General features: G+C 67.1%; 96 protein-coding genes (1 of these 96 only partly in view). 51 read left to right on the top strand and 45 right to left on the bottom strand.

Going from position 1 to position 113,853, the window contains the following annotated elements; translation table 11 throughout:
- Positions 1-1,030, bottom strand: partial view of a ferredoxin reductase gene (locus tag ACX9OT_RS02890; protein ID WP_071229069.1) — the 5' portion only. The gene continues 41 nt to the left of window position 1, outside the view; 1,030 of the gene's 1,071 nt are visible here — the first part of the coding sequence; its start codon is at positions 1,028-1,030; its stop codon lies beyond the left edge, outside the window.
- A gap of 92 nt (positions 1,031-1,122) precedes the next feature.
- Here ACX9OT_RS02890 and fabR point away from each other — a divergent pair, with 92 nt between their 5' ends.
- The 4 genes from fabR to ACX9OT_RS02870 all read left to right on the top strand — a co-directional run bounded on the left by fabR (position 1,123) and on the right by ACX9OT_RS02870 (position 7,521).
- Positions 1,123-1,779, top strand: coding sequence for an HTH-type transcriptional repressor FabR (fabR, locus tag ACX9OT_RS02885; RefSeq protein ID WP_005409961.1), 657 nt, complete (start codon positions 1,123-1,125; stop codon positions 1,777-1,779).
- 1,129 nt (positions 1,780-2,908) lie between these two features.
- Positions 2,909-4,564, top strand: coding sequence for an autotransporter family protein (locus tag ACX9OT_RS02880; protein WP_459000815.1), 1,656 nt, complete (start codon positions 2,909-2,911; stop codon positions 4,562-4,564).
- 259 nt (positions 4,565-4,823) lie between these two features.
- Positions 4,824-6,983: a TonB-dependent receptor plug domain-containing protein gene (locus tag ACX9OT_RS02875; protein WP_459000813.1), complete on the top strand. Its 2,160-nt coding sequence runs from the start codon at positions 4,824-4,826 to the stop codon at positions 6,981-6,983.
- Positions 6,973-7,521 carry a thioredoxin-like domain-containing protein gene (locus tag ACX9OT_RS02870; protein ID WP_459000811.1) on the top strand — a complete coding sequence of 183 codons (549 nt, stop codon included), beginning with the start codon at positions 6,973-6,975 and terminating at the stop codon, positions 7,519-7,521. Before ACX9OT_RS02875 ends, ACX9OT_RS02870 begins: the two co-directional genes overlap by 11 nt.
- Before the next feature lie 67 nt (positions 7,522-7,588).
- Here ACX9OT_RS02870 and mntR read toward each other — a convergent pair whose 3' ends face one another.
- Positions 7,589-8,059: a manganese-binding transcriptional regulator MntR gene (gene mntR / locus ACX9OT_RS02865; RefSeq protein ID WP_014037494.1), complete on the bottom strand. Its 471-nt coding sequence runs from the start codon at positions 8,057-8,059 to the stop codon at positions 7,589-7,591.
- A 116-nt stretch (positions 8,060-8,175) separates the two neighbouring features.
- Here mntR and ACX9OT_RS02860 point away from each other — a divergent pair, with 116 nt between their 5' ends.
- The gene (locus ACX9OT_RS02860; protein ID WP_459000808.1) at positions 8,176-9,507 is read left to right on the top strand and encodes an Nramp family divalent metal transporter; all 1,332 of its coding nucleotides are present in this window, start codon (positions 8,176-8,178) and stop codon (positions 9,505-9,507) included.
- A gap of 146 nt (positions 9,508-9,653) precedes the next feature.
- On the opposite strand, the gene ACX9OT_RS02855 is transcribed toward ACX9OT_RS02860, so the two are convergent.
- The 4 genes from ACX9OT_RS02855 to ACX9OT_RS02840 all read right to left on the bottom strand — a co-directional run bounded on the left by ACX9OT_RS02855 (position 9,654) and on the right by ACX9OT_RS02840 (position 13,986).
- The gene (locus ACX9OT_RS02855; RefSeq protein WP_032130003.1) at positions 9,654-9,980 is read right to left on the bottom strand and encodes a thioredoxin family protein; all 327 of its coding nucleotides are present in this window, start codon (positions 9,978-9,980) and stop codon (positions 9,654-9,656) included.
- Complete coding sequence (locus ACX9OT_RS02850; RefSeq protein WP_049423104.1) at positions 9,952-10,431, bottom strand: flavodoxin; 480 nt, start codon at positions 10,429-10,431, stop codon at positions 9,952-9,954. Before ACX9OT_RS02850 ends, ACX9OT_RS02855 begins: the two co-directional genes overlap by 29 nt.
- A gap of 13 nt (positions 10,432-10,444) precedes the next feature.
- Positions 10,445-11,485, bottom strand: a complete 1,041-nt coding sequence (locus tag ACX9OT_RS02845; RefSeq protein WP_024957408.1) for a ribonucleotide-diphosphate reductase subunit beta — start codon at positions 11,483-11,485, stop codon at positions 10,445-10,447.
- 137 nt (positions 11,486-11,622) lie between these two features.
- Positions 11,623-13,986: a ribonucleoside-diphosphate reductase subunit alpha gene (locus ACX9OT_RS02840; protein WP_459000805.1), complete on the bottom strand. Its 2,364-nt coding sequence runs from the start codon at positions 13,984-13,986 to the stop codon at positions 11,623-11,625.
- A 432-nt stretch (positions 13,987-14,418) separates the two neighbouring features.
- Here ACX9OT_RS02840 and ACX9OT_RS02835 point away from each other — a divergent pair, with 432 nt between their 5' ends.
- On the top strand, positions 14,419-15,396 hold the full coding sequence (locus tag ACX9OT_RS02835; RefSeq protein WP_459000803.1) for a zinc-binding dehydrogenase: 978 nt from the start codon (positions 14,419-14,421) through the stop codon (positions 15,394-15,396).
- A gap of 228 nt (positions 15,397-15,624) precedes the next feature.
- Positions 15,625-18,252 carry a TonB-dependent receptor gene (locus ACX9OT_RS02830; RefSeq protein WP_459000801.1) on the top strand — a complete coding sequence of 876 codons (2,628 nt, stop codon included), beginning with the start codon at positions 15,625-15,627 and terminating at the stop codon, positions 18,250-18,252.
- 43 nt (positions 18,253-18,295) lie between these two features.
- Here the strand turns inward: ACX9OT_RS02830 and betT are convergent, their stop codons facing one another.
- Together betT and ACX9OT_RS02820 are read right to left on the bottom strand one after the other, a co-directional pair.
- Positions 18,296-20,275 carry a choline BCCT transporter BetT gene (betT, locus tag ACX9OT_RS02825; RefSeq protein ID WP_459000799.1) on the bottom strand — a complete coding sequence of 660 codons (1,980 nt, stop codon included), beginning with the start codon at positions 20,273-20,275 and terminating at the stop codon, positions 18,296-18,298.
- 195 nt (positions 20,276-20,470) lie between these two features.
- Complete coding sequence (locus ACX9OT_RS02820) at positions 20,471-20,851, bottom strand: VOC family protein (RefSeq protein ID WP_459000796.1); 381 nt, start codon at positions 20,849-20,851, stop codon at positions 20,471-20,473.
- Between the two features lie 150 nt (positions 20,852-21,001).
- Here ACX9OT_RS02820 and ACX9OT_RS02815 point away from each other — a divergent pair, with 150 nt between their 5' ends.
- From ACX9OT_RS02815 to ACX9OT_RS02805, 3 genes are all read left to right on the top strand, one after another.
- Entirely contained in the window at positions 21,002-21,520 is a 519-nt protein-coding gene (locus tag ACX9OT_RS02815) for a sigma-70 family RNA polymerase sigma factor (protein WP_101765637.1), read from the top strand.
- On the top strand, positions 21,517-22,461 hold the full coding sequence (locus ACX9OT_RS02810) for a FecR family protein (protein WP_459000794.1): 945 nt from the start codon (positions 21,517-21,519) through the stop codon (positions 22,459-22,461). Before ACX9OT_RS02815 ends, ACX9OT_RS02810 begins: the two co-directional genes overlap by 4 nt.
- A gap of 69 nt (positions 22,462-22,530) precedes the next feature.
- Positions 22,531-25,479, top strand: coding sequence for a TonB-dependent receptor (locus tag ACX9OT_RS02805; protein WP_459000792.1), 2,949 nt, complete (start codon positions 22,531-22,533; stop codon positions 25,477-25,479).
- A 125-nt stretch (positions 25,480-25,604) separates the two neighbouring features.
- Here the strand turns inward: ACX9OT_RS02805 and ACX9OT_RS02800 are convergent, their stop codons facing one another.
- The gene (locus ACX9OT_RS02800; RefSeq protein ID WP_350259341.1) at positions 25,605-25,928 is read right to left on the bottom strand and encodes a DMT family transporter; all 324 of its coding nucleotides are present in this window, start codon (positions 25,926-25,928) and stop codon (positions 25,605-25,607) included.
- The gene (locus tag ACX9OT_RS02795) at positions 25,928-26,281 is read right to left on the bottom strand and encodes an SMR family transporter (protein WP_459000790.1); all 354 of its coding nucleotides are present in this window, start codon (positions 26,279-26,281) and stop codon (positions 25,928-25,930) included. Before ACX9OT_RS02795 ends, ACX9OT_RS02800 begins: the two co-directional genes overlap by 1 nt.
- Before the next feature lie 160 nt (positions 26,282-26,441).
- Here ACX9OT_RS02795 and ACX9OT_RS02790 point away from each other — a divergent pair, with 160 nt between their 5' ends.
- Entirely contained in the window at positions 26,442-27,293 is an 852-nt protein-coding gene (locus ACX9OT_RS02790) for a LysR family transcriptional regulator (RefSeq protein ID WP_459000788.1), read from the top strand.
- A gap of 87 nt (positions 27,294-27,380) precedes the next feature.
- Here ACX9OT_RS02790 and ACX9OT_RS02785 read toward each other — a convergent pair whose 3' ends face one another.
- Positions 27,381-28,301, bottom strand: a complete 921-nt coding sequence (locus ACX9OT_RS02785) for a M14 family metallopeptidase (RefSeq protein ID WP_459000786.1) — start codon at positions 28,299-28,301, stop codon at positions 27,381-27,383.
- A 131-nt stretch (positions 28,302-28,432) separates the two neighbouring features.
- Here ACX9OT_RS02785 and ACX9OT_RS02780 point away from each other — a divergent pair, with 131 nt between their 5' ends.
- From ACX9OT_RS02780 to ACX9OT_RS02770, 3 genes are all read left to right on the top strand, one after another.
- Complete coding sequence (locus ACX9OT_RS02780; RefSeq protein WP_459000784.1) at positions 28,433-30,514, top strand: TonB-dependent receptor family protein; 2,082 nt, start codon at positions 28,433-28,435, stop codon at positions 30,512-30,514.
- A gap of 62 nt (positions 30,515-30,576) precedes the next feature.
- A complete protein-coding gene (locus tag ACX9OT_RS02775; protein WP_459000782.1) occupies positions 30,577-32,349 on the top strand; it encodes a chloride channel protein in 1,773 nt (590 codons plus the stop codon).
- A gap of 127 nt (positions 32,350-32,476) precedes the next feature.
- Positions 32,477-33,193, top strand: coding sequence for an MgtC/SapB family protein (locus ACX9OT_RS02770; RefSeq protein ID WP_005409984.1), 717 nt, complete (start codon positions 32,477-32,479; stop codon positions 33,191-33,193).
- A 1-nt stretch (position 33,194) separates the two neighbouring features.
- Here the strand turns inward: ACX9OT_RS02770 and ACX9OT_RS02765 are convergent, their stop codons facing one another.
- A complete protein-coding gene (locus ACX9OT_RS02765; RefSeq protein ID WP_459000780.1) occupies positions 33,195-33,602 on the bottom strand; it encodes a MerR family transcriptional regulator in 408 nt (135 codons plus the stop codon).
- A 63-nt stretch (positions 33,603-33,665) separates the two neighbouring features.
- Here ACX9OT_RS02765 and ACX9OT_RS02760 point away from each other — a divergent pair, with 63 nt between their 5' ends.
- Positions 33,666-34,493, top strand: coding sequence for a class I SAM-dependent methyltransferase (locus tag ACX9OT_RS02760; protein ID WP_459000778.1), 828 nt, complete (start codon positions 33,666-33,668; stop codon positions 34,491-34,493).
- A gap of 80 nt (positions 34,494-34,573) precedes the next feature.
- On the opposite strand, the gene ACX9OT_RS02755 is transcribed toward ACX9OT_RS02760, so the two are convergent.
- The 4 genes from ACX9OT_RS02755 to ACX9OT_RS02740 all read right to left on the bottom strand — a co-directional run bounded on the left by ACX9OT_RS02755 (position 34,574) and on the right by ACX9OT_RS02740 (position 42,133).
- A complete protein-coding gene (locus tag ACX9OT_RS02755) occupies positions 34,574-34,864 on the bottom strand; it encodes a DUF6959 family protein (protein WP_019659952.1) in 291 nt (96 codons plus the stop codon).
- 121 nt (positions 34,865-34,985) lie between these two features.
- Positions 34,986-35,828, bottom strand: coding sequence for an outer membrane protein assembly factor BamE (locus ACX9OT_RS02750; RefSeq protein ID WP_459000775.1), 843 nt, complete (start codon positions 35,826-35,828; stop codon positions 34,986-34,988).
- Positions 35,829-35,889: 61 nt separating this feature from the next.
- Positions 35,890-40,917: a YadA-like family protein gene (locus ACX9OT_RS02745; RefSeq protein WP_459000773.1), complete on the bottom strand. Its 5,028-nt coding sequence runs from the start codon at positions 40,915-40,917 to the stop codon at positions 35,890-35,892.
- A 235-nt stretch (positions 40,918-41,152) separates the two neighbouring features.
- Positions 41,153-42,133 (bottom strand): AraC family transcriptional regulator, encoded by a 981-nt coding sequence (locus tag ACX9OT_RS02740; RefSeq protein ID WP_032128070.1) that lies wholly within the window; start codon positions 42,131-42,133, stop codon positions 41,153-41,155.
- A 701-nt stretch (positions 42,134-42,834) separates the two neighbouring features.
- Here ACX9OT_RS02740 and ACX9OT_RS02735 point away from each other — a divergent pair.
- The 13 genes from ACX9OT_RS02735 (at position 42,835) to ACX9OT_RS02675 (ending at position 55,462) form a co-directional block, all read left to right on the top strand.
- On the top strand, positions 42,835-43,044 hold the full coding sequence (locus ACX9OT_RS02735; protein WP_049398483.1) for a Flp family type IVb pilin: 210 nt from the start codon (positions 42,835-42,837) through the stop codon (positions 43,042-43,044).
- 88 nt (positions 43,045-43,132) lie between these two features.
- Complete coding sequence (locus ACX9OT_RS02730) at positions 43,133-43,678, top strand: A24 family peptidase (RefSeq protein WP_032128071.1); 546 nt, start codon at positions 43,133-43,135, stop codon at positions 43,676-43,678.
- On the top strand, positions 43,675-44,151 hold the full coding sequence (locus ACX9OT_RS02725; RefSeq protein ID WP_459000770.1) for a TadE/TadG family type IV pilus assembly protein: 477 nt from the start codon (positions 43,675-43,677) through the stop codon (positions 44,149-44,151). Before ACX9OT_RS02730 ends, ACX9OT_RS02725 begins: the two co-directional genes overlap by 4 nt.
- 23 nt (positions 44,152-44,174) lie before the next feature.
- Positions 44,175-45,212 carry a Flp pilus assembly protein CpaB gene (cpaB, locus tag ACX9OT_RS02720; RefSeq protein ID WP_459000768.1) on the top strand — a complete coding sequence of 346 codons (1,038 nt, stop codon included), beginning with the start codon at positions 44,175-44,177 and terminating at the stop codon, positions 45,210-45,212.
- An 18-nt stretch (positions 45,213-45,230) separates the two neighbouring features.
- On the top strand, positions 45,231-46,589 hold the full coding sequence (locus ACX9OT_RS02715; RefSeq protein ID WP_049398479.1) for a type II and III secretion system protein family protein: 1,359 nt from the start codon (positions 45,231-45,233) through the stop codon (positions 46,587-46,589).
- Between the two features lie 27 nt (positions 46,590-46,616).
- On the top strand, positions 46,617-47,873 hold the full coding sequence (locus tag ACX9OT_RS02710) for a CpaE/TadZ family protein (RefSeq protein WP_107432186.1): 1,257 nt from the start codon (positions 46,617-46,619) through the stop codon (positions 47,871-47,873).
- Positions 47,858-49,207: a TadA family conjugal transfer-associated ATPase gene (locus ACX9OT_RS02705; protein ID WP_049398477.1), complete on the top strand. Its 1,350-nt coding sequence runs from the start codon at positions 47,858-47,860 to the stop codon at positions 49,205-49,207. The genes ACX9OT_RS02710 and ACX9OT_RS02705 overlap by 16 nt, the downstream gene beginning before the upstream one ends.
- A gap of 2 nt (positions 49,208-49,209) precedes the next feature.
- Complete coding sequence (locus tag ACX9OT_RS02700) at positions 49,210-50,166, top strand: type II secretion system F family protein (RefSeq protein WP_107432187.1); 957 nt, start codon at positions 49,210-49,212, stop codon at positions 50,164-50,166.
- 28 nt (positions 50,167-50,194) lie between these two features.
- Entirely contained in the window at positions 50,195-51,130 is a 936-nt protein-coding gene (locus ACX9OT_RS02695) for a type II secretion system F family protein (protein ID WP_071229091.1), read from the top strand.
- On the top strand, positions 51,130-52,026 hold the full coding sequence (locus ACX9OT_RS02690; protein ID WP_049423083.1) for a tetratricopeptide repeat protein: 897 nt from the start codon (positions 51,130-51,132) through the stop codon (positions 52,024-52,026). Before ACX9OT_RS02695 ends, ACX9OT_RS02690 begins: the two co-directional genes overlap by 1 nt.
- Positions 52,023-52,481: a DUF3613 domain-containing protein gene (locus tag ACX9OT_RS02685; protein WP_032128080.1), complete on the top strand. Its 459-nt coding sequence runs from the start codon at positions 52,023-52,025 to the stop codon at positions 52,479-52,481. The genes ACX9OT_RS02690 and ACX9OT_RS02685 overlap by 4 nt, the downstream gene beginning before the upstream one ends.
- A gap of 8 nt (positions 52,482-52,489) precedes the next feature.
- Positions 52,490-54,649 (top strand): TadG family pilus assembly protein, encoded by a 2,160-nt coding sequence (locus tag ACX9OT_RS02680; protein ID WP_459000764.1) that lies wholly within the window; start codon positions 52,490-52,492, stop codon positions 54,647-54,649.
- Positions 54,650-54,748: 99 nt separating this feature from the next.
- Positions 54,749-55,462, top strand: a complete 714-nt coding sequence (locus tag ACX9OT_RS02675; protein ID WP_043402505.1) for a DUF2968 domain-containing protein — start codon at positions 54,749-54,751, stop codon at positions 55,460-55,462.
- 69 nt (positions 55,463-55,531) lie between these two features.
- Here ACX9OT_RS02675 and ACX9OT_RS02670 read toward each other — a convergent pair whose 3' ends face one another.
- Entirely contained in the window at positions 55,532-55,918 is a 387-nt protein-coding gene (locus tag ACX9OT_RS02670; RefSeq protein ID WP_071229094.1) for a hypothetical protein, read from the bottom strand.
- Between the two features lie 186 nt (positions 55,919-56,104).
- On the opposite strand from ACX9OT_RS02670, the gene ACX9OT_RS02665 reads away from it, so the two are divergent.
- Positions 56,105-56,929, top strand: a complete 825-nt coding sequence (locus ACX9OT_RS02665; protein ID WP_459000761.1) for an alpha/beta fold hydrolase — start codon at positions 56,105-56,107, stop codon at positions 56,927-56,929.
- Positions 56,930-57,087: 158 nt separating this feature from the next.
- On the opposite strand, the gene ACX9OT_RS02660 is transcribed toward ACX9OT_RS02665, so the two are convergent.
- From ACX9OT_RS02660 to ACX9OT_RS02630, 7 genes are all read right to left on the bottom strand, one after another.
- Positions 57,088-58,737, bottom strand: a complete 1,650-nt coding sequence (locus tag ACX9OT_RS02660; RefSeq protein ID WP_459000759.1) for an MFS transporter — start codon at positions 58,735-58,737, stop codon at positions 57,088-57,090.
- Positions 58,731-60,017, bottom strand: a complete 1,287-nt coding sequence (locus tag ACX9OT_RS02655) for an alginate export family protein (RefSeq protein WP_459000757.1) — start codon at positions 60,015-60,017, stop codon at positions 58,731-58,733. The genes ACX9OT_RS02660 and ACX9OT_RS02655 overlap by 7 nt, the downstream gene beginning before the upstream one ends.
- Entirely contained in the window at positions 59,996-61,843 is a 1,848-nt protein-coding gene (locus ACX9OT_RS02650) for an amidohydrolase (protein ID WP_459001210.1), read from the bottom strand. The genes ACX9OT_RS02655 and ACX9OT_RS02650 overlap by 22 nt, the downstream gene beginning before the upstream one ends.
- Positions 61,844-61,962: 119 nt before the next feature.
- Positions 61,963-62,388, bottom strand: coding sequence for a DoxX family protein (locus ACX9OT_RS02645; protein WP_459000755.1), 426 nt, complete (start codon positions 62,386-62,388; stop codon positions 61,963-61,965).
- Between the two features lie 2 nt (positions 62,389-62,390).
- Complete coding sequence (locus tag ACX9OT_RS02640; RefSeq protein WP_049422794.1) at positions 62,391-63,047, bottom strand: hydrolase; 657 nt, start codon at positions 63,045-63,047, stop codon at positions 62,391-62,393.
- The gene (locus tag ACX9OT_RS02635) at positions 63,044-63,487 is read right to left on the bottom strand and encodes a helix-turn-helix transcriptional regulator (RefSeq protein WP_053091059.1); all 444 of its coding nucleotides are present in this window, start codon (positions 63,485-63,487) and stop codon (positions 63,044-63,046) included. The genes ACX9OT_RS02640 and ACX9OT_RS02635 overlap by 4 nt, the downstream gene beginning before the upstream one ends.
- Before the next feature lie 50 nt (positions 63,488-63,537).
- Positions 63,538-63,870, bottom strand: coding sequence for a hypothetical protein (locus ACX9OT_RS02630; RefSeq protein WP_459000753.1), 333 nt, complete (start codon positions 63,868-63,870; stop codon positions 63,538-63,540).
- Between the two features lie 96 nt (positions 63,871-63,966).
- Between ACX9OT_RS02630 and ACX9OT_RS02625 the strand changes: the two genes are divergently transcribed.
- Together ACX9OT_RS02625 and ACX9OT_RS02620 are read left to right on the top strand one after the other, a co-directional pair.
- Entirely contained in the window at positions 63,967-66,996 is a 3,030-nt protein-coding gene (locus tag ACX9OT_RS02625; protein WP_459000751.1) for a sensor histidine kinase, read from the top strand.
- Positions 66,989-67,642, top strand: coding sequence for a response regulator (locus tag ACX9OT_RS02620; protein ID WP_107432195.1), 654 nt, complete (start codon positions 66,989-66,991; stop codon positions 67,640-67,642). Before ACX9OT_RS02625 ends, ACX9OT_RS02620 begins: the two co-directional genes overlap by 8 nt.
- 720 nt (positions 67,643-68,362) lie before the next feature.
- On the opposite strand, the gene ACX9OT_RS02615 is transcribed toward ACX9OT_RS02620, so the two are convergent.
- The gene (locus ACX9OT_RS02615; RefSeq protein ID WP_189721066.1) at positions 68,363-69,556 is read right to left on the bottom strand and encodes an MFS transporter; all 1,194 of its coding nucleotides are present in this window, start codon (positions 69,554-69,556) and stop codon (positions 68,363-68,365) included.
- Positions 69,557-69,649: 93 nt separating this feature from the next.
- Here ACX9OT_RS02615 and ACX9OT_RS02610 point away from each other — a divergent pair, with 93 nt between their 5' ends.
- On the top strand, positions 69,650-70,579 hold the full coding sequence (locus ACX9OT_RS02610) for a LysR family transcriptional regulator (RefSeq protein WP_459000748.1): 930 nt from the start codon (positions 69,650-69,652) through the stop codon (positions 70,577-70,579).
- A gap of 89 nt (positions 70,580-70,668) precedes the next feature.
- Here ACX9OT_RS02610 and ACX9OT_RS02605 read toward each other — a convergent pair whose 3' ends face one another.
- Together ACX9OT_RS02605 and ACX9OT_RS02600 are read right to left on the bottom strand one after the other, a co-directional pair.
- Positions 70,669-72,126, bottom strand: coding sequence for an amidohydrolase family protein (locus tag ACX9OT_RS02605; RefSeq protein ID WP_459000746.1), 1,458 nt, complete (start codon positions 72,124-72,126; stop codon positions 70,669-70,671).
- A gap of 51 nt (positions 72,127-72,177) precedes the next feature.
- On the bottom strand, positions 72,178-72,879 hold the full coding sequence (locus tag ACX9OT_RS02600; protein WP_459000744.1) for an ankyrin repeat domain-containing protein: 702 nt from the start codon (positions 72,877-72,879) through the stop codon (positions 72,178-72,180).
- A gap of 122 nt (positions 72,880-73,001) precedes the next feature.
- Here ACX9OT_RS02600 and ACX9OT_RS02595 point away from each other — a divergent pair, with 122 nt between their 5' ends.
- The 3 genes from ACX9OT_RS02595 (at position 73,002) to ACX9OT_RS02585 (ending at position 75,133) form a co-directional block, all read left to right on the top strand.
- Positions 73,002-73,883, top strand: a complete 882-nt coding sequence (locus tag ACX9OT_RS02595; RefSeq protein ID WP_459000742.1) for a LysR substrate-binding domain-containing protein — start codon at positions 73,002-73,004, stop codon at positions 73,881-73,883.
- Between the two features lie 162 nt (positions 73,884-74,045).
- Entirely contained in the window at positions 74,046-74,519 is a 474-nt protein-coding gene (locus ACX9OT_RS02590) for a DUF3806 domain-containing protein (RefSeq protein WP_459000740.1), read from the top strand.
- A gap of 176 nt (positions 74,520-74,695) precedes the next feature.
- Positions 74,696-75,133, top strand: a complete 438-nt coding sequence (locus ACX9OT_RS02585; RefSeq protein WP_071229108.1) for a DUF3806 domain-containing protein — start codon at positions 74,696-74,698, stop codon at positions 75,131-75,133.
- A gap of 49 nt (positions 75,134-75,182) precedes the next feature.
- Here the strand turns inward: ACX9OT_RS02585 and ACX9OT_RS02580 are convergent, their stop codons facing one another.
- A complete protein-coding gene (locus ACX9OT_RS02580) occupies positions 75,183-76,343 on the bottom strand; it encodes an amidohydrolase family protein (RefSeq protein WP_459000738.1) in 1,161 nt (386 codons plus the stop codon).
- 183 nt (positions 76,344-76,526) lie between these two features.
- On the opposite strand from ACX9OT_RS02580, the gene ACX9OT_RS02575 reads away from it, so the two are divergent.
- Complete coding sequence (locus tag ACX9OT_RS02575) at positions 76,527-77,168, top strand: hypothetical protein (RefSeq protein WP_071229110.1); 642 nt, start codon at positions 76,527-76,529, stop codon at positions 77,166-77,168.
- A gap of 27 nt (positions 77,169-77,195) precedes the next feature.
- Here the strand turns inward: ACX9OT_RS02575 and ACX9OT_RS02570 are convergent, their stop codons facing one another.
- Complete coding sequence (locus ACX9OT_RS02570; RefSeq protein WP_458075360.1) at positions 77,196-77,822, bottom strand: hypothetical protein; 627 nt, start codon at positions 77,820-77,822, stop codon at positions 77,196-77,198.
- 110 nt (positions 77,823-77,932) lie between these two features.
- Entirely contained in the window at positions 77,933-80,659 is a 2,727-nt protein-coding gene (locus ACX9OT_RS02565) for a TonB-dependent receptor plug domain-containing protein (RefSeq protein WP_132810337.1), read from the bottom strand.
- Positions 80,660-80,877: 218 nt separating this feature from the next.
- Between ACX9OT_RS02565 and ACX9OT_RS02560 the strand changes: the two genes are divergently transcribed.
- Complete coding sequence (locus tag ACX9OT_RS02560) at positions 80,878-81,477, top strand: GNAT family N-acetyltransferase (protein WP_071229112.1); 600 nt, start codon at positions 80,878-80,880, stop codon at positions 81,475-81,477.
- On the opposite strand, the gene ACX9OT_RS02555 is transcribed toward ACX9OT_RS02560, so the two are convergent.
- A complete protein-coding gene (locus ACX9OT_RS02555) occupies positions 81,474-82,250 on the bottom strand; it encodes a CDP-diacylglycerol diphosphatase (RefSeq protein ID WP_071229127.1) in 777 nt (258 codons plus the stop codon). The two genes, ACX9OT_RS02560 and ACX9OT_RS02555, sit on opposite strands and share 4 nt — an antisense overlap.
- A 67-nt stretch (positions 82,251-82,317) precedes the next feature.
- Positions 82,318-82,974, bottom strand: a complete 657-nt coding sequence (locus ACX9OT_RS02550; protein WP_049463092.1) for a hypothetical protein — start codon at positions 82,972-82,974, stop codon at positions 82,318-82,320.
- Between the two features lie 171 nt (positions 82,975-83,145).
- Between ACX9OT_RS02550 and ACX9OT_RS02545 the strand changes: the two genes are divergently transcribed.
- Positions 83,146-83,442, top strand: a complete 297-nt coding sequence (locus ACX9OT_RS02545; RefSeq protein WP_006373100.1) for an I78 family peptidase inhibitor — start codon at positions 83,146-83,148, stop codon at positions 83,440-83,442.
- A gap of 98 nt (positions 83,443-83,540) precedes the next feature.
- On the opposite strand, the gene ACX9OT_RS02540 is transcribed toward ACX9OT_RS02545, so the two are convergent.
- The 5 genes from ACX9OT_RS02540 to lldP form a co-directional block, all read right to left on the bottom strand.
- The gene (locus ACX9OT_RS02540) at positions 83,541-84,425 is read right to left on the bottom strand and encodes a hypothetical protein (RefSeq protein WP_459000734.1); all 885 of its coding nucleotides are present in this window, start codon (positions 84,423-84,425) and stop codon (positions 83,541-83,543) included.
- 161 nt (positions 84,426-84,586) lie between these two features.
- A complete protein-coding gene (gene dld, locus ACX9OT_RS02535; RefSeq protein ID WP_459000732.1) occupies positions 84,587-86,293 on the bottom strand; it encodes a D-lactate dehydrogenase in 1,707 nt (568 codons plus the stop codon).
- A complete protein-coding gene (gene lldD / locus ACX9OT_RS02530) occupies positions 86,290-87,429 on the bottom strand; it encodes an FMN-dependent L-lactate dehydrogenase LldD (RefSeq protein WP_459000730.1) in 1,140 nt (379 codons plus the stop codon). Before lldD ends, dld begins: the two co-directional genes overlap by 4 nt.
- Positions 87,430-87,433: 4 nt before the next feature.
- A complete protein-coding gene (gene lldR, locus ACX9OT_RS02525) occupies positions 87,434-88,198 on the bottom strand; it encodes a transcriptional regulator LldR (RefSeq protein WP_459000728.1) in 765 nt (254 codons plus the stop codon).
- 53 nt (positions 88,199-88,251) lie between these two features.
- Complete coding sequence (lldP, locus tag ACX9OT_RS02520) at positions 88,252-89,910, bottom strand: L-lactate permease (RefSeq protein WP_459000726.1); 1,659 nt, start codon at positions 89,908-89,910, stop codon at positions 88,252-88,254.
- A gap of 238 nt (positions 89,911-90,148) precedes the next feature.
- Between lldP and ACX9OT_RS02515 the strand changes: the two genes are divergently transcribed.
- Positions 90,149-90,541: a hypothetical protein gene (locus ACX9OT_RS02515; protein ID WP_049422813.1), complete on the top strand. Its 393-nt coding sequence runs from the start codon at positions 90,149-90,151 to the stop codon at positions 90,539-90,541.
- 70 nt (positions 90,542-90,611) lie between these two features.
- Here ACX9OT_RS02515 and ACX9OT_RS02510 read toward each other — a convergent pair whose 3' ends face one another.
- On the bottom strand, positions 90,612-91,061 hold the full coding sequence (locus ACX9OT_RS02510; protein WP_049422814.1) for an MgtC/SapB family protein: 450 nt from the start codon (positions 91,059-91,061) through the stop codon (positions 90,612-90,614).
- 129 nt (positions 91,062-91,190) lie between these two features.
- Complete coding sequence (locus ACX9OT_RS02505; protein WP_107431442.1) at positions 91,191-91,949, bottom strand: SDR family NAD(P)-dependent oxidoreductase; 759 nt, start codon at positions 91,947-91,949, stop codon at positions 91,191-91,193.
- Positions 91,950-92,395: 446 nt separating this feature from the next.
- On the opposite strand from ACX9OT_RS02505, the gene ACX9OT_RS02500 reads away from it, so the two are divergent.
- The gene (locus ACX9OT_RS02500) at positions 92,396-93,349 is read left to right on the top strand and encodes a helix-turn-helix transcriptional regulator (RefSeq protein ID WP_049398445.1); all 954 of its coding nucleotides are present in this window, start codon (positions 92,396-92,398) and stop codon (positions 93,347-93,349) included.
- On the opposite strand, the gene ACX9OT_RS02495 is transcribed toward ACX9OT_RS02500, so the two are convergent.
- Positions 93,335-93,460 (bottom strand): hypothetical protein, encoded by a 126-nt coding sequence (locus tag ACX9OT_RS02495; RefSeq protein WP_260467346.1) that lies wholly within the window; start codon positions 93,458-93,460, stop codon positions 93,335-93,337. The two genes, ACX9OT_RS02500 and ACX9OT_RS02495, sit on opposite strands and share 15 nt — an antisense overlap.
- A gap of 315 nt (positions 93,461-93,775) precedes the next feature.
- On the opposite strand from ACX9OT_RS02495, the gene ACX9OT_RS02490 reads away from it, so the two are divergent.
- Positions 93,776-94,240, top strand: coding sequence for an SMI1/KNR4 family protein (locus tag ACX9OT_RS02490; RefSeq protein WP_180845432.1), 465 nt, complete (start codon positions 93,776-93,778; stop codon positions 94,238-94,240).
- Between the two features lie 176 nt (positions 94,241-94,416).
- Here ACX9OT_RS02490 and ACX9OT_RS02485 read toward each other — a convergent pair whose 3' ends face one another.
- The 3 genes from ACX9OT_RS02485 to ACX9OT_RS02475 form a co-directional block, all read right to left on the bottom strand.
- The gene (locus ACX9OT_RS02485) at positions 94,417-96,327 is read right to left on the bottom strand and encodes a CocE/NonD family hydrolase (RefSeq protein WP_459000722.1); all 1,911 of its coding nucleotides are present in this window, start codon (positions 96,325-96,327) and stop codon (positions 94,417-94,419) included.
- A 219-nt stretch (positions 96,328-96,546) separates the two neighbouring features.
- Entirely contained in the window at positions 96,547-96,933 is a 387-nt protein-coding gene (locus ACX9OT_RS02480) for a DUF4440 domain-containing protein (protein WP_189721050.1), read from the bottom strand.
- Complete coding sequence (locus ACX9OT_RS02475) at positions 96,933-98,291, bottom strand: MFS transporter (protein WP_458075353.1); 1,359 nt, start codon at positions 98,289-98,291, stop codon at positions 96,933-96,935. Before ACX9OT_RS02475 ends, ACX9OT_RS02480 begins: the two co-directional genes overlap by 1 nt.
- Positions 98,292-98,396: 105 nt before the next feature.
- On the opposite strand from ACX9OT_RS02475, the gene ACX9OT_RS02470 reads away from it, so the two are divergent.
- Positions 98,397-99,293, top strand: coding sequence for a LysR family transcriptional regulator (locus ACX9OT_RS02470; protein ID WP_459000719.1), 897 nt, complete (start codon positions 98,397-98,399; stop codon positions 99,291-99,293).
- Between the two features lie 100 nt (positions 99,294-99,393).
- On the opposite strand, the gene ACX9OT_RS02465 is transcribed toward ACX9OT_RS02470, so the two are convergent.
- Positions 99,394-102,189, bottom strand: a complete 2,796-nt coding sequence (locus ACX9OT_RS02465) for a beta-glucosidase family protein (protein WP_459000717.1) — start codon at positions 102,187-102,189, stop codon at positions 99,394-99,396.
- 337 nt (positions 102,190-102,526) lie between these two features.
- Here ACX9OT_RS02465 and ACX9OT_RS02460 point away from each other — a divergent pair, with 337 nt between their 5' ends.
- Both ACX9OT_RS02460 and ACX9OT_RS02455 read left to right on the top strand, forming a co-directional pair.
- The gene (locus ACX9OT_RS02460) at positions 102,527-102,961 is read left to right on the top strand and encodes a VOC family protein (RefSeq protein WP_049422820.1); all 435 of its coding nucleotides are present in this window, start codon (positions 102,527-102,529) and stop codon (positions 102,959-102,961) included.
- 304 nt (positions 102,962-103,265) lie between these two features.
- On the top strand, positions 103,266-103,970 hold the full coding sequence (locus ACX9OT_RS02455; RefSeq protein ID WP_459000714.1) for a helix-turn-helix domain-containing protein: 705 nt from the start codon (positions 103,266-103,268) through the stop codon (positions 103,968-103,970).
- A 9-nt stretch (positions 103,971-103,979) separates the two neighbouring features.
- Here ACX9OT_RS02455 and ACX9OT_RS02450 read toward each other — a convergent pair whose 3' ends face one another.
- Positions 103,980-104,870: a sterol desaturase family protein gene (locus tag ACX9OT_RS02450; RefSeq protein WP_459000712.1), complete on the bottom strand. Its 891-nt coding sequence runs from the start codon at positions 104,868-104,870 to the stop codon at positions 103,980-103,982.
- A gap of 132 nt (positions 104,871-105,002) precedes the next feature.
- On the opposite strand from ACX9OT_RS02450, the gene ACX9OT_RS02445 reads away from it, so the two are divergent.
- The 7 genes from ACX9OT_RS02445 (at position 105,003) to ACX9OT_RS02415 (ending at position 113,736) form a co-directional block, all read left to right on the top strand.
- Entirely contained in the window at positions 105,003-105,953 is a 951-nt protein-coding gene (locus ACX9OT_RS02445; protein ID WP_459000710.1) for a LysR family transcriptional regulator, read from the top strand.
- 92 nt (positions 105,954-106,045) lie between these two features.
- Entirely contained in the window at positions 106,046-106,696 is a 651-nt protein-coding gene (locus tag ACX9OT_RS02440) for a DsbA family oxidoreductase (RefSeq protein ID WP_049461586.1), read from the top strand.
- 35 nt (positions 106,697-106,731) lie between these two features.
- Positions 106,732-107,739, top strand: a complete 1,008-nt coding sequence (locus tag ACX9OT_RS02435; protein WP_121503546.1) for a cyclase family protein — start codon at positions 106,732-106,734, stop codon at positions 107,737-107,739.
- 258 nt (positions 107,740-107,997) lie between these two features.
- Positions 107,998-108,612 carry a translesion DNA synthesis-associated protein ImuA gene (imuA, locus tag ACX9OT_RS02430; RefSeq protein WP_459000707.1) on the top strand — a complete coding sequence of 205 codons (615 nt, stop codon included), beginning with the start codon at positions 107,998-108,000 and terminating at the stop codon, positions 108,610-108,612.
- Between the two features lie 9 nt (positions 108,613-108,621).
- Entirely contained in the window at positions 108,622-110,031 is a 1,410-nt protein-coding gene (locus tag ACX9OT_RS02425; protein ID WP_459000705.1) for a Y-family DNA polymerase, read from the top strand.
- 6 nt (positions 110,032-110,037) lie between these two features.
- Positions 110,038-113,148, top strand: a complete 3,111-nt coding sequence (locus ACX9OT_RS02420) for an error-prone DNA polymerase (RefSeq protein WP_459000703.1) — start codon at positions 110,038-110,040, stop codon at positions 113,146-113,148.
- Between the two features lie 81 nt (positions 113,149-113,229).
- Positions 113,230-113,736: a hypothetical protein gene (locus ACX9OT_RS02415; RefSeq protein ID WP_006373615.1), complete on the top strand. Its 507-nt coding sequence runs from the start codon at positions 113,230-113,232 to the stop codon at positions 113,734-113,736.
- Positions 113,737-113,853 lie beyond the last annotated feature (117 nt).

The following is a 113,853-nucleotide window of genomic DNA, read 5'->3' as shown; positions in this document are numbered from 1 at the left end:
AGATCCGCACCGGCTGTGCCGATTCGGACTGCAGGTCGCCTGTGCGCAGGTGGCGGGTGGCGCCACTGACGCGGTCACAGCTGCAGCTGTTGCAGATACCCATGCGGCAGCCGTGTTTGGGCTTGATGCCATGGGCTTCGAGGCTTTCCAGCAGCGAGCGGCCACGCGGCACGCTCAATTGGCGGCCACTGCGCGCAAGCGTCAGCGACACCTCACCTTCGCTGCTGGCATCGCGCAGCGGCGCCGGCGGTGTGAAGGCTTCGGCCTGGAAGCCGGCGACCTGGTGCGCCAGACGCTCGCGCGCGGCGGCAACGAAGCCGTCCGGGCCGCAGGCCAGCACATGGCGCTGCGCCAACGGCGTGTCATCGCCGGCCACCTGCAGATCATGGGTATCGATACGCGCGGCCGGCGCCTCACCCTCGCGGGTGGTCAGCAGATGCACGCGCAGGTTCGGATGCGCTGCGGCCAGCGCCTGCAGTTCATCACGAAACTGCAGATGGGCAGCGGTACGCTCCCAGTAGAACAGGTCCACCGGCGCGGCCAGCGGGCGCTGGCAGGTGTCGCGCAGCAGGCTGCGCATCGGCGTGATGCCACTGCCGGCCGCCAGCAGCAGCACTGGCGCCGCGGCCGGCATATGGAATTCGCCGAAGGCGGCATCGAGGCGGAACAGTTCGCCCGGCTGCGCATGATTGACCAGATGCTGGCTGACCCGGCCGCCATCGACCGCCTTGACGGTGATCGCCAGCTCGCGCCGACCCAGTGCGGTGGGGCTGTAGCTGCGCTGCCACAGGCGTCCTTCAATCTCGACGCCGAGGGTGACGTGCTGGCCAGCGCGCATGCCAGTCCAGTGCCGGTTGGTGCGCAGGACCAGGGTCGCCGCGCCCTCGCCGGCCGGCTCGCGCCGGACCAGGCGGGCCACCGGCTCGCGCAGGGTCCACAGGGGATTGAGCTGGCCCGCCCAGAAATCGAACAGCGACGGCGAGACCCAGCGGTATGGAGAGAACAGGGACGGACGGACGACAGCGCTCATGGGCGCACTATACGGGCGCACATACACCTGTGTATACATGTGTATATTGAACCGGATTGGGTATGATTCAGCCTCGCCCCACCGGAACCCCCATGGCCGCCGCCACCGCTTTGTCGACGCCCGAAGATGCCAACAGCCCGGCCCGCCGTACGGTGAGCCGTGAGGATCTGCTGGCAGCCGCCCTGAAACTGATCGGGCCGCACCGCAGCCTGTCCACGCTCAGCCTGCGCGAAGTGGCGCGTGAGGCTGGCATCGCGCCGAACAGCTTCTACCGGCAGTTCCGCGACATGGACGAACTGGCCGTGGCGCTGATCGATGCGGCCGGCCGCTCGCTGCGCACCATCATCGGCGAGGCCCGGCAGCGCGCCACCTCCACCGCCACCAGCGTGGTGCGGGTCTCGGTGGAGACCTTCATGGAGCAGCTGCGCGCCGACGACAAGCTGCTGCACGTGCTGCTGCGCGAGGGCGCGGTCGGCTCGGACGACTTCAAGCATGCGGTCGAACGCGAGCTGCACTATTTCGAGGAAGAGCTGCAGCACGACCTGGTGCGCCTGGCCGCACTGGATGGCGCCGTACTGCATGCCCCGGAACTGGTGGCCAAGGCCATCACCCGGCTGGTGTTCGCGATGGGTGCCACCGCCATGGACCTGCCACCGGAGAAGGATCCGGAGCTGGTCGAACAGATCTCCACGATGATCCGCATGATCATCGTCGGCGCCCGTACCCCCGCCGCGTTCCGCCGCGGCTGATCGAGGTCCCCTGGGTCGGCCCCCTTTCCAGAGGAAAGGGCTCTGAGCCGTCCCCGACTCCATGAATCCCGCCACGCAGCGCCACGGCGCCGATGAACTGTGGCCGCTGTCACGGATTTAGATTGCAGATGCGCAGTTTGAGCATCCTGCACGCGCCATTCACTGCGCTCTCACGCACGCTGAATTATTCAGACCACGCGCTCCATTCAGTTTGGTGAGTTATTGAACGGGGTTTGAATCCGGCAAGTGCCGCTGCAGTCGTTTCAGATTAATTGCATGGCCCAGGCAAGACCCGATCCGCACAGTGCCGCCTCCGGTCCTGCGGATGCGGGTCCACCCCAATAAGCTTCAAGGAGAAACACCCATGCGCATGATGCAGTTCACGCCGAAGTTTCCTTCCACGTTTGTCCGTTCGCGGTTGGGTCTGGCCGTAGCCAGCTCATTGATGCTCGCCGCCATGGGCACCGCAAATGCTGTCGACGTCGGCCCAGGCCAGACCGTCACCATTACCCCAGGAAGCGCCTTCGAAGGACAGAATCTCTCCGTCCATGGAGGAACCGCCAATGTTCTCGGCGCTCGCATGGGTGCACTGGACTCGTACTCTGCAGGCGGCACCTACCAAACAATCATCAACGCAGATGGTGCTGGCTTCACGTCAACCACGGGCAATTTCGTACGGAGCTCAACAGCGGTCTTCCGCAATTCGGTGCTGAGCGCTACAACCGGCCCGGCCCTTGGTTTGGCACGATCAGGCGCCGTCGATGGCAATGGGCGGCCCTATCCAAGGGCGACGTTGATCAATAGCTCCCTCACCTCCACGCGCGTTGGATTGCAGGTGTTCGCCGGCGGTTACGCCGATGCCGACAGTTCGACCATTTCCGGCGGTACGTATGGGGTCTCTGTCGGTGCGGGCTCCGTTTCGCTGCGCAATGGCTCGACGGTCAACGGAGTCACGGCTGGGATCCTGATCAGTTCAAACCCAACCATCGAAGAGAATCTTGCGGACTGGGGCGTCACGGTCGATGGCTCACACATCGAAGCAAGCAACGGCAGTGCCATTTTGTTCGGCGCTCATCTGCCTTCTGTATCCCGCCCGGATACGCTGTTGATACAGAATGGTGCGACTCTGGTGGGGAGCAATGGCGTCCTCATCTCCACCCGCGACAACGCCCACTTCGACGTCACCGCCCGCACCTCCACGCTCAAGGGCGATATCACCATCGCCGATGCCGCCACCGGCACGCTGCGCTTCCTTGACGGCCTCGACCTCACCGGCCGTATCCTCGGCCCGGCCGACGTCATCGTCGACCAGGGCGGCCGCTGGACGCTGTCCGGCGACAGCAACACGGGTAATCTCACTCTGGGTGCAGGCAGCGACATCCTGCTCGGGCCGGGTGAGTTCCGCCAGCTGACCGTCAACGGCAACTATGTCGGCCAGGGCGGCACGCTGCACTTCAATACGGTGATGGCCGCCGACGATGCGCCGACTTCGAAGGTGCACGTCACCGGCGATGCAAGCGGCAGCACCCGGATCGTGGTCAACAACATCAATGGCGCCGGTGCGCAGACCATCAACGGCATTCCGCTGGTGCAGGTCGATGGCACCTCCACCGCAACTTTCGCCATGCAGGGCCGCGCCATCGGTGGCATGTACGAGTATTTCCTGCGCAAGGGCACTCCGGGCGCGACCAACGGCAACTGGTACCTTACCTCGGCCTACACCGGCAATCCGTGCGACATCAATCCGGCGCTGCCGGAGTGCCAGGGCACTGGTCCGGTGGATCCGGTCGATCCTGTTGACCCGATCGATCCGGTCGATCCGGTGGATCCGGTGGATCCGGTCAATCCCGTCGATCCGGTCCCCGTGCTGCGTCCGGAGCCGGGCGCGTACCTGGCCAACCAGGCCGCGGCCGTGCAGATGTTCCAGCTGCGCCGCCACGACCGCGGCGAGCCCGGCTTCGACCGCGCCCGCATCGGCACCTGGGTGCGCGCCGGGCGTGACCAGCTGCAGGCGAACGTGGCCGGCCAGGTTGACGCCCGTACCCACATCAACACCCTGCAGCTGGGCAGCGATGTCTGGCGTTGGGGCGATGGCCGTGGCCAGATCGGCGTGATGCTCGGCACCGGCGAGGCGACCACGCAGGCGGTGTCGAATCTGAGCGGCTATGGCACCCGCGGCAAGGTCAAGGGCAAGTCGGCCGGTGTCTACCTGGGCTGGGTGCAGGATGCACAGAGCAGTGCCGGCCTGTATGTGGACGGCTGGCTGCAGGCGGCACGCTTCGACAACGAGGTGCAGGGCGAAGGCATCGCCCGCGAGAGCTACGACTCCAGGACCCGCAGCGCATCGCTGGAAGCCGGATATGCCTGGGCCATCCGCAGCAGTGAGGCCAGCACGCTGTACCTGCAGCCGCAGGCGCAGCTGACCTGGACCGACTACGACGGTGACAGCCTGGTCGAAAACAATGGCACCACGGTCGAGGATGGTCGCGGCGGCGGCCTCAACAGCCGCCTCGGCGTTCGCCTGTTTGGCCAGGGCACGCTGCAGGGCAACCGCGTGCAGCCGTTCCTGGCGGCGAACTGGCTGCGTGGCCAGCGCGATGAGGCCATGCGCTTCAACAGTGAGTCGTTGAGCGCGAAGACGCCGGAGAACCGCTACGAAGTGCAGGCCGGTGCCCAGCTGCAGCTGGGCCAGCGCTGGAGCGCGTGGGGTGACCTGCGTGTGCAGCGTGGCGACAGCGGCTATCGCAACCACGGCGCCCAGGTCGGCCTGCGCGCCGCCTGGTAAGCCCCTCGCCGCCCTGGGACCGGCCCAGGGCGGCGTTCCTCGATTTCCCTCGCACCCTGCCGGGCATGACATCCGGCAGGGTTCTGGTGCTTAATTGTAATGTTATAACAATGTCGTCCGCGATGTTCTGACCCTGCTTCCGGCTTCGTGATTGCACGGACTTATTTATATAGCCGTTGCTATATCTATGACCCTCTGCTTTCATATGCGTCAGCCAGGTCGCCCTCGCCGCCTTTCCTCTCCCAAGGACGACGCCTTCATGCCCGTTTCCAGACCCTTTTCCCGCCGGCTGCCTCTGGCTGCCGCCATCGCCCTGACCCTGCCGCTGCCTGCGCTGGCAGGCACACCGAAGCCGACCGAGCTGGACCGTGTGCAGGTCAAGGTCAGCACTGCCACCCGCAGCGAACGCCTGCTGTCCGATGTCCCGATCCGCACCGAAGTGCTGCGCAAGGAAGACATCGCGCTGCGCGCGGCCACTGACTTCTCGCGCGCCGCCGAACTGATCAACGGCCTGCGCGTGGAAAGCAACTGCCAGAACTGCAACACCAGCGAGGTACAGCTGCTGGGTCTGCCCGGCGCCTACAACCAGCTGTTGTTCGATGGCATCCCGCTGCTGTCCACGCTGGGCAGCGTGTACGGCCTGGAACAGATTCCGGCCGGGTTCGTCGACCGCATCGAAGTGGTCAAGGGCGGCGGCTCGGCGCTGTACGGCCCGGGCGCGGTGGCCGGTGTGATCAACCTGATCCCGCCGCTGCCGGCGCGCAGCGGTGGCCATGTGCAGGCCGGCGTGGATGTGCTGAAAGGCACGCCGCAGAAGAATGCCGATGTGCGCCTCGACCTGGTGGCCAAGGATGCCGACGCCGGGCTGTCGGTGATTGCCCAGCGCAACTGGAACAGCGGCATCGACTACAACGGTGACGGCTACACCGAGATCACCCGCAAGAACCTCAAGGTCGGCGGGCTGCAGGCCTGGTATGCGCCCACGCCGGGCACGCGGCTGCGCCTGGACCTGCAGGTGACCGATGAAACCCGCCGCGGCGGCAACCGCCTGGACCAGCCCGAATACCTGGCCAACATCGCCGAATCGCTGGATACGAAGTACCGCCGAGGCAGCGTGTCGTGGGACCAGGAGATCAATGCCGACGTTGATTTCCGCCTGGCCTATGCCTTCGCCGACATCGACCGTGACAGCTTCTATGGCGGCCTGGGCGATGTGGTCACCGATCCGTCTGCGCCGGGCTATGACCCGTCGCAGCTGGACCCGAACGTGGCCGGCAGCGCGGCCTCGCGGTCGTGGCGCCAGTACGGCCGCACCCACAATCCGCTGCACTACATCGACAGCCAGTTGAACTGGCGGTTGGGGGCGCACGCGCTGGCCTTCGGCGTGCAGTACAAGCACGAGGCGCTGCGCGACGACAACCGCACCGGTGACGGCCAGCGGCTGGCAGTGCTGGAAGATGCCACCTTCCACAACCTGGGCGCCTTCATCCAGGACGAGTGGAGCCTGCGCGACAACGTCGACCTGGTGCTGGGTGCGCGCGTGGACAAGAGCTCGGAGCTGGACAGCGCGGTGTTCTCGCCGCGCATCGCGCTGGCCTGGCAGGCCACGCCCAACCTGAAGTGGCGGGCAGGCGTTGCCACTGGCTTCCGTGCACCGGAAATCTTCGTCGAGGATGTGCATGTCGATACGCTGGGTGGCGAACAGGTGCGCGTGCGCAACACCGACGGCCTGAAGGAAGAGCGCGCGTTGACCACCCTGTTCGGCTTCGACTGGCGATCTGACCCGGCCAATCCGGTGTGGAGCTGGGATGCTACCGCCTCCTATGCACGCATCCGCGATACCTTCGCGCTGGGCGAGATCCAGCGCGGCGATGACGGCCAGCTGAGCCAGTTGCGCTACAACGCTTCCGGCTCGAACGTGCTGGGCGCGGAAACCAACCTGAGCTGGCAACCCTCACCGCAATGGCGCCTGACCGCCGGTGCCTCGTGGTATCGCTCGCGCTTCCGCGAACCGCAGCGCATCTTCGACGACACCGGCGACGGCGGCGACACCGTGATCGAAAGCCGCGACTACCTGAAGACCCCGCGCTGGACCGGCCTCGCCCAGCTCAGCTGGATGCCGGCCGAACCGTGGGAGACCTTCGTCGCGCTGCGGCACACCGGCCCGATGTCGGTGCTGAACAACCGGTTGGGCGAACTGCACCGCACGCGCTCGTTCCTGGTCACCGACCTGGGTGCGCGCTGGCACCGGCATCTGGGCGCGCAGGCGCAGCAGGAAGTGTCGGTGGCCGCAGGCGTCAAGAACGTGTTCGACCAGCGCCAGAAGGATCTGGAAGTGGGCGCGCTGCGCGACAGCGACTTTGTCTACGGGCCGCGTTTCGCGCGCTCGTGGTACGTCAACCTGCGCTATGCGTTCTGATCCACTACGAGCGTTGTTGCTGGCCTGTGCCGTCCTGCTGGCCGCACCGGCGATGGCTGCGGACCTGCACGCGCAGGTCTCGGCCTCGCTGATGCGGCCGGAACAGCGCTCGCTGCGGCCGATGCAATGGTCATCGCCACCGAAGCTGGTGGCGTTGTACTTCGGCGCCGACTGGTGCGCGCCCTGCCATGCCTTCGTACCCACACTGCGCAGCGTGCGTGACGCATTGCGCGAGGCCGGCGCCGATACCGAAGTGGTGTACGTCAGCCTGGATGAGAGCGAGGCCGCGCTGCGCCGCTACATGCACGCGCAGGAGATGCCGTGGCCGGTGCTGGACCCGCGCCGTGCCGCGCGCATGCCGGCACTGCAGGCATTGGCCGGGCTGGCACCGCCGAATCTGGTGCTGATCGATGCCGACGGCAATGTGTTGGCCAATGGTTGGCAAGGCCGGCGTTACGAAGGCCTGCAGCCCGTGTTGAAGGAATGGACGAAACGGGCGTGCGCGCAGCAGCAGGCCCATTGTCCGCCCGATCTGTAGAGTCGAACCACGCTCGACTCATTCCATCACCGCGCGAACAGCCGCCGGGCATGGCCCGACGCAACCGTTACGGCGCCCCGCCCTCCGCCTTGCGCACGAACGCTTCGAACAGCGCCAGCGTCTGCTCGCTTACATGGTGCTCGATACCCTCGGCATCGCGCCGTGCGGTATCCGGGTCCACGCCCAGCGCCAGCAGGAAACGCTCCACGGTCTGATGACGCTGGCGGCTGGCATGGGCCAGCGCCTCGCCTTCCGGGGTCAGGAACACGCCACGATATGGACGCTGCACCACCCAACCGTCGCGGGCCAGCCGCCGCAGCATCTTCGCCACGGTGGGCTGGGCTACGCCCAGGCGGGTGGCGATGTCGACCTGGCGGGCCTCGCCGCCATCGGCCAGCAGGTCCGAGATCAGCTCGACATAGTCCTCCACCAGCTCCATCCGGTGCGCCTCGCGCACTTGCCGGAAGCTCTCGACCTGGCGCTCGGCCTCGATCAAGGGGGTGCTTTTCAGCGATGTCGAATCGTCGGTCTTGCCCACGCCTGCGCCTGTCCTTCCGGTTGTTCCGGTGTTGAACCTGAATTCTGGACCAGTAACGCGATAAAGACGATTGTTTCACATTGCTAATGACTATAGCAGGAGCTATATTCGGAGCCATGAACACCCTGGCATCCCGCGACCCCTCGGCCTCCACCCCGGCCAGCCTGGGTGCGCTCAACGCCTCGGTGGCGGTGCCCGACAAGGGCCATTGGTGGTTCCGCCTGCTGGCCTTCCTCGGCCCTGGCTACATGATCTCGGTCGGCTACATGGACCCGGGCAACTGGGCCACCGACCTCGCCGGCGGTTCGCGCTTCGGTTACCTGCTGCTGTCGGTCATCCTCATCTCCAACCTGATGGCGGTGATCCTGCAGGCGCTGTCGGCGCGGCTCGGCATCGCTACCGGCATGGACCTGGCGCAGGCCTGCCGTGCCCGCTACCCGAAGCCGGTGAACCTGGCGTTATGGGCGCTGTGCGAGGCGGCGATCATCGCCTGCGACCTGGCCGAGGTGATCGGCACCGCGATCGCGCTGAAGCTGCTGTTCGACCTGCCGTTGCTGTGGGGCGCGGTGATCACCGCGCTGGACACGCTGCTGGTGCTGCTGCTGATGAACCGCGGTTTCCGTGCGCTGGAAGCCTTCGTGATCGCATTGCTGATGGTGATCTTCGGCTGCTTCGTGGTGCAGATCGCGCTGGCCGCACCGCCGGTGATGGAAGTGCTGGGCGGGTTCATCCCGCGCGCGCAGGTGGTGACCGATCCGCACGCGCTGTACATCGCCATCGGCATCATTGGTGCCACGGTGATGCCGCACAATCTCTATCTGCACTCGTCCATCGTGCAGACCCGTGCCTACCCGCGCACCGATGAAGGCCGACGCAGCGCGCTGCGCTGGGCAGTGACCGACAGCACCCTTGCACTGACCCTGGCACTGTTCATCAACGCCAGCATCCTGATCCTGGCGGCGGCGGTGTTCCATGCCAATGGCCGTTTCGACGTGGAAGACATCGAGCAGGCGCACCAGCTGCTGGCGCCGATGCTGGGCGTGGGCGCCGCTGCGACGCTGTTTGCGATTGCGCTGCTGGCCTCGGGCCTGAACTCGACGGTGACCGCCACGCTGGCCGGGCAGATCGTGATGGAAGGCTTCCTGCACCTGCGTCTGCCGCCGTGGCTGCGGCGGCTGATCACGCGGGCGCTGGCGATCATTCCGGTGGTGGTGGTGATCATGGTGTTCGGCGACCAGGGCGCGGTAAAGCTGCTGGTGCTGAGCCAGGTGGTGCTGTCGATGCAGTTGCCGTTCGCGATCATCCCGCTGGTGCGGATCGTGACCGACAAAGTGACGATGGGTGCGCTGGTGGCCCCGCGCTGGCTGGGCCGCATCGCCTGGGTGATCGCACTGGTGATCGTGGTGCTGAACGTGAAGCTGCTGGTGGATACCTTCAGCGGCGGGTAATGCCAAACGCCGGGCTCGGTCCTGCCCCAAGTAGATCCACGCCATGCGTGGATGCCTTTGTAGAGTTGAGCCATGCTCGACTCAATCCATCATCGTGCGAAGAGCAGTCGAGCATGGCTCGACTCTACAGAAGCCCGGATTGCGCGCTACAGATGCAACGCGATCGCGGCCTCGATCTGCTGCGGCGACTGGAACCCGGCCAGACGGGTGCGTTCATCACCGTCACGGAACAGCGACAGTGTCGGCGTCTGCCGCAACCCCAGTCCCCTGAAGAACGCTTCACCCAGCACTTCCAGCTGCACGCGCAGCAGGGTGATGCCCTGCCCTGCACTGCTGGTCGCCACGCGGTGCAGCGACATCTCCAGCATCCGGCACCCTGGGCACTGGTCCTTGTGGAAATCCACCAGCACCCGCGGGTGTTCGGCCAGCAGCTGCTGGAACTGCTCAGGCGTGGTGGCGTCGATGATCTGCATCGGTGTTGCTCCAGTAATGGGCCAGGACCGCGTCGGTCCAGGCCTCGATGGCCGCGGCATGGCGAACGCCATGCGGCATCTGTTCGATCTCCAGCGGCGGGTAGTCGCTGCGGAAGTAGCGGATCAGCCGGTGCACGGCGCCGCAGTAGTACTCCTGCCCCCACTGCGTTTCGCCGGTACCGAACACCGCCAGCTGCCGTGGCCGCTCGCCGCGCTCCGTAATACCGGCCACCCATGCCTTCATCTCCGCCGGCGTGCGGCCGGCGTTGTCGGTCCAGCAGCCCAGCAGCACCAGGTCGGCCTCATCGGCGGCCAGAGGCGGCGCCTGGCGCGGGTCGTCGGCCTCCTGCCAGTGCACCGCATGGCCCGCTGCGCGGCAACGCTCGGCAATCTGCCGGCCAAGCTCGCGGGTGTTGCCACTCAACGAGGCCACCACCAGCAGGATGCTCAGCGCTTCGCTGGGCTCAGAGGTCGTCGAAGCCGTTGTCGACGTTGGTCTTCTTGTAACTTGCATTGCGCATCTCGAAGAAGTCGGTCTTGGTTTCGGTGAAGTTGTCGGCGTAGGCCTTGATCCACGGCATCACGTTGTCGGTGGTGTCGCTGTACAGGCGCTCGATGCCGAGCATGCCGGCCATCTTGTTGGCGCGGTACTTCACGTAGCGCACCATCTCGTCCACGTCGATGCCGTCGATACCGTCCAGCACCTCCGACGACCACTGCGTCTCCAGCTCGATCGCGTGTTCGAACGATTGGTGCACGTAGGCGGTCAGCTCGTTGGTCTGCAGCTCAGGGTTCTCGCCGATGATGGCGCGGATCAACTCGCTGATGAACTTGGTATGCGCCAGCTCGTCGCGGTTGATGAAGCTGATGATCTTGCCGGTGCCGTTCATGCGGTTCTGCCGCACCATGTTGTAGAAGTAGGCGAAACCGGAATAGAAGTTGATGCCTTCCAGGATCGAGGACTGGATCAGCGACTTCAGCAGGGTCTCGGCGGTCTTCTCGCGCATGAAGTCGTCATACGCGCCCATGATCGGTGCGTTGCGCTTGATGATGGTCGGGTGGGTGCGGGCGATTTCAAAGATGCGGTTCTGGTTCGGCAGGTCGGTGATAGAGGCCAGCACGTAGCTGTAGCTCTCGTTATGGATCACTTCCTGCTGGCCGATGATCGCTGCATTGGCATGCGCGGCGGGATCGGTGATGTACTCGGCCACGTTGTAGATGAAGCGGGTCTGCGGTGAGTCGAGCGTGGCGAGCAGGCCGATGATCGAGTCGTAGGCGTTCTTTTCGCGTGCGTTGAGCTCGCCGTACTGGCGGGCATCGAGCTTCATGTCGACCTCGTCGGGAATCCAGAAGTTGGTCGACAGCTCCTTGTAGGCCCGATAGAACGACGGGTACGGAATGTCGTTCCAGTTGAGGATGCCGCTGGTGCGGCCGTTGATGATGCCGGTGCTGCGGTTGGGATGGCGCGGTTCGAGGATCTTGATGCGGTCGAGGGGGGTTGCCATGGGTTTCTGCCTTCGTTCTCTTTCTATCGTGTTGCCGGCCAGCGGCCGGCACTACCGAAGATCGCGGGGTTGCCGGCCAGCGGCCGGCACTACCGAAGATCGCGGGGTTGCCGGCCAGCGGCCGGCACTACCATTGATCAGCTGGAGCACCACTCGCATTCGCTGATGTCGATGTCGTTGGAGCGCACGTAGTAGGTGGTCTTCAGGCCTTCGCGCCAGGCGCTCAGGTGCAGCTCCAGCAGCGTGCTGGCGCGGATGGTGCTGGGCACGTACAGGTTGAAGCTGATCGACTGGTCGACATGGCGCTGGCGGCGTGCGTTCTGGCGCACGCTGGCGAACTGGTCGACCTTGTAGGCGCCCTTCTCGTAGTACGGCCAGGTTTCCAGCGACAGGCCCGGCGCGGCCACCGGCCGCCGGAAATCCTTCTTTTCCTCGTAGTAGAACGCGCTGTAGATCGGGTCGATGGAGGCGGTGGAACCCGCGATCTGTGCCGTACTCATGTTCGGCGCCACCGCCAACAGCCAGCCGTTGCGCAGGCCGTGCGTGGCGACCTCGCGGGCCAGGCTGTCCCAGGCCGCGCCGTTGTAGTCGCGGTCACTGAAGTAGCGTCCGTTGTGCCAATCGCTGCCGGCGAACATCGGGTAGCTGCCCTTCTCCTTCGCCAGCTGCGCGCTGGCCTGGATGGTCAGGAAGTTGATGCGCTCGTACAGGCGGTCGGCCAGCTCTTCGGCATCCTGCGACTCCCACTGGATCGACTGCTGCGCCAGCAGGTGGTGCCAGCCGAACGTACCCAGGCCGATGGCGCGGTACTTGCGGTTGGTGATCGTGGCCTGCGGCACCGGCAGTGCGTTGAGGTCGATCACGTTGTCGAGCATGCGCACCTGGATCGGGATCAGGCGTTCCAGCACATCGGTGGCCAACAGGTCATCCGGCGCACTGATCGCCCGACCGAGGTTGATCGAAGACAGGTTGCAGACCACGAAGTCACCGGCCCGGCGTGTAGTGACGATCTGGTCGCCGCTGACGATCTCCTGGATCATCCGCGTCGGGCTCATGTTCTGCAGGATCTCGGTGCACAGGTTGCTGGAATAGATCATGCCCGCGTGCTTGTTCGGATTCCGGCGATTGACCTCGTCGCGGTAGAACAGGAACGGGTTGCCGGTCTCCAGCTGGCTGAGCATGATCCGCTTGAACAGATCGATGGCCTTCACCGTGCGGCGACTGATGCGTTCATCGGCCACCAGCTCGGCATAGCGGTCGCGGAAGCTGCCCGAACCACGCTTCTCGTCGTAGAAATCCTGCAGGTACCAGCCCTTGGCCTGCTTCACCTCGTGCGGGTCGAACAGGTACCAGTCGGCACGGCGCTCGACCGCTTCCATGAACAGGTCCGGCACGCACACCGAGGTGAACACATCGTGCGCGCGCAGGCGCTGGTCACCGTTGTTGAGGCGCAGGTCCATGAAGGCTTCGATGTCGCGGTGCCAGATGTCCAGGTACACCGCCACCGCGCCCTTGCGCTGGCCGAGCTGGTCGACCGACACCGCGGTGTTGTTGAGCTGCTTGATCCACGGCACCACGCCGCCGGAGGAATTGGGCACGCCACGGATCGGCGCGCCGCTGCTGCGCACATAGCCCAGATAGGCTCCAACACCACCGCCGTGCTTGGACACGCGGGCGATATCGGTGTTGGAGTCATAGATGCCCTGCAGGCTGTCGTCCACCGTGTCGATGAAGCAGCTCGACAACTGCCCGCCCACCTTGCCGGCATTGGCCAGGGTCGGTGTGGCCACCGTCATGTACAGGTTGGACAGCGCCCAGTACGCCTCGCCGACCAGCTGCATGCGCCGCTCGCGCGGCTTTTCCTCCTGCATCAGGTACAGCGCAATGGTCAGCCAGCGCTCCTGCGGCAGTTCGTAGACTTCGCGGCTGCGGTCGCTGGCCAGGTAGCGCGTGGCCAGCAGGTACAGGCCGTTGTACGCGAACAGGCGATCGCGTTCCGGGTCGATCATCTCGCCGGCCTGCTGCAGCTCTTCCTTGGAATAGCAGCGCAGGATGTCGTTGCTGTAGATGCCTCGGTCGGCCAGGCTTTCCTGCAGGCCCACGTAGGAGCCGTACTTCAGGCTGACATCGTAGAAGCGGTTGCGGCTGGCGCGTTTGTACAGGCGGCGCAGGTAGATGCGCGCGGCGAACTGCTCCCATTCCGGCGCGACCAGGTCCACGCGCGATTCGGCCTCGCGGATCAGCAGATCGACCAGGTCGTCGGCGCTGATGCTGGGCTTGCGCTCGACCATCGCCTGCACCACGCGGCGGTAGTCGCTCACATCCAGCTGCGGGAACTCGGCATGCACCGCATCGATGCTGCGCTGCAGGCGCTCGGCATCGAACGGCAGGCGGCGGTTGCCGGCCTCCTTGGTGATCCAGGTCGGCACGCGCTCGCCGCCAGCCCGCAAAGCGTCGCCGGCGCCGGCCAGATCGGCCGCGCGGTAGGTGTTGTCGGTCATGGTCCTGCGTCTCCAGGCTCGCACGCACGGTGGCGTCGATGCCGTGGCAGCCCTGCACGCGATACCGGCGCACGGGGCGATCGGGGTGGGATGCCAAAGCGCGGGAACACCAGGTCGTCGGCATGCGCCTGCGCCTGCGGCCGGTATCCGGGCCGTGGGGGCGACCTGTGTCCGCACGATGGCGGCCGCGTCGACACGGCAAGCCTTCAGGGGCGGGCCGCGGGACGTTTGCTGCATGTCCGGCGGCGGCGGCTGACCGGGAGTGACGGCCACAACATAGTGGGGATATTCCGAGCCGTCAACACAAGATGCGGTAATCGCGACATGCCGCGACGATCCGTCGCAGGATGCCGTGTTGCAGCGGCGACGCCTTGTCGACACTCCCTGCGTCCCCAGTTCGATACAACTTCAACTTTCATCGGAACACCGCCCATGCGCGCTGCCCAGTACTCCTCCTTCGGCGACCCGGCCGACGTCCTCGCCATTGCCGATGCCGCGCTGCCCGAGCCCGGCCCCGGCGAGGTGCGCATCCGCACCGTGCTGGCCTCGATCCACAACCACGATCTGCTGACCGTGCGCGGCCTGTATGGCTACAAGCCGACGCTGCCGGCCATCGGTGGCAGTGAAGCGCTGGGCGTGGTCGATGCGCTTGGCGAAGGCGTCGACGGCCTGCAGATCGGCCAGCGGGTTGCCGCCGCCTCGGTGCATGGCACCTGGGCCGAAGCGTTCATTGCACCGGCACGCATGGTGATTCCGATGCCGGAGGCGATCCCCGACGAAATGGCCGCACAGCTGATCGCGATGCCGCTGAGCGCGCTGATGCTGCTGGAGTTCCTGCACGTCGAGCCGGGCCAGTGGATCGTGCAGAACACCGCCAACGGCGCGGTGGGCAAGTCGCTGGCGATGCTGGCGCGGGCGCGCGGCGTGCACGTGGCCAACCTGGTGCGCAATGCCGACGCGGTCGCGCTGCTGCAGGCGCTGGGCATCGATCACGTGTTCGATACCTCGGTGGACGGCTGGAAGGATCGCGTGCGCGCCGCCACCGGCGAAGCACAGGTGGCGGCCGCGGTGGATTCCATCGGTGGTGATGCCAGCGGTGACCTGGTCGACCTGCTCGGCCACCACGGCACCCTGGTGTCGTTCGGGGTGATGAGCGGCGAACCGATGCGCATCCCGGCCGGCGGCCTGATCTACAAGGAGGCCACGGTGAAGGGCTTCTGGGGCAGCAAGGTCAGCCAGGCGATGGCGGTGGAGGACAAGCGCCGGCTGGTTGGCGAGCTGCTCAAGCGCGCGGCCAGTGGTGAGCTGACGCTGCCGGTGGAGCAGGTCTTCGCACTGGACGACATCGCCCAGGCGGCGAAGGCCGGTGCGGGTTCGGGCCGCAACGGCAAGGTGCTGCTGCGGCCTTGATGGGCGGACAACCGGGGTCAGATCCCTTTCCGTTGGAAAGGGATCTGACCCCCCAAGAGGGGTGCGGACCAACGGTCCGCACCCACCGAAGCACAGAACACCCCACCGAGGTCACAGACTTTCGTTAAGAACCTGTGATGTATAACTGAATGCGCTTTCGTCATTGGAAGGCGCACGCGGCTGCGTGCGGTACTGACGGCTCCTCCCCCGTTCGGCGTTGTCGCTTCCATGTACCGCACCACCCTGAACCTGCTTGCCGGCGCGATCGCGCTGGGCCTCACCGCCGGCGCTGCCGGCGCCGCTGAAACCGCCGACTCTGGCAAGGACAGCACCACCCTCGGCACCGTGCTGGTGACCGGCTCCAACATCAAGCGCAGCGATACCGCCGGGCCGAACCCGGTGCAGATCGTCAGCCGCGAACAGATCGAACAGACCGGCCGCTCCACCCTCACCGACGTGCTGCGCAACCTGTCGGCCAATGCCGGCAACAGTTTCGACGAGCAGTACACCGGCAGCTTCGCCGCGGGCTCGGCGTCGATCGGCCTGCGCGGCCTGTCGCCGAAGAACACGCTGGTGCTGGTCAACGGCTATCGAGTCTCCAACTTCGGCTTCGCACTCAATACCCAGGACACCTTCGTCGACCTCAACGCACTGCCGATCAGCGCGGTCGAACGCATCGAAGTACTGAAGGACGGTGCCTCGGCGGTGTACGGCTCCGACGCCATCGCCGGCGTCATCAACATCATCCTGCGAAAGAACTTCCAGGGCGTGGAAGTCGGCGGCGGCTTCGGTACCGCCACCCAAGGCGGCCTGGACGAACGCAAGGCCAACCTGCTGGCCGGCTTCGGCGACCTCGAACAGCAGGGCTGGAACGTGCTGTTCGGGCTGGACCTGCTCAAGCGCGACCGCCTCGATGGCGACGACCGCACCTATACCCGCAGCGGCGACTTCCGCGACAAGCCCGGTGGCCGCCTGGCCGGCTGGTCCACCGCCGGTGGCAACTGGCTGAGCAACCCCCGTGCGCCGCAACCCTTCAGCCCCTGCCCCGATGGCAGCCAGCTGCGCCCCTACAGCGATTTCGGCAGCACCCTGCCCGGCCAGGCCTGCGCCTTCAACGCGCAACCGTTCAAGACCCTGCAGCCCGGCGCCGAGCGCCTGCAGGCGTCGCTGAGTGCGACCTATCGCGTCAATGACAGCGTCGAGGCCTTCGCCGATGTGCTGTACAGCCACAACAAGGCCGACCAGATCTTCAGCGCGCCACTGACCGTCGGCCCCGGCCTGCGTGCCTACAACCCGGCCACCGGCACCCTGATCGACGTGCCGGCGGTGCTGCCGGTCGGCCACCCGAACAACCCGGGCAGCACGCCGCTGCCTTTCGAGTACACCTTCTTCGACCTCGGCCCGCGCCTGAAGGACAACACCCAGGTGTTCTACCGCGCCCTGGCCGGCGTGCGCGGCAGCGGCGAGCGCTGGGACTGGGAAGTGGCGGCGCTGACCTCGCAGAGCGCGCAGCGCGAATACGTGGACAACTTCGTCAACCGCTACGCGTTCGAGCAGATCCTGCGCGATGGCAGCTACAACTTCCTCAACCCGTCCAGCACGCCGGAGGCGCTGGATGCCCTGCGCCTGCAGACCACGCGACCGGGCTGGTACAAGCTGCACTCATTGAACGTCAAAGCATCGACCTCGCTGTGGGAACTGCCGGCAGGCGCGGTCGGCTTCGCCTGGGGTGCCGAGTTCCGCAAGGAATCGCTTGATGCACGTACCAGTGCGCAGGTACTGTCGGGCACCGAACTGCGGCCGGCGATCAATGTGGTCAACGGCGAGCGCCAGGTCAGTGCCGCCTACGCCGAACTGAGCGTGCCGTTGCACCGCACGCTGGAACTGCAGCTCGCCGGTCGCGGCGACCGCTACGATGACTTCGGCAAGGCGTTCTCGCCGAAGGTGGCGCTGCGCTGGCAGCCGCTGGACAGCCTGCTGCTGCGCGGCTCGTTCTCGCGTGGGTTCCGCGCGCCGTCGCTGCCGGAGATCGCACCGGGCCAGACCGTCAGCTACGGCTCGGTGATCGATCCGCTGGATCCGCTGCAGCCCGGTGGCAGCCGTGGCGTGACCAACATCCGCACCGGCAACCCGGACCTGAAGGCCGAGCGCTCGCGCAACTTCAACGTGGGCGCGGTGTGGTCGCCGGATGGCGACACCAGCATCGGCCTGGACTGGTACCGCATCGAGCAGGACAACCTGGTCAAGCCGGACAGCGCGCAGTTCATCGTCGACAACCCGACGCTGTTCCCGGGGCGCGTGCAGCGCGATGCACAGGGGCGCATCACGTTCATCACCAACCAGTACGCCAACCAGGGCGAGTTGACCACCTCGGGGCTGGACCTGGACGCCAGCCACACCTTCCGCACCGAGGGCTGGGGCAGCTTCACCGTGGCCGGCAGCTGGACCCACCTGCTGAGCTTCAAGCAGCCACTGGTGGCCGGCCAGGCACCGTACGAAGGGGCCGGCAACAACCGCCACGGCGCACTGCCGCGCACCCGCGGCACCACATCGCTGAACTGGGCGGTGGGCGACTGGAGCAGCACGCTGAGCCTGCAGTACGTGAGCGGCTACGACCAGCGCGTGGCGACAGCGACCAGCAACCCGGGCCTGCGCGACCGCATCAAGCCGTATCACCAGCTGGACCTGTACGTGGCCTACGAAGGTATCGCCAACACCACGTTGTCGCTGTCGGTGCTGAACCTGACCGACAAGGACCCGCCGTTCGACCCGGCCGGTGGCTCCAACGGCTTCGACATCAGCCAGTACAACCTGCGCGGGCAGTTCGTCTCGCTGGGGGCGCGCTACCGGTTCTGATGGGGCAAAGGGGTGTGCGGACCAACGGTCCGCACCCACCGCATCAACGGCTCAGGTGCAGGAACTGCAGGTGCCGTTCGTACTGGCTGATGATGTCGTTGATGATCTGCTTGCGGCTGTAGCCGACCAGGTCGTAGTCCTGGCTGCCTTCGAACAGGTGCACTTCAGCGCGGTAGTAGCGCTGGTTGCGCAGCTGCTGCGCGGCGAACGACGGGGTCAGGTAGCCACTCAGGATCACCCGGTACAGGAAGTCCTGCTGCTCGCCGTGGTTCACCGTCAGCTCCATGTCGCCGGCCTCGAAGCGCGTCGCCACGTCCCAGCCCTGCCCGCGCAGCTGTTCGGCCACCGCTTCCATCGCCGGCTTCACCGTGTCGTCCATGAAGCGGTAGACTTGGTCGCGCACCGGGAAGTGCATGGCCTGGCTCAGGCGCTGGCGCCAGCCCTGGTGGTGGCGGTCGTCACCGATCAGCGGCGAGGGCCGGTACTGCAGCGCGCGCTTGCGGTGCGATTCGTCACTGAAGGCGCGGGTCAGGCCCCACATCATCAGCAACAGCACCGCCGAGAACGGCAGCGACGCCAGCACCACCGCCGATTTCAGCGCATCGATGCTGCCGGCCAGCAGCAGCCCGGCGGTCAGCACGGCGATCACCGTGCCCCAGAACACGCGCAGCCAGCGCGGGCCGTCATCCTCAGGCGCGCCGCCATGCGAGGACAGCGTGGACAACACCACCGCCCCCGAATCCGCCGACGTCACGAAGAAGATGAAACTGACCAGCACCGTCACCGCAATCACCGTGCGGCTCCAGGGGTAGCCATCGAGCAGTGCATACAACACGGTCGGTGGATCATCCACCGCCAGCTGTGCCAGCTGCTGCTGGCCGTGGTGCAGCACCTGGTCCAGCGCGCTGTTGCCGAAGATCGACAGCCACGCCAGGGTGAAGCCGAGCGGGATCAGCAGCACGCCGAACACGAACTCGCGGATGGTGCGGCCACGCGAGATGCGCGCGATGAACAAGCCGACGAACGGCGCCCAGCCGATCCACCAGGCCCAGTAGAACACCGTCCAGCCGCCCAGCCATTCCGGTCGGCCGCCATAGGCGTACACATCGAAACTCTTGCCCACCACGCTGCCGAGGTAGTCGCCCAGGTTCTGCATCAGCGTGCTGAGCAGGTACTGGGTGGGACCGGCGCACAGCATGAACAGCACCAGCGCGATCGCCAGCAGCATGTTGATGTTGGCCATCCAGCGCACGCCCTTCTCCACCCCGGAAACGGCCACGGCCACCGCCGCGCCCATCATGCTGACCACCAGGATGATCTGCACCAGGTTGGAGTGCGGGATGTTGAACAGGTGCGACAGGCCGGCGTTGAGGTGCAGCACGCCGAAGCCCATGTCGGCGCCGATGCCGAACACGGTGGCGACAATGCCCAGCGCGTCCACGGTGTAGCCGATCGGGCCGTTGATGCGCTTGCCGATCAGCGGGTACAGCGCCGAACGCAGCGCCAGCGGCAGGTTGTGGCGGTAGGCGAAGTAGGCCATCGCCATCGCAGCGAGCGCGAACACGCCCCAGCCATGCAGGCCCCAGTGCAGGAACAGCAGCTGCATGGCCTGGCGCGCCCCAGCCTCACCCGCAGCCGGGTCGCCCTGCGGCGGCTGCAGGTAATGGGTCAGGGGCTCGGAGACGCAGAAAAAGAACAGGGTGATGCTGATGCCTGCGGCGAACAGCATGCCGGCCCAGGAGAGATAGCTGAACTCCGGCTCGTCATGGTCGGCACCGAGCTTGATGCCACCGTACTTGGACAGCGCCACGCCGACCACGAACACCAGGTACAGGGTCATCGCCAGCAGGTAGTACCAGCCGACGTTGAGTGCGGCCCAGTCCTGCGCCTTGACCAGAAGGCGGCCCGCACCGAGCGGGAACAGGCTGACGAACAGCGCGAACGCCACGACAACGATCGCCGCGAAGGCGAACACAGGTCGAAGGGTGCGCACCGGGGATTGTTGCGGCTCCAATGCTTCCATGGGGCGGCGTTCTCCGGTAGATCAAAGGGTTAGCCGACCGATTCTGGCTGAACCGCAGTGGACAGAGCATGAAGTTGCGGCCCGTGGTCACAGGCCCGGCCCACCAATCCGTGTTATCACGCGCGCGCCGGAGCGTGCCTGCGAGCGCAGCCGCGCGCGGACCGCGTGCACCGCGGCCACGCGCATAGTGTCCAATCACGACATCACATGCACCGCGCACAGCTTGTTGCCATCCGGGTCGCGCAGATAGGCCAGGAACAGCTGGCGCCCGGCCATGCTGCGGATGCCGGCCGGGTCTTCGATGGCGGTGCCGCCATGGGCCACGCCCGCATCCTGCCAGCCACGCACGGCCTCGGCGCTGTCGAGGGTGAAACCGATGGTGCCGCCGTTGGCATGGCACGCCGGCTGCCCATCGATCGGTGCAGTGACGATGAACATGCGGCCATCCTTGAAGTACACCAGCCGGCCCTTGTCATCGAAGACACCCGCACGGGCGCCCAGAGCGGTGAACAGGGCATCGTAGAAGCGATGCGCGGCGTCCATGTCGTTCGTTCCAACGGTGATGTGGCTGAACATGCGGGCACTCCTTGTGGAAAACCGCAGTGTCGGCGAGCCCGGCGGGCATCGCAAATGCACGCCTCCGGCCTGCTGCTGCGTTCGCAGGGTTTGTCGTGCGCCGCTCGATCACTATATGATGGGAATCATTCTCATTAATGATCGATGCCGATGGCCGTGCCCGCCGCCTCCAGCACTGCGCTGGCGGGGTTCTACCGCGAACACCATGGCTGGCTGCTGGGTTGGCTGCGCCGCCGCACCCACAACGCCGACTGCGCTGCCGACCTGACCCAGGACACCTTCCTGCGCCTGCTCAGCCGTCGCGTCGATCCGTCCGAACTGCGCCTGCCGCGCGCTTACCTCAGCACCATCGCGCACGCCCTGCTGGTCAACCACTGGCAGCGCGCGGACCTGGAGCGTGCCTACCTGGCCGCACTGGCTGCGCAACCGGAGCCAGTGCATCCATCGGCGGAAGAACGCACGCAGGCACTGCAGCTGCTGCACGCCATCGCCGACATGCTGTCCGGCCTGGCCGAACGCCCACGCCGTGCGTTCCTGCTGGCACGACTGTCTGGCCTGGGCTATGCGGAGATCGGCCAACAACTGGGCGTGTCCGAGCGCATGGTCAAGAAGTACATGGCGCAGGCGATGCTGCATTGCCTGCGCCTGTCCGGCGATGCCACGGCATGAATGCCGCACTGGCCAGCCCGGCGCTGGAGCAGGCGGCAGAGTGGTTCGCGCTGCGCCAGCAGGGCTGGAGTGACAGCGACCAGCAGCGATGGCACGCATGGCTGCATGCCGATGCTGGTCACGCCGACGCGTGGCGCCGGGTCGAGACGGTCTGGCAATCATTCGCTCCCCTGTCTGCACCGGCGGCAGCCACGGCGCTCGATGCTGCCGGCCGTCGCCGCCGTCGCGCGCTTCGCAGTCTCGGTGGCGCCCTCGGCATCGGTGCGGTCTCCCTGCTCGGCCTGCACGGGCTGCGCGAACAACGCGGCCTGCAGACACAGCGCACCGCTGCCGGGCATACCGGGCACTGGACGCTGATGGATGGCAGCCAGCTGTGGCTCAACGCGGACAGCGAAGTCACGATCGACATCGGAAACGGCCGCCGCGCCCTGCACCTGCTGCGTGGCGAACTGCTGCTGCAGACCGGCCATCACCCTGCCTTCGCCGGCCTGCCCTTGAGCGTGCATGTGCCGGGCGCACGCCTGCAGCCGATCGGCACCCGTTTCGCGGTCGGCCGCGAGGCGCAGGGCAGTCGCCTGGATGTGTTCGACGGCGTGGTGCGCTGCCTGCCGCTGTTCGGCGCGGCACTGGACGTACCCACAGGCGGGGCGGCACGAATCGGCCCGATGGGTGGACTGTCGACGGTCGATGCGGATCCACTGCGTGGCGACTGGCAGGACGGCCGGCTGCAGGTGCAGCACACACCCTTGATCCGCGTCATCGACGAACTGGCCCGCCACCACCAGGGCTATCTGGGCTGTGATCCGGCACTTGCCGCATTGAATGTCACCGCCGTACTGCCGCGCCTGGACAGCCTGCAGGCTCTGCAACTGCTGGCCCGCGCCCTGCCGATCCGCATCGAGCAGCGCTGGCCGTGGTGGACCGTCGTGCGTCCGCTTTGACATCGCGGTTCCCTTTCTGCGCGCTCACCGGGCACTACAAGGGAACCCATTGCGGATGTTGCCGCCCCCATGAAACTGCCCTGCCCCTCCCCTCGTCCCCTGGTCATCGCCTTGTGCATCGCCCTGGCGACCCCCTGCCTGCTGCCTACCACGGTCCATGCACAGGACACCGCTGCCGCCGTTGGCTGGCAGATTCCAGCCAGCCCGCTCGACCTGGCCCTGACCGCATTCGGCCAGCAGTCGGGCCTGTCCATCGCCGCCGACGCGCGCCTCACCCGCGGCCGCCACAGCAACGGCGTGCAGGCCACGCTCGGCACGGACGCCGCATTGGCGCAGCTGCTGGCCGGTACCGGCCTGGCCTTCCAGCGTGATGCCAATGGCGTGGCGCTGCAGGCGGCACCCGACGCTGAAGCCGGCGTGCGCCAGATCGGCACGCTGCGCGTGGCCGGCCAGGCCAGCGAAGGTGCTTCGCCGTGGGGGCTGGCCGATGCCGATGCGGTCTACCGTGACAGCGGCTCCCGCGTGCACCTGGACCGCCAGCAGCTGGAACGCTTCCGCGGCCAGTCGATCGGCGATGTGCTGGCCGGTGCGGTCGGCGTGCATACCGCAGACGTGCGCAATGGCGGCGCACTCGACGTCAACATCCGCGGCCTGCAGGGCCAGAACCGGGTGCCCGTGATCATCGACGGTGGCCAGCAGGCCATCGACGTGTACCGCGGCTATGCCGGCGTGCAGCAGCGCAGCTATCTGGACCCGGACCTGATCAGCGCGGTCAGCATCGAGAAGGGTCCGAGCCTGGCCGCCAACGCGGCCAGCGCGATCGGTGGCGTGGTCTACATGGAAACGCTGAATGTCGATGACATCCTCGACGACGGCCAGGCCTGGGGCCTGCGCGTGCGCGGCGGCGTGGCCGACAACAGCATCGACCGCACGCGCGTGTTCAAGCAGGTGGCGCGCGGCAGCGAAAACCGCAACAGCCTGCGTGACCCGCGCGACTGGAATGGCAGCGTGGCCTTCGCCCAGCGCGGCGAAGACTGGCAGCTGGTCGCGGCCTATGCGCGGCGCCGCCAGGGCAACTACTTCGCCGGCAGCAACGGTGCACATCGCTACGACGACCAGCACCTGTCCAGCGGCGGCACGGGCATGTCCAGCCAGGCGGTCTCGGACATGTACCACCCGGGTGATGAAGTGCTCAACACGCACACCGACAACGAATCGGCGTTGCTGAAATTCACCTGGACACCCAACCCCGACCAACGCCTGGAGCTGAGCCACCGCTACTTCAATTCGAGCTTCGGCGAGATCATGCCGTCGGCGATCGGTCGCGTGGGCGAGTCCAACGAATGGGTGACCTACGTGGACAAGGCCAACACCATGTTCCAGTTCGAGCCGGGAAAAATGCGGGTCAACGCCACCTCGCTGCGCCACCGCTACCGGCCCGAGGCGCATCCGTGGCTGGATCTGAGCAGCACCCTGTGGTTCACCACCGCCACCAGTCGCATGTTCAACAGCAACATCGCCAACACGCCGCTGTTCAGGGAAATGGCCTCCGACCAGATGCCCGACACGCTGGGCGAGACCTACGGCCCCGGCCTGCAGTCGGACGTGAAGACCCAGCGCTGGGGCGTGGACAGCAGCAGTACCACGCGCTTCAGCAACGGCCTGGGTAACTGGACGCTCCGTTATGGCGCCTCCTTCCAGCACGAGGACACCGCACCGAACTCGCCGGTGCTGCCGGTGGACTACAACAACAACCGTTACCTGCGCTCGGGCACGCGCCGCGAGGCCAGCGTGGTGGCGTCGCTGCAGTGGCAGCCGTGGGACTGGCTGTCGCTGACTGCCGGCGGCCGTTTCACCGATTACCGCACCCGCGACCGCAACCGCGTGGCCTTCGTCAGCGAATCGCGTGACCTGCGCTACACCTTCGCGCGGCTGAGCAAGGGCGGCCAGCTGCTGCCGGGCTGGTACAAGGAGTGGTACCCGGATGCACAGGGCAACTACACCTACGACTCGCTGCGCGCCACGCCCTATGGCGACAGCACGCTGGGCCAGGCCTATGACTTCGACGGGTTCATCCCTGACCCGCGTGGTGCCAATGGCTTCTACACCAAGCAGATTCCCACCGCCTGGGGCTACAAGCCGGCGATCCGGCGCTCCGGCCACGGCTTCGCGCCCTATGCCGAAGCACGCTTCAACCTCGACGCGGACATGTTCTTCTACGTGAAGTACGCGCAGGGCTGGAAGATGCCCAGCCTGTTCGAGTCGACGCTGGGCAACAGCACCTCGGCGCCGGTGGCTGACCTGAAGCCGGAGAAGAACCGTTCCTGGGACATCGGCTTCAGCCTGCTCAAGCAGGACCTGTGGCGCGACGGTGACCGCCTGGCGTTCAAGGTGGCCTGGTTCAAGAACGATATCGACAACGCGATCACCCGCCGCTTCGATTCCAGCAACTGGGCGTTCTACGTCGACAACGTCGACAATTACACGGTGTCCGGCTACGAGCTGCAGTCCGGTTATGACGCTGGCATCGCCTACCTTGACCTGTCGGCCAGCTACTACCAGCGCGCACGCACCTGCGATGCGGCCACCGCCAAGCGCCTGCGCGAAGACCCGTATGCGAAGTGGAGCAAGCTGGACACCACGCCGGACTGCGTGGACGGCGGCTTCGGCACCTCGTTCGTCAACGCACAGAACCCGCCGAAGTACTCGATCCACAGCACGCTCGGCTTCCGCCTGTTCGACAAGCGGCTGGATACCGGCATCCGCCGCACCTACAACAGCGGCCCCACCCACGAACTGGACAAGCCCTGGAACACCACCGGTTCGACCGGCCTGCAGAACATCTACCTGCCGACCGCGATCTATGACTTCTACGCACGCTGGCAGTTCACCCCGCGCAGCGAAGTGGAGCTGGTGGTCAGCAACCTGCGCAACACCTACTACATGGACACGCTGGCGATGAGCCTGATGCCGGGCCCGGGTCGCACCACGCGGCTGAACTTCACCGCACGCTTCTGAGTGCTGCAGAAACAGCAACGCCCCGGGGAGATCATCCCCGGGGCGCTTGCCTGCGGCAGCTCACGCGCTGGCAGATGCCAACCGTGGTTCTGGTAGGCGCCAACCTTGGTTGGCGCAACGATGCATCACTTCGCAGTACTCAGCAGCAGCACCGCGAAAGTGACCAGCGCGATGCCGACCCAACCAATCGGGCGCAGGCGGTTGCCGAACAACAGCCGGCCGCAGGTGGCGGTACCGATCACGCCGATCGCACCCCACATCGCATAGGCGGTGGCCAGGTCCATGTAACGCACGGCCTGTCCCAGCAGGGCGAAGGCGATCCAGACCATGACGATCGCGCCGACGCCCCAGCGCCAGCGGCGGAAGCCTTCCGACTTGGCCACCATCATGTTGGCGGCGACGTCGATCAGCGCAGAACAGATCACGAAAAACAGAGCGAGGGTATTCATCAGTGCGCCTCCCCGAGGGTGACGCAGACGATGCCGACCACCGCCAGCACCAGGCCGGCCAGCTGCTGCAGCGACAGGCTTTCACCAAAGACAGTGAGGCCGACCACGGTCAGCAGGGTCAGGCCGAGGCCTTCCCAGACTGCATAGGCCACGCCAACGGCGATACGGCGCACTGACTGCGCCAGGAAGAAGTAGGACAGCGCCAGCGCGCCGGCCATGATCACGTAGCCGGTCCAGCCGCCATCGCGGGCGGCATGGGCCATGAACGAGGTGCCAACCACCTCGGCGACGATCGCCACGGTCAGGCAGGCCCAGGCGACCAGCGCGCCACGGGCGGAAACAGTACGGGACATGTGAAACTCCTTGCAGGGCGGGGACCGCGCCACCTCATCAATGGATCCACGCCGTGCGTGGAGGGTCCGGAACGCCCCGCAGACAGGGGCGACGGCGGCCAGTATCATCGTCTTTTACGGTGGGATCAAAATGGATTCCATCGAAAGGAGCGATGGATCAATGCCCTACTCCCCTGAATCCCTGCAGGCCTTCGTGGAAGCCGCGGCGCTGGGATCGTTCTCGGCGGCGGCGCGCCGCCTGCGCAAGACCCAGTCGACGGTCAGCACCGCCATTGCCCACCTGGAAGCCGACCTGGGCGTGAGCCTGTTCGACCGCAGCGGGCGCTACCCACAGCTGACCGAGGCCGGCCGCCAGGTGCTGGGCCACGCGCAGGAGATCCTTGCCGCCGATGCCCGCCTGGAGCAGCTGAGCGTGCGGCTGGCCGCGCCGGTCGAGCCGCGCCTGACCGTGGCGTTCTCCGACGTCTACCAACTGGACCCGGAACAACGGATCCTGCAGCGCTTCGCCGAAGCGTTCCCGGAGATCGAACTGGAATGGCTGGATGCCGAGGGCGAGGACGTGCTGGAACTGGTGAGCAACGGTCGCGCCGCGCTCGGTCTGCTGCCACGGCAGGAACACTATCCGGATGGGCTGGTGGCACGTCCGCTGGCGCATCACAGCGAACTGTCGGTGTACGTGGCGCGCGAGCATCCGCTGGCCAGCGCCGGCCGTCGCGCCGCCGCGCAGTTGGCGCGGCACCGGCAGGTGCGCCTGAGCGCAGAAGTCGATCAATCCCGCGTGGTCACCGGCCTGGCCTGGACGGCGACCGACTACCTGATGGTGATGGAGATGGCCGAGGACGGCATCGGCTGGGCCGAACTGCCACGGGCACTGGTGCAGCGCTACGACCGTGGCCGGCTGCTGGAACTGGTGCTGCCCGGCTGGCCGCGGCGCATCCACAGCGATCTGCTGTGGCGCCGCGACACGCCGCCAGGCCCCGCCGCACTGTGGTGGGCCGACGCGCTGGGCTGAAAAAGGGGACGGAGGGGATTAAGTCGTTTGTGACCCGGCAGTACTGGGTCACAAACGACTTAATCCCCTCCGTCCCTTTTCTATCTGTCAGCGATGGGCGAGCGCGTAATCCAGCGCCGAGCACACCGCCACCACCTGTGCGTCGTTGCACTGCTGCGGGGTCGCGCGCGGGCTGTCCGGGTAGACCTCGGTGGTGGTGGTGTACTTCGCGCCGGTAATGCCGGCGCACAGGCCCAGCTTCTCCAGCGGGTACTCGATCACGCCATGCGCCACCACCGGCGAACCGATGATCTCGCCCTTGTCGTCGGCCGGGGCGATGTGGGTGACCTTCTCCACCGCGGCGATGACCGCCTGCTGGAAGGCCGGTTGTGGGTTCTCGCTGTCGTCCACCAGGTAGAACCCATCGGGAATCAGGCCCGGCTCGAACGGCTTGCCGTCACGCGCGGCCAGCGCCGGGCGGAACTCGCTCTCGTCGCTGTCCGTGGTTTCGTGCAGGTCGATGTGCAGCACGAACTGGCCCTTGTACGGCGCGATCAGTTCGATGACGGCGGTCGATTCGCGGGCCGGGCCATCGGCGCGGAAGTTGCGGTTCGGGTCGATCGCATCGAAGTTCCAGCGGTTGATGCGCTCGAAGCCCCACGGATTCACGCACGGCGCCACCAGCAGGTTGGCCTTGCCGGCATAGTCGGCGGCGTGCTTTTCGAGGAACTCCAGCGCGCCCATCACGCCGCTGGTCTCGTAGCCGTGCACGCCACCGGTGACCAGCGCAGCCGGCAGCGCCGGGTTCCAGTCGCGGCTGCGCAGGGCGAACAGGGTGTAGGTCTCGCCGGCGTAATCGAGCTGGCCATAGGCCACCTTGTCGAAGCGCGAGGCCAGCGCCTCGACGCGCGGCAGCACCTCCTCGTCGTAGCGACGCAGGCGCTGCTGGCGGCCACGCCACGCCTCCCGTTCCGGCGCTCCCCACGGCTGGCCAGGGGTTCCAACGGGGTAGAAGGCGGCTTGGGACATGGCGGATCTCAGCGAGTCAGGAAGCAATCACGCACTTTACCACCGGCCCGCCGGCAGGAACCGCAGACGCATTCCATTGGCGAATGGAATCAGCAATAATTCTCATTTACGACCTTCCACGACCTGCACCGATGCCCATCAACGCCCTCCGACCGGCACGCCTGCCCCTGGCCGCCGCCCTCGCCCTGTGCCTGCTTCCGGCCGCCGGCGCCTTCGCCCAGGATGGCGCCACCACGCTGGACAGCATCCAGGTTTCCGGCAGTTGGCTGGGCACCGGCCTCCACGACAGCGTGAAGAACTTCGCTGGCGCGCGCACCGTGGTGGACCGTCAGCGCATCGAGGCCAGCGGGACGGCCAGCATCGGCGATGCCATGCGCCGCATCCCCGGCGTGCAGGTCACAGACAACTCCGGCACCGCAGGCAGTTCGGTGTCGCTGAACATCGGCGTGCGCGGCCTGACCGGGCGCTACTCGCCGCGCTCGACCGTGCTGCTGGACGGCGTACCGCTGGCGGTGGCGCCGTATGGCCAGCCGCAGCTGTCGTTCGCACCGACCAGCCTGTCCAACATCGAATCGATCGATGTGGTGCGTGGCGGCGGCGCGGTGCGCTACGGGCCGCAGAACGTGGGCGGCATCATCAACTTCAGTACCCGCGCCATTCCCACCGGTGCCGGCCTGCACGGTGAGGCCGGCGTGCGCTACACCGCCTACGACCATGGCGGCGGAGACAGCACCCAGTACAACGCCTTCCTCGGCGGTACCGGCGACAACGGCCTGGGCGCGGCCCTGCTGTACTCCGGCCAGGACGGCCGCGGCTGGCGCCAGGGCAGCGATGACCGCTTCAACGACCTGGCGCTGAAGTTCGCCTACGCCATCGACGCGCAGCAGGAACTGCGTGCCAAGCTGTCCTACTACGATGTGCGCTCGCTGACCCCGGGTGGCCTGACCCGCGCGCAGTACGAGGCCGACCCGTTCCAGAACACCCGCCCCACCGATTTCTGGAAGGGCCACCGCACCGGCATCGACCTGGGCTACACCAACACACTGTCGGCCAACAGCGAGTTCGAGGTGCTGGCCTATTACAACGAAAGCACCCGCGCCAGCTCGCTGATCAACGCCGCCAATACCCAGCTGACCGTGCAGCCGCGCGATTACCGTGTGCTCGGCATCGAGCCGCGCTATACCCAACGCCTGCACTGGGGCGCCAGCGTGCACGACATCACCGCCGGCTACCGCTTCCTGCGCGAGCGCGGCAACGACCGCAGCTACACCGTCACCCGCCGCACCGGCGTGGCCAGCGCCACCACCCGCTTCGACAACGCCACCGACGCCCATGCGTTCTTCATCGACGACCGCATCGCGATCGGCCAGTGGCGGATCACCCCGGGCGTGCGCATGGAATGGATCGACATGGACCGCCGCCAGGCGGGTGGCGCGGCGACCTTCAGCAGCCGCAACGACAAGGCGCTGCCCTCGCTCAACATCGCCTACCTGCTGACCCCGCGGCTGACCGTGTTCGGCAACTACACCACCTCGTTCGGGCCGGTGCAGAACATCCAGTTGAATTCGCAGACCGCCAGCAACCCGCTGAATCCGGAAATCGCCAGGACCACCGAACTGGGTGCACGCTGGCAGGACGGCGCACTGCGCGCGGAAGTGACCGTGTTCAAGATGCGCTTCGACAACCAGATCCTGCAGGTACCGGGGATCACCCCGCCGACCTTCCAGAACATCGGCGCCACCGACCACAAGGGTGTGGAGAGCGCGCTGGAGTACCACTTCAGCGAAGACAGCGCGCTGGCCGGGCTGGAGCTGTACGCAAACTACACCTGGACCAAGGCGATCCAGCAGTCCGGCGACAACCGTGGCCTGGACGTGCCGTTCTACTCGCGCGACACCGACAGCGTCGGCGCCCGCTACGCGCTGGCCGGCTGGACCTTCAATGTCTCCAGCACCCACCAGAGCGGCCAGTTCTCCGATGCGGCCAACACCTGGGATGAGACCGCCGACGCACGCGTGGGCCGCGTGCCGGGCGTACGCCTGTGGAACGCGCAGGTGGCCTGGCAGGTGCCCGGGCTGGGCGACAGCGAGATCGCGCTGGGCGTGAACAACCTGGCCGACAAGCGCTGGTACACCCGCAACGTCGATGGCAATGCCGGCCGCATGGTGGCCGCGCCGCGCACCTTCTACGTGCAGGGCCGCTACCGCTTCTGACGCAGTAGCCGCCCGATGCAGTGACGGCGGCGATCACGGTGGCGGCGTATCATGCCGCCACCATGTCACTGCCTGTTTCGCCATCGCGCCTGCATCTGGCCTTCCAGGGCCTGCGCCTGCGCCTGCGCGGCAGCGACCTGTGGTTCATCGCGCTTGCCCTGCTGGTCGGCCTGATCGCCGGCTACCTGACCCTGCTGCAGTCCGGCATCGCACGCTGGCTGCAGGGCACCCTGTATGGGCTGGACGACGGCATGCGCCTGAGTTCCCTGCCCTCACTGACATGGACAGCGCTGCTGGTGCTGCCGCTGGGTGGCCTGCTGGTCGGCCTGGTCAGCCTGGCCGCGACCCGGCTCAAGCGGCCCCTGCTCGATGCGGTGGAAGCCAATGCCCTGCATGGCGGCCGCATGTCGATGCGCGACAACCTCATCGTGCTGACCCAGACCCTGCTGTCCAACGGCTGCGGCGCCTCGGTCGGGCTGGAGGCGTCGTATACGCAGATGGGCGCGGGCAGCGGCTCGCAGCTGGGCCGGGTGATGCGCCTGCGCCGCAACGACGTGCGCATCCTGGTCGGCGCCGGTGCCGCCGGTGCCATCGCCGCCGCCTTCGGGGCGCCACTGGCCGGCGCGTTCTACGCCTTCGAGATCGTCATCGGCGCCTACACCCCGGCCGCACTGGCCCCGGTGGCGGTAGCCGCGCTGGCCGGCGCGTTCGTGGCTGACCAGGCCGGCATCGAGGCCTACCTGCTGCCGGCCGCCTCGACGATTGATGTCCGCGCCGCCGACTACGCCATCTATGGCCTGCTCGGCTGCTGCTGCGCGATGGTCGGCATTGCCATCATGCGGCTGATCGCCTCGATCGAGGGCACGGTCAAGCGCAGCCCGCTGCCTGCCTGGGGTCGGCCGGTGGTCGGTGGACTGCTGCTGATACCGCTGGCCCTGGCCAGCCCGCAGGTGCTGTCGTCCGGACATGGCGCCCTGCACCTGGACCTGACCACGCACCTGCCGCTGATCTGGATCGGCGGCCTGCTGACCCTGAAGTGCCTGGCCTCGGGCATCTCGCTGGGGTTCGGCTTCCGTGGCGGCCTGTTCTTTGCCTCGCTGTTCATGGGCACCCTGGTCGGCGCGCTGTTCGCCGGCCTGCTGGCCATGGCCACCGGCGTGCCGGTGGTCGACGCCACCTCCGCCGCGCTGGCCGGCATGGCGGCGCTGGCCGCAGCCGTGGTCGGCGCGCCGATGACCATGGCCATGCTGGTACTGGAAGGCACCCACGACTTCCTGCTGACCAGCGTGGTGATGAGTGCGGTGCTGGTGTCCAGCACGCTGGTGCGGCAGTGGTTCGGCTATTCGTTCTCGACCTGGCGCATGCACCTGCGCGGCGAGACCATCAAGAGCGCGCGCGACGTGGGCTGGGTACAGAACCTCAACGCCGGCCGGTTGATGCGCAAGGGCGTGGCCACCGCCCCGTCCGACCTCGATGCCGCCGCCTTCCGCCAGCGCTTCCCGCTGGGCTCGGGCAGCCGCGTGATCCTGATCGACAGCGAAGGCCATTACGCCGGGATCGTGCAGATTCCGCGCGTGTACGGCGACGGCGTGAAGCCCGAAACCACGATCGGCGAACTGGCGGAAAACCGCGACGTGTCACTGCTGCCAAGCGCGGACGTGGTCACCGTGATGCAGCGCTTCGACCACACCCAGGCCGACGAACTGGCCGTGGTCGCTGCCGACGGCCAGGTGCTGGGCGTGGTCTCCGAAGCCTTCGTACGCAAGCGCTACGCCGAGGAACTGGACAAGCGCCAGCGCGAGCTGATGGGCGAGCGCGTCGAGGACACCGACTGACCCGCAAAAAGGGGACGGAGGGGATTAAGTCGTTTCTGGCACGCTGGCTATCCACGCGTGGCGTGGACCGCTGGAAATCCACGCATGGCGTGGATCTACTGTCACTGCGACGGGGTAGACTCCGGCCATGCGCTTCATTGAAACCTTCCAGGCCGGCCCCTTCGCCGACACCGTGGTCAGCCTGCTGGCCGCCTTCGTGCTCGGCACGCTGATCGGCGCCGAGCGCCAGTACCGGCAACGCACCGCCGGCCTGCGCACCAACGTGCTGGTGGCGGTGGGTGCCGCTGCCTTCGTCGACCTGGGCATGCGTATCGCCGGCAGCGCCGAGGCGGTGCGGGTGATCTCCTACGTGGTCTCCGGGGTCGGCTTCCTCGGCGCCGGCGTGATCATGAAGGAAGGCATGAACGTACGCGGCCTGAACACTGCCGCCACCCTGTGGTGCTCGGCGGCGGTCGGCAGCTGCACCGGTGCGGACATGCTGGCCGAGGGCGTGCTGCTGACGGTATTGATCATTGCCGGCAACACCCTGCTGCGGCCGCTGGTGAATGCAATCAACCGCATTCCGATCAACGAGGCGGCGACCGAAGCCACCTATGAAGTGCGCCTGAGCGTGGATGCCGAAGCGGTGCCACGTGTACGCGAACGCCTGGTCGATGCGCTGGAGGCTGCGCAGTACCCGGTGGGCGATGTGCAGGTGGTCGAGCATGCCGATGCGCCCACCGATGTGATCGCGGTGCTGGTCAGTACCGCCGTGAGTGCCGATGAGCTGGACGTGGTGCTGGCGCGTATGGAACACGTGCCGGGCGTGCTGCACGCCACCTGGGAAGTCAGCACCCGCGATTGATTCATCTACCCGCCCTGCGCTGCTGCGCACGTAGCAGCTTGCGGAACGAACCGCACTGGCGTGCATCCTGCGCTTCCGGGCAGGCCGCGGCGCGTTGCAGGTGACGGCGTATCCGCTGCAGCTGGCTGATCTGTTGCTGCAGCACATCAGCCTGCGCCAGCAGCGCCTCACGATCCAGCGTGAGGCAGCCGCGCTGCGGCGGCAGCGATGCCCCGATCTGCTGCAGCGACAGCCCGGCCGCCTGGCCAAGGCCGATCATCGCCAGCCGTTCCAGCACCTGCTCGTCGTACTGCCGGCGCAGGCCGCGACGGCCGAGGGCCTGCAACAACCCCAGCTGCTCGTAGTAGCGCAGGGTCGAGGCCGGCACGCCACTGCGCTTCACCACCTCGCCGATATCCAGTTCACGCACGGGCTTGACCTCAAGTCGCCTTCAAGCATCAACCTATGGGCAACTTCCCGGCAGGACAAGGCCATGGCCAGTACATCCCCCGTTGATCAGAATGCGCTCTGGAATGGCCCTGGCGGCCAGATCTGGGTCGCCCAGCAGGCCATCCTCGATGGCCTGTTCCAGCCGATGGCCGACCTGCTGGTCGCCGAACTCCCGGAGACCGTCACGCAACTGCTCGACATCGGCTGCGGCACCGGCGCCAGTCTGCTTGCATCAGCCGCCGCTCGTCCGGCGGCACAGAGCACCGGCCTGGACATCTCCGCGCCGATGCTGGCGCTGGCCCGCCAGCGCGCCGAGGCAGTGGGACTGGACGCGGACTTCATCGTGGCAGACGCGCAGCGGCATCCGTTGCCGTCCGCGCACTTCGACTGGATCCAGTCGCGGCTGGGCGTGATGTTCTTCGAGGACAGCCAGGCCGCCTTCGCCAACCTGCATCGTGCCGCGACACCCGGCGCGGGGCTGCGCTTCATCGCCTGGCGCAGTGCCGACGAGAACCCATTCATGACCACGGCCGAGCGCGCCATCGGCGATGCACTGGATCTGCCGCCCCGGGTGCCCGGCGCGCCGGGACAGTTCGCCTTTGCCGATGGCGGGCAGGTACAGCGGCTTCTGCAGGCCGCCGGTTGGAAGGATGTGGAGGTGGTTGCGGTAGACCTGCCCTGCTCGATCGCCCGCGAAGACCTGCCGACCTATGTCGGCCAGCTGGGCCCACTGGGGCTGGCCTTGCGCGCAATGCCGGAAGACCGCGCCACCGTGCTCCGCGACCAGGCACTGGCTGCATTCGCGCCGTTCATCGAAGGCGACCGCGTACGCGTGGGTGCCGCCTGCTTGCTGGTCCGCGCCCGCGCCTAGGAAAAGGGGACGGAGGGGATTAAGTCGTTCTTGCCCCGCGTGTGCCGGAAACGACTTAATCCCCTCCGTCCCCTTTTTCTTTACAGCGCCTCGCCGGCGTCGGCCAGGCGCGATTCGATCAGTGCGTACCACTGCTGCAGCACGTCGATCAGCATGTCCAGCTCGGCGTCGGTGCGCTGCGCGCGCCCACTGCGCAGGCAGGCCTGGGCTTCCTGCAGCTGGGCCAGGAAGCCGGCCACGGTGTCTGCCTGCAGGATCAATCCCGGCAGTCGCCGCCCGGGAATGCGCACCACCGCATGATTGCCGAGCTGGCCGTACACACTCAGTGTGGTTTCCGTCTTCATGGAAAGAGGCAGGAATTGGGCGTTCATCGCGTGCACCATGGAAAACCTGAGCCGCCGGCAGGCGTGGACAACGGGGGAGACGTGGCCACGTCCTGCCGGCGGTCAGGGGGGACTCGGGATGCCGGGGACTTGCCCCGGCGCAGGATTCTCAGCGTGGCTGCGCCACACCCGCGATCTGCACGCGCCGGTTCGGCGCCAGGCAGGCGATCAGCTCGCGACGGTTGCGCTGCTCGCACTGCACGATCGGCTCGGCCGCGCCGCGTCCTTCGGCACTGATGCTGGCTGCAGGCACGCCGCCCTGCACAAGCGCGCTGCGCACGGCCTCGGCACGTCGCTGCGACAGGGCCTGGTTGTAACTGGCACTGCCGATACGGTCGGTATACCCGGTCACCCGGATTGACTGCACCTGACTGGCCTCGCGCACCTGCGCCAGTACGCCCTGCACGGCCTGCTGGCCTTCGGCGCTGAGCACCGCGCTGTCGAAACCGAACAACGCATCGGCCGACAGCCGCAGCGGCTGTTCCGGCAGCGGTGCCGGTACCGGTACTGGTGGGGCCGGTGGCCGCGGCGGCTCCAGCACGGCCGCGCACGATTCCGGCTTCCAGTAGCCCGCCTGGGCAATGCCCTTGCTGTCAAAGCGGACCTGGAACTGGCAGGTGAAGTACTCCGCACCTTGCGCGGTGCGGAAATTGAACAGGTAGTTCCACTCGCGCACGCCCCACATGCCTTCATTGAAATGCGGCGTGCCCAGCAGCGTGTACAGCTGCCGCTTGGTCATGCCCGGCGCGAAGCGGCGCAGGTCGGCGACGTCGGGATAGATGCCCTCCTTCAGCGAGGCCTTCGAGGCCTCCGGGAAGTGCACGGCGGTGGCTTCGGCAGGACCCTCGGCGGCCGGCACATGGCTGCGGCAGGCGGCCAGCAGGCCCATCCCCAGGACCAGGCCCAGCACTGCGGCCATCTGGCCGGTGCGGGCGATGCGATGCTGTTTCATGTCATTCCCCCTTTGGACGTTTCCGCGATGCCGGGCCGCGCGTGCGGCCCGGCGGCGGGGATCACCACTGGATGCCGGCACCGACGGCCACACCGGCCTCGCCACGGCTGTTGGTGGAGCCGCTGAACTTGTAGATCCAGCGCCCTCCTTCGGAGACACCGGAGATACCAACCGCCACGCCCGACTCGCCGTTGTAGCTGCCGGCGGCGACCGAGGCCATGCTGCGGCCCGCTTCGCTGGGCTGCGGCAGTGCTGCGGTGGCCATAGCCGAGGCGATACCGGCCGAGGCGCGGTTGTCGGTCTTGCGCAGGTCGCGCTCGAAGCCACCCATGCGCTCGTCGGTGTAGGCCTTCGACCAGTCCAGGGTCTGCGCCATGCCCGACTTCAACTGGTCGACGTTGACTGCGTCGGTACCGGCGGTGCCGGCGGCGACGTTACGCACCGTGGTCGGGCCGCTGTTGGTGCTGCCCAGCGTGACACTGTTGTAGTTGGTCGCGCCGTTCACCGTGGTGTCGTAACGGATCGTGCCCTGCTGCGAGGCCTGCAGCTGGCGTACGTTGACCGCGTCGGTCGCCTGCGAACCGTCGGCCACGTTGACCACCTGGCGTTCGGCACCGGCGGCACCCACTGAGACCGTGTTGGCCCGGTTCGCCACCGAACCCGCACCCAGCGCCACCGAGTTGTCGGCCTGCGCCTGCGAGCCATTGCCCAGCGCGGTCGAGTTGGCACCGGCGGCGGTGGAGCCAGCGCCACCTGCGGCCGAATTGGCACCGCTGGCGGACGGATCGGCCAGGTTGTTGGTGTTGTTGGCGCGGAAGCTGCCGGCCACGTTGGTGATGTTCTGGATCTTCTGGTCGGTGTACTTCTTCGATTCGTCGATGGCGTAGTTCACGCCGTTCTTCAGCTGGCCGACGTTGGTCGCGTCGTACGTATCGGAACCGTCGGCGACATGGGTGATCTTGCGCTCGCTGCCGGTGCTGCCGACCGAAACCTCACCGGCCGAGTTGCTGGCGCCGGTCTGGCCATAGGCGCCGGTGTAGCCGCTCTGCGCACCGACGCTGGCCACCGACCCGGCACCCAGGGCGACGCTGTTGCCGGCACTGGCGCTGGCGCCGTTGCCGACCGCCACGCTGTTGGCACCGGCCGCACTGGCCTGCGGGCCGACCGCCACCGCTTCCGCACCGGCAGCCGTTGCAGGCGCTGCGGTCGAGTTCACTGCCAGGTAGGCACTGCCACCGCTGTTGTTGGTGATGCGTTGGTTGAGGACCTTCAGCGAGCCGTCCACCGCAGTGAAGGCGGCGGTGACATTGTTGTAGTCGCCGCTGGTGAAGGTGCCGTCGGTGGCGATGCTGGAGATGCTGAACTTCGGCGCGGTCCACACGTTGGTGGTGCCGTTGTACGCGGTGGTGCCACCGAAGTAGTTGGCGATGGTGCTGTTCGTGCTGAACAGCTGGTCGCCGGTGATGGCATCACTGCTGCCGGCCAGGATGCTGCCGGCGGCGACGTTGGTGATCTTCACCGCGCCGGTGCCGGTACCCGTCAGCGTCACGCTGTTGAGCACGATGCCACTGCCATCGACGTCGTACTTCACGGCCAGCTTGTCGATCTCATCGGTCTGGTCGGCGACGTTGGCTAGCGAGTTGCTGACCGCATCGAAGGCGGTACCGACGTCGTTGTAGCTGCCCTTGGTCACGGTGCCGTTGGCGGCGACGTTGTTGATCGAGTAGGTCGGTGCGGTCAGCACGCCGCTGGCGTTGACCGCCGCGCCACCACCGAGGTGGGTGGCCACGGCCTGGTTGGCCGCAAACAGCTGGGCACCGTTGATGGCCTCGCTGCTGGTGGCACTGACCTGGCCCGGGCCGAGATTACGCAGCGTGGTGGCCGTGCCGGTCTGGCCGAGCGTGGCACTGGCGTAGTTGACGCTGCCGTCGCCATTGAGGTCATAGCGCAGTGCCCCCTGTTCCGACGCCTGCAGCTGGCCGACATTGACCGCATCGGTCGCTGCGGTACCCGCAGCCAGGTTGGTGACCTGACGCTCAGCACCGGCGGCACCGATGGACACGCTGTTGGCACGGTCAGCCAGGCTGCCGGCACCCACCGCGATGCTGTTGGCGGCGGTGGCGCGGGCGTTGGTACCGACCGCGATCGAGTCGGCGCCGCTGGCCAGTGCCTCGGTACCGGTCGAGTTCACCCGCAGGTACTTGGTGCCACCGTTGCGGATGTCGGTGATCTGCGTGTTGAGGTTGACCAGCGAACCATCGACCGCGGCGAAGGCATCGGTGGCGTTCTCATACAGACCCTTGGCGATCGCACCGCCGGTGGAGATGGTGCTGATCTCGAACAGTGGTGCAGTGAAGGCACCACTGGCCGGATCGAAGGCTGCACGACCGCCGAAGAAGCTGGCGATGGCCGCATTGGTCGCCGCCAACTGGCCGCCATTGACCGCTTCCAGGCTGCCGGCGGTGACCGCACCGCCGGCCAGGTTGCCGATGGTGGTAGTGCCGGTGCCCGCACCGAGCGTGACACGGCGATAGTTCGGATTGCCGGCACCGTCCAGATCGTAGGTCACCGCAGCGGCCGCCACATCATCGATCAGGCTGATGGCACCCTTCAGCTGGGCCACGTTGACCGCATCGGTATTGACACTACCGGCGGCCACGTTGGTGATCTGGCGCTCGCCGCCACCGGCGGTACCCACCGACACTTCACCGGCCGAGACCTGCGGCGCAGTGAGGCCATAGGCGCTGTAGCTGGCCTGGGCACCGCGCAGCGCGGCCGAGCGGTAGCCCAGTGCGACCGAGTTGGCCTGGTTCGACGTCGCCTCGGCACCGAGCAGGGTCTGCCCGTTGGCCGTGCCCACCGCACTGTCGCCGACGATCACCGAATGGCCCATGCGTGCGGCGTAGTCCGCGGTCGGCACACCGGTCGGGTTGCTCGGATCATTGGTGCCGGCGCCCGGGAAGGCGACGTTGGCATCGACCTTCGGCAGCTCGTGGCGGGCATTGGCACCGATCACCACTTCCTTCGAACCGTTGGCAAAGGCGCCGTCACCCATCAGCACCTGGTAGTCCTGCGCCGCATTGACTGCCCAGCAGGAGATGTCGGCGAGGACAATATCCAGGCACTTGGCCGCCCATGCCGGCGAATCCTTCGGCAGCAGCAGCCCGAGCAGGCCGCCCGGATTGCCGTTGTTGATGTTGTAGATGTAGCTGTCGGAGGTGACACCACCGATCAGGGTCAGGTGCGAGCTACCGCCGGTGACGGCGCCACCCAAGCCGTTGAGAGTGCTGCCGACCGGCGACAGGTTGACCACCGGCAGGCCCAGCACATTGACCGTCGAGTAGGTCTGCATCACGTTGGCGTTGCTGAGCTTGAGGTTGCCGTTGCTCAGGTAGCCGTTGCCGCCGAACAGGCTGGTGGTGGTCGGGCCAATCAGCTGCCCGACGTTGCCAACCAGGCCGCCGGTGCCGATGATCAGGCCCGCGTTCGGATCGGCCGGAGCCGGCGCCTTCGGGCTGGTCGGCGGAATCGCCGAGGGCTTGGTCAGGCCGAGGCCGCTCAGCGTGCCACCGACCAGGCCACCCACGGCACTGCCGAGATTGCCGATGGTGCCATTGAGGTTGCCGTTGAGCAGGTTACCGACGGCGCCGCCGACATTGCCGAGCGTATCGCCCAGCAGGCCACCGAGGCCGCCGGTGCTGCCACCTGTAGCGCCATTGAGTACACCGCCGACGGTGCTGCCCACCGCACCCACTGTATTGTTGAGCGTGCCGCCCACGGCGCCACCAACTGCACCCACCGTGCCAGCCGCACCATTGAGTGCGCCGCCGACGGTGCTGCCGACCGAACCGACCGTGCCGTTGAGCGCACCACCCACAGTTCCGCCGACTGCACCAACCGTGCCAACCGCACCGTTGAGTGCCCCGCCGACGGTGCTGCCGACCGAGCCGACCGTGCCGTTGAGTGCACCACCCACAGTGCCGCCGACTGCACCAACCGTGCCAACGGCGCCATTGAGCGTGCTGCCCACTGCTCCGCCCACCGCACCAACCGTGTTGCCGACGGTGCCATCAAGCACGCCACCCACGGCGCCACCTGCCGCGCCGACAACGCCGCCCACCAGGCCACCCACGCCCAGTGCGCTGTTCTGCGCTGCCACAGTCGCTTGGCCGGCCAGCTTCAGATTGCGGTCGGCCACGACTTCCTGGCCATCGGGCGCCTGCACGCGCACTTTGCCGGCAACACCGGTATCGAAAGCTGCGGTGATCGCACGATCATGGGTCTCGCCCGGCAGCTCCTCCTTTGCCGGCAACGTGACCGCTGCCGTCGCCTTGACCTGCCCCTGACCGTCGATCTGGTGGCCCGCCAGCTTCAGCTGCGAATCCACCTTGCCGTCAACGGACGCCTTGAGGCCGGACAGCGAGCCAGCGGATGCGCCAGCAACAGCGGCAGCCGCCTTGGCACCGGTATCGATCGAGGCCACCTGGGCACCGGCGATGCCAACCCTGGCCTTCGCCTGCGCATCCGCAGCCACACCGAGCGGCGCATGCGCGGACTGCGCAACGTTGGCCGCCAGTGAGGCATCCATCTTCGCCACATTGGACGCTGCGTGCCCCAGCCCGACATTGGCGCGAACATCGGCGGCCAGTGCAGGAACCGCGACCTGCTTCGGCGCGGCGTTCGCCGCCAGCTTCACCTGTACGGTAGCCGGCAGCACGTCGCGCACGATCGGCAGCGAGGTCGTACTCAGCTGCAGGCCCACACGCGCGTCTGCGCTGATCGCCGGACTGCTCTGCGCCTGGCGCGATGCCGCGGCCAGCGCGACTTCTGCGTCGACCTTGACCGGCATCGGCTGCGCGTACTTCGCGGCCAGTGCCTGCAGATCACGCAGCGACTGATTGGATTCGGATGCTCCTGCATGCCCGCTGGCCAGCGCACACAGCAGGGCCAGGGCCAGTGCGGTCGGCATCAGCAGGACACTGCGCGGATCGCGAGCGGCGCTGCCGCCGCTATCGCCGGTGGCCAGTTCCGAGGCCACAACCAGAGCATTGAGCTGGCGGTTCCATACACGTCGGTAGATGCGGTTCATGAGCATTTCCCCCGTAGGCGAACAACTGGAATGTCAGTGGACTTGCCGTTAGGCAGGTGACTGACATTTCAGCGTTTGCAACGGCGGCTGCGCACTTCATTCCGGCACGGCAATCGCGCATTCCGGCAAATCCACGGTCGGAATCGGCAGCCAGTTATGCAGAAGCGGCAACCATATCGGCAAGCGGATATGCAATTCCGGCAGGAACCGCCGGGAAACCCTTATGGGGCCTGGATCAGGCGGGCTGGCCGATCTGCGCGGGTGCGCGCATCAGCGTGTCACGCGGCAGTTCACCGAAGACCTTGCGGTAGTTGTCGGCGAAACGCGAAAGGTCCCACAGGCCACAACTGAGGGCGATGGCCTTGACCGAACGGCGGCTGGAATCGGCCATCGACAGGCTGCGGCAGGCTGCGCACAGGCGCAGCATCGACAGGTAACGATTGGGCGACGTACCGAACAGGTCCTCGAACGCGTAGCGCAGCCCACGCTCACTGACACCGGCAGCGTCGCAGATCTCATTCATGTAGATATTGCGGCGCAGGTTGAGGCGCATGAAGTTTTCCGCCCGCTGTGCGATCAGATAATGCGTGCGCCGCGCACGGCTGCAACCCGGGCGTTCGGCGGAACCCGCACCCAGCAGTGCCTGCACGTGTTCGTGCAGCAGCCGCTCAGTTTCCTCCGGCTGCAGGCCCGTGCCCTGGCCCAGCTGCAGGTGCAGCTGCTGGTAATGCTGTGCCAGCGGGGCGGCCTCGCTGGCGAGATTGAACAGTGAAAGCGCCTGTCCGGCCGGCGGCGTGCTGCGCAGGCTCAGTTCGGTCAGCTTGCGTTGCACCCGTGCCACCGGCACCAGCATCAGGGTCATGTGCGTGCCCGGGCTCAGGGTGAACTCGCTGATGCCCTCGGGCATCACGGTCAGCGCCATCCCAGGGGCAAGCGGTACGCCATGGCACCAGCTCAGGGTTTCATCGGTCGCATGCAGATACCCCAGCATCGCCCAGTCCGGCGGCAGCATGAAACGTCCACGGCAATGGAATCCACAGCTGATGCTGCAGAACAACGCCTCCTCGTGCACGCGTGACGCGAAGGCCGCCCGCGGCCCATTGCCATCGAGCAGAAGCAGTTCGACATCACATACACGAAGCACGCCGCTCAGCGTCGCCAGGTCGATCGACCGCAGGCCGCTGTCGTCGCTGTCTCCTACCCCACCATCGACCATGACAGTGTCGTCCCCCCGATTATCCGCCGTGCGGTACGGCCCCCCACTGCCTGACAGGGCGCGCACCTCTCATGGAATCTCTTCCATCACCGGGATGCGCGCCGCCAAGGTGCGCACCCCAAAAGAAACGCGAGTACTTGAATGCGAGTACTTGAATGCGAGTATGCCCGATAATTCAACGGGGTAAACATCTGCACCGCGTTGAATAAGATGGATACAGAGGTGAAAATCAGATTGTCGCGTTTGGCACGGTTTTCGCATGCGACCTGAAGCCTGCCTCACATTATCTGCACGTCGATGAATCGTTGTGCGGGCGAACGGATTTCCGTCACAGAACCCGGCTTGAAAATTAAGGACCAATGGGATTCTGCCGAATTTGCATATAGGTTCCGGTTGCAGCCGGCCGCCATTCAGGCAAAGTCGATAACACGGTGATCCGGTCTTTGATAATGACCGCACCCAGGGGGACAGCATGACCATGCACGTATCGCTCGACACGTCGACCACCGGCCCCGCGCCGCGCGGTCGCGGTTGCGCGAACGGCGTCCCGCCTGGAAACGATCACCCTGCTTGAGCACAGCGGGTCCATCCCGCCGTGCCTCCTCCGCCAGGACGTGCGGAGGTCCACGGACGATCCCGGCGGAGCCGGGCCACCGCCCAACAGGTGTCCTGTAGCAGACAGGTAGAGGGAGACAAACGTCATGAACGCATCGATCCGCAAGTTCCTGAAGGAAGAAGATGGCGTTACCGCACTCGAGTACGGCCTGCTGGCGGCTGTGATTGCCGGCATCCTGATCGCGGTCGGCAATGCGCAGATCAAGTCCTTCTTCGAGACCCTGTTCACCAATCTCTCCGCATTGGCCACCAAGGCCTCCGGTAGTGCAGCACCGCCTGCCGGCGGCGGGGGCTGACCGGGACCGCGCGCAGCCGTCGGCTGCGCTTGCGGCTCATTGCAGAAGGCGGCGGCTGACCGTCCACTGACGGACAATGGAGGGTGCCATGACACTGCTGGGATTGCTGGCCATCGGTGTGTGCCTGCGGATCGCGATCAGCGATCTGTACGCCCGTCGGGTGCCCAACGCCTGGCTGCTGTCCGCATGCGCGATCACCGTTGTCGTGCTCATCGCCGGACAGTTCAACGCGCCGCGCCTGCCGTGGGCTTCCCACGTTGCCGGCGCGGCGCTCGGCCTGGTCGCATTGCTGCCTTTCCATGCAGTGCGCTGGATGGGCGCCGGTGATGTCAAGTTCTTTTCGGTACTGGGATTGATGCTGGGCTGGCAGGCACTACTGCCGATCTGGATCGCGGCCAGCCTGGCAGCGGGCGCACATGCCGCACTGGTGCTGGTATCGCGACGGTTGGGTCCAGTACTGCCCATCGGCCTTCAAGCCCATATGCATCGGGCAAGTTCGCAATGGCATTCGCACCCGGCGCTGCGCGGGATGCAGAGCGCCCGCCAGGGACGCCAAGGCATTCCCTACGCCGCCTACCTGGCGGTATCCGCCATCGCCTGGGTCCTGATCAGCACGTACGGAGGCGTGGCATGAACATCCACAACCGACGCCGGCAACGTGGCGCGGCCAGCATCGAGTTCGCGCTGATTTTGATGCTGGGCCTGCTGCCGCTGCTGCTGTTCACGTTCTCCGGCGTAATGATCATGGCGGCCCAGCAGACGTTGGCAACCGCCTCGGCCGAGGGTGCACGTGCATCGCTGCGCTATGGCAGCGCCAACGAACGCCGTACTGCCGCCTGCGTTGCAGCGCGTAGTTCGATGCAGTGGCTGCTGAACTTCTCGGGTCAGCCGGTCGACTGCAGCAATGGCGGAAACAACGCCATTCTGGTTTCCGCGCAGGCCCCCTGCGCCGGACTGGCCAGCGCCCAGTGCATGACCGTGACGGTCAGCTACGACTACGCAAGCCATCCCTTCCTGCCCGGCACCGCCACGCTTTACAAGTGGGTGATGCGGGCTCCCATCCGCAGCGTCGCGGTCGCTCAGCTCGACCTCGGCAGCGGCAACTGACGTTCGGTACAGGAGACGGTTCCATGCTCAAGTTGACCCGCATTGCTGCCGTCGCCCTGATCGGGCTGGCCGTGCTGCTGGCGGTGATCGCCTTGATGATCGGGCGCAAGCCGGCCGCACCGGCAACGGTTGCCCCGGTAACGCAGAGCGAAGCCCAGGCGATCACCGTGGTGGAAGCGGTGGCGCGACTGCCGGCCGGCGAACCGATCTCTGCCAACGGACTGCGTCTCGCACAGCGCAGCGCCCCGGTTTCCGGTGCCGCCACCAGCATTTCCGCCGTGGTCGGAAAGGTGCCGGTGCAGGACATCGCCGAAGGCACGGCGATCAGCAGCAACGCACTCGCGCAGGGATTCTCGCTGCAGCTGCGCCCCGGGGAACGCGCACTCGCGGTCCCGGTCGACGAGCTGGTGGGGGCCGGCAACCGCATCCTGCCCGGTGATTTCGTCGACGTGTTCCTCAACTTGCGCACTGCCCAATCCAACCCCAGCGGCCCGGCCGACGCAGCGCAGACGCGCCTGCTGCTGTCGCGCCTGCGCGTGCTCAGCTATGGCCAGCAGGACATCGCCCCGGCCAACCATGACGCTGTTGCCAGCAACGAGGCTGATGGCCGCAACGATCCGCGCGCCGCCGACATCACCGGAAGCAGCAGCACCCAGAGCACGGGCAGCGGGACCGCCCAGCCGGCACGCAGCGCGGTATTGGCGGTGCCGGTGGCCGATGCCAACCGGCTGCTGCTGGGTGCACAGCAGGGCAAGCTGTTCCTCGCCCTGCGCAACCCTGCCGATTCCGGCCAGCCCGATCTGGCGCTGTTCCCGCAGGCACGCGGGGTGATTGATCCCCTGCGTGGCCTGGATGCGGAACAGCAGCTTGCGCTGCAGCGGCCAGAGAATCACGCCTTCGCCGGCATCGACGGCGATGCATTGGCCGGCCGCAGCAACGCGCCCGCGCGCAGCACCCAGGATGCCCCGGCACGCGCACCCGCACCACGGCGCAGCGCCCCACGCGCATCGGGCATCGAAATCATCCGAGGTGACAGCTCCGGCCCCCGTGGTTCCCTTTGACCTGCATCGAGCGCATCCATGACCGAACGTCGCCGCAGTCCACGCCCTTCCCCCCGCCAGCGCTGGCTGGCCCTGCTGCTGGTGCTGCTGGCACCGGCGACAAGCGTGGCCGCCGACGACCTGGTGCTGCAGGCGCGTGAGCAGCGCCCCTGGACCCTGCCGGGTGATCTGGAGCGGGTCGCCATTGCCGATCCGGGCGTGGCCGATATCGTGATGCTGCGCGGCCAGCGCCAGGCCCTGCTGGTCGGCAAGGCGCCGGGCACCACCACGCTCCTGCTCTGGCACCGCAAGCAGACCGAACCACAGCGCCTGCAGGTGCGGGTACAAAGTGCGGTACAGGGTGCGGCCGACGCCGGCGCGAACGGGCTGGTATTCACCCAACAGGACAATCAGGGCCTGCTGCAGGGAAGCACCGAGAGCGTGCTGTCGCACATGCAGGAGCAGAAGACTGCCGCCATGGCCCTGGGCAAGGATGGCCTGCTTGCCGACGCATCCACGGTGAGCAGCGGCGGCGTGGTCCAGGTCGAGGTCAAGGTGGTCGAGTTCAACAAGACCGCACTGAAGCAGATCGGCATCAGCTTCCAGAACCGCAATGGCAACTTCGCCTACGGCTTCGCCCGCCCGGGCGGCCAGTTGCCGGGCAACACCGGCATCCTGCCCGGCATGAAGGAAGGCAACTCCGGCAACGAAGCCGAATCGCCCATTTCTTCGGCCTTCCGCCTGGTGTTCGGCTCGACCAAGGGCCTGTGGAATGCCGACGTCGACCTGCTGCAGAGCAATGGCATGGCGCGTGTGCTGGCCGAGCCGACACTGGTCGCGCTGTCCGGGCAGAGCGCCAGTTTCCTGGCCGGCGGCGAGCTGCCGATCCTGGAACCGCAGGGACTGGGCACCACCACCATCACCTACAAGCCCTTCGGCATCGGCCTGACCGTGACACCGACGGTACTGGCACCGAACCGCATCGCCCTGAAAGTCGCACCGGAAGCCAGCGACCTGGACTACAGCAACGCCATCGCGCTCAACGGCGTGCAGATTCCCTCCATCACCACCCGCCGCGCCGACACCACGGTCGAACTGGGCGATGGCGAGAGCTTCGTGATCGGTGGCCTGGTCAGTTCCAACGTGGTTTCCAGCGTCGGCAAGATCCCGCTGCTGGGTGACCTGCCGATCATCGGCTCGTTCTTCCGCAACTTCGACTACAAGCGCCAGGACAAGGAACTGGTGATCATCGTCACGCCACGCCTGGTGAAGCCGCTGGCACGCAACACCGAGCTGCCGCTGCCCGGCGACCGCGAGGCCAAGCCGCACATGCCCGAATGGGGCGCCTGGCTGCTGGGTCCTATCAGCCAGGACCCGGTGCCCGGCTTCTCACGCTGATTCCATGATGCCTGCGATACCACGCCCATGCCCTACGCCACTGCCCAGCCGCTGCATCCGCAAGGACCGCCGATGAACCTGGTCCTGTACGGAATGGATCGCGAACTGCTGCCCCGGCTGGCGGCGAAACTGCCGCCAACCACCACCCTGCACTGGCAGGACAGCAGCACGCCGACCTCCGCCCAGGACCTGCAACGCGGGCCGCAGAGCCTTGTGCTGCTCGACTTCCGCCCGGAACATGCGGCCGCCTCCAGCGTGCTGGCGCAGCAACTGCAGCAGACCGAGCCGGATCTGGCATTGGTTGCGGTCGGTGCCACCAGTGCCGGCCAGGTGGAAGGCGTTGTCATCGCATTGCGGGCGGGCCTGCGTGATGTGCTGGACCTGGACAGCGACAACGTCGGCATCGAGGCCGCGCTGCGTCGCGCCCTGTCACCACGACCGGCTGCCGCCGCGCAGCAGGCGCACAAGGCCCGCCTGATCGTCCTGCTGGGCGTGCGCGCCGGGGTCGGCACCAGTACGCTGGCCGCGCATCTTTCGGTGCTGGCACAGCAGACCCGTGCACTGGCACAGGGCGAGGCACTGCAGCAGGATGGCCTGCTGATGGAGCTGGCCCAGCCTTCGGGCGACCTCGCCCTGTACCTCAACCTGGACAGCCGCTTCCACTACGAAGACGCGCTGCGCAACGCCAGCCGCATCGACGCCACCCTCGCCCGTACGGCCATGGCCCGTCACGATTCCGGACTGGTGCTGCTGGACCGCGCCAGCGGCAGCGATGCGATACCGCCGTCCGATCCGGGTGCGCTGCTGCAGCGCCTGCGCACCGTGTTCGCCAGCGTGCTGTGTGATGCCGGTGGCTGCCCGCTGCGTCAGCTGCCGCCGCTGCTGCTGGACCAGGCCGACGAGATCTGGCTGGTCACCGATGCCTCCATTGCCACACTGGTGTCGCTCGACCAGGCACTGAAGCATCTTGCCGGCCAGCGCGAACGCGAGAAGCGCCTGCAGCTGGTGATCAACCGCCACGATGACAGCAGCGGCATGAGCCCGGAGCAGATCGCGCGCCGCTTCGAGGTTCCCCTGCTGGCCACGCTTCCCGAACGACCGCGCGTGCGCCTGGCTGCCAGCCAGGGCCACCTGCTGCTGCAGGATGCGCCGCGCGACCCCTACCTGCGTGCCCTCGCCCCGCTGGTTTCGCGCCTGGATCCGGCTGCCTGCCCGGTCCGGGCGCAGGGCCTGCGGGAAAGACTCTCCCTTGCCCTGGGTGGATCGCAATGGAAGACAAGGTAACCCCGTTCCCGCATGCCGTTGCCCGGCCGGTGCTGCCCGAAAGCTCGCCGGGCCATCAGCCGTTCGCGCAGACCGAGCAGTACCAGAAGGTGCTGTCGGCCGCGCATGAGCACCTGCTCAACAGCATCGAGGACGAGCGAATCGACATCGATTCCTGGGCCCCCGACACCATCGCCCGCTGGGTGCAGGTGCAGACGGTGGGCTTCATCCAGGAGTGGCGCATCCCGATCAACGAAGAGGAGATGCAGGTGGTCGCCGACGGCCTGGTCAAGGAGCTGACCGGCTTCGGCCCGCTGGACGACCTGCTGCACGACCCGTCCATCGAAGACATCCTGATCAACGGTTTCAAGGATGTGCACGTGTCCCAGGGCGGCCAGCTCAAGCGGGCCACCCAGCGCTTCACCGATGACACGCACCTGCTGCGCATCCTGCGCCGCATCCTCGCCCCGCTTGGGCGCCGCCTGGATGACTCCAATCCGATGGTCGATGCGCGCCTGCCCAACGGCGGCCGTCTCAACGCGATCATCTCGCCACTGGCGGTGGATGGACCGATGGTGTCCATCCGCAAGTTCCGCAAGGACCCGTTCACCCCCGATGAACTGCTGGCCAAGGGCACCTTCGATGCGCCGATGCAGGCCTTGCTGAAGGCGATGGTACTGGGTCGCTGCAACATCCTGGTGTCCGGCGGCACCAGCTCGGGCAAGACCTCGCTGCTGAACGCCCTGGCCAGCTACGTCCCCGCGAACGAGCGCGTGATCACCGTCGAAGACACCGCCGAGCTCTCGCTCAACCACCCGCATGTAGTTCGCCTGGAAAGCCGTATCGGCGGCGCCGAAGGGCACGGTGCGGTCAGCATCCGCGATCTGGTCCGCAACAGCCTGCGCATGCGCCCCGACCGCATCGTCGTCGGCGAGGTGCGCGGTGCCGAGGTGCTGGAAATGCTGCAGGCGATGAACACCGGCCATGACGGCTCAATGGCCACCATCCATGCCAACTCGCCGCGCGACTGCCTGTACCGCATCGAGATGCTGGCCGGGTTCGCCGGGTTCCAGGGCAGCGAGGACAGCCTGCGTCGGCAGATCGCCAGTGCCATCGATTTCATCGTGCAGATCTCGCGCCTGGGCAGCGGCCGGCGCGTGCTGGTCTCGATCACGGAAATCACCGGTGTCAGCGACAACCTGATCACCACCCAGGAAATGTTCCGCCACGAGCTGCAGATCGACGGCAACGGCAAAGAGATCGATCGCTGGGTCGGGCTGGGCTTCCATCCGCACTCGCACAAGCTGGAGCCGTTCCGCCAGCAGCTGCGCGAATCGCTCTACGGAGACTTCTGAGCATGGGAACCGGCGCGCTGCTGGGCATGCTGAGCATCATCGCGGTGCTGCTGGCGCTGGCAGCCTGGCTGTGGGGCACGGCCAGCAGCCGTGAGCAACGCCAGGTTTCAATGCGGCACGCCGAGCAGCAGCTTTCGCGCGGAAGCGCCACGGGCGGAGCACCCGCCGGGCCGTCCGTCACCGCTGCCAACGACCCGGCGCGGCCCGCCAGCGCCGGGCGCCGCGTGCTGCCGCTGGATGGCCTGCTGCAGCGCGCAGGGCTGCAGACCGGCTGGAAAATTCCCATCATGCTGCTGGTACCGGGGCTGATACTGTCGGTGGTGGCGATGCTGCGGCTGGGCACGGCTTGGATGTTTCCGCTGACCCTGCTGCTGTACCTGCTTGGCTGCTGGCTGTGGGTGATGCGGCGGACCACGAAGCTGCGTGCGCAACTGCTGCACCAGCTGCCGGACTTCCTCGACAACCTGGTGCGGCTGACCGCACTGGGCAACAGCCTGCAGGCAGCGTTCCAGGTTGCGTCGATGCAGACCAGCGCGCCGTTGCGCGGGCTGCTGGACACCACGGTGCGCTTTGCACGCAGCGGCATGGAGCTGGACCGTGCACTCGCACAGGCCTCGCATCCCTATCGCATGGATGTGCTGAAGGTGTTGTCGGTGGTGATCGGTGTCAGCGTGCGCATCGGCGGGCGCTCCGACCAGATCCTGCAGCGCATGGGCGATTTCATGCGCGATCTGGAACAGGCCCAGCAGGAGCTTGCAGCGACCACCTCGGAGACGCGGATGTCAGCGTGGGTGCTGGGCCTGTTGCCACCGGCCTGCGCGGTATTGATGGCGATCACCAGCCCGGACTTCTTCCAGCCGGTGCTGCACGCTCCGCTCGGCCACAAGATCCTGCTGCTTGCACTGGGCATGGAACTTGTCGGTGGCTTCCTGCTGTATCGCCTGGCCAAGTCGCTATGAACCCCCTTCGCCCCGCCGGAGACAACCGATGAGCGCCAGCGCCTGGTTCGCCCTCTCCCTGCTCGTGCTGGCCGCCGGTATCGCCCTGCTCGGTATCGGCGGCTGGGTACGCAGCCATCGTGAGCAACGTACAACGGCCACCTTGAAGACTGCCCTGCAGCCGCGCGAGGCGTCCCGTGACACCGAGCCTGCGCGGCACGATTCGCTGGGCTGGCTGGAACGCTTCGGCCGTGCCCTCAGCGGCGGCCGGCTGGAAACGGCGTTGCTGGCCAATGAAGACCGGCTGCTGTTGGATCTGGCCGGGTGGAACACCCGCCGCGGTACGGCCATCTACCTCGGCCTGCGCCTGCTGCTGGCCGTGCTGGTGCTGGTACTGGCGCTGACATTCAGCAGCGTCACCGGGCTGGCCAGGATCATGGTGATCATCGGCGCCCTCGCCGCCGGCCTGCTCCTGCCCAAGTTCGTTCTCTCCTCCTGGGTGAAACGGCGCCGACGAGCGGTCGACAACGAGCTGCCGCTGCTGATCGACCTGCTGCGTCTGCTGCAGGGCGTGGGCTTCAGCATGGACCAGAGCCTGCAGACGCTCGGCGACAAGCTGCGCGATGCATTGCCGGTCCTCGGCGGCGAGCTGCAGGAGGCCAACATCGCCTATACCCACGGCCGCACCCGCGCACAATCCCTGCGCCGGCTGAGCGAGGTCTATGCCGACGATGACCTGACCAGCCTGATGCAGCTGATCCTGCAGGTGCACGCCCATGGCGGCGCGGTGCAGGAGCCCCTGCGGCAGTTCAGCATCCGCCTGCGCGAACAGCGTCGCAACACGCTGAAGGAAAAGGTCGGCAAGCTCTCGGTGAAGATGACCGTGGTGATGATGCTGACCCTGCTGCCAGCGTTGATGCTGGTCCTTGCCGGTCCGGCGCTGGTCGCGCTGGCCACCACCATGTCCAAGATGGGGTCCCCCTGATGCCTGCCCTGCGCACTTCCTGCCTGATTGTTGCCCTGGCTGCCGTTGCCGGCGCCAGCGGCTGTGCATCGACCACGCCGAAGTACCTGCGCGCGCCCAGCCTGGCCGCGCCCGAACCGGCACCGCAGGACAGCCGCAATGCCTACCTGGAGCTGATCGAGCGCATGCAGCAGCAAGGCGCATGGTATGCCTCGCTCGCCCACGTCGACGCCTTCCGCCAGCGCTACGGCGATCCGCCGGCGTTGCGCCTGCTGCAGGCCGACGCGCTGCGCGAGACCGGCCAGGCCGATGCCGCGGTCACCCTGTACCGCGATCTTTCCAGTGGCCCCCAGGCCGCCGCGGCCGCCCATGGCCTGGGCCTGATTGCCGCGCGCCGCGACGACGACGCCGGCAGTGAGCAGGCGTTGGCGCGGGCGACCGAACTGCAGCCATTGAATACAAGCTATCTCGGCGACCTGGGCTATGCGCGGCTGCGCGCCGGGCAGTTCGAGCGCGCGCGCGAACCCCTGGCCAAGGCGCTGGAGCTGTCGCCGGGCAATGCCAAGGCCACCGCCAACCTCGCCCTCTGGGCGGTACTGCGGGGCGACACCGCCACTGCCGAACGCCTCGCCCAGCAAGCGAACCTCAACGACGAGACCCGGCTCAGCATCCAGCAGCAGGCGGCGCAGATCCGTGCCCGCCTGCAGCAGCGCCAGGCCGCAGCGGCAGCCGCCGCAGTCGTGCCGGCCGCTGCCCGTGCTCTCGCCAGCGATGCCGCCGGCAACCCGCCCGGCGCCACGCGACTGGCGGCGGAACCGCGCCGCGACAGCCGCGATGAACGCGATCCGCAGCGCCTGCCGCCCTCGATGCTGGAACGCTTCAGCGCCTCCGACCACCCGAACGGGAACACACCATGACCGCGACGCCCCTGACCCGACGCCTGCTGCCCGTTCTGATCTGCCTGCTGCCAGCCGCCGCCGTGCAGGCGCAGCAACAGCCGCTGACCGGGCAGATGCTTGGCGGCAGCACGCCGGCTGCGTCGGCTTCGCAGCCGCTGCAGTCCGAGTCACTGCCCACCGTGGACCTGGCGGCCCCGCCAGCACCGGTGCCTCAGGCGGCGCCTGCAGCAGTGGCCAACACCGACGGCAGCACTGCAGCCCCGCGGCCCGGCCGCAGCCAGATCGGCGATACCACGCGCAATCTGTTCCGCCTGCAGGCATCGGGGCAACAGGCCGGACAGCACCTGCCGATCCTCGGCGACCAGGCGACGCTGAGCTACGCCCGCTACATGAAGAGTTTCGAACACGAGATCCCGGACTTCTTTGAAGCCGATGTCGCCAAGTCCAAGGGATCATCCTCATCTGGACGCTGAGGTAGGCCATGAAACGCCCACGCCAGTTCAGTTTCAGCCGCCCACGGGGCGGCATGTCGATCACCATGATGCTGGTCATGCTGGCGCTGCTGGCGATGCTGGGCCTGATCGAGATCGGTTACCTGTTCTGGGCCAAGCGCGATGCACAGAAGGTCGCTGATCTGGCTGCACTGGCCGGAGCGCAGCGACTGGAACTGTGCAGCTCGGACAACAGCGACAACAGTGCTGCGCGGCAGAGCGCACTCACCCAGAACACCTTCGCAGGAAGCCTGGAAATCCGCTGCGGAAACTGGAACGTGACCCGCGCCACCGATGGGCACTTCAGCCCGGTCGTCGATGCAGCGAATCAACGCAATGCTGTCCGTGTCATCACCCGCCGCGCGGTGCTTCCCTTCTTCGGGCAGAACAGCAGCCTGCCGACCGTGACCGCCCAGGCGGTAGCGCGCCGTGCAGAACCGACGGCGGTTTTCAGTGTCGGCTCGCAACTGCTGCGCATCAATGGCAACACGCCACTGGGAAATGTCCTGAAACTGGTGGGTGCTGACCTCGACAAGACCACCCTGCTCGGCTACGACGGCCTTGCACAGGCGCATATCACCCCGAACGGACTGCTGCAGGCACTGGGCATTCCGATCGACGTCAACATGGGCGTGGCGGAGTTCAACAATCTGCTGGCCGGCCGCAAGGTCAAGCTGGGCAAGATCCTTCAGGCGACCGTTGACCTGCTCACCCAGCAGGGCGTTGCCCACGTGGACCTGAGTGCACTGGAAAATGCCCTGGTCGTGAAGGGCATCGACCTCAAGCAGCTGGAGGTGAAACTCGGCTCCGATGACAGCGGTGGCGGCCTGTTCGCACGCGTGGTGGCGCCGGATGGAACGATTTCCAGCGCGCTGCAGGCCGATGTCAATGTGCTGGACCTGATCGGCACCAGCATCAGCATCGCCAATGGCGGCCGTGCGGTCTCGGTCGATGAACTCAACCTGCTGGGCCTGGTCAATGCCAAAGCCGCTGTGGTGGAACCGCCGTCCATCGCCATCGGCGGCGTTGGCTCGCGCGCTTACAACGCGCAGATCCGTGTCTTCCTCGACATCGACACCAACAACATTCCCGTTGCAGGCGGCGTGCTTTCACTGCTGGGCATCCGCCTGAAGCTGCCGGTCCATGCGGACGTGACCAACGCAATGGCGACCCTCACCAGCCTGCAATGTGGCAGCACGCCTCCCACGGCGACGATCAAGGTCGAGTCTTCCGTGCTGCGCGCCTGCGTCGGCAAGGTGGCCGACAGCGAGCGGTTCTCCAAGCAGAATGTCTGTGGCGACACCCTGCAGAAGGAACAGATGCTCACACTGCTCGGCGCCCCGTTGATCAATGACAGCATCAAGGTCAATACGCTGACCGACACGCAAAGCCTCACCCTCCCCGCCGGCGCGACCGGTTCAACCCAGGTCAACTCCCTGGAGGTGGGCACCGCCGTGTCCGAGCTGGTCAGCGAACTGCTGCGCGTACTGTCCGGCATGCTCGATCCGCGCGACGATGGCATGAGCCAGGGCTCGACCGCAGCGCAGTTGGCCGATCGCTACCTGAAAGCAGCCAACGTTGGTCGCAAGCGATACGATGTTGACGCAACCATCAAGCTGCTGGAATTCGGAGACAGCACGCAGGGATTGAAACCACTTGGAAACTGGGACATCACCAAGGGGGTACCTACCAGCTGTGTGCTGGTGACCTGCATGGTCGACGGCAAGGTCTGGCAAGGATTCCGCAACGCAGTGACCGGGGTTGGCTCGGGGCTCCTCGATGGCGTACTGGGAGCGCTTGTGGGTGGGCTGCTGGTCAAGCAGTGCAACAGCCTGATTGGCGCGCTGGATGACACCACCTACAACAACTGCATGAAGTACAACCTGACTTCCTACCTGCAGACCGCCGATGCCGGCTTCCTGGACCAGTTCGCCGGCGACGGCGTCACCGCCCCCGGCAATGGCCCGGTCAGTTGTTCGGGCCTGCTGTGCTTGCTGCTGAAGCCCGCCCTGGACGTCCTGAAGCCGCTGCTCAACAGCGTCGGCTCCCTGCTGCGCTCGCTGCTGGCGCAGGTGCTGGGCCTGGAACTGGGCCGTACGGATGTGCATGTCCAGTCCATCCAGTGCACGCCCGCACAGCTGGTCTACTGACCCGTGACGGGCGCCCTTGGCGGCGCCCGCGCACATGCTAGACTCCCGGCGGGGAACCACCTTCATCTCAACCCACACTCATCCGTGGATGGTCTAGACATGCGAGAAACTTCAGGGGGCGCGGTCTTCGCCCGGCACGCGCGCGGCGCGGCACTGCTGGCCGTGGCCATGATGCTGGTGGCACCGGCGGCGATGGCTGCCCGCGGCGACCGCGAAGCAGCCGCAGAGCCGGCCGCACGTACCGCACCGGTGGTGCGCAACACCGTTGACGAGCTCAAGCAGCTGATGGATGCCCGCCAGCTGACCGAGCTGCGCACCACCTACAACGGCAACTACGGCGCCAGCCTGCTGTTCAATGCCAACACCCTGACCTACTACGTCGCCCTGTTCCAGGAGAAGAACTTCTGGCGGGTGATCAAGACCGATGCCGTCGACAACGCCGAGCGTGTCTACCGCACCTTCGCGCAGCAGTCAGAGCAGCTGGCCCAGGTCTACATCGACACCACCCGACTGGAAGCCGGCAAGCGCTATACCGAGCGCCTGGTGGCCTACAACGAGGAGCGCCTGCGCACCCTGCAGCAGGAAATGGAACAGCAGCAGGCACAGTCGGCCCAGGTCAGCGCTGCCCTGCAGCAGGCCCAGCAGCAGGCGGTCAGCCTGAGCAGCGACGTGCAGAGCACCAACAGCCAGCTGGATTCCCTGCAGCGCCGCATCCAGATCCTGCAGGCCGAACAGGGCAACCCGGAGCTGAGCCTGCCCAAGCCGGACAGCGTGCCCTCGCCGGCACCGGCGGCCGCCAGCGACGGTCGCTGAGGTCCAGCGCCTGGCGTGCCGTCCAACGGCGCCTACGGGCGCCGTTGTCGTTTCCGGCACCATTCCATTTCAACGGCACGCCTCATGCACGGCATCGTCCAGTTGCCGGCGCTGCACGAAGTCCATGCGCTTGCCATTGGCCAGCACCTTCCCACGATGCTGCCGCGCGCGCTCACAGGCGGCGGGATCCGCGCTGATCGGTATCACTGCAGCCCGCGCACGCCGCTGCTGCACCACACGCGGACGCATTGAAGCTGGGCTCGCTGCCTTGGCCGCGCTCGCACCTGTCGAGGGCGGCTCCGCCGGCACCTCCCAGCGCCATTCCGCGCGCCCCTGGCACGGCGTCTGCTGGTAGACCGGATGCGGCCCGTCCACACATTTGTAGACGTTGGTCTGAGCATGCGCCCCCGTGGCCAGCAGCAGGTACAACAGCGGGCTCCAACACGCGTTCGACATTGCAGGCTCCTCGTCAGGGCTGCCGCCATCCTCGATGCCGGCACGGCTTCGTGCCAGAGCGATACACGTCACATCCGGCGTAATCCAGCACAGCCGTGCAAGTCGTCGGTCTGGCGCTGCGCTGTACTGCCGAAGGCACCGGCATCCACGCCAGCGCCTTCCCTCCCTTCCGTCAAGGAAACCACAATGAGCAACTTCGTCACCGTCGCCGACGGCGCGCGCATCTTCTACAAGGATTGGGGTACCGGCCAGCCGATCGTGTTCGCGCACGGCTGGCCGCTGTCGTCCGATGCCTGGGACCCGCAGAGGCTGTTCATGGGCCAGAACGGCTTCCGCGTGATCGCTCACGACCGTCGCAGCCACGGCCGCTCCAGCCAGACCTGGGACGGCAACAACATGGACACCTACGCCGACGACCTGGCCGCCGTGCTCGAGGCGCTGGACCTGAAGGACGCGATCCTGGTCGGCCACTCCACCGGTGGCGGCGAAGTGGCCCATTACATCGGGCGCCACGGCAGCAAGCGCGTGGCCAAGGTGGTGCTGGTCGGCGCCGTGCCGCCGCTGATGCTGAAGACCGATGCCAACCCGGCCGGTACCCCGCTGGAAGTCTTCGACGGCATCCGCAAGGGCACCGGCGGTGACCGCTCGCAGTTCTTCAAGGACCTGACCACGCCGTTCTTCGGCGCCAACCGCGACGGCAACAGCGTTACCCAGGGCATGCGTGATTCGTTCTGGCTGCAGGGCATGCTCGGTGGCGTCAAGGGCCAGTACGACTGCGTGCACGAATTCTCGGAAGTGGATTACACCGAGGACCTGAAGAAGATCGATGTGCCAGCGCTGGTGGTGCATGGCGATGACGACCAGATCGTGCCATTCGATGCCTCGGCCAAGCTGTCCTCGCAGATCATCAAGGGAGCCGAGTTGAAGGTGTACGCCGGTGCGCCGCACGGCCTGACCGTCACCCACGCCGACCGGTTCAACGCCGACCTGCTGGCGTTCGCACGCGGGTGAGGCACTGCGGCGGCGCCACCCAGCGCCGCCGCCCCTGTGGTAGAGCCGGCCGCTGGCCGGCTGCGCAGGATCGGGATGGATTGATCGCGCAAAAAGGGGACGGAGGGGATTAAGTCGTTTGTGCACAAACGACTTAATCCCCTCCGTCCCCTTTTTTGTCAGATATCGCTGTGGTGGTGCGGGACCCCGGTCTTCGGCAGCGGGTCATGCCCGCCCACGAAGTGGCGCACCACCGGTGCACGCTCACCGCGATGCAGCCCGCGCAGCACTTCCTGGATCGCCTTGTCATCGGCGGTGATGCGCTCGTGCTGGCGCAGGTGCTCCAGCCACGACGGGGTCACGAAATACTCCAGGTGGATGCCCGGACTGGCCACATCCTCGACCACGCCCCAGACCACCGCGCCATCGCGGCGGCGGATCGTGCCCAGTGCGCGCATCTGCGCCTGGAATGCGGCGCGATCAGCCTCGTCGATGCGGTACTCCAGGGTGACCAGTACCGGGCCGCGATCGTTGGATACCGGCACCGACAGTTCCGGTGCAGGCCAGTGCCCGGCCGGACGCAGGTTCAGATCCTCGGTGCCAGCGATGCGCACGCGCCACACCAGCAATCCGCCGATCACCGCGCCGGCAGCCGCCACCAGCAACGCCAGCTCCGGCGAGGTGCGCTGCGCCAGCGCGCCCCAGCTCAGGCCACCGGCCGCCATGCCAGCGGAGAACACCATGATGTACAGCGCCAGTGCACGCGCCCGTACCCACACTGGCACTGCGGTCTGCGCGGCAATCTGCAGCGACGACAGCACGGTGATCCAGGCAAAGCCATTGATCAGCATCACCAATGGCAGCACGTACCAGCTGCGGGTCAGCGCCAGCCCGACCAGGCTGAGCGCCAGCGACAGCGTGGCCAGCAGCACCAGCAGGTCGCGATCCATCTGCGCGCGCAGCTTCGGCAGCAACAACGCACCACCCACGGCACCGATCCCGATGCAGCCGAGCAGCATGCCGTACTGCCCCGCCCCACCCTGCATCTGGCCGCGCACCACCACCGGCAGCAGTGCATTCATTGCCGCAGCAAAGAAGAAGAAGCCGACCGACTTGATCAACACCGCCTGCAACCGTCCGGCACGGCTGGCATAGCGCAGGCCCGCCTTCAGGCCGGCACCGAAGCCTTCCGGCGGCAGGCTGGACTGTTTCGGGTCGCGCTTCCAGCCCCACACCACGAACAGCATCGCGGCAAAGGTGATGGCGTTGAAACCGAACGCCCAGACCGCACCGAGCTGGGCCACGATCACGCCACCGATGGCCGGGCCGATCGAGCGTGCGATGTTGATGCCGATCGAGTTCAGCGCCACCGCCGAGGCCAGCATCGGCTGCGGCACCAGTTCGGATACGATCGCGGCCTGTGCCGGCATCGCCATCGCCGCACCGCAGCCCATGCAGAAGGTCAGCAGCACCAGCAGCTGCGGCGTCAGCATGTCCATCGCGGTCAGCGCCGCCATCACCGCGGCGACCAGCAGCATCCAGCCCTGGGTGGCCAGCAGGTACCTGCGGCGGTCGACGATGTCGGCCAGGGTACCGGCGGCCAGCGCCAGCAGCACGATCGGCACCGTGGTGGCCGACTGCACCAGCGCCACCATCAACGGTGAGCCGGTGCGCTCGGCCATTACCCAGGCGGCGGCCACATCGTTGACCCAGGTGCCGATGTTGCTGGCCAGGATCGCCAGCCAGATCGAGCGGAACATCCGGATCTTCAGCGGGGACCAGGCACCTGCGGCCTGTGCGGGGGGTTGCGACGCGGTTGCGTTCACCATTGCCATGCTCCAACGATCGAGGCGAACAGCGTGTCCTGGCCTCCGGCCTGCTTCAGTGCAGGACCGGCGTCGACCCAGGCCAGCTGCAGCTGCCATTGCCAGTGTTCGCTGGCCTGCCAGCGTGTTTCGGATTTGTATTGATTACCGATGCGGCGCGCGCCACCGGCGCTGCCTGGCAACGCCACCAGCGGTGCCGGCGTGGTGTAGACCGCATCGGCACGACGATGCTTCCAGGCCATCTGTACGCCCAGTTCCGTCGTCACCGCGTCGTGCAGGCGCAGGGACAGGATCGGCTGAAGGTCCATCAGGTTGGCCGGGGCCAGCAGGCTGGCCTCGCTGAAGTAGGCCGATTTCGGGAACAAGGCGTTGAAGGTTCCCAGGCGGCCGTCATGCAGGTTGCCATCGCCACTGGCGATGTCGGCCTTCAACCCCAACCGCGGCTGCAGCGGCAGGTTCGTCCAGCGCCACCCCGTATCGGTCGCCAGCGTCCAGGCGCGGATATCGAGGGTGCCGGCGGTCGTCCGCAGTTCACCGCCCTGCGCCACCAGCTCGCTGTTCCAGTCCAGTGCACCGGCATGGCCGAACCAGCGCGTGCCCAGAGTGTGCCGACGTTCGGTACCGCTGCCTGCGGCGAAGCGCGCGCCGTCGCGGCGGTAGTCCAGCAGGTACATATCCCACTGTCCCGCACCCTGTCCACGTGCCGTGGTGGCATAGGCACCCCACAGGTGGGCGCCGTGTTCGCCGCGATCATCGAAGGCACCTGGTCGGTTCTCCACCGGACGCAGCGCCATCAGATCCAACGTGCCGAAGCGGCCTTTCCAGCCTGCACGTGCACCGTCGAACGCCAGGCGGATGTTCGGCCCATCGCGCACCGACAGCAGCCGTGAGCTGCCATAGCCGGCTTCCTGCCGGCCCAGCTGCAGATGGAACGCGCCCTGCTGCCAGCGCCAATACGCCTGCTGCACATCCAGCGCGCTGCGGTCGGTACGGCCAGGGCCGCCGGCCTTGCCATTCTCCCCATGCACACCCAGCTGCAGCTTCGCCTGCCAGCTGTCTTCCACATAGGTGGCCGAGGCCAGCGCGCGCAGCAGGCCATAGCCATCCTCTGCGCCGCCAATCCCGAACCGGGTCGGGTCGTAGTACAGCCCACGCACGCGCAGCGATGCATCCAGCTGCAATTGGCCGTCACCGACGTCGCTGCAGCGGCCACCCTCGCAGGCCAGCGTCAGCGATGGCGCGGTGGCCAGCAGCGCCAGGCTCAGAACGCGAAGCACGAGCATCCCATCGCGCCCCAGAACGCGGTCAGGTCGTCGGTGGGTGCAGCATGCCGGGCCGCATGGCCGTGCGCGCCGTGGGTGCTGCAGGCCACACCGTGATGGTGATGGTGCGCGGCGGCCAACCCGGTGGCGGTACCGCCGACGTGGTAGCCACCGAACCGGTTGACCGGCGACCAGTTGGGCATGGCCGGCGGCAGCTGCGGCGCAAGCCCTGCATAGTCGGCGTCGGCATGCACGATGCGGCCACCGACCACGGTCAACACGCTGGTGATGTCGGCGATCTGCGCATCATCCACACGGAAGAAGTCGGCCGAAAGCAGGATGAAGTCGGCGAGCTGGCCGGCCTTCAGCGTGCCCTTCACCGCTTCGTCGCCGGAGAACCAGGCGCTGCCTTGGGTCCACAGGCGCAGCGCCTGCTCACGTTCGAGCAGGTTCTCATCGCCATATAGGGCCAGCCCGCCCACGGTGCGTCCGGTCACCAGCCAGGACAGCGCCACCCACGGGTTGTAGCTGGCCACACGGGTGGCATCGGTTCCGGCACCGACCGGCACGCCTTCGGCCAGCATGCGCTTGACCGGCGGCGTATGCCGCGCGGCCTGCACGCCGTAGCGCTCGACGAAGGCTTCGCCCTGATAGGCCATGCGATGCTGCACGGCGATGCCGCCACCCAGCGCACGGATGCGCTCGATGTTGCGCGGGGTGATGGTTTCGGCGTGATCGATGAACCAGTGCAGGCCATCGAACGGCACCTCGCGGTTGACCTGTTCGTACACATCGAGGATGCGGGTGATGCTCTCGTCGTATGTCGCATGGATGCGGAACGGCCAACGCTTCTCGACCAGCAGCTTCACCACATCGTGCAGTTCCGGCTCCAGCTCCGGCGGCAGTTCCGGGCGCGGCTCGTTGAACAACTCGAAGTCGGCCGCGGAGAACACCAGCATCTCGCCGGCACCGTTGTGGCGCAGCAGGTCATCACCCTGCCGCGGCTGCAGCACCTCGCTCCAGCCGCGGAAATCATCCACTTCCTTGCCCTTGTTCTGGGTGAACAGGTTGTAGGCGATGCGCACCGTCAGCTGGTCATCGCGGTGCAGCTGCTCGATGACCTGGTAGTCCTCGGGATAGTTCTGGAAACCACCGCCGGCGTCGATCACCGAGGTGATGCCGAGACGGTTCAACTCACGCATGAAGTGACGCGTCGAATTGGCCTGGTACTCGATCGGCAGGCGCGGCCCCTTGGCCAGCGTCGCGTACAGGATCAGCGCATTCGGCTTGGCCAGCAGCAGCCCGGTCGGGTTGCCGAGCGAATCACGCACGATCTGGCCGCCCGGCGGATCCGGGGTGTCCTTGGTATAGCCACAGGCACGCAGTGCGGCGCGGTTGAGCAGCGCACGGTCGTACAGGTGCAGCAGGAACACCGGCGTGTCCGGCGCGATGTCGTTGAGCTCCTGCAGCGTGGGCAGGCGCTTCTCGTTGAACTGGGTGGCGGTGAAACCACCGACCACGCGCACCCACTGCGGTGCGGGCGTGCGGTCGACCTGCGCCTTCAGCATGTCCAAGGCGTCACCCAGCGAACGCAGGCCGTCCCAGCGCAGTTCCAGGTTGTAGTTCAGGCCACCACGTATCAGGTGGGTATGGCTGTCGTTGAGGCCGGGCAACAAGCGCCGTCCCTGCGCATCGATCAGGGTCGCTTCATTGCCCCAGCCACGCATGATCTCCTCGTCGCTGCCGACGGCGACGATGCGCCCTTCCTGCACGGCCAGCGCCTGTGCATGCGGCTGCTGTGGGTCAAGGGTGGTGATGCGGGCATTGCGGATGACCAGCGTGCTCATGCGACGCTCCTTGGAAGTGGAATCGAGTGCGGCACCGGCACGGCCGGCCAGACCCAGCGCCACCGCGGCGCTGCCGGCCAGCACCACGTTGCGGCGGCCGTGATCGAGTGGATCGTGACTCATGCGAGATCTCCCGGAAGGCGTTGGCCGTCCAGTGCCCAGGTGCCGGGCCCGGTCAGCGCGAGGGCCAGCAGTACCGTGGTCCACATCAACGGGTACTCGCTGCCGCCGCGCATCCAGAACCAGCCCTTGGGCAGGGCCAACAGTACGGTGAAGCCGATGAAGGCCGCCGCTGCAAGCGCGGCGACGCGGGTCTGCCAGCCCAGCAGCACGGCCAGCCCTGACAGCACCTGCAGCAGGGCCAGCAGCAGCGGCAGCGGTGCCACCGCTGGCAGGCCGAAGCCGCGCAGCTCGCCGGCAAAACCGGCCAGCCCAGGACCGCCGAACCAACCGAACAGCTTGCCCAGCGCGTGGGGCAGCAGGAATCCCCCGGCTGCCACGCGCAGCATCAGCAGGGCCAGGTCGAGGCCATGGCCAGCCAGCATGCTCAGTGTCCGCCTTCCTGCGCGCCGAACATGCGCTTGGCGTACTGGATGCCGATGCCATAGCCACCGGCGTGGTCGCGGGCGATGCCGGTGGTCAGCTCGTAGGTCTCGCCGCGCGCCCAGTCACGCTGCAGCTCCAGCAGGTACTGCACGCTGGTCATCGGCACTGCACCGGCCTGCACCATGCGGGTGATCGCACGCTCGTGCGCTTCTTCGCTGACATCGCCGCAGGCATCGGTGATCACATACACCTCGAAGCCCTGTGCCAGCGCCGACAGCGCCGGTCCCACGATGCAGACGCTGGTCCACAGGCCGGCAACGACCAGCCGACGCTTGCCGATGCGGTTGATCTCATCGATCACCGGCTGGTCTTCCCAGGTGTTCATCGAGGTGCGGTCGAACACCGTCTGGCCCGGGAAGATCTCCGGCAGTTCCGGGAACATCGGGCCGGAGAACGACGCTTCGGCAACGGTGGTCAGCAGCACCGGCACGTTGAAGCCCTTGGCGCCCTTGCTGATCAACGACACGTTGTTGCGCAGCGCGGAGATATCGATGGTGTGGGTGGCGAATGCCATCTGCGACTGGAAGTCGATCAGCACCAGGGCATGGTCGGTGGGCGACAACAGGGCCGGGGCGGGCGTGGCGGTGGCAAGGCTCATGGTTGGACTCCGTTGGAAACACGATCAGGGGGAAGCAACAGGGCCGCATCGCCGGCCAGGTACTGGCCGGGGCTGCAGCCGGTCTCGGCGCGGAAGCTGCGGACGAAATGGCTCTGGTCGAAGAAGCCCAGCTGCTGCGCCAGGCAGGACATCGGCAGCTGCGCGACCGGCAACAACTGGCGCGCACGTTCGATGCGGCGACGGCGCACGTAGCGCAGCGGGCTGGCGCCGGTACCGGTCCGGAACAGGCGCACCAGATGGAAGCGGCTGACGCAGGCGGCTGCGGCCAGCTCGGTCACCCGCAACGGTTGTGACAGATGCTCATCGACATAGCGCAGGGCGCGCTGCAATGCGGCGGCCTGCTGCGGTGCCAGCGCCACGGCGGGCGGATCGGGCGAAAAGACGGTGGCCATGCGGGACGCCGCGAGGGGGTGCCCCATGGTGCGTGGCCGCCGCACGATGCCCTACCCCCGTCGGTCGAGGCCAGCACCTACCCGAATGGGGGACGCCGACGCCCGAGCAGGCGACGACCGAACAACCGCGCATCCAGGGAATAGGCGCCAGGGCCCAACATCAACAGCGCCAAGGGCAGCACCACCTGTGACCACGGCGCCTGCTGCGCGAACAGGCCCACGGCCGCCATCAGCACGGCCAGTGGCGTCAACACACCCAGCGTGAGCATCGGCACTGCCAGCAGGCACAGCGCCGACCACCCGCCCGCATGCGTGCCGGGCGTGCACAGTGCCGCGGACAGGCACAGCCGCAGCCACAGCAGGCCGATGCCCGGCCCGCGGTCGGGGAACATCACGAACAGGCGCTGCATGGCCGGGCTCCACAGGACATGCCGGCGTGATAGCCGACCGCGGCGGCGACCGCCTACCCCGTTCGGGTCACCCCGGACTGCCCCGCACCTGCCAGAATGCGCGCCATGCGTGGCCGCCCCTTCCCGTTCCTGCGTCGCCTGCCGACGCTGCTGACGTGCCTGCTGCTGTGGACCGCCCTGCCCGCTTTTGCCGTGCAGCGCCCGCCGGTGAGCGGCGGGCTGCCCGGTTACGAGCACACCGCGTGGCGGGTCGGCCAGGGTGCACCCGGCGATATCTGGGACATCACCCAGGACCGCGACGGCCTGCTGTGGCTGGCCACCGGCTCGGGCCTGTACCGCTTTGATGGCCGTCGCTTCGAACGGCAGGCAGCGCCCGTCGGCAGCCAGTTCCCGTCCACCAACATGGTCACGCTGGCGCATGCCGCCGACGGTACCCTGTGGATCGGCTACTTCCAGGCCGGCATCAGCCGGTTCGCACAGGGGAGGCTGCACAACTACGGCCGCGAGCAGGGGGTGCCGGTCGGCGTGGTCCCACGCTTCAGCCAGGATCGCCAGGGCCAGCTGTGGGCGGCGATCAATGGCGGGCTGCGCCGCTTTGATGGACAGCGCTGGCAGCCACTGCCGGCCGCAGCCGGCCTGCCCGAGCGCCGTGTGCAGTGGGTGCTGCACGACAGCCGGGGCAGGTTCTGGGTGCTGGCCGACCTGAAGATCTGGATGCGTGCGGCCGGCCAGACCACGTTCGAGGACACCGGCATCGCGGTCTCGCAGATGGCAACGCTGGCCGAAAGCCCGCAGGGTGAAGTGTGGTTGGCCGACCGGGTGCGCGGCACCTCACCCCTGGCCAACGCGCAGGGCCTGTTGGCGGCCAGCGAACGTGAAGCGCGGCGTCTTCCGGAACTGGTTGCTGCACGCCTGCAGTTCACTGCCGATGGCGCGCTGTGGGCCACGATGAGCCCGCACGGCGGCGTCGCCCGCATCACCTTCGACGGCAGCCGCGCCGTGCGCATGGAGCGCTTCGATTCGCCGCACGGGCTGACCGCCACCTCGGCGGTGCCGATCATCGCCGACCGCGAAGGCAATCTCTGGGTCGGCACCAATCTCGGCCTCAACCGCTTCCGCGCACGCAGCGTGCACACCCTGGCAGTGGGCCCGAGTGATCCCTACCGCTCGCTGGTGCGGGCCAGCGATGGCCGCGTGTATGGCTATGGCGAAGACCTCAAACCCTACGATCTGCGGCGCACTCTGCTGGATGGCAGTGCCCCGCAGCTGCAGGCCGCCGCGCGCCAGGCACCCACGCCGATCTGGCAGTTCGATTGGGTCAATCTTGCGCGCACGGTCGCCGGCCACACCTCGTTGATCCCGCTGCCGGCCCCGTTCACCGGGCAACCGCTGCACGCCCTGCTGTTCCCCGACGACGCGCAGGCCTGGGTATGCACGGGTGAACGCGGCGTCCTGCACTACCTGCATGGCCAATGGCAGCGCGAGGTCCGCCTGCCCGAGCAGGCCTGCTCATCGCTGGCGCTGGATGCCCATGGCCAGCTGCTGCTCGGCTATGCCGACGGCCGCCTGCGCCGGATGAGCGCGGGCCACATCGAGAGCTTCGATGCCAGCCAGGGCCTGTCGGTCGGGCCGATCACCGCAATGCTGCATCACCAGGACCTGCTGCTGGTCGCCGGCGAAGCCGGTCTGGCTGCGCGCGTTGGCAACGGTCGTTTCGTTCCGGTGCGTACCGACATGGCCGGTGTATTGGAAGGCATCACCGGCATGGTGGCCGATCCGAACGGACACCTCTGGTTCAATGGCAGCCGTGGCCTGGTCCGGCTGGGGAGCGATGAGCTGCGACGGACGCTGCGGACCGGGCTGCCGGTGACGCCACGCCTGTTCGATGCGGTGGATGGCATGCCGGGCATCGCCCTGCAGAGCGGACCGATCGCCACCGCCACGCTGGCCGATGACGGACTGCTGTGGCTGGCCACCAACCAGGGCCTGGCCTGGCTGGACACCACCCGCTCGCACGTCAACACCATGGCGCCCAGCGTGCGCATCGGCGAAGTGCTTTATGGCAGTGAGCACGAGCCACTGCGCGATGGCCTGCGCCTTCCGGCCGGCACCAGCCAATTGCAGATCGATTACGTGGCGCTGTCGCTGGCGCGCCCGGAGCGCAACCGCTACCGCTATCGCCTGTCCGGCGTCGACGACGGCTGGCAGGATGCCGGCAGCAGCACCCGCGCGTATTACACCAACCTCGCTCCGGGCAACTACCGGTTCGACGTGGAAGCCGCCAACGAGGACGGCATCTGGAGCACTGCACCGGCCAGTCGCGGCTTCCGCATCGCCCCCACCTTCATGCAGACGGTGTGGTTCAAGCTGCTGTGTGCGGCCGCGATCCTCGCACTGCTGGTGATGGCGGTGCGCATCCGCAGCGGGCAGCTGGCCGCGCTGTTCCGCGCGCGCCTGCAGGAACGCAATGGCGAACGCGAACGCATCGCACGCGACCTGCACGACACCCTGCTGCAGGGCAGCCAGGGCCTGATCCTGCGCCTGCACGCGATCAGCCAGTCGCCGCAGACCCCGGAGCAGGTACGCGACCAGCTGGAATCGGCGATGCAACTGGCCGAGCGCAACCTGGCCGAGGGCCGCGAGCGGGTCAATGCCCTGCGTGAGGGACCGTTCGCTGGCCGCGACCTCGCTTCGGCACTGGCCGATGTGCACGCCGAGTACGCCGGGCATGGCACCAACCCACTGCGCCTGACCGTGGAAGGTGCAACGCCACCGCTGCAGGCCGACGCGGCCGAAGAAGTGTTCCTGATCGGGCGAGAGGCGATCCGCAATGCGTTGCGTCACGCCAACGCCAGCGCCATCGAAGTGGAGCTGTCCTACGGCACGCGGTGCTTCCTGCTGCACGTGCGCGACGATGGCGTCGGCATCGCCGACGACAATGCCGGCCATGGTCATTGGGGCCTGCAGGGCATGCGTGAGCGCGCGCAGCGCCTCGGTGCGGAACTACAGCTGTGGACCCGCGCCGGACTGGGAACCGAAGTCGCGCTGGCGGTTCCCGCCCGGCGCCTGTATCACCGCCGCCCATCGCGCTGGCGCTGGCCCTGGAGTAAAGCAAACCATGACTGAGTCCCCTGCCCTGATCGGCGTGCTGGTGGTAGACGACCACCCGCTGCTGCGTGACGGCCTGGCGGCGCTGCTGGGCGCACAACCCGATCTGCGCCTGCTCGGCGAAGCCGCCGATGGCGAGGAAGCCATCGCCTGCTACCAGCGGCTGCAGCCCGACGTGGTGCTGATGGACCTGCAGATGCCACGGCTGGATGGTGTGGAAGCCATCGTGCGGATCCGCGCGATGGACCCGCGCGCGCGCATCATCGTGCTGACCACCTACCGCGGTGACGTACGTGCGGTAAGGGCACTGCAGGCCGGCGCCAGCGCCTATCTGCTGAAGGACATGCTCCGCCATGAGCTGGTCGATACGATCCGCATGGTCGCTGGCGGCCGCCGCGCACCGATTCCCCCGGCGGTGGCGGCCAGCATCGCCGCGCATGTGGTGGAAGACCGGTTGTCGCCGCGCGAAACCGAGGTACTGAGGCATGTGGCCGGCGGCCTGTCGAACAAGCGCATCGGCGAGCGCATGCAGATTTCCGAGCAGACGGTGAAGGCGCACATGAAGAGCCTGATGGACAAGCTGGGCGTGGGTGATCGCACGCATGCGGTGACCCAGGCGCTGCGGCGCGGGATCATCAGCCTGGACGACAGCGGTCACGATTAGGGAGTTGTTCGGCAGGGCTTGCAGCCCTGCACCTGCGGTAGTGCCGGCCGCTGGCCGGCAACCTCTACAGCAACAGCGGGCTTTCCGTGGGATGGCGGGGCGGTGTCGTAGTGCGGGGACGCTGCAAGTCCCCCTCCGGGGCCCGGCCCAGCCGCTGGCGGCTGTGCGTTCGGGCGCTTGCGAAGCCGTGCTTCGCAAGCAAAGCGCCCTCACCCATGTAAGCTCGGTCGCCGCTTGCTCGTGTGCGCAGTCCTGCGCACACGGCAAGACCGGGGTTGGGCGTCCTGCCCAACCCGCCCAAGGCATGCCTCGGGCCCATGCGGCTCACGCCCCCGCAACCGGACCCACCCCGCCTTCGACAGTTGGCCGCGATCTGTCGGAACGGCGTATTGCCCTGGTGGGTGTCGACCTTGGTCGACAAAGTAGATCCACGCCATGCGTGGATGACTCATTCGATATCTGACAGATATTTCGACCAAGGTCGACACCTACCAACAGCCACCGGAATCTGTCAGAGGTGGGGCGGTGTCGGAGTGCGGGGTGTCAGCCGCATGGATGCGGCTGCCAAGCCTACAAGGACGTACTTGCGGCGTCCCCGCACTCCGACACCGCCCCACCACCCCACAGGAAACCCGCCGTTGCTGTTGCTGTTGCTGTTGCTGTTGCTGTTGCTCCAGCTTCCAGCAGGTGCAGGGCTGCAAGCCCTGCCGAACACCCCCCTTACTTCAAACGCAGCAGCAGGCTGCCGCCCGCGCACACCACCGCCAGCCAGGCCACGCCGTTCCAACCCCACTGCGCCAGCGCCAGGCTGCCCAGCGCACCACCGGCGGCCATGCCGATGAACATGCCCGTGAACAGCAACGCATTGAGCCGGCTGCGTGCCGGCGGCACCAGTCCGTAGACCAACGTCTGGTGCGCCACCAGCGCCGACTGGAAGCCGAAGTCGAACAGCAGCGCGCTCACCACCAGCAGCGGTAGCAGCGCAGCGGCCGGCAGCCACGACTCGGTCAACAGCAGGCCAAAGCCCAGCAGCGCTACCGCGATCGCCAGCCGCGCCACGGCGTGGCAACCAAAGCGATCGGCGAATCGACCCGCAAACGGCGCGGCCAATGCGCCGGCCGCACCGGCAATGCCGAATGCACCCGCTGCGGCACTACCCAGCCCCAACCGTGCATGCAGCATCAGCGCGAGGGTTGACCAGAACGCGCTGAAGCCCACCGCCAGCAGCGACTGGCTGGCCACCGCACGGCGCAGCTGTGGCTGCTCCCGCCACAACGCCAGCAACGAACCCAACAACGCCGGATAGCGCAGTGTGCTGGTCGGTGCGAAGCGCGGCAGCGCACGCGCCATCACCGCTCCCATCGCCGCCACTGATACCGCGGCCAGCACGAACTGCGTGCGCCAACCCCACGCTTCGGCCACTACGCCACTGACCACCCGTGACAACAGGATGCCGAGCAGCAGGCCGGTCATCACCCGGCCGACGATCTGGCCGCGCTGCACATCCGGCGCCAGCACCGCTGCAGCCGGCACGATGTCCTGCGCCAGCGTGGCCATCAGCCCGACCAGCAGGCTGGCCATCAGCAGGCCCGGCAGGTGGCCAGCCATCGCAGCAGCGCCCAATGCCAACGCCAGCAACGCGGACTTCCACAGGATCAGGTTGCGGCGGTCGAACCGGTCGCCCAACGGCGCCAGCAGCAGGATGCCAAGTGCATAGCCGAGCTGGGTCAAGGTCGGTACCAGGCCGGCGGCGCGCTCACCGGCGCCGAGGTCCCGGGCGATCAGCCCCAGCATCGGCTGGCTGTAATAGAGCGAAGCGACCGAAAAGCCAGCGCCGGCCGCCATTGCCAGCACCAGCGGGGTGGAGGGTGCGGTCGTGGGTGCCGCAGCGACGGACAGCGAGCGGGTAGACATGGGAGAGTCCGGTGGGGGAAGTGGGCGTATCCTGCCGGTATTCGCAAAGCGTCTGTAGTAGGCTTCCGCACATACACTTCATACGCCACACGCATGAATGACCTCGCCACCGGCGCCGATCGTCTGGATCTGCTGCGCACCTTCCTGCGCATCGTCGATGCCGGCAGCCTGTCTGCCGCAGCCGTGCAGCTGGGCACCACCCAGCCGACGGTCAGTCGCCGCCTGCAGGCCCTGGAGCGCCAGCTCGGTCTGCGCCTGCTGCAGCGCTCCACCCACGGCCTGCAGCTGACCGAGGATGGCCTGCGCTGCCAGCGTCATGCGCAACGCGTGGTCGACGAATGGGAGTCGCTACAGGCCGAACTGCACGGCGAACCGGAAACGCTGCGTGGACGTTTGCGGGTGATGGTGCCGCACGCCTTCGGCCAGGCGCAGCTGCTGCCGACCATGCTCGCGTTCCTTGCCCAGCACCCGCAGCTGAGCCTGGAGTGGATCCTTGAAGATCGTCGCCCGGACTTCATCGCAGAAGGCATCGACTGCGCGGTGCGGGTGGGTCCGGTCGACGAACCGCGCATGGTCGCACTACCGCTCGCCGAAGTGCCGCGCATCGTCGTGGCAGCGCCCTCGTTGGTGGACGCCACAGCAGTCAGTACGCCGGAACAGGCGCAGACACTGCCGTGGATCTCGCTGGTCACCTACTACCGCGAACGCCTGCTGCTGCATGACGCACAGGGCCGCGCGCATACGCTGTCGATCAGCCCGCGCCTGCTCAGCGACAACCTGTTCGTGGTGCAGCAGGCCGCATGTGCGGGGCTGGGCGCAGCGGTGGTCTCGGCCTGGCTGGTGGCCGACGATCTCGCACAAGGGCGGCTGGTGCAGCTGCTGCCGGACTGGCAGGCGCCGGCACTGCCGGTACACGTGGTGTTTCCCGCCGCGCGCCATCAGCCGCCGCGGCTGCGCGCCTTCATCGATGCGATGAAGGCCGCGCTGCCGCAATTGCATGGAATGCGGCCGGCGCCGCGTTAGGTCATCGGCCGCATCATCCACGCATGGCGTGGATTTACTGATGGTACGGGTAGATCCACGCCATGCGTGGATTCTGCCCCGCCCCGCAATCAGTTGGCCTTGGCCGCCTCGGCATTCCACGCTGCGACCCTGGCCTTGGTGTCGGCCAGCATCTTGTCCAGCGCGGCGCGGTCATACACGTTGCCGCGCAGGATCACGCTGTCGATCTTTTCGGTGGCAGCAATGTCCTGCAGCGGGTTGGCGGTCAGCAGCACCAGATCGGCGGCCTTGCCCTGCGCGACACCACCGTAACGGTCCATCTGGCCGAACCAGGCCGGGCCGGAACGGGTTGCGGCCGACAGCGCCTGCGGTGCGCTCAGGCCTTCCTTCACGAACAGCTGCAATTCCTGGTGCAGGGCGATGCCCGGGAAGTTGAACGAGTTGAGGAAGCCCGCATCGGTGCCCGCAATGATCGTCACGCCGGCCTCCTGCAGCATCGGCAGCACCGCGGCCACCTGGTGGTACTGCGCGTGGCGCGCCTCGATCTGTGCCGGCGTGGCCTTCGCCGCGCGGTCCACGCGCCACTGGTAGGTCGCGCGCAGGCCCGGGCCGATGTAGGCCAGGTACGGATCGTTGGCGTGGTCATCCTGGTCAAGGAAATCGAGGATGCGGCCACCGTTGAGGGTCGGGGTCACGAATACGCCACGCTTGGCGAAATCGCGGTAGGCGTGCATCGCCGTGTCGCGGTCGAAGCTGGCGTCGAGGCGCCGGTTGGCTTCGGCGCGGTCGATGCGACCGGCACCGAAGTCGGCGGCGATCTGCGCTTCGTCCTTGCTGCCGGCCTTGAATGCATAATCCAGATGCTCGATCGAGGCCAGGCCCGCATCGACCGCCTGCTCCACGGTCAGTGCCATCGGAATATGCCCCGAGGCCTTGAAGCCGGCCTTGCGCGCAGCACTGGCCGAGTACAGGAACAGTTCCGGCTTCAGCGTGCTGTCGGTAATCTTCACGAAATCAACCTTGTCGTGCTGCAGGCGGGTGATCGCCTTGTCGGCGTCAGCCTCGCTACCCACCTCGATCGTGCCCTTCCAGACCGGCTTGATGCCTTCGATCTTCGCGCCCGAGCTGAGCAGGCGCGGGCCGAACAGCGTGCCCTTGGCGATCTCGCCACGCCACTGCAGTACCTGTTCGGGCAGGTCGCCGGAGCAGTCACGCACGGTGGTGATGCCGTGCGCGATGTACAGCGGCAGCAGCGCCTTGTTCTCTTCAATCAGCGCCGGGCCACCACCGAAGTGCACGTGCATGTCCCACAGGCCCGGGATCAGGTACTTGCCCTTGGCATCGATCTGGCGGGCCGTACTCCACTGGCTGCGCAGCTGTGCATCCGGGCCGACGGCGACGATGTCCTCGCCGCGGATCACCACGCTCTGCCCCGCCAGGGTGCTGGCGTGCTCGACATCGACCACGGTGGCATTGCGGATCAGCAGGTCGGCGCGCTCAGCGGAAGACGCCGACAGCGGTGCCACCGCAAGGAGGATGGCAAGGGACAACGGACGGGAACGGAACATGGACAGCATCCTGATTGGCACGCCCAGCGTGCGGGTGGAAGGGAACAGTCTTCAGCGCACCGCGCCGTGCTGGCGCAGCAGGGTTTCAATTCCGGTATAGCCGCGCTGGCGCGCGTGCGCCAGCGGCGTCACACCGTCGCCGTCAGCCAGCTCGGGGTCGGCGCCGGCCTCCAGCAGCAGCTGCACGATCTGCACGTGGCGCGCGCCGCCATCGCCGAGCAGGATCGCTTCCAGCAGCGCGGTCCAGTGCAGGCGGTTGACATGGTCCACAGCGACGCCGGCACGCAGCAGCGTGCGCACAGTGGCGACGTGGCCGCGCTCGGCGGCGGGAATCAATGCGGTGCCGCCATAGCGGTTGGTGCTGCGCAGATCGGCGCCATGCGCCAGGGTCATCGCCAGGATCTCGTCCAGTCCACGCGCGCCGGCGTACAGGTAGGCGCTGTCCTGCATGGCGTCCTTGGCATTGACGTCGGCGCCGGCTTCGATCAGTTCACGCGCGGCGTCTACATTGTTGCCATGCGTGGCCAGCAGCAGCGCGGTACGGCCCTGGCCATCACGCGCCTCCAGCGTGGCGCCATCCTCGATCGCCTGTCGCACCGCATCGGCATCGCCGCGGCTGGCAGCATCGCGCAGGCGGCCATCGACGTCGGCTTTGGACGTTGCGGTGCAGGCCGGGGAGATCATGGCCAGCAGGAACAACAGCAGCACGCGCGCGAACGGCGCAGGCCAGCCAGGGGAACGATGGACGCGCATGACGGTGTCTCCTCATGACCGTCGCCACGGAACGCCGTGCGACGGTAGCAACAGCCGGGCATTGCCGGCCCCTGCCCTGCATGGTAGAAGTCGGCCTGGGTATCCAGAAGTGAAATGTTCAAATGCAAGACAGTGCCAAATCGAATAGAACCCTGTTCGAACTGGACCTGCTGCGGGCGCTGGTGATGGTGGCCGACTGCGGCAGCTTCACCACGGCGGCCACGCGCCTGCATTCGACCCAGTCCACGGTCAGCCAGAAGGTGCGCCGGCTGGAGGAACTGGCCGGGCATCGCCTGCTCGAGCGCGGCCACCGCGACGTGCACCCCACCGATGCCGGCCACACCCTGCTCGGCTATGCGCGGCGCATGCTCGACCTGAACGAGGAAATGGCACAGGCGCTGGCCGGCGCCACCGTGGAAACCGCAGTGCGCATCGGCGTGCCCGAGGACTTCGTCAACGCACAGACCACACGCATGCTGGCCGCCTTCAGCCGCCGCCACCCACAGGTGAAGCTGGAGATCAGCAGCGGCCTCAGCCGCGACCTGGCCCACGGCTTCGACCATGGCGAGCTGGACCTGGTGCTGGTCAAGCAACGCCGCAACACCCGCCAGGCGGTGCACTGCCGGCGCGAGCCGATGCATTGGATCGACAGCCTGCGCAGCAGTTGCCTGCTGCAGGACCCGCTGCCGCTGGTCACCTTCCCGCCGCGCGGACTGTACCGCGACGAGATGATCCACGCCGTGGAGGCGCTGGGCCTGCGCTGGCGCATCGCCTTCACCAGTTCGTCGCTGAGCGGCATCCAGGGTGCGGTGGCCGACGGCATCGGCATCAGCCTGCTGCCGCGCCGCGCGGTCATGCGTGAGCACCGCATCATCGATGGCGAACGCGACCTGCCGGTGATCGACAATTACGAGATCGGCCTGCTGCATCGTGCCGACGCCGACGATGCCGTGCGCGCACTGGCCAGCGAACTGTGGCGCCAAGTGCAGCGCGAACCGGATTGAGCGCGGTAGACCCACGTCATGCGTGGATGGAAACGACCGTCCGGCATCCGAAAGGGCGCTGAAGCGTCAGCGAGTACATGCTTGTCGCAAAAGGCCTAGTGATGGCGTAAACAAAGCCTGGACGATAGGGTGGGGAACGCCCCTCTCCAGATTGCCCCGCCTATGACCAGCACGTACCAGGTTGCTTTGACCCCTGCTCCGAAGGACGAAGCCAGCATCCGGTTCGATCCGCTGCCACCTGCGCTCATCGCCCACATGCAGCAGCAGCGTGCACAGGTTGCTGCCCTCGTCGCATCTGCGTTCCCTACCGTGCCTGTTCAATGGCCGCTGCTGCCGAGCACGCTGCAACGCGTAGTCGATGCAGAACTGATCGATCACGATGATTGTGATGGTTGGGAAGCACTGGGGGTCGCATTTGGTGATTGTCTGGCACAGCGTGTACCGGAACTTGCCTGGGCCCAGGTAACCGATGCCTGGGGCGTCGATGCGGTTCTCCGCTATGGCGACGCCAATATCATGGTCAGCGCCGGCACCCTGTTGATCAAACGCGTCGAAGAAGGCAAGACCATCGAGATCAACCATCTGCTTGAAGCTCTGGAGGAGTTCGTCATCCAGCAAGCGCGCAAGTCCGGCTGAGCCCATGAGAGAACGATTGAATCGCGTAGAATGACGTATTCGCACATTGATGCTGCGCATGCGGAAGCAATCACAGTTCGCGCACTGATCATCGATATCTGATCAGACCTGCCGCACCAAGGCACTACATCGCCGGCTACAGTCGCCCTAGTTTCCGTGCCCCACGGCGCTCTGCCATGTCCGACGAAATCCCCACCCGCTTCGATCCCCTGCCCGCTGCGCTGCAGACGCATCTGCAGCACCAGCGTTCGCTGATCGCCGCGCGCGTGGCCGCCGGCTTTCCGACGTTGCCGGTGCAATGGCCGCTGGCGGCCACCACGCTGCAGCGCGTGGTCGATGCCGAGCTGATCGACCGTGATGACGGCGATGGCTGGGAAGCGCTGGGCGTGGCGTTCGGTGACACCCTGGCCCAGCGCGTGCCTGGCCTGGCCTGGATGCAGGTCACCGATGCCTGGGGCATCGACGCGGTGCTGCGCTATGCCGACAGCAGCCTGCAGATCGGCGCCAGCACGCTGCTGCTCAAGCGCATCGAGCAGGGCGAGCTCATCGACATCGCCCATCTGCTTGCGTGGCTGGAAGAGTTCGTCGCTACCCGCGCCGACGATTACGTATGAAAAGCCGCCGAGCGTGGCTCGGCGCTACACGGGTTGGCCCGGCGTGGATCTACAGCCAACGGCCATCAACTACCACGCGCCGCTCCACCGGCACCCCGGCCACAGCGGCCGGGCCGTGGTCGGCACGCACCGCCACGAAAGTGGCCGGATGCCCTTCCACAAGACCGTACTGCGGCAGCCCGATCACCTGCGCGGCATGGGTGGTCACCATGTCCAGCGCCAGCATCAGGTCGGCATCGGTATGGAAGCCGGAGCGGTAGCCCAGCAGCATCGCGCGTTGCAACAGGTCGCCGTTGCCATACGGCCACCAGCAGTCGCGGATGTTGTCGTTCCCGGCGAACACGCGCACACCAGCGTCATGCAACGCGCGCAGCGGCGGGAACGGATGATCGCCAGGCGCGTTGCTCATGATCGCCACACCCGCCGTCGCCAGCGCCTCGCCCACCTGCAGCGCGCGTGCCAGCGGCACCTCGCCCAGCGAATAAGCATGACTGACCGCCACCCTTCCCTGCAGGCCGGCGGCCCGGGTCCGCGCGGCGATACGCAGCAGCTGGGCCAGGCCGGTTTCGCCAGGCTCATGCAGGTGGATGTCCAGCTGCACGCCATAGCGCTCGGCCAGGCCGAACAACAGTGCCAGCTGGCCCTCGGCATCGCCATCGAGCGTGGTCGGATCGATGCCGCCCAGCACGTCCACACCCGCTGCAAGGGCCTGCTCAAGCACCGCTGCGGTACCCGCGCAGGACATCACCCCGGCCTGCGGGAACGCCACCAGCTGGATGCGCATGATGCCGGCGCAGCGCAGCGCGGCCTCGCGCACCGCTTCCAGGTGGCCCAGGCCGGTGCTGCCATCGATATCAACATGACAGCGCATCGCCACTGTGCCGAAGCCGCTGCACTGGCGAATCAGCGCCTCGGCGCGATCGACCATCGGCGCCGCAGCCGCCACTGCCGCCTTTTCCACCGCCAGCCGCTCACGCAGGCTGTTCACCGGCTGGTGCGGGTGCCAACGGTCGCCGACGAAGCTCTTGTCGAGGTGAATGTGGCCGTCGACCAGCCCGGGCAGCACCGCGAAGCCCTGCAGGTCGACGCATCCCGCCCCGTCGGCCGGCGCCGCCTCGCCATTGAGCCCGCTGATGCGGCCATCACGGATGTGGAAGTGCAGCGGTGCACCGTCGCGGTCGACACCGCCGTGGATGAACTGCAGGGTCATCGGGAATTCCCGGAAAGCCAAGACTGGCGCCATCCTGCGCCTCGATAGCGCCATCGGCCAACGAAATATCTGGATGGCACGCATTCACCAGAACGATGATTCCCCCTGCGACAACCGGTCGCAGCCACGCCGTGCACACCCCTGAACGGGTAACATGGGCGCCTGTTTCCGCTGTGATGCCGCATGGGCCCGTCCGACCGCCACGATCGTCTCCGCCGCTGGCAGGCCGCGTCCCTGCTTGCCGCCGCTCCGATCGCCAGCCTGTCCGCCACTGATGCTGCGGCCGCTGCGCCGCTGCAGTCGCCGCCGGGCCAGCAGCGGATCGCCCCGGCTGCGCTGGTCGAGCGCCTGCACCAGCGCGTGCTGTCCGGGCAGAGCGCCACCGCCACGCTGGAACACTGGTGCGCCGAGCACGGCCTGGCCGAACAGGCGCGGGTGCGCGCCGTGCGCATACACGGCCAGGACAAGCCTGCCCCCGCCGACGTGCTGCAGGCGCTGGGCGTGAAGCCGGGTACCGACCTGCGCTATCGCCGCGTGCAGCTGGTCTGCGGCAGCCGCGTGCTGTCCGAGGCCGACAACTGGTACCTGCCTGGTCACCTCAGCCCGGCCATGAACCAGGTGCTGGACAGCACCGACGAACCGTTCGGTCGCGTGGTCGGCCCGCTCGGCTTCCAGCGCCAGACCCTGGCTGACCAGACGTTCTGGCCGCCGCGGGGCGAAGGCGATCACGGCGTGATCCTGGAAGTGCGTGCCCTGCTGCGCGACCGCCAGCAGCAGCCTTTCAGCTACGTCATCGAGTCGTACCTGCAGCAGACGCTTCCGTAACGCGCCGCGGCGCCGGGCATCCGCCGGCTACGGGCCCGTGATGCCGTTGGCGGCCGGGTCCACCGAGAACACGAAACGCCCACCGCGCTGGTCCCTGCCCCATGTCATCGGCGCGGTGGTAAGGCTGTAGACCGGGGCCGCCTTGTCCATGCCGATCGCCTCGGACCAGGCACTGAAATCCTCATCGGTACGGCTGCGGATCTCGCCAACACACAGGCTGTAGCCACAGGCGAAAGACACCAGCGTGCCGTCGTTGCCGATGAGCCGGGTCGCGGCCGTCCTGTAGAGCCGGGTCAGCTCCTGCACTTCCGGGTGACCGGCTGCATCGCGCTCGAACTGGCTGATCACCTGCGCGAAGGCTTTGTCGGAACCCAGCACCGCCTCGCTCTTCTGTGCGGACACCGCACCCTCGTTCAGCAGCATGCGCTCGCCCTCGAGGAAGTGACCCTCCGGTTGCGCGAGCCCAGGGGCAGCCGTCGTGGTACTCGATGCCGTTGGCACGCGCGCTGATACAGCATCGGTCGCGGGGTTGGAACGGGACGGCGCAGGCGCGGCATTGGCCACCTCCGCGGCATCCTCCACGCTGGCCGCCTGCCTGCCACTGCAACCTGCAATGGCCAGCACGGCAATCACGCTCCACCCCCTGACATCCATGCGCATCATCCTCCGTGTATCGCCACAGCATGCCACGTGCGCGACGGCAACACGGATGCACTGCACAAAGAAAAGCCCGGCAATGCCGGGCCTTTCGTTCGCCCCCGGGATCAGCGGAACCGGTAGTCCAGCTGCACCCAGTACTGGCGGCCATACGGGTCGTAGTTGCCGACCGGGTAGAACGGCCAGCCGCCACCGTTCTTGTCCGCTGGCGGGCGGCTGTCACGCAGGTTGTTGACGATCACGCCCACCGACAGGTTCTCGCCGAACTGGCGGAACACGCTGGCGTTGTACGTCATGTACGGCGCGATGCGGCCACTGCCATCGGTCTTCGGCAGCGAGCCGAAGCGGTTGCCGTACAGCGTGGTGGTCCAGTCACCCTGGTTCCAGGTGATGCTGCCGTTGGCCTTGCTGCGCCACTGGTAGTCATCCAGCGAATTGCGGATGTCACGCTCCGGATCATCGGAGAACTGTCGGTATTTGTGCTCCAGCACCACGGTGTAGGCCAGGCGCGTGGTGAAGCGGCCATAGCGGCCGGCATCGAAACGCCAGTTGCCCTTCAGGTCCAGGCCGCGAACCGATTCGGAGGCCGCGTTGATCGGATTGATCAGCACACGGGTCACCTGGTCCGGCTGCACCGTGGCATTGGACGGATTGCGGATCACCCGCGACAGCGCGTCCTGGCACAGCGGCGAACCGATATCGCGCGCTTCGCCGCCCAGCGTCCGGCCCAGGCGGCAATCGGCCTCATCACGCAGGATGCGGCTGGTATCGAGGCTGGTCACTTCGTTGTCGATGCGGATGTCGTAGTAGTCAGCGCTGAAATCCAGGCCGGACAGCGGCGACCAGACCACGCCGAAGCCATATGACTTGGCCGATTCCGGCTGCAACTGCGCATTGGCGCGGTTGCTGTAATCAATCGACAGGCCGTTGTAGTCGCAGTTGTCGTACGACTGGCCCGCAGTGCGGCAGCGCCAGTAATCGGTCATGCCCGGATTGTAGCCGCGGGTTTCGGTGGCAAACACGTAGTTCATGTCCGGCGCACGGAAGCTGGTCGCCGCCGTACCACGGATCAGCAGGCTCTCGATCGGCCGGAACTCGACGCCGAAACTCCAGGTGGCCTTGCCGATGTGCTCGCCACCGGCACGGTACTGGTCATAGCGACCGGCCAGGGTGGTGGTCAGCGACTGCAGCAGCGGCAATTGCAGCTCCACACCTGCAGCGTAGCGGTCACGCTCGCCACCGGCACCGATGCCGGCGCTGGTGTTCCAGAACTCGCCGCTGCCCAGGCGCGGGTCCGGTCGGTTGCGATAGCCCTGGCTGCCGGCCTCGACCACCGCTGCCAACGCCGCATCGCCCCCAGGCAGCGCGAACAGGCGGCCGTTGACGCTGGCGCTGAAGGTCTGCAGCCATGCCGCGTTACGGCTTTCCTGGTAGTCGGACAGCCCCTCGTATTCGTTCGGGGTCAACGGCTGGAACAGGCGCGCCGGATCCGGCGCATAGACCTCAACGCCGTTGCGCACACCCAGCTTCGGACCGAGCAGGTATTCGTTGATGCCGGCCAGCAGCACCGGGCGGCGGGTACGGTTCTCGTATCGCGAGCGGCTGTAGACCGCCTCATAGTCCCAGCCGCTGTCACCGATCTGGCCACGTGCGCCGACGTTGAACGACCACGAGTTTTCCAGGAAGCGGTTGGCATTGCGCGGCAGGCCGCCGATTTCCTCCGGCGCGAAGCGGCGGTACCAGCTTTCCAGGTTGCCGGTGGTCTGGTTGTAGAAGTAGTTGCGGGCCGAGGTCCAGGTCGGCGCACGCGTGTTGTTGTAGATCCGCGCGCTGCCCACGGCGACATCGGCAAACAGGTCAGTGGTCTCGTTGACGTGGAAGGTCAGCAGGCCATAGCCATTGAGGTTGCGCTTCTGGGTCTGCACGGTCCAGTAGCTGGCGGCGGCCTCGTTGCTGCCGCAGTACCAGCCCTGGCGAGGGTTGAAGGCGCGGAACACGCTGCCGCCATAGATGTCAGACGCCCCGTCGCAGCCAGTGACGCCCGGATCGATGTTGCGGCCGGTGGCGGCATTGCGGCGATAGGCGATCGCGGTCGCCTGCGGTGCCTTGCCGGCCGGATCATCGTCCAGCGAATCCATGAAATCGCGCTGGCGCGCGTGGATCGCCTTGCGCACATCGAACTCGAAGCCGAACAGCGCATCCCAACGCTCGCCGGAACTACCACCGACCACCTGCGCGCGCTGGTTGTCGCCGCCGCCCTGCTGGGTGCCACCGGCGCGCACGTTCACATCCACGCCCTCAAAGCGGTCCTTGAGGATGATGTTGACCACGCCGGCGATCGCATCGGAGCCGTATACCGCAGACGCACCTGCCGCCAGGACCTCGATGCGCTCGATCAGCGCACTGGGAATGTTGGCCAGGTTGACCACGTTCACCGACCCTTCGTAGGCCAGCGGGTAGTCGGCCTGGCGGCGGCCGTTGACCAGCACCAGCGTGCGGTTCGGGCCCAGCCCGCGCAGGTTGATGGTGTTGGCGGCCGGGGTGAAGGTGTTGCCAAAGTCCTCGCCCTGTACGTTGCCGGTGTTCTCGGTCAGCGCGCTCAGTGCGTCGAAGGCATTGCGGTAGCCCTGCGCATCGATCTGCTCGCGGCTGATCACCGTCACCGGCGACGGGCCCTCGACACTGGCGCGTGGAATGCGCGAGCCGGTGACCTTCACTTCCTGCAATGTGGTGGGTGCGCTTTCCTGCGCGAAGGCCGGCATCGAGACCAGCATCAGGGACGACAGTGCGAGCACCAGCGGACGCGGGCGCAGCGCCTTGTGGGAGGCGGACATGGGCTTCCTGGGGAGTTGGGCGGTTGTGGTACGGGGGCAGCGGCCTGTACGGCGCATAACGATCCCGTAACGAAAGTGTCCTGAATGGGGGGTTTCAACGGAAATGACCAAGCCTGATGGCCTTATGCCTGAACCGAATCAGACCCGCAGTGCCATCCACCACACTTTTGCAATGTTTTGAATGGTGCAGGGCTGCAGGCACGGCCATCGTGCCGGGGATGATGACCCCGTACCCCACTTCCCTCCTTCCCCCATTGCGCCCGGTGCTGCGCCGTCACCTGCTGCAGCTGCAGGCCGCACCGGTCACCCTGCGCCCTTTCCAGCGTGCCGACCTGCCGCGCTGGCGCCTGTTCGATGACCGCCGCCGGCGCGGCCGCCGCGATCCGTCCGTCATCGATGAGGAAGCGCGCTTCCTCGCCCACATGCATCGCTCACGCCTGGAACAGGACAACGACCAGCTGCTGCTGGGGGTGTTCGATGACGAGCACGGCAACGTACTGGACCAGCTGCACGTACGGCTGCAATCACTACACGCGCGCAGCGCCGAACTGCTGTCGCTGCAGCATTGGCACCCGCATGCCGACGCGGCGCTGCAGGCGCTGTGCCCGTTCCTGTTCGAGGACGTCGGCCTGCATCGCCTGTTCGTGATGCTGCCACCGGACTGCAGTGATCCGTTCGCCACCGCGCTGCGGGCCTTCGGCTTCGAGCAGGAAGGCCTGCTGCGCGACCATCATCTGGATCTGGATGGCTGGCAGGATCGCCAGCTGCTGGCGCTGACCGCACCCATGTGGCGGAGCAAGCACAGGATGCTGGACTAGCGCACCCGCTCCAGCGCGTTGCCGGCACCGGTCAGCACCGAGCAGGCGTGGTCCTGCAGCTCTTCGGCGCTGGCCTCGTTGCCGGTGCCGGCGTCCACACGGGTGGCCAGCAGGATGAAGCCCGGGCCGCCCTGCACGGCGTCCCGGCCCGCCACAACCAGGCTCCACTGGCCGACGTCGTCCACGCCTGCGAGGTCGTAGGCCAGCAGATTGAGCGGATTGGCGGTCAGTTCTGCGCCCGGCAGCAGGTGGGCCTGGTACTGATGGCCGCGCAGCAGCACCGGCAGCGGTGCCCACTGGCTGCCCAGGGCGGCAGCATGCGTATCCAGCGCCTGCAGCACGTCGGCACGCAGGCAATCCACATGAATATGCAGCTGGTGCTGCGAGCGGCCGTGCGGCGAGTTCAACGCCAGGCTGGCGACGTTGCGCGGCAGCGGTTGGCCCAGCGCCCGTTCGGTGTGGCTGCGCGCCTGCCAGGCTGCAGCGAAGTAGTTCGGTGCACCACGCTGGTACAGGCTGCGGCTCTCGATGCCGCTGACCTTGTCCAGCGGCATCAGCAGGAACTGGTAGTCGCCGTGCGCGTCCTTGACCAGCACATCGCGGCGGTCTGCTGCCGTCTCCACCCGCAGGCAATCGCCACGCGGGCCTTCGGCGCCCTGGCAGTCACGTTCAATCAATCGCCACAATGCATCGGAATGGGCCGGCGGCGGAGGCGCGCTGGCACAGGCAGACAACAGCAGCAGGGACGACAGCAGGAAGGGGCGCAAGGACACGGCACGACTCACGGAGCAGGCACGGCAGACAGCGCCGCGCTGCATTCTAGCCAGTGCAACGCTGCAATCAGTAGGTGCCGAACGGCACTTCAACCACGATCGGGGCGGCACCCTCGCCGGCCTGCAGGCTGTAGCGGTCCAGCGCGCCATCGTCATCGGCGTGCGGCTGGCGCTGGAAATGCAGCGGATAGCGGCTGTCCCCCAGGCGCACGGCACTGCCGTCGGCCTCCAGCGCGGCACCTTCCGGAATCAGCAGACCGCCCAGGTCGCTGTAGGCGCCAGGTACATCGGCGAAGCTGTAGTCGGCCAGCTCGTCCACCCGCTGCATCGCATAGACGTGCGGCACATAGGGTCGTGCAGGGCTACGGCCATTGCTCAGGTCCGTCACCCAGGCCTGCGGCAGGTGGTACTCCCCGCGCAGCGCAGCGACGCCCAGCGAGGGGCTGGCCACCTGCAGGCAGCACACCGCCCGCTTGCCCTCGCGGTCGAGGATGGCGAAACGGTCGCCGCGGGTGGCCGCCTGCGGCAGCATGGCGAAGGCCAGGTTACGCTGCGCCGGCGCGTAGCCGGATTCGGTCTGCAGGTTGCGCCAGGCGCCGAATACCGGGGATTGGACCTGCTCGGGTTCCGGATCGGCAGCGGAGGCGGCAAACGCCACGCCCAGCAACGACAACATCAGGGCCGTCATTGTCTTGTCCTTGCCGCGGAAACTGCCTGCCGTCATACCGTATCCAACACCTGCGCCGGAAAGGCCCGGCCTGCCCGCTGGCGTACTGCCAGCCATTGCTCCCACTATGCAATGACCACGCTGTGCCGGCAATGACCGGGGCGCTGACGCCTTTCGCACGCTCGGTGCTATCGTTCCCGCCATCTTCCCCTGCGCAGGAGCGCTCGCATGTCTGCATTCCGTCTGTCCCTGTTGCTGCCGGCCTCCGCCCTGCTGCTGTCGGCCTGCGTCAGCACCCCTGGCCCGGAAGTCAAAGGCAGTGGCCGCTGCGACGCCAGCCAGCTGGGCTGGGCGATCGGCCAGCCGGCCAACGAGCCCAACATCCGTCGCCTGTCCCGCGAGAGCGGTGCCGGCCTGGTCAACCCGATCGGCCCCAGCACCATCACCACCAAAGACATCCGCCCGGACCGCCTGCGCGTGTTCGTGGATAAGGACAACATCATCACGTCCACCCGCTGCGAGTAAGCGCGGCAGCAGGCTTTTGTAGAGTCGAGCCATGCTCGACTGGCTTTTCGCGCGGCGCATCCGAAGACCAGCCGAGCGTAGGCCCGGCTCTACAAGGTTCAGGGTTCGGTATACCCCGCGCAGTCCGGCAGCGCCTGGTCGGGGTGGAACACCCCATCGCTGAAGCGGAACAGCCGCGTGTAGGTGCACGCCGGGTCCTGCTCGGTGCGCAGATCCTGCTTCTTCAACGGCCTCTTGGCCAGCGAATCCTCGAAGCGCGAAACACCGGCCGGGAACCGGGTCGCCACGGTCTGGTAGCGCAGCACCGGCATGCCCTCGGCGACCGTATCCAGCGCCAGCTTCGCCGAGAAGCCGTATTCGTCATGGCAGGCACCTGCGCGCTGCTTGATGTCCTGTTCGCTGAAACAGGCGCGGATCATCGCATTGCCCAGCCATGGCACGGTCAACACGTCGTCGTCCACCTGGATGTCGTCCTGCAGGTGGCGCACGCGTGCCAGTTGCAGCGTGGACGCGTCGGCACCTCCACCGGAGTACATGGCGCTGAACGTGACGATGCCACCCACCAGCACATTCTGGCGGTCGCGCTGCTGCGGGTCGGTCACCGGTTCATCGCTACCCACGCCAGGTGCCAGCCGCACGATCCACGGCCACAGCGACAGCTCGCTTTCCTGCGGCACGTCGATGCTGACGTGGTAGGTGTGTGGCGTGCCCTGGCCCGGTGCCTTCTCAAGCACTTCCAGCACGGTCGGCCGGTCACCATCTTTGGCAACCGGCTGCACGCGCACGCACCAGTTGCCGTCCCGCGTGCACTCGTAGAGCCCCGCCGGCCCCGTCTCATGGGCGATCAGCACCTGCCCCAACGGCTCCATCACGTTGCCCGCAGCGTCACGCTGCTGCGGCAGGATCGAGCCTTGGGCGAGCACCAGCAGCGGGGTCGCCAGCAGTGCAACGCACACGGTCGTGCGGGCAACGATGGAGGGCATGGATGAGATTCCTGCTCGTGGAATCCAGATGGTAACCGCTGCTCCGGTAGAGTCGAGCTTGCTCGACTTTGCATTTGTAGAGTCGAGCTTGCTCGACTGTGCCTGTCGGGAATTGCAGCCGAGCATAGGCTCGGCTCTACAGTAAAGCCACGTTGTATCCGTCAATGCCCACTACAGTCGCAGCCACCCCACCCCTTCGCCTTCGACGTCTGGCCGATACCCGGGTTGAAGGTATTGCTCGGGTCCAACTGCCTGTAGAACCCGGCCAATGCAGGCTTGGCCGGGTACAGGTGGCCGACGTTGTGCTCGGCTGGATACTCGGCGCCACGCTGGTCCAGCAACGCCCACATCGCATGCTCGATCGCCATCGGGTCTTCGCCTTTGCGCGCGATGTAGTCCTGGTGGAACACGTGGCACAGGAAGTGCCCGTAATACAGCTTGTGCAGCAGGCGGCCATCGATATCGACCGGCAACTGCTCGAACCAGTCGGCATCATCGCGGCGCAGGGCGATGTCCAGCGCCACGATGTCCTGCACCTGGTCGCGATGCACCTCGCGGTAGCGCACCGCGGCACCGGCCACGGCGAAGCGATGCAGGAAGGCCTTGCGCCCCTCGTCGGCCGTGCAGTGGAAGTAACCACCCTCATGGTCGGCGAAGAAGTCGCGCAGCCAGGCCTCGGTTTCCCCTGCGTCCTGCGCGGAGACCTTCAGCAGCAGATGATGCTCGTAGCGCTGGCGGAACTCGCCCATCCGCTTGGGCAGGTGCGAGGGCAGCAGGCCGGTCAGCACCTGCAGCGCCCGGTCGGTCACCCCGCGCAGGCCCAGCCGCTCGAACCAGCCGTCAACCCGGCTCTTCAATGCGAACGCGGCCGGCACACGCGCGGTGCCGAGGCGATCGATCAGCAGGAAACTGTCCTTGCCGTAGCGCTCGCCGATGTCATAGGCATCGCGGTGGATGTATTCGCCGGCAATCGGCAGGCATTCGAAGCCGGTCAGCAGCTGGCGCCGGATCGCGGTGAGGCTGCCGGTGCGGTTGCTGCCGATATAGAAGACCTCGGCCGCCTCCTTCTCGAAGGTGTCCAGGCGCACCGCGAACACTGCCAGCTTGCCGGCAGATCCCGCTGCCTCGAAGTGGCGGCTGGGGTCGGCATTGAAGCGTGCCGGCGTATCGGCATCGACCCGGCGCACTTCTTCGGCGTAGCGCGGATCGGAGGCGGCACGGCCATCACCGTCACCCACGTCGGCAGCACGGTAGTCGCCCGCCTGCAGGCGCTGCAGGATCTGCTCGGGCGTATCGCCCAGCGCGATGCCCAGATGGTTGACCAGCTGCAGCTGGCCCTGCGCATCGACCTGCGCATACAGTGCCAGCTCGGTGTAGGCCGGGCCGCGACGCACCAGCGCGCCGCCGGAGTTGTTGCAGATGCCGCCCAGCACCGAGGCACCGATGCAGGACGAGCCGATCACCGAATGCGGTTCGCGGCCGAGCGGTGCCAGCGTCTGCTCCAGGCGGTCCAGCGTCGCGCCAGGCAGGCACAGCACCTGGCGGCCCTCGTTCAACAGCTGGATGCCGGTCAGGCGCAGCGTGCTGACCAGCACGATAGGACGCCCATAGTCGTTGCCATCCGGGGTCGAGCCACCGGTCAGGCCGGTGTTGGCCGCCTGCAGGATGATCGCTGCCCCGCCCTGCACCGCCGCCTGCAGAACACGCCACAGCTCCAGCAGCGTCCCCGGGCGCACCACCGCCAGCACCGGGCCGTCGCCGAAGCGGTAGCCGCGACGGAAGCGGCGCGTGGCCTTGTCGCCGGTCAGCACATGGCGGCTGCCGACCGCGTCGCGCAACTGTGCCAGCACGGCATCGTGGCCACTCATGGCAGGCTGACCAGCGAATCGCGGCCGATGTCAGCGATGCGGCGCGCACCGGTCAGTGTCATCGCCACGCGCATCTCCTTGGCGATAAGGTCCAGCAGGTTGGCCACGCCGGCCTCGCCCTGCGCGGCCAGCGCATAAACGAAGGCACGCCCCAGCAGCACGGTATCGGCACCGAGCGCCAGCATGCGCACCACGTCCAGGCCGGTACGGACGCCCGAATCGGCGAGAATCTTCAGATCGCCCTGTACCGCATCGGCAATCGCCGGCAATGCACGCGCGGTGGACAGCACGCCGTCGAGCTGGCGGCCACCGTGGTTGGAGACCACGATGCCATCGGCGCCGAACTTGACCGCATCACGTGCGTCATCCGGGTCGAGGATGCCCTTGATCACCATCGGGCCCTTCCAGAATTCGCGGATCCATTCCAGGTCCTTCCACGAAATGGAGGGATCGAAGTTGCTGCCGAGCCAGCCGATATAGTCCTCCAGCCCGGTCGGATTGCCACGATAGGTGGAGATGTTGCCCAGATCATGCGGACGGCCGAACAGGCCGACGTCCCACGCCCAGTGCGGATGGGTGATGGCCTGGCCGATGCGGCGCAGCGAGGCATTCGGGCCGCTCATCCCCGAGTGGGCATCGCGGTAGCGCGCACCCGGCACCGGCATATCCACGGTGAACACCAGGGTGGTCACGCCCGCGGCCTGCGCCCGCTCCAGCGCGTTGCGCATGAAGCCACGGTCGCGCAGTACATACAGCTGGAACCACATCGGCCGCTGGATGGCCGGTGCCACTTCCTCGATCGGGCACACCGATACGGTGGACAGGGTGAACGGGATGCCTCGACTGTCGGCCCCGCGCGCCGCCTGCACCTCGCCGCGCCGGGCATACATGCCGGTCAGGCCGACCGGCGCAAGTGCCACCGGCATCGCCAGCGTTTCGCCGAACAGTTCGGTTTCCAGGCTCAGGTCGGACATGTTGCGCAGGATGCGCTGGCGCAGCGCGATGTCGGACAGGTCGGAAACGTTGCGCTTCAGCGTGTGCTCGGCATACGCGCCGCCATCGATGTAGTGGAACAGGAACGGCGGCAGCCGGCGTTGCGCTGCGGCACGGTAATCGGTGGAGGCGGAGATGATCATGGGGTCAACCGTGTGGGGAAGGTAGACGCGAGGCCCGCGCACGCCGGGCTTCGTTGTCATCGAGGGTGCGCAGCGTGGTGTGCACGAACTCGAGGTGGGCATGCGCGGCGGCGCGCGCGCGTTCGGGGTCGCCGGCCAGCACCGCGTCCATCATCTCGCGGTGCTGGTCGGACAACGGCGAGAAGGTCCTCGCCGAGGTGTAGAGCTTTTCGCGGCTCTGCGAGATGTTGGTCTGCAGCAGGTCGAACAGGCCGCGCATCACCTGCAGCAGCACCAGGTTGTGCGAGGCCTCGGCGATGGACAGGTGGAAGGCCGCGTCGGCCTCGGCTTCACCGGTGGGATCGTCCTTGCCGTGCGCGTCCATCATGGTCTGGAAGGCCTGCGCGATGCGCGTACGATCCTCATCGGTGGCGCGCAACGCTGCATGCCAGGCGGTGGCACCTTCCAGCGCGTGGCGGATCTCCAGCACGTCGAAGCGGTATTCCGGGTCGCCTTGGAACAGCGGCAGGTACGGCGCCAGCGGTTCATCCAGCGCCTGCCGCGCGCGCGCCGCGGGTTCGGCCACGTAGGTGCCGCCACCGACCCGTGCGGTCAGTAGGCCCTGGCTGGCCAACTGCGCGATGGCCTCGCGCAACGCCGTTCGCGAGACCCCCAGCTGCACCGCCAGGGTGCGTTCGGCCGGCAGCCGGTCACCCGGCTGCAGCCGCTGTTCCTGCACCAGGCAGCGCAGCTGCGCGGCCACCTTGTCCGAAATACGTTGCATGCTCATGGCGTCATTGTGGCCCGAAGCGCGCAGCGGGTGGTCGGCTGACCGTGCATGGCTCAGGGAATCATCCAGGTCAGCCAGTAAGCCTGGGCCAGGGTGATCAGGCCGACCATCGTGGTGAAGATCAGGCTGTGCTTGACCGTGAAACGGAACAGGTCCGATTCCTTGCCGGCCAGGCCGACCGCCGCGCAGGCAATGGCGATCGACTGCGGCGAGATCATCTTGCCGGTCACGCCACCAGTGGTGTTGGCCGCCACCAGCAGCACGTCGGACACGCCGATCTGCTGCGCAGTGGTCGCCTGCAGTGCCGAGAACAAGGCGTTGGATGAAGTATCCGAGCCGGTCAGGAACACGCCCAACCAGCCCAGGAACGGCGAGAAGAACGGGAACGCATCACCGGTGTGCGCCAGTGCAAGCGCCAGCGTCGCCGAAAGGCCCGAGTAATTGGCGATGAAGGCGAAGGCCAGCACCATGCCGATCGAGTAGATCGGCATGCGCAGCTCACGCACGGTCTCACCGAAGGTCTGCAGCGCCGAACGGGCCGGCATGCGCAGCGCGATGATGGCGATCACAGCGGCGAGGATGATCGAGGTGCCGGTGGCCGAGAACCAGTCGAACTTGTAGATCGCCTCGTAGCTGAGCGGTGCATCCACGATCGGCGGCATCTTCTGCACCATCTGGTCCAGGCCCGGCACCGGGATCTTCAGCACCCAGCTTTCCAGCGGGCTGTCCGCCGCGAACAGCGACTTGAACGGTTTGATGCTCCACAGCGTGACCATCGCGGTGAGGATCAGGAACGGCGACCATGCCTTGGCGATCTGGCCGACGCTGTAGCGCGGCGCCTCCAGCGCCTGTGCGGCCGCCTCGGCGCTGGTTTCGGTATCGAAACGGAAGATCCGCACCGGCTTCCAGCGGCGCAGGAACAGCGTCAGGCAGACCAGCGAGGCCAGCGACGCGGTGATGTCCGGCAGCTCCGGGCCGATGAAGTTGGAGGTCAGATACTGCGCGATGGCGAACGAACCACCGGCCACCAGCACTGCCGGCCAGGTTTCCTTGATGCCGCGCCAGCCATCCATGATCGCCATGATCCAGAACAGCACGATGATCGTAAGGAACGGCAGCTGGCGCCCAGCCATCTGGCCGATCTCGAAGGCATCCAGACCGGTGACCTGCCCGGCCACGATGATCGGAATGCCCATCGCACCAAAGGCGACCGGCGCGGTGTTGACGATCAGGCACAGGCCGGCCGCGTACAGCGGCTTGAAGCCCAACCCGACCAGCAGCGCCGCGGTGATCGCCACCGGTGCACCGAAACCGGCTGCGCCCTCCAGGAACGCACCGAAGGCGAAGCCGACCATCAGCATCTGCAGGCGCTGGTCTTCGGTGACCGACAGAATGGAGGCACGGATGATGTCGAACTGTCCGGTCTTGACCGAGACCTTGTAGAGGAACACCGCGCCGATGATGATCCAGGCAATCGGCCACAACCCATAGACAAAGCCGAAGCCAGCCGCACCCAGCGCCTGGGGCAACGGCATCCGGTAGAACAGCAGGGCCACGCCGAGCGCGATGGCCACGGTGATCGTGCCGGCCAGCCAGCCCTTCATGCGCAGCACGGCCAGGGCAACGAAGAAGAACGCGATCGGCAGCAGCGCGATCAGGCTGGACAACCACAGGTTGCCGGCGGGGTCGTACAGGTGTTGCCAGGGCTGCATGAGGGCTCTCGACTGGGGACGGGTTCAACACCGCAGGGGTGGGCGGTCATGGGCTCCAGCATTATTGGTCGTACCAATAATGGATTTATGGAGCCACTGGACGCAGATTGAACCGCTGATTGCGCGAAGAGCCTATTAGACCATAGGGCTAGAATCAATTATTGGTACGACCATTAAGGCGGTTGAGACAGTGGCGCGCATCCACCACACTGGATCCTGCCCCATCTCTGGTACACGAATGACACTCGCCCCCACCCGCGACCTGCAGTCCATGCAGCAACAGGCAGCTGACTGTCTGGCCGGCTACGCTGAAGCGAACCTTCTCAATCATGCAGGCTTGGATGCGCTCATCGCCCACCTGCGCGCATATCCGGATTCGGGCGAACCCATGGCCCTGCCAGACTGGGATCAGGCAGGCTCAGAGCTTCAGATAGCGGGTCGAGGCGATCCATTGCCGCCATCTCTGTTGGGGCAGATCGCCACAGACAAGCACGAGGAGTTGAATGACCTGATCTGTTCCTGCGTTGAAGTGGGAATCGCAGATCTGTACGGCGCTACGACGGATGTTCCTGACCAGATGCTGGCCAGAGCACTGGCCATCCTGCAGCGCAACACTTCGCAGCAGACCTGACTGCTTCAACTCCGCCTTGGAATCACGATCAGATCCCCCGAAGGGACTCTGATCCCACTCCCTCAACCCCTTAGATCTTCTTCTCCAACCGCCGCATCACCGCCAGCACCAGCACGCACAGCACGCTCACCCCGATGGCGATCACGTACTTGCTGATCCCCACCGCAATCCCGATGGCCGCTGCCATGATCAGCGAGCTGGCCGTGGTCAGGCCGCTGACCTGGTCCTCGCGTGACCCACGCAGGATGGTGCCAGCGGCAACGAAGCCGACACAGGCCACCACCGCTTCGATCAGGCGCACCGGATCAACCTGCAGCAGGTCGCGGTAACGCTCTTGCTGGAAATGCTCGGCCACCGAGTCGCCGAGGCCGACGATCAACGCGGCGGCCCCTGCGATCAGCATGTGCGTACGCAGGCCAGCGGCGTGCTTGCCCATCTCGCGCTCGACGCCGAGCACGCCGCCGAACAGCATCGCTGCGGCAACGCGCAGCAGGATCGAGACATCCTGGGTGAGTTCCATGGCAAAGGCTCCGGCGGTTTTTCCCGGAGCCTTGCTCGGCGGTCGTAGGGCGGGAGTGAAGGCGATGGCACGCCTTCTTCACCGCACGCATTCCTCCACGCATGGCGTGGATCTACTGACCGCATTCGCTCACTGCGCCAGGTAGCCACCATCGATGGCGTAGTACGCGCCGGTCGCGAACGAGGCATCGTCGCTGGCCAGCCAGGCCACCAGCGCCGCCACTTCCTCGGCCGTACCCAGCCGCTTCAAGGCGTGACGGCCTTCCAGCGTGGCGCGCACCTTCGGGTCCATCTTCTCCAGCAGGGGTGTGCTGATGAAGCCCGGGCCGACCGCGTTGACACGAATGCCGTCGGCGGCATGTTCCCACGCGGCTGTCTGGGTCAGCCCGACCACGCCGTGCTTGGCCGCCGCATAAGCGGTGGAACCGGCATACCCCACCTGGCCCAGGATCGAGGCCATGTTGATGATGCTGCCGCCGGTTCCAGCGGCTCGCATTGCCCGGATCTGCGCACGCTGGCACAGGAACACGCTGGTGAGGTTGACGTCGATTACCCGCTGCCAGCCATCGATCGGATAGTCACCGCTGCTTGCGGCCGGCCCGCCGATACCGGCGTTGTTGACCGCCACATGCAGGCCGTCGAGTTCCTTGATCGTGCGCTGCACCGCCGCCTCCACGGCCGCGTCGTCTGTAACGTCCAGCGCAATGCCGATGGCCTGTGCACCGGCACTGCGCAGCTGCGTCACGGTGGCATCGACTGCATCCTGCTTCAGGTCCCAGACCGAAATACGGGCACCGGATGCGGCCAGCGTCTGCGCCACGGCCAGGCCGATACCGGACACGCCGCCGGTCACGATCGCGGTCTTGCCGGTGAGCTGGTAGTCAATCATCTGCGTTCTCCATCAGTGGGGGTATCGATGTGACCTGCAATGGCCAACCGCCCCACCCTACGCGCCCGCTCGTGACGGCCCGGCCGACATCGCGTCTACGGGTGATCGTTCCAGCCATGAAACCTCAACTCAAGTTGATGTATGGAATTGCGTACGGATATGCATGCAAAACGCTGGCGTATGTTCGGCGGCATTTTCACTTTGGCCGTATTCGTCAATCGTTTTGACCATATTGAAATCAAAAGCGCGCGAATCAAGGCGACAATGGGAAACGTTTCCAGTTTCTTCGACACATTCCATTCAACCTGGTGTTCCCCCACTATCCAGAGTGCCCACGCCCCTGCTTCCCAGCATGTCTGCACGGGTAACGACGGGATCTGCATCTGCATTGCAGAGCGCGTGGGCGAGGTAATGCCAGCGTCCACCTCCAAAGCACGTGCCGAGCGATGTCCCGATATTTCACTTTTGCTGATTACCGCCGCTTCGGCCACCGCCATGGCTTCGATTACCGCGCCGACCCGGAACACCTGCGCGACGACCAGTGGGCCGGCCATGGCGAGGTCAACGAGCAGTTCCTGCGCGGCGGCATGAGCCTGATCGCCTCCGACGTCCATAATCGCTTCCCTTATGTCGCCACCGCCCAGCAGAGTCCCGGCTTGGCCATCCGCGTGATGCTGCAGGGCCAGGTTGATGTGCGCATTCCGCGACGTGGTGGTTTCACCCTGCGTGCTGGTACGGCGATGACCGCGCACCACCGCGAACAGGTTGAGATGACGGGTGCGCATCCTGGCGAAACGCGCATGCGCGGCGTCAGCGTGATGGTGCCCGGCCAGATCGATCCGGACCTGTTCCAGCTGCCACAGTTGGAGACCGCGCTCAACACCCACCTGGAATGCCGCCACTGGGCCATTCCGCATACCCTGCTGCCGGTGCTGGGCCAGCTGTTCGAAAGCCCATGGGAGGACGGCATCGACGCGTTGTGGCGCGAAGGCGTCGCACTGCAGCTGCTGGCCGTTGGGCTGAAGGCCGAGGATCTGCAGACCGATCATGTGCGAACGCTGCGGGCTGGCCAGCGCGAGCGCCTGGAGCGCGTGCGTGCCTACCTGCATGACGATCCCAGCCACGCGCATAGTCTGATCGAACTGGCCCAGCTGGCCTGCATGAGCCCAAGTTCGCTGCGCCGTCATTTCGCCCAGCAGTACGGCTGCTCGGTGTTCGACTACCTGCACGAACAACGCATGCGCCACGCCGAGCAGGGCCTGCGCGAAGACGGCTGGACTGTCGAGCAGGCTGCGGCCGCCAGTGGTTACCGCCACCCCAGCAACTTCGCGGCTGCATTCCGCAAGCGTTTCGGACTGGTACCCAGCCGCTGGCGCACCGGGCCCTCAAAGGTCGGATAGCAGCTTCTGCTTCACGCCATCGCGGATGCCGGCCAGCGGCCGGCACGACCGCAGCCGCCTGAATCGACCTGCCATGGCTCCGCTCTGGTAGGTGTCGACCTTGGTCGACACGCTCCTGCGCCATCGCGGATGCCGGCCAGCGGCCGGCACTACCACACCCGCCTGAATCGGCATGCCATGGCCCCGCTCTGGTGGGTGTCGACCTTGGTCGACACGCTCTTCGCATCGCGAACGCCGGCCAGCGGCCGGCACTACTGCACCCGCCTGAATCGACATGCCATGGCCCCGCCTTGGTAGGTGTCGACCTTGGTCGACACTCCCAGAAGGCGACTGCACTCCCGGCACATCTTTGCGCATGTCGCATATGCCCATTGCCGCCAAAGATGGGCCGCGCCATCGTGGTAGGGCTGACCACAGGGACTCCGCGTGGAAAACCAGGATCAACCTCGCACGCCGATCTTCATCCGAAGTATCCAAAGCCCATGGATACCCGAGGCGGGCGCGCATGCGGACGATCTGCGTACGCTGCAGGCGCATTGGGTCGAAGCTGCGATTCCCGAAGACTTCATGCGGCTCCTGCAGTGGTCAAACGGTGGGCGCTGCGTGTTCCCTCATGCTTATGTGGACCTATGGTCCATCGCCACCATCATTCAGCTCAACCGCAGCTACCAGATCCGTCGTTATCTTGGCGACTACCTGATGGGCATTGGAACGGACGGTGGATCGACGCTCATCGCGCTCGATCTCTGCCCGCTCAGTCGCGGACAGATCATCTCATTCGATCTGGGCGATCTCGACATCAGCCGGGGAAAGCCCATCGCCGAATCTATCGCCGAACTCTTTCGGAAGTTCGACAGCGGGCTGCTGACTAGCGACAACATTTATCCTTGAGCTTAGAAATGCCGGCCAGCGGCCGGCACTACCACACCCGCCTGAATCGACCTGCCATGGCTCCGCTCTGGTAGGTGTCGACCTTGGTCGACACGCTCCCGCGCCATCGCGGATGCCGGCCGGCGGCCGGCACTACCGCGTGCTGCCGGGCTATGCCCGGCGTCATCCTCTCCGCCTCAATACACCGGCAGATCGATGTAGCTCGCCTGCGCCGCGCTGTGCCAGACCCGCTGCGTGGCCTTCTGGTAATCGCTTGGCTTGGCCAGGTAGATGTTCGGCACGTAGGTCTGCGGGTTGCGGTCGTACAGCGGGAACAGGCTGGACTGCACCTGCACCATCACCCGGTGGCCCTTCTGGAACGTGTGGTTGGCATTGGGCAGGTCGAAGCGGTACGGCAGCACCTGGTTCGCCGCCAGCGGCTTCGGATCGCTGAAGCTTTCGCGGTAGCGGCCACGGAAGATCGCCAGCGACACAGGCAGCTCGTAGCCACCCATCTCCGGCGTCGACGCTTCCTGGTCCGGATACACGTCGATCAGCTTCACCACCCAGTCACTGTCGGTGCCACTGGTCGAGGCCTGCAGGTGCACCACCGGCGCGCCGCCGATGCGCAGCGGCGCGGTCAGCGGTTCGGTGATGAAGGTCAGCACGTCCGGGCGACCATCGACAAAGCGCTGGTCCTTGACCAGCCAGGTGGTCCACATATCGCGGTCACCGAAGCGGACCGGACGCGGCACGAACGGCACCGGCTTGGCCGGGTCGGACACGTACTCCTCGAAGTCCCCCTCGCCCGCCGCCGGCGCCTGGAATGCCAGCTTGCCGCCGGCCCGCAGGTACAGCGGCTTGCTGCTGGCGGCACAGCCCTTGTCGCAGCTGCGCGGCCAACCCTTCAGGCGATCCCAGTGGTTTTCGCCGGTGTTGTAGATCAGCACCGGCGGCGTGTCCGCCTTCGGCGCACCGTCCACCAGGTACTGGTCGAAGAACGGCTTGAGTACATCACGGCGGAACTGCAGCGCGGTATCGCCGTCGAACTTCAGCGCGCCCAGTTCGCTGCCGCTGTAGTTCACCTGGCTGTGCCGCCACGGCCCCATCACCAGGTAATTGCGGTTGTTGCCGCTGTCGCGCCCTTCCATTGCCTGGTAGGCGTGGTTGGCGCCCCACATGTCCTCCTGGTCCCACAGGCCCTGCAGCCACATGGTCGGCACCTTCAACGGTGTTTTCGCCATCACCGCGTCCAGCGCCTGACCCTGCCAGAAGCCGTCATAGGCCGGGTGCTCCACCAGTTTCTTCCACCAGGTCAGCTGGTCCACGCCGGTGAAACGCGCGTAGTCGCCGGCCGAACCGATACGCAGGAAGGTGCTGTAGTCATCGTAGCCGAGGCTGGGCAGCGGCGTGCCCTTGCCGCGCTTCTCGGTCTGCATCGCGAAGTAGTTGAAATTGACCTGGCGGAACGCGCCGTAGTTGAGCCAGTCGTCGCCCATCCAGCCATCCACCATCGGGCTCTGCGGCGCGGCCACCTTCAGCGCCGGGTGCGGGTCGGTCAGCGCCATCACCACGGTGAAGCCCTCGTACGACGAGCCGAGCATACCGACCTTGCCGTTGCTCTCCGGCACGTTCTTCACCAGCCAGTCGATGGTGTCCCAGGCGTCGGTGGAGTGGTCCACCTTGGTGTTGTTCAACGGTCCGCGCAGCGGCCGGGTCATCACGTAATCGCCCTCGGAGCCATACTTGCCGCGGATGTCCTGGAATACGCGGATGTAACCGCCATCGACAAATACCTCGTCGCCCTGCGGCAGCAGGTCGCGCATGCGCGGCGAATCACTGCGGCTGGCGCGGCCAGCGGCATCGTAGGGCGTGCGGGTCAGCAGGATCGGGGCATTGCGGGCGCCCTTGGGCACCACGATCACCGTATACAGCTTGGTGCCATCACGCATCGGCACCATCACCACGCGCTTGTCGTAGTCACGACCGACATCGGGGGCAACGAAGGGCTTGCCGCTGATGTCCGGGGTCATCGGCGGGGTATCGGCAGCCAGCAAGGTGCTGGACAGGCAAAGGGCGATGGCTACAGCAACGGCACGCACACGCATGGACAACCCCTCCCGGCAGGAAAGCCTCAAGCCTACTCCTGCCCCGTGCCGTGAAGTGTGTGCAGGCTTTGCATTCTGCGGTGGATGCAGGCAGGACTGATGGCACATGTGCGACCAGCTGCTGCGCTCGTCGGCAACCGGTAGTGCCGGCCGCTGGCCGGCAACTTCATCCACCTCGGGCACGGTACGCGGTTGCCGGCCAACGGCCGGCACTACCGATCAGGCTGCCGTTACCTCATGCAGCGCCAGCCAGCGCCAACGCCCCTCTTCCCGCCGCAGCACCGCCAGCGATTCCCGCCATACGGGCTCGCCGCCATCGATCGCATGCCCTTCGCGATAGCGCAGCACCGCCAGCGGTGAAGGCGCTTCCACCGCCTGCACGGCGTCGATGGAAATCTGCAGCCCTGGACGCGCGCCATGACCACCCGCGAACAGTTCCTGCACGGCATTCCGATCCAGCCTGCGACCCGCGATGCCGACCATGCTGAAGTCCGCGCAGAAATGCGCCATCAGGTTCTCCAGTGCGTCGGTGCCGGCGTCGGCGCGGAACCAGGCCTGCAGCTTGTCGTGCAGGTGGTGGACTTCGTGTTCTGCGGTGGTATCCATCAGGTGTTCTCCGGTTGCGAAAGGGTGGGCAACTGCGGCCGGCGCAGCAACGCCATCGGCAGCAGGGTCAGTACGGCGGCCAGACCCAGCGCCACGCCGGTGGCGCGGGCCGGCAGCCACTGCATGGCCAAGGCCAGCAGCAGCGCGATGGCCGCGGTGCCCAGGCAGAAGCTGAGCTGGCGATTGAGGTTCCAGAGCGCACTGGCATCGCCCAATGCTTCGCCCTCGACCCCATGGAAGGCCAGCGTCTGCGCCGTGCTGCTGCACAGGCTGCCGCCAGCGCCCATCAAGGCAAACAACCATGCTGCAATGGCAAAGACCGGGTGTGGCAGGAGCGCCATCAACAACAGGCCGCAGGCCTGCAGGAGCATGCCCGCACGCAGCACCGAGGCTGGTCCGAAGCGAGCCAGCAGGCGCTTGCTGGCCGTGATCGCCATGGCCGAGGCCAGCGCCCACGGCAGCATCAGTGCGCCGATGCGCGCCGCGCTGTAGCCTGCCTGGTGCAACTGCAGCGTGCTGACCAGCTGGCTACCGATGAACACACCGGGCACTGCCAGATAGACCAGCATCGCCAGCCGCAGGCCCCGATGGGACAGCAGCGACCAGCGCAGCAGGGGCTGCACCTGCTGCCGTGCATGCCGCAGGTGGGCCGCTGCCAACAGCAATGCGATCAACAGCAGTACGGCACCGGCGGCCCGATGGCCGGGTTCGCCCAGCCAGGTCAGCGCCAGCAGCAGCGCGCCCAGCGCCAGCATCGCGGTGGACAGCGCATAGGCCTGCAGGCGTGGCGCACCACGCGCGCCGTCGGCCGGCATCCACGCCAGCACCAGCCCAATCGCCGCCACGGCCAGCGGCAGGCTGGCCCAGAGCACACCGCGCCAGGACAACCACTGCACCAGCAGCCCACCGAGCGCGGGCGCCAGTGCCGGCACCAGCAGCGCCACCAGCAGGATGCGGCGGGTCAGCGCGCCACGCTGGTCGGGCCTGCACTGTCGGTACGCTGCCGCTTGAGCCACCGGAATCAGCAGGCCACCGGCCAGGCCCTGCAGCAGGCGCCAGCCCAGCAGCCAGCCGATACCCGGTGCTGCGCCGGCCAGCGCAGCGGCAACCGCGAACAGCAGCAACGCCACCAGCAGCAGGCGGCGCTCACCACAACGCGCGGCCAGCCAGGGCGCCAGCGGAATCACCACGCTCAGGCCCAGCATGTAGGCGGTGCCCACCCAGGCCAGGGTACTGATATCGGCGTGCAGCTCCGCTGCCAATGCCGGATAGGCCACCGTGGCGATGAACATGTTGACCAGATCCAGGGCGAACACCAGCAGGAAGATCGCCTCATGGCGCAGGCGGGGGGACGGCATCGGCGGCACTCCAGCGGGCAAGCGGTCAGCATGCGGTCCGGGCCTTGTTGGAAAAACACGACGACAGCTGCAACACTGTCAAATATGTTTTGACAATGGACCGCCATGGTCAGCCTCGATCGTTTCGATATCTTCCGCGCCGTGGTCGAGGCCGGCAGCCTGACCGCCGCCGCCGATCGCCTGGGCCTGAGCCGCGCGGTGGTCAGCTTCAACCTGAAACGGCTGGAGCAGGAGCTGGGCGTGACCCTGCTGCTGCGCAGTACCCGCCACCTGGCCCTGACCGAGGCCGGCGAACAGTTCCTGCAGCACTGCGTGCAGGCGCTGGATGCCGCACAGGCAGCGATCGATGCCGCGCGCCGCGACCAGCACCAGCTGCAGGGCGTGCTGCGCCTGACCACCACGCCGGAGTACGCCCAGCTACGCCTGATTCCTGCGTTGGAGGCATTCCGTGCGCGGCATCCGGCCCTGCAGCTGCACCTGTCGACCTCACCGACACCGGCCGATCTGATTCCCGAACGCTTCGATCTGGCCATCCGCCTCGGCCGCCTGCCCGATTCGGGCCTGCGCGCCAGCGAACTGGAACGGCACCCACTGTGCGCGGTGGCGGCTCCGTCCCTGCTGGCACGCCTGCCCTCTGCCGAGGCTGTCGATGACCCGGCACAGCTCGGCACCCTGCCCCGCCTGGGCTATCCGCGCCTGGCCGATGTACCGGTCGTCGCGGCTGATGGCAGCGACGCCTTGTTTGCCACCAACCCGGGCAACGCAGTGGTGCGCGTGGATGGTGCCAGCAGCCTGCGCGCCTTCGCCGTGGCCGGCGCCGGGGTCACCGTGCTGCCACGCTGGCTGATCGAGGACGACCTGGCCCAGGACCGGCTGCGCCCGGTGCTGCGCCAGCACCGGTTCCCGCAGCAGAGCGTGTACGCGGTCTACCCGCACAGCACGCAGCCCTCACCGAAGGTGCGGCAGCTGATCGATTTCCTGCGCGGGTGGTTTGTCACCTGAAAAAAGGGGACGGAGGGGATTAAGTCGTTTATGCATAAACGACTTAATCCCCTCCGTCCCCTTTTTTGCATGGCCCCTTGCGGGGCCATGCCTTCAAGTCTCAGCGCAGCACCTGCTCCACCAGCTGTACGTCCACCGTCTGCAGCGGTTCGGCGGCGTTGCGCGACAGCTGCACCTGGTAGGTGCCGCCATCGATCTTCCACTGGCGGGCCTGCGCATCGTAGTGAGCCAGGGTCTTCGGCTCGGCTTCGATGCGGATGCGGCGCTGTTCGCCCGGCTGCAGGGTCACCTTGTCGTAGCCGATCAGGCGGATCGGCGTGGTGCTGCCAGCCGGCAGCTTCAGGTACAGCTGGGCGACGTCGGCACCGGCGCGCTTGCCGGTGTTGCGGATGTCGACACTGGCGACCAGGCGCGAACCCTCCACGCTCACCTTCAGGTTCTCATAGGCGAAGGAGGTGTAGGACAGGCCGTGGCCGAAGGCGAAGGTCGGGGTCAGGCCCTTGGCCGCCATCCACTTGTAGCCGACGTTGGCGCCTTCGATATCGAAATCGAACACATCACCAAACGGCTTGGCCGGCTTGAAGCCGAGGCCGTCGATGTGCGGACGCGGCAGCTGCGATTCGTCCACCACCCAGGTCACCGGCAGGCGGCCGGACGGATTGACTTGGCCGGTCAGCAGCGCGGCAATGCCTTCGCCACCGCGGATGCCCGGGTACCAGGCCTGCAGCATCGCCGGCACCTGCGCCAGCCACGGCGTGCGCACCGGGCCGTTGGTTTCCAGCACCAGCACGGTCTTCGGGTTGGCCTTGGCGACCGCCGAAATCAGCGCGTCCTGATTGTCCGGCAGCTGCATGTCCGGCAGGTCCACCGATTCGGCCGCCCACTGGGTGGCGAACACGATGGCCACATCGGCCTGCGCGGCGGCCTTGGCCGCAGCGGCGGCATTGGTGCCATCCACATACTCGAAAGTTGCATCCGGACGCGCCGCACGCAGCGACTCCAGCGGCGAGGACGGGTGGAAGATCACCGGGCCCGGCCAGGTGGTCGGCAGCACGCCCGGCACCGCGTTGGTGCCCTTGGCGGTCACGCCCACCATCGACGAACCACCGCCACCGATCACGCCCTTGTCGGCGTGGCCACCGATGATGACGATGCGCTTCACGCTGTCGGCCAGCGGCAGCAGGTTGCCTTCATTGCGCAGCAGCACGCTGCCTTCTTCCACCGTGCGCTGGGCGACGGCGAAGCCAGCCTCGGCATCGACCTTCTGGTGCTGCGGCGGGTTGTCGAAGTTGCCGTGCAGGAACATCGTGCGCAGGATGCGCGCCACCATGTCGTTCAGGCGTTCCTGCGGCACCACGCCACCATGCACGGCCAGGCGCAGCGGCTCATCGAAGAACACCGCTGCGTCGAACACTTCACCGGCAGACTGCTGGTCCAGGCCGGCCAGCGCTGCCTTGGAACCGCTGTGCACGCCGCCCCAGTCGGACATCACGAAACCGGGGAACTTCCATTCCTGCTTCAGCACCTGGTTCATCAGGTAGCCGTTCTCGCAGCCGTAGGTACCGTTGATCTTGTTGTACGAGCACATCGCCACGCCCGGGCGGCCGGCGTCCAGCGCGATCTCGAAGGCCAGCAGGTCGGACTCGTGCATGGCCTGTTCGCCGATGCGCACGTCGTGGAAGTTGCGCCGGGTCTCCATGTCGTTCAGCGCGAAGTGCTTCATCGACGAGATCACGTGCTGGCTCTGCACGCCCTGGATCAGCGCGCCGACCATCGAACCGGCCAGCAGCGGGTCTTCACCGGCATATTCGAAGTTGCGGCCGTTGCGCGGGTCACGCTGCAGGTTGACGCTGCCCGACAGCAGGATGTTGAAGCGCTGCTGCCACGCTTCGCGGCCCATGGCTGCGCCACCGGCAAAGGCGACCGCACGGTTCCAGCTGGAGGCGGTGGACGGGCCCGACGGCATCGCCGTGGCGAAATCGCCCGGGCGGATGCCGCCTGGATTGGTCACGCCGACGCCGGCATCGGCCGACTGCTGCGACGGAATGCCCAGCCGCGCCACGCCCGGCACGAAACCGGCCGACCCGACCGCGCCTTCCGGCAGCGGGCCACCATCCTTGCCCAGCCCGAAGTAGCTGTGCAGCATCTGGAACTTCTCATCCTCGGTCATCGCCTTCAGCAGCAGCGCAGCGCGCGCATCGGCGTTGAGGGTGGTGTCCATCCACGGCCTGTCGCCGTGCTTGTCGGCGGCATAGGCCAGGGTCAGCAGCGTGGCACGCAGGGCGCTGCCTTCCACCTTGAAGGGTGCACTGCTGGCGGCCTGGAAGCCGTCGCTGAAATAGCTGGCATCGGCTTCCAGCGCCACACGTGCCGGGTCGAAGCCTGCGGCCTTGGCCGATTCACCGGCCACTGCGCCGAGCAGCACCGCCGGTGCGCCCAGCCGCGAACGCGTGACCAGCGCCGGCAGCTGCGCGGCACCTGCACCAGCATCGGTGTAGACCGCCACGGTGTGGCGACCATCGTCCAGGCGCAGGTAGTTCAGGCCCGGCTGGTCCGGGCCGGACTCAGCGGCAATCGGCAGCCGGGTCAGCACGGCCTGACCGCGCTGGGTCTGGCCATCGTCCTTGCCCGCCGCAATGAAGCGGTACTCGTAGCCCAGGCCGTCGGCCAGCACCTGCAACGGATCGACCTGGTCGATGCCGCGCTGCACCTGGCGCACGCTCACCGCGTCCACCTGCAGGGTCTTCAGCTGGGCGGCCAGGGCCGGCATGGCCTCGGCGGTCGGGGCCTGTTCCAGGGTCAGCACAGTGAACGCGGCGGGGTCGGCCCAGGCCGGGGCGGCCAGTGCGGCTGACAGGGCCAAGGACAGTGCAAGCGGCTTTGTAAACGTTTTCATCGACAGGCGTAATTCCGTTGCCAAGGCAATCGGTCCAGGGAAAGTGCCGCCGAAGGGTGCAGCGTTCATGCCGCACAGGGGTTGCCAGGCAACGTCCCGCAGGCCGAAGGACGGGCCGGTCTGCGCCTGGGACCCTCCTCCCGGCGTGACAACCTGCCTGTCCGGGCCGCGCAGGGCGACCCAATCATGTGAAGATTGTGCGAGGGCGTTCACACCTGTCAACAGGACCTAAGTCACAGGCCGACCCCAGCCACTGGTTATCAGGCCATCACCGGCGGTCATCAGCGCGCCGCGCGAGGCTGCTGATAATGGAGATCCCTGGCCACGAATCGAGCCCATGACCGTACATCGCGACTTCGACCATCTCTGGCGCGACCGCTGTGATACCTCCAGCCAGCGCGCGCCGCGCGTGTTGATCCGGGTGTTCGTGGCCCCGGGGGAGTTGGAGCGCAGCGTGGCGTTCTACGAGCAGCTGCAGGGTGTGGTGGCCGATGCGGGGTTCCCGTTTCCGGAGGCCGGGCTGCGTCTGGCAATGGTCGGTGCGTTCCTGTTGATCGAGGGCAGCAAGGCGGCGCTGGCGCCGTTCACTTCGACCACGGGGACGCTGCTGGTCGATGACGTTCGGCCCTATCACGACAAGCTGGTGGCGGCTGGCGCTGAAATCATCTTCCCGCTGCAGGTGGTACCGACCGGGGCGGCGTTCAATGCGGTGCATCCCGATGGCACCGTGGTCGAGTACGTGCATCACCGGCCGGATCCGCAGGGGCGGTGAGGGTACGCGCGGCCGGGCTGCGCCCGGCACCCGCGGTAGTGCCGGCCGCTGGCCGGCAACCTCAGAAGCAACAGCCGAAGCAACAGCGGGCTTCCTGTGGGGTGGCGGGGCGGGTCCGGTTGCGGGGGCCGCTGCAAGTACGTCCATGTAAGCTCGGTCGCCGCATCCATGCGGCTCACGCCCCCGCAACCGGACCCACCCCGCCTTGGACAATTCGCCGCAATCTGCAGTAGATCCACGCCATGCGTGGATGTTCTTCGATCAATCGTCGAATCAATCAATTTCGATGGAGATTCATCCACGCATGGCGTGGATCTACAATTCCTCCATGTCCTCTCCCGCCCTGCCCTGGAATGGCACGCTGCTGCTGGATGCTCACGTGGCCGTGCTGCAGGGCCACGCCGGTGGCAGCGATACGCACGCGCACTACGCCCATCAACTGTTGCTGAGCGAAGCCGCGCCCTGGCAGGTCGAGGTTGATGGGGTGCGGCAGCAGGGCCAACGGCTGTGGCTGCCGTCATTCCAGCCGCACGCAATCCTGTCGGCGCCGGAAGCGGGCTGTACGGTGTTCCTCGAACCGGCGCATGCCGATCCCGAACAGATCCAGCAGCACCTGCACGCGCTGCCGGGCAACGCGCTGGCGCTGCACGACTGGCTGCCACGGCTGAGCCGCCCGCAACCGCTGGACCGCCGCGTGCAAGCCGCGCTGTCCCGTATCGCCGAGCACCTGCCCGGCCCGGTGCCGGCTGCCGATATCGCCGAGGCGGCGCATCTGTCGGCCAGCCAGCTGCATCGGCGCTTCCAGTCCGATCTGGCGGTGACCCTGCGCGGCTGGGTACTGTGGCAACGGCTGCGCCGCGCACTGATGCATCATCTGCGCGGGCACAGCCTGACCGACAGCGCGCACGCGGCCGGATTCGCTGACCTGGCCCATCTGTCACGCAGCCTGCGCCGCATGTTCGGCATCGGTGCCGCGCAGCTGCAGGGCCTGCAGCTGCACGCGGTCTGACATGTTCGATCATTCGCGCCTGCGCAGACCTTCCGGCAGCTCCGGTACCTCGCCATGCGGCAGTTCGCGGAACGGCGCCAGCAGCTGCCCGGGATAGTCACGCGGATAGTCCGGCTGGCTGCCGATGCCGAGGTCGCGTTGCTGCAGCCGATAGCCGGGCGCATCGAAGGCGGTCCCCAGCAGGTGATCCCAGACATTCAGGAACAGGCCGAAGTTGACGTCGCCGGCGGTGCCGTAACGCATGTGGTGGAAGCGATGCAGCGGTGCCCAGGCCATCACCCGGCCCAGCACGCCGGGGCGCATGTCCACGTTGGAATGCTGCAGCAGCAGCTGGATGGCAATGGCGAAGGCCAGCACCGCAGCCACCGGCATCGGCAGGCCCAGCACCAGCAGCGGCAGCACGCCACCGACCGCTTCGGCCGCCTGGTGCAGCGGATGCTTCATCAGTCCGTTGAAACCATACATGCGGGTCACGCTGTGATGCACCGCATGCAGCCGCCACAGCCAGCCGATGCGATGGCTGGCGTAGTGCACCAGGGTTATGCCGAGATCGGCGCAGATGACGGCCAGCAGCACCTGCAGCGCGAATGGCCACTGCAGCGGCCAGGCCTGCCACGGAATGATGGCTGCCAGCAGTGGCACCGCCGCGATCGACAGCAGGTTCAGGCTCTCGTTGACCAGCGCATGCAGGGTGTCACGCAGGCTGTCGCCGTGATCGTGGTTGAACGCGGGGTCATACGGCCAAGCACGTTCGGCAGCGAACGAGACCGCGATGGCAACTGCCAGCAAGGCCAGCAGCCATAGCGGGTCGCCGTGGAGGTGCCCGACCCAGGCGACGGCGGCGGCAACGAAACCCAGCAGGAACAACGGGGCATACAGGCGGAGCATCCAGTGCTTCATGGGCAATCCGGAAAGTAAGGGGCCTGCATGCTGGCGCCGCGTATGGGGCGCCGGCTTGAACAAACGGCGCAACCCGGCGCGCTCCCCGGTGGATGACCATCGTGGACGGCACCACGTTTCCCACATCCATGCATGGCGTGGATCTACAATGGCGCCCTCATAGCGCCCGGGACCGGCATGGATTCCTTCAACCTGATGCGTGCCTTCCGCCGCATCGTCGAACGCGGCGGGCTGGCCCGCGCCGCCGAAGACCTGGGCATGTCGCCGGCCGGCCTGAGCAAGCAGCTGCGCACCCTGGAAGCGCACCTGGGCGTGGTGCTGCTGCAGCGGACCACGCGGCGCATGAGCCTGACTGAGACCGGCCACGCCTATTACCGCGAATGCTGCCGCCTGCTCGACGAGCTGGAGGCGCTGGAACGCGGCATCGCCGAACAGCGCGGCGACGTGGCCGGGCGCCTGCGCGTCAATGCACCGCAATCATTCGCGCTGAGCACGCTGTCGCCGCTGCTGCCGCGCTTCCTGCAGCAGCACCCGCAGCTGTCGCTGGACCTTGTGATGGAAGACCGCCTGCTCGATGCGGTCGGCGAAGGTTTCGATGTGTCGCTGCGGTTGCGTGCCGAGCTGGATGACTCGCGGCTGGTGGCGCGCCGGCTGGCCTCGCTGCAGCAGGTGCTGTGCGCGGCCCCGACCTACCTGCGGCAGCATCCGGCACCGCAGGCGGTGGACGATCTGCAGACGCACAGCGTGCTGGCTTACAGCCTGTCCGACTCGCCCGGCAGCTGGCCGCTGCTCGGCCCTGATGGGCAGGTAACGATCACCCTGCCGGCGCGCGTCACCGTCAACAACAGCCTGCTGCTGCGCGACCTGCTGGTGGCCGGCATGGGCATCGGCGCCCTGCCCTCGTTCCTGGCGGCACCGGCGCTGGCCCGTGGCGAACTGCAGCAGGTGCTGCCCGACCACCGTTATCCGCCGCGCTTCGTGCATGCGGTCTACCCCACCTCGCGCCACCTGCAGCCCAAGGTGCGTGCCTTCATCGATTTCCTGCACGCCGAGCTGCCCGGCTGCGCTGGCCTGGATTCGTAACCGCCAGCGAAAACTGAGCTGCCCGCGGCGTGCTGTTTCAGCCACGCCGCGCTGCCTAATCTGCTGCCTCCCCTCTCACCGATGGCAGGCAGATGTCTTCCGTTCCTTCCCCCGCCACCGCCGCGCCGGTGGTCGATTTCTTCCACGACGTGGTCTGCGGCTGGTGCTTCGTGCTGGCCCCGCGCCTGCAGCAGGTCTCCGCCGAACTCGGCATCCAGGTGCGTCACCGCAGCTTCGTGCTGCAGGACTCGCGCGCGCAGATGGTCGAGGTGTTCGGCTCGATGGAGCGCGCCAAGGCGATCATCCTGCGCCACTGGACCGACTGCGCCGCGCATGAAGACACCGCGCGCATCGATATCGAAGGCATGCGCGCACAGGACTTCGAGTATCCGTCCGGCTGGCTCGGCGCACTGGCCTGCCAGGCCGCCGGCATGCTCGGTGGCAACGACGCCCATGGCGCGATGTTCGATGCCGTGCAGTGGGCGCACCTGCACCAGCACCGCAACATCGGCGACGCCGAAGTACTGCTGGATATCGCCGAAGCACTGGGCCACCCGCGTGGCGCCTTCGCTGACCACATGCGCAGCGACGCAGCAGCCCGGCGTGTGCAGGCCGACCGTGCCGAAGCCGCGGCCCTCGGCATCCGCTCCATTCCCACCGTGATCGGCGGCAACGGCCTGCGCCTGCAGACCCTGCCGCTGCCGCAACTGCGCCAGGCCCTGGCGCACCTGGTCGCGGCCTGAGCCGCACCATCCCCCACCCTGCAAGGAGACTCCCCATGACCTCACGTACCCTGGCCACCGCGCTGGCCCTGCTGCTGGCCGGCACCGCCGCTTCCACCACCGTATCCGCGCACGAACGCGTTCCCTCCGGCCAGCAGGTCGGCACCAGCCCCTGGGGGCCGAAGGACGAGATCGGCCGCCTCAACCTGATCACCGACGCCTCGCGCGCAGCGATCCTGTCGCGGGTCAGTGGCGGCAAGGCCTATGACCTGGCCACCGAATACTACGTCGGCATGCCCAGCTGGCAGGATGCCGGCGACCCGCACTACCAGTTCTGGATGACCCACACCCCGCGCGGCACGGTGATGGATGATCCGATGGGCGTGGGCGAGACCATGAACCTCACCCGCAGCTACACCGGCACCGCATTCTCGATGTACAGCCACACCGGCACCCACATCGATGCGCTGAACCACTTCGGCATCCACGGAAAGATCTGGAACGGCTTCGAGGCCGACAAGCACCTCGGTGACCGTGGCTGGAATGTCACCGGCATCGAGAAATTCCCGCCGCTGATCGCGCGTGGCGTGCTGATCGACGTGGCCGGCGCCAAGGGCGTGGACATGCTGCCTGACAGCTACCGCGTCACCCGCCAGGACCTGAAGGATGCGCTGGCACGCCAGCAGGTGAAGCTGCAGCAGGGCGACGTGGTGCTGATCCGCACCGGCCGCATGCGCCTGTTCGAACAGCCCAAGGCCTACATGGCCAACCCGCCGGGCATGGGCCTGGACGCGGCGCGCTTCCTGGTGGAGGACAGCGGCGCGATGATCGTCGGCGCCGACAACCTCAGCTTCGAGACCTTCCCCTCGGAGGTGTCCGACGACTACGTGCCGCTGCACACCTACCTGCTGGCCCAGCAGGGCGCGCCGATCATCGAGCTGGTGGCGCTGGACGAACTGGCCCGCGACAAGGTCTATGAGTTCGCCTTCATCGGCGGCCCGCTGAAGATCCGCGGCGGCGATGCCGCGCCGCTGCGCCCGGTGGCGTTGCCGGTGCGCCCCTAACCGGGGCCCGTGGGTGCCGACCTTGGTCGGCATTCCGTCCCATGCCGGGTGGGTGCCGACCTTGGTCGGCACTCCTTTACGCCTTCAGCAACCTGAAACCCGACCTTCCGATTTCATTAGTAATTCTACTCACAAGGCGAGTAGCATGTCCGGTCTCAGCCCCTGATACCGGCTCGTCGATACTCGCGCCATGCCCGCCGTTTCCGCCCGTTCCTGCCGCTTCCAGCCCGCTCGTCGCCTCCCTTGGAGGACCGGCTGATGGGTGCTGTCGTCGCCCTCGACCGGCTGCTGGACGGGCGCCAGCTGTGGCGCGGCCCAGCCCGCCAGGGCCCGGCCAGCGATCACCTGGCCAGCGGCCACCCGGCACTGGATGCGCGCCTGCCCGGCGGTGGCTGGCCGGCCAGCGGGCTGTGCGAGGTGCTGCAGGCCGCGCCCGGCGTGGGCGAGCTGGCCCTGGTCTGGCCGGCGCTGGCGAAGCTGAGCCTGCGCGACCGCCCGATCGTGCTGGTCGCCCCGCCCTACCGCCCGCATGCCCCGGCCTGGGCTGCAGCCGGGCTGGACCTGGCCCAGCTGCAGATCATCCACGCCGCGCCGAAGCAGGCGTTGTGGGCTGCCGAACAGTGCCTGCGCTCGGCCGCCTGCGCGGCGGTACTGTGCTGGCCACACCAGGCCGACGACCGCTCACTGCGCCGCCTGCAGGTGGCTGCCGACAGCGGCCAGTGCCTGGGCTTCGTGTTCCGCGAGGCGCAGGCAGCGCGCAACCCCTCCCCGGCCAGCCTGCGCCTGCAGCTCGACCACGGCCAGGTACGGGTGCTGAAGTGCCGTGGCGGCCTGCCACCCGCACAGCCGTTGCCACTGGCCATCGCCCACTGAGGCTGCGCCATGCATTGGGCCTGCCTGTTGTTGCCGCAGCTGGCGCTGGACAGCGTACTGCGCCTGCAGCCGGACCCGCAGCGGCCACTGGTGCTGCTGCAGGGGCCGGTACAGCGCCGCGTGCTGCGTGCGGTCAGCCCGTCGGCACGCGCAGCGGGGCTGCGCCCGGGCATGCTGCTGTCGGCTGCGCAGGTGCTGGTGCAGGACATGCACCTGCACGACTACGACCCGAACGCCGAACAGCACACCCGGCAACTGCTGGCCAGCTGGGCCTACGCCTACAGCTCGCAGGTCAGCCTCGATTTTCCGCACGCGCTGGTCATGGAGATCGGAGCCAGTCGCGCCCTGTTCGGTGACTGGCTGACGATCGAAAAGCGCCTGCGCGGCGAACTGCATGAGCTTGGTTTCCGCCATCGCCTGGTGGCCGCACCCACCGCGCATGCCGCGCGCGTGCTGGCCAACGTCCACGACGGCCTCGGCATCGATGCGCAGCAGCTGCCAGCGACACTGGCGCAGCTGCCGTTGCCGCGCTGCGGCCTGCCCAGCGACGCGGTGACCGTGCTCGGTCGTTCCGGGCTGCGCACGCTGGGTGCGGTGCTCGAACTCCCTCGCGACAGCCTGGCCCGGCGCTTCTCACCCGAGGTGCTGCAGCAGCTGGATGCGCTGCGCGGCCTGCCCACCGCGCCACTGCGTTACTACCAGCCACCGGACCGTTTCGATGCGCGCATCGAATTCGAATACGAGATCGAATCCAGCCAGGCCCTGCTGTTCCCGCTGCGCCGCCTGCTGCTGGACCTGGCCGCATTCCTGTGTTCGCGCGATGGCGGCGTGCAGCGCTTCGACCTGCATTTCGAGCATGACCTGCTGCCGGCCAGCGTGCTGACCATCGGCCTGCTGGCACCCGAGCGCGATCCCGCGCTGCTGTTCGAGATCGCGCGCAACCGCATGGAAGCCTTTGCCCTGCCCGCCGGCAGCCGTGCACTGCGCCTGCAGGCCGAGCAACTGCCACCATTCGTGCCCGCCGCGCGTGACCTGTTCGACACCCGGCCGGCACAGGCAATGCCCTGGAACCAGCTGCGCGAGCGCCTGCGCGCGCGGCTGGGCGATGACGCCGTGCAGCCGCTGGCGGTGCAGGCCGACCATCGCCCCGAACGTGCCAGCGGCACCCAGCCTGCGGCCAAGCCACCGGCATACTGGCCACTGCGCCCCGGTTGGCTGCTGGACACCCCGCAACCGCTGCGTGACCCGCGCCTGCGCATCGTCGCCGGGCCGGAGCGGATCGAATCAGGCTGGTGGGACCAGGCCGACGCGCGCCGCGACTACTACGTGGTGGAAACCGCGCACGGCCAGCGCGGCTGGGCCTTCCGTGAGCGCAATGACCCGCATGCGCCGTGGATGCTGCACGGCTGGTTCGGCTGAGCCGTCATGCACAACGAACTGCCCGGCTACGCCGAACTGCACTGCCTGTCGGCCTTCAGCTTCCAGCGCGGTGCTTCGATTGCCGAAGAACTGTTCGCGCGCGCCGCCGGCCAGGGCTACCGCGCGTTGGCGATCACCGACGAATGCTCGCTGGCCGGCATCGTGCGCGCCTGGCAGGCGGCGAAGACGCATGGCGTGGCACTGATCGTCGGCGCTGAATTCCAGGTCGAGGACGGGCCGAAGCTGGCCCTGCTGTGCACCGACCAGGCCGCCTACGCCGGCTTGTGCCAGTTGATCACTACCTGCCGGCGACGGGCCGCCAAGGGCGAATACCGCTGCCTGCGCGAGGACCTGCTCGGCCTGCCCGACGGCCTGCTGTGCCTGTGGCTGGACCGGCAACCGGCCGCCACCGACCTGGAGCTGCTGCGCGCCGGCTTCGCTGATCGGCTGTGGCTGGCGGTGGAGCTGCACCACGAGCACGACGACGCGCGCCGCCTGCAGCAGCTGCAGGCTTTCGGCGAACGCCACTGCCTGCCGCTGGTGGCCAGCGGCGATGTGCACATGCACGTGCGCCGCCGCCGCGCCCTGCAGGACACCCTGACCGCGATCCGCCACCGCTGCAGCGTGGCCGAGGCCGGCTGGCGCCTGTTCCCCAACGGCGAGCGCCACCTGCGCCCGCGCACCGCGCTGGCCCAGCTGTATCCGCCCGCCCTGCTGGCCGAGACCCTGCGCATCGCCGAGCGCTGCCACTTCACCCTGGAGCAGCTGCAGTACACCTACCCGCGCGAGCTGGTGCCCGAAGGCCACGACCCGGACAGCTGGCTGCGCGTGCTGGTCGAGCGTGGCATCCCCTGGCGCTGGAAAGGCGGCATCGAACCGGCACAACGCAAACAGATCGAACACGAACTGGCATTGATCCGGCAGAAGAACTACGCCTCCTACTTCCTCACCGTGCAGGACATCGTGCGCTTCGCGCGCAGCCAGGACATCCTCTGCCAGGGTCGTGGCTCGGCGGCCAACTCCGCGGTGTGCTTCGTACTGGGCGTGACCGAGATCGACCCGGCACGCAGCAACCTGCTGTTCGAGCGCTTCATCTCCGCCGAACGCGACGAACCACCGGATATCGACATCGACTTCGAACACGAGCGCCGCGAGGAAGTGCTGCAGTACGTGTTCAAGCGCTATGGCCGCGAGCGCGCGGCGTTGACCGCGGTGGCGATCAGCTACCGTGGCCGCAGCGCGATCCGCGACGTGGCCCGCGCACTGGGGCTGCCGATGGACCAGGTCAACGAACTGGGCGCGGCGATGGACCATTGGGGTGGCCACGTGCCGCTGCCCGAGACCCTGCGCGAGCGCGGCTTCGATCCGGACACGCCGTTGATGCAGCGCCTGCTGGCACTGACCACCGAACTGATCGACTTCCCCCGCCACCTGTCGCAGCACCCGGGTGGTTTCGTCATCTCCGAGCATCCACTGTCGACCCTGGTGCCGGTGGAAAACGCGGCGATGGCCGACCGCACCGTCATCCAGTGGGACAAGGACGATCTGGATGCCACCGGCCTGATGAAGGTCGACTGCCTGGCGCTGGGCATGCTCACCGCCATCCGCAAATGCCTGGCGATGTTGAAGCAGCACGGCCTGCATGAAGGACGCATGGATACGATCCCGCCCAAGGATGCAAAGACCTTCGACATGATCTGCGCCGCCGACACCATCGGCGTGTTCCAGATCGAATCGCGCGCCCAGATGGCGATGCTGCCGCGCATGCAGCCACGCACGTTCTATGACCTGGTGATCGAGGTGGCGATCGTGCGCCCTGGCCCGATCCAGGGCGACATGGTGCACCCCTATCTGGAGCGGCGCCGGATCCTGCGCGAAAAGGGACCGGACGCGTTGAACGACCCGGACAACCCGCTCTACCCACCGCAGCTGGAACGCGTGTTCGCACGCACGCTGGGCGTGCCGCTGTTCCAGGAACAGGTGATGCAGCTGGCGGTGGAAGCGGCCGGCTACACGCCGGGCCAGGCCGATGCCCTGCGCCGCTCGATGGCGGCGTGGAAGCGCCGTGGCGGTCTGGAACCGCATCGCGAGAAGCTGCTGGCCGGCATGCTGAAGAACGGCTTCAGCCGCGAGTACGGCGAGCACCTGTTCGAGCAGATCAAGGGCTTCGGTGATTACGGTTTCCCGGAAAGCCACGCCGCCAGCTTCGCCCTGCTGACCTATAACAGCTGCTGGCTGAAATGCCATCACCCGGCCGCGTTCACCGCCAGCCTGATCAACAGCCAGCCGCTGGGCTTCTACAGCCCCGACCAGCTGCTGCAGGACGCGCGCCGGCACGGCATCCGCGTGCTGCCGGTGGACGTGCGCCACAGCGACTGGGACTGCACGCTGGATTTCAGCAAGGGGCCGGCGGCGATCCGGCTCGGCCTGCGCCTGGTCGATGGCTGCAACGAGCCCGCCGTGCAGGCCATCATGCGCGAACGTGCGCGGCGCCCGTTCGACGATGTGGGCGACCTGTGCCAGCGCACCGCCCTGGATCGCCGCCAGCAGGGCCTGCTGGCCGATGCCGGTGCGCTGCGTGGGCTCAGTGGCCATCGCCATCGTGCACGCTGGGATATCTCCGGCGTGGAAAACCGGCTGCCGCTGTTCGACCAGGCCCGCGCCACCGCCGAAGCCCGCGTGCCGTTGCCCCTGCCCAGCGCCTGGGAGGACATGCAGGCCGATTACCGCAGCACCGGCACCACCCTCGGCCGCCATCCGATCTCATTCCTGCGTGCGCAGCTGCGCAGCCGTGGCTGCCTGGATGCCGCGCAACTGGCGGGCCATGGCCATGGCCGTCGCGTGCGCATCGCCGGCCTGGTACGCATGCGCCAGCGCCCACAGACCGCCAGCGGTGTCACCTTCCTCACCCTTGAAGACGAGACCGGCATGATCAACGCCGTGGTCTGGCGGCACCTGGCCGATCGCCAGCACCGGGTGCTGGTCGATACCCAGCTGATGCAGATCGATGGCCGCCTGGAACGCGTCGATGGCGTGCAGCACGTCATCGTGCAGCGCATGCACTGCCTGGATGAACTGCTGCAGGGACTGCGCAGCCACAGTCGCGATTTCCACTGACGATACACAACGTCACACAACGAACTGGCCATTGCCGGTCCGCATCCGCTATCGTCGGCACATCCAAGGAAGGACGACCCGATGTCCCGTGCGCTGCTGCTGACCACCCTGGTGGTCTCGACCCTCGCCCTGCTTGTTTCCGGCTGGACCGCCTGGAGCCTGCATCGCAGCCAATCGCCACAGCGCATCATCGAGGCACGCGGGCTGATCATCCACGATGCAAGCGGCCAGCCGCGGGTGATCCTCGGCGCACCGGTTCCCGATCCGCTCAGCCAGGGCCGCACCCAGGGGCCGCGCGCCACCGCCCTGTCCGGCCTGATCCTGCTCGGTCCCGACGGCTCCGAACGCGGCGGCTACGGCACCAGCGACCGCGGCGGCGAAGCCCTGCTCACCCTGGACGATGCCACCGGCACCACCGAAGTGTTCAAGGTCGTCGCCAATCCGGACCGTGGCGCCAGCCTGATGGTCAAGCACCAGAACAACACCGGCGCCATGCTCACCTCCTGGCAGGGCAAGCCGGAGCTGATGTTCGTCGATGACAGCGGCCAGTCCTACTACGTGCGCCCCGGCGCCAACGCCGCGCCCTGATCGGCTTCTGTAGCGTCGAGCCATGCTCGACTGCCGGTCATGTAGAGTCGAGATCCTATGTTCGTGGTCAAGCCTGCTGGAAGCAGGCTTGACCCACCTTCAGCATGGCCGGATCGA

Source organism: Stenotrophomonas genospecies 3 (assembly GCF_054473855.1).
The sequence above is the reverse complement of the archived record's forward strand: the minus strand, read 5'-3'. Positions and strand labels throughout refer to the sequence as shown.

What these genes read in the sequence shown, in the direction of transcription:
- fabR (WP_005409961.1), top strand. Translation starts at nt 1,123, where the DNA reads ATGGCCGCCGCCACCGCTTTGTCGACGCCCGAAGATGCCAACAGCCCG.
- ACX9OT_RS02875 (WP_459000813.1), top strand. Translation starts at nt 4,824, where the DNA reads ATGCCCGTTTCCAGACCCTTTTCCCGCCGGCTGCCTCTGGCTGCCGCC.
- ACX9OT_RS02870 (WP_459000811.1), top strand. Translation starts at nt 6,973, where the DNA reads ATGCGTTCTGATCCACTACGAGCGTTGTTGCTGGCCTGTGCCGTCCTG.
- ACX9OT_RS02860 (WP_459000808.1), top strand. Translation starts at nt 8,176, where the DNA reads ATGAACACCCTGGCATCCCGCGACCCCTCGGCCTCCACCCCGGCCAGC.
- ACX9OT_RS02855 (WP_032130003.1), bottom strand. Translation starts at nt 9,980, where the DNA reads ATGCAGATCATCGACGCCACCACGCCTGAGCAGTTCCAGCAGCTGCTG.
- ACX9OT_RS02845 (WP_024957408.1), bottom strand. Translation starts at nt 11,485, where the DNA reads ATGGCAACCCCCCTCGACCGCATCAAGATCCTCGAACCGCGCCATCCC.
- ACX9OT_RS02840 (WP_459000805.1), bottom strand. Translation starts at nt 13,986, where the DNA reads ATGACCGACAACACCTACCGCGCGGCCGATCTGGCCGGCGCCGGCGAC.
- ACX9OT_RS02835 (WP_459000803.1), top strand. Translation starts at nt 14,419, where the DNA reads ATGCGCGCTGCCCAGTACTCCTCCTTCGGCGACCCGGCCGACGTCCTC.
- ACX9OT_RS02830 (WP_459000801.1), top strand. Translation starts at nt 15,625, where the DNA reads ATGTACCGCACCACCCTGAACCTGCTTGCCGGCGCGATCGCGCTGGGC.
- betT (WP_459000799.1), bottom strand. Translation starts at nt 20,275, where the DNA reads ATGGAAGCATTGGAGCCGCAACAATCCCCGGTGCGCACCCTTCGACCT.
- ACX9OT_RS02820 (WP_459000796.1), bottom strand. Translation starts at nt 20,851, where the DNA reads ATGTTCAGCCACATCACCGTTGGAACGAACGACATGGACGCCGCGCAT.
- ACX9OT_RS02815 (WP_101765637.1), top strand. Translation starts at nt 21,002, where the DNA reads ATGGCCGTGCCCGCCGCCTCCAGCACTGCGCTGGCGGGGTTCTACCGC.
- ACX9OT_RS02810 (WP_459000794.1), top strand. Translation starts at nt 21,517, where the DNA reads ATGAATGCCGCACTGGCCAGCCCGGCGCTGGAGCAGGCGGCAGAGTGG.
- ACX9OT_RS02805 (WP_459000792.1), top strand. Translation starts at nt 22,531, where the DNA reads ATGAAACTGCCCTGCCCCTCCCCTCGTCCCCTGGTCATCGCCTTGTGC.
- ACX9OT_RS02800 (WP_350259341.1), bottom strand. Translation starts at nt 25,928, where the DNA reads ATGAATACCCTCGCTCTGTTTTTCGTGATCTGTTCTGCGCTGATCGAC.
- ACX9OT_RS02795 (WP_459000790.1), bottom strand. Translation starts at nt 26,281, where the DNA reads ATGTCCCGTACTGTTTCCGCCCGTGGCGCGCTGGTCGCCTGGGCCTGC.
- ACX9OT_RS02790 (WP_459000788.1), top strand. Translation starts at nt 26,442, where the DNA reads ATGCCCTACTCCCCTGAATCCCTGCAGGCCTTCGTGGAAGCCGCGGCG.
- ACX9OT_RS02785 (WP_459000786.1), bottom strand. Translation starts at nt 28,301, where the DNA reads ATGTCCCAAGCCGCCTTCTACCCCGTTGGAACCCCTGGCCAGCCGTGG.
- ACX9OT_RS02780 (WP_459000784.1), top strand. Translation starts at nt 28,433, where the DNA reads ATGCCCATCAACGCCCTCCGACCGGCACGCCTGCCCCTGGCCGCCGCC.
- ACX9OT_RS02775 (WP_459000782.1), top strand. Translation starts at nt 30,577, where the DNA reads ATGTCACTGCCTGTTTCGCCATCGCGCCTGCATCTGGCCTTCCAGGGC.
- ACX9OT_RS02770 (WP_005409984.1), top strand. Translation starts at nt 32,477, where the DNA reads ATGCGCTTCATTGAAACCTTCCAGGCCGGCCCCTTCGCCGACACCGTG.
- ACX9OT_RS02760 (WP_459000778.1), top strand. Translation starts at nt 33,666, where the DNA reads ATGGCCAGTACATCCCCCGTTGATCAGAATGCGCTCTGGAATGGCCCT.
- ACX9OT_RS02755 (WP_019659952.1), bottom strand. Translation starts at nt 34,864, where the DNA reads ATGAACGCCCAATTCCTGCCTCTTTCCATGAAGACGGAAACCACACTG.
- ACX9OT_RS02750 (WP_459000775.1), bottom strand. Translation starts at nt 35,828, where the DNA reads ATGAAACAGCATCGCATCGCCCGCACCGGCCAGATGGCCGCAGTGCTG.
- ACX9OT_RS02745 (WP_459000773.1), bottom strand. Translation starts at nt 40,917, where the DNA reads ATGAACCGCATCTACCGACGTGTATGGAACCGCCAGCTCAATGCTCTG.
- ACX9OT_RS02740 (WP_032128070.1), bottom strand. Translation starts at nt 42,133, where the DNA reads ATGGTCGATGGTGGGGTAGGAGACAGCGACGACAGCGGCCTGCGGTCG.
- ACX9OT_RS02735 (WP_049398483.1), top strand. Translation starts at nt 42,835, where the DNA reads ATGAACGCATCGATCCGCAAGTTCCTGAAGGAAGAAGATGGCGTTACC.
- ACX9OT_RS02730 (WP_032128071.1), top strand. Translation starts at nt 43,133, where the DNA reads ATGACACTGCTGGGATTGCTGGCCATCGGTGTGTGCCTGCGGATCGCG.
- ACX9OT_RS02725 (WP_459000770.1), top strand. Translation starts at nt 43,675, where the DNA reads ATGAACATCCACAACCGACGCCGGCAACGTGGCGCGGCCAGCATCGAG.
- cpaB (WP_459000768.1), top strand. Translation starts at nt 44,175, where the DNA reads ATGCTCAAGTTGACCCGCATTGCTGCCGTCGCCCTGATCGGGCTGGCC.
- ACX9OT_RS02715 (WP_049398479.1), top strand. Translation starts at nt 45,231, where the DNA reads ATGACCGAACGTCGCCGCAGTCCACGCCCTTCCCCCCGCCAGCGCTGG.
- ACX9OT_RS02710 (WP_107432186.1), top strand. Translation starts at nt 46,617, where the DNA reads ATGCCCTACGCCACTGCCCAGCCGCTGCATCCGCAAGGACCGCCGATG.
- ACX9OT_RS02705 (WP_049398477.1), top strand. Translation starts at nt 47,858, where the DNA reads ATGGAAGACAAGGTAACCCCGTTCCCGCATGCCGTTGCCCGGCCGGTG.
- ACX9OT_RS02700 (WP_107432187.1), top strand. Translation starts at nt 49,210, where the DNA reads ATGGGAACCGGCGCGCTGCTGGGCATGCTGAGCATCATCGCGGTGCTG.
- ACX9OT_RS02695 (WP_071229091.1), top strand. Translation starts at nt 50,195, where the DNA reads ATGAGCGCCAGCGCCTGGTTCGCCCTCTCCCTGCTCGTGCTGGCCGCC.
- ACX9OT_RS02690 (WP_049423083.1), top strand. Translation starts at nt 51,130, where the DNA reads ATGCCTGCCCTGCGCACTTCCTGCCTGATTGTTGCCCTGGCTGCCGTT.
- ACX9OT_RS02685 (WP_032128080.1), top strand. Translation starts at nt 52,023, where the DNA reads ATGACCGCGACGCCCCTGACCCGACGCCTGCTGCCCGTTCTGATCTGC.
- ACX9OT_RS02680 (WP_459000764.1), top strand. Translation starts at nt 52,490, where the DNA reads ATGAAACGCCCACGCCAGTTCAGTTTCAGCCGCCCACGGGGCGGCATG.
- ACX9OT_RS02675 (WP_043402505.1), top strand. Translation starts at nt 54,749, where the DNA reads ATGCGAGAAACTTCAGGGGGCGCGGTCTTCGCCCGGCACGCGCGCGGC.
- ACX9OT_RS02670 (WP_071229094.1), bottom strand. Translation starts at nt 55,918, where the DNA reads ATGTCGAACGCGTGTTGGAGCCCGCTGTTGTACCTGCTGCTGGCCACG.
- ACX9OT_RS02665 (WP_459000761.1), top strand. Translation starts at nt 56,105, where the DNA reads ATGAGCAACTTCGTCACCGTCGCCGACGGCGCGCGCATCTTCTACAAG.
- ACX9OT_RS02660 (WP_459000759.1), bottom strand. Translation starts at nt 58,737, where the DNA reads ATGGTGAACGCAACCGCGTCGCAACCCCCCGCACAGGCCGCAGGTGCC.
- ACX9OT_RS02655 (WP_459000757.1), bottom strand. Translation starts at nt 60,017, where the DNA reads ATGCTCGTGCTTCGCGTTCTGAGCCTGGCGCTGCTGGCCACCGCGCCA.
- ACX9OT_RS02650 (WP_459001210.1), bottom strand. Translation starts at nt 61,843, where the DNA reads ATGAGCACGCTGGTCATCCGCAATGCCCGCATCACCACCCTTGACCCA.
- ACX9OT_RS02645 (WP_459000755.1), bottom strand. Translation starts at nt 62,388, where the DNA reads ATGCTGGCTGGCCATGGCCTCGACCTGGCCCTGCTGATGCTGCGCGTG.
- ACX9OT_RS02640 (WP_049422794.1), bottom strand. Translation starts at nt 63,047, where the DNA reads ATGAGCCTTGCCACCGCCACGCCCGCCCCGGCCCTGTTGTCGCCCACC.
- ACX9OT_RS02635 (WP_053091059.1), bottom strand. Translation starts at nt 63,487, where the DNA reads ATGGGGCACCCCCTCGCGGCGTCCCGCATGGCCACCGTCTTTTCGCCC.
- ACX9OT_RS02630 (WP_459000753.1), bottom strand. Translation starts at nt 63,870, where the DNA reads ATGCAGCGCCTGTTCGTGATGTTCCCCGACCGCGGGCCGGGCATCGGC.
- ACX9OT_RS02625 (WP_459000751.1), top strand. Translation starts at nt 63,967, where the DNA reads ATGCGCGCCATGCGTGGCCGCCCCTTCCCGTTCCTGCGTCGCCTGCCG.
- ACX9OT_RS02620 (WP_107432195.1), top strand. Translation starts at nt 66,989, where the DNA reads ATGACTGAGTCCCCTGCCCTGATCGGCGTGCTGGTGGTAGACGACCAC.
- ACX9OT_RS02615 (WP_189721066.1), bottom strand. Translation starts at nt 69,556, where the DNA reads ATGTCTACCCGCTCGCTGTCCGTCGCTGCGGCACCCACGACCGCACCC.
- ACX9OT_RS02610 (WP_459000748.1), top strand. Translation starts at nt 69,650, where the DNA reads ATGAATGACCTCGCCACCGGCGCCGATCGTCTGGATCTGCTGCGCACC.
- ACX9OT_RS02605 (WP_459000746.1), bottom strand. Translation starts at nt 72,126, where the DNA reads ATGTTCCGTTCCCGTCCGTTGTCCCTTGCCATCCTCCTTGCGGTGGCA.
- ACX9OT_RS02600 (WP_459000744.1), bottom strand. Translation starts at nt 72,879, where the DNA reads ATGCGCGTCCATCGTTCCCCTGGCTGGCCTGCGCCGTTCGCGCGCGTG.
- ACX9OT_RS02595 (WP_459000742.1), top strand. Translation starts at nt 73,002, where the DNA reads ATGCAAGACAGTGCCAAATCGAATAGAACCCTGTTCGAACTGGACCTG.
- ACX9OT_RS02590 (WP_459000740.1), top strand. Translation starts at nt 74,046, where the DNA reads ATGACCAGCACGTACCAGGTTGCTTTGACCCCTGCTCCGAAGGACGAA.
- ACX9OT_RS02585 (WP_071229108.1), top strand. Translation starts at nt 74,696, where the DNA reads ATGTCCGACGAAATCCCCACCCGCTTCGATCCCCTGCCCGCTGCGCTG.
- ACX9OT_RS02580 (WP_459000738.1), bottom strand. Translation starts at nt 76,343, where the DNA reads ATGACCCTGCAGTTCATCCACGGCGGTGTCGACCGCGACGGTGCACCG.
- ACX9OT_RS02575 (WP_071229110.1), top strand. Translation starts at nt 76,527, where the DNA reads ATGGGCCCGTCCGACCGCCACGATCGTCTCCGCCGCTGGCAGGCCGCG.
- ACX9OT_RS02570 (WP_458075360.1), bottom strand. Translation starts at nt 77,822, where the DNA reads ATGGATGTCAGGGGGTGGAGCGTGATTGCCGTGCTGGCCATTGCAGGT.
- ACX9OT_RS02565 (WP_132810337.1), bottom strand. Translation starts at nt 80,659, where the DNA reads ATGTCCGCCTCCCACAAGGCGCTGCGCCCGCGTCCGCTGGTGCTCGCA.
- ACX9OT_RS02560 (WP_071229112.1), top strand. Translation starts at nt 80,878, where the DNA reads ATGATGACCCCGTACCCCACTTCCCTCCTTCCCCCATTGCGCCCGGTG.
- ACX9OT_RS02550 (WP_049463092.1), bottom strand. Translation starts at nt 82,974, where the DNA reads ATGACGGCAGGCAGTTTCCGCGGCAAGGACAAGACAATGACGGCCCTG.
- ACX9OT_RS02545 (WP_006373100.1), top strand. Translation starts at nt 83,146, where the DNA reads ATGTCTGCATTCCGTCTGTCCCTGTTGCTGCCGGCCTCCGCCCTGCTG.
- ACX9OT_RS02540 (WP_459000734.1), bottom strand. Translation starts at nt 84,425, where the DNA reads ATGCCCTCCATCGTTGCCCGCACGACCGTGTGCGTTGCACTGCTGGCG.
- dld (WP_459000732.1), bottom strand. Translation starts at nt 86,293, where the DNA reads ATGAGTGGCCACGATGCCGTGCTGGCACAGTTGCGCGACGCGGTCGGC.
- lldD (WP_459000730.1), bottom strand. Translation starts at nt 87,429, where the DNA reads ATGATCATCTCCGCCTCCACCGATTACCGTGCCGCAGCGCAACGCCGG.
- lldR (WP_459000728.1), bottom strand. Translation starts at nt 88,198, where the DNA reads ATGAGCATGCAACGTATTTCGGACAAGGTGGCCGCGCAGCTGCGCTGC.
- lldP (WP_459000726.1), bottom strand. Translation starts at nt 89,910, where the DNA reads ATGCAGCCCTGGCAACACCTGTACGACCCCGCCGGCAACCTGTGGTTG.
- ACX9OT_RS02515 (WP_049422813.1), top strand. Translation starts at nt 90,149, where the DNA reads ATGACACTCGCCCCCACCCGCGACCTGCAGTCCATGCAGCAACAGGCA.
- ACX9OT_RS02510 (WP_049422814.1), bottom strand. Translation starts at nt 91,061, where the DNA reads ATGGAACTCACCCAGGATGTCTCGATCCTGCTGCGCGTTGCCGCAGCG.
- ACX9OT_RS02505 (WP_107431442.1), bottom strand. Translation starts at nt 91,949, where the DNA reads ATGATTGACTACCAGCTCACCGGCAAGACCGCGATCGTGACCGGCGGC.
- ACX9OT_RS02500 (WP_049398445.1), top strand. Translation starts at nt 92,396, where the DNA reads ATGTCCCGATATTTCACTTTTGCTGATTACCGCCGCTTCGGCCACCGC.
- ACX9OT_RS02485 (WP_459000722.1), bottom strand. Translation starts at nt 96,327, where the DNA reads ATGCGTGTGCGTGCCGTTGCTGTAGCCATCGCCCTTTGCCTGTCCAGC.
- ACX9OT_RS02480 (WP_189721050.1), bottom strand. Translation starts at nt 96,933, where the DNA reads ATGGATACCACCGCAGAACACGAAGTCCACCACCTGCACGACAAGCTG.
- ACX9OT_RS02475 (WP_458075353.1), bottom strand. Translation starts at nt 98,291, where the DNA reads ATGCCGTCCCCCCGCCTGCGCCATGAGGCGATCTTCCTGCTGGTGTTC.
- ACX9OT_RS02470 (WP_459000719.1), top strand. Translation starts at nt 98,397, where the DNA reads ATGGTCAGCCTCGATCGTTTCGATATCTTCCGCGCCGTGGTCGAGGCC.
- ACX9OT_RS02465 (WP_459000717.1), bottom strand. Translation starts at nt 102,189, where the DNA reads ATGAAAACGTTTACAAAGCCGCTTGCACTGTCCTTGGCCCTGTCAGCC.
- ACX9OT_RS02460 (WP_049422820.1), top strand. Translation starts at nt 102,527, where the DNA reads ATGACCGTACATCGCGACTTCGACCATCTCTGGCGCGACCGCTGTGAT.
- ACX9OT_RS02455 (WP_459000714.1), top strand. Translation starts at nt 103,266, where the DNA reads ATGGCGTGGATCTACAATTCCTCCATGTCCTCTCCCGCCCTGCCCTGG.
- ACX9OT_RS02450 (WP_459000712.1), bottom strand. Translation starts at nt 104,870, where the DNA reads ATGAAGCACTGGATGCTCCGCCTGTATGCCCCGTTGTTCCTGCTGGGT.
- ACX9OT_RS02445 (WP_459000710.1), top strand. Translation starts at nt 105,003, where the DNA reads ATGGCGTGGATCTACAATGGCGCCCTCATAGCGCCCGGGACCGGCATG.
- ACX9OT_RS02440 (WP_049461586.1), top strand. Translation starts at nt 106,046, where the DNA reads ATGTCTTCCGTTCCTTCCCCCGCCACCGCCGCGCCGGTGGTCGATTTC.
- ACX9OT_RS02435 (WP_121503546.1), top strand. Translation starts at nt 106,732, where the DNA reads ATGACCTCACGTACCCTGGCCACCGCGCTGGCCCTGCTGCTGGCCGGC.
- imuA (WP_459000707.1), top strand. Translation starts at nt 107,998, where the DNA reads ATGGGTGCTGTCGTCGCCCTCGACCGGCTGCTGGACGGGCGCCAGCTG.
- ACX9OT_RS02425 (WP_459000705.1), top strand. Translation starts at nt 108,622, where the DNA reads ATGCATTGGGCCTGCCTGTTGTTGCCGCAGCTGGCGCTGGACAGCGTA.
- ACX9OT_RS02420 (WP_459000703.1), top strand. Translation starts at nt 110,038, where the DNA reads ATGCACAACGAACTGCCCGGCTACGCCGAACTGCACTGCCTGTCGGCC.
- ACX9OT_RS02415 (WP_006373615.1), top strand. Translation starts at nt 113,230, where the DNA reads ATGTCCCGTGCGCTGCTGCTGACCACCCTGGTGGTCTCGACCCTCGCC.